At 61.8% G+C, this 115,343-nt stretch carries 93 protein-coding genes and 1 pseudogene (2 of these 94 running past the window's edge); 51 read left to right on the top strand and 43 right to left on the bottom strand.

The features are described from left to right. Positions 1 to 4,348: the 5' portion of an amino acid adenylation domain-containing protein gene (locus AB7M33_RS22760; protein ID WP_454243672.1), read on the bottom strand. The gene continues 2,021 nt to the left of window position 1, outside the view; 4,348 of the gene's 6,369 nt are visible here — the first part of the coding sequence; the start codon lies at positions 4,346 to 4,348; its stop codon lies off the left edge, out of view. Between the two features lie 416 nt (positions 4,349 to 4,764). Here AB7M33_RS22760 and AB7M33_RS22755 point away from each other — a divergent pair, with 416 nt between their 5' ends. From AB7M33_RS22755 to AB7M33_RS22740, 4 genes are all read left to right on the top strand, one after another. After that, entirely contained in the window at positions 4,765 to 5,547 is a 783-nt protein-coding gene (locus AB7M33_RS22755; RefSeq protein WP_454243671.1) for a helix-turn-helix transcriptional regulator, read from the top strand. Between the two features lie 17 nt (positions 5,548 to 5,564). Continuing rightward, positions 5,565 to 7,031 (top strand): efflux transporter outer membrane subunit, encoded by a 1,467-nt coding sequence (locus AB7M33_RS22750; RefSeq protein ID WP_454243670.1) that lies wholly within the window; start codon positions 5,565 to 5,567, stop codon positions 7,029 to 7,031. A gap of 55 nt (positions 7,032 to 7,086) precedes the next feature. After that, positions 7,087 to 7,977, top strand: a complete 891-nt coding sequence (locus AB7M33_RS22745; RefSeq protein ID WP_252824241.1) for a universal stress protein — start codon at positions 7,087 to 7,089, stop codon at positions 7,975 to 7,977. A 297-nt stretch (positions 7,978 to 8,274) separates the two neighbouring features. Continuing rightward, positions 8,275 to 10,410, top strand: coding sequence for a TonB-dependent siderophore receptor (locus tag AB7M33_RS22740; RefSeq protein ID WP_454243669.1), 2,136 nt, complete (start codon positions 8,275 to 8,277; stop codon positions 10,408 to 10,410). A gap of 114 nt (positions 10,411 to 10,524) precedes the next feature. On the opposite strand, the gene AB7M33_RS22735 is transcribed toward AB7M33_RS22740, so the two are convergent. The 3 genes from AB7M33_RS22735 to AB7M33_RS22725 all read right to left on the bottom strand — a co-directional run bounded on the left by AB7M33_RS22735 (position 10,525) and on the right by AB7M33_RS22725 (position 12,495). Further along, positions 10,525 to 11,046 carry an acyloxyacyl hydrolase gene (locus AB7M33_RS22735; RefSeq protein WP_027596791.1) on the bottom strand — a complete coding sequence of 174 codons (522 nt, stop codon included), beginning with the start codon at positions 11,044 to 11,046 and terminating at the stop codon, positions 10,525 to 10,527. A gap of 201 nt (positions 11,047 to 11,247) precedes the next feature. Beyond that, complete coding sequence (locus AB7M33_RS22730) at positions 11,248 to 11,994, bottom strand: phytanoyl-CoA dioxygenase family protein (RefSeq protein WP_454243668.1); 747 nt, start codon at positions 11,992 to 11,994, stop codon at positions 11,248 to 11,250. A 57-nt stretch (positions 11,995 to 12,051) separates the two neighbouring features. After that, positions 12,052 to 12,495 carry a hypothetical protein gene (locus AB7M33_RS22725; protein WP_099454046.1) on the bottom strand — a complete coding sequence of 148 codons (444 nt, stop codon included), beginning with the start codon at positions 12,493 to 12,495 and terminating at the stop codon, positions 12,052 to 12,054. A gap of 538 nt (positions 12,496 to 13,033) precedes the next feature. Between AB7M33_RS22725 and AB7M33_RS22720 the strand changes: the two genes are divergently transcribed. Together AB7M33_RS22720 and AB7M33_RS22715 are read left to right on the top strand one after the other, a co-directional pair. Continuing rightward, a complete protein-coding gene (locus tag AB7M33_RS22720; RefSeq protein ID WP_454243667.1) occupies positions 13,034 to 17,647 on the top strand; it encodes an RHS repeat-associated core domain-containing protein in 4,614 nt (1,537 codons plus the stop codon). Then, complete coding sequence (locus AB7M33_RS22715; protein WP_454243666.1) at positions 17,640 to 18,095, top strand: hypothetical protein; 456 nt, start codon at positions 17,640 to 17,642, stop codon at positions 18,093 to 18,095. The genes AB7M33_RS22720 and AB7M33_RS22715 overlap by 8 nt, the downstream gene beginning before the upstream one ends. 297 nt (positions 18,096 to 18,392) lie before the next feature. Here AB7M33_RS22715 and ptrR read toward each other — a convergent pair whose 3' ends face one another. Beyond that, positions 18,393 to 19,259 (bottom strand): putrescine utilization regulator PtrR, encoded by an 867-nt coding sequence (gene ptrR, locus AB7M33_RS22710; RefSeq protein ID WP_454244250.1) that lies wholly within the window; start codon positions 19,257 to 19,259, stop codon positions 18,393 to 18,395. Between the two features lie 106 nt (positions 19,260 to 19,365). Between ptrR and AB7M33_RS22705 the strand changes: the two genes are divergently transcribed. After that, positions 19,366 to 20,751, top strand: coding sequence for an aldehyde dehydrogenase family protein (locus AB7M33_RS22705; RefSeq protein ID WP_027596787.1), 1,386 nt, complete (start codon positions 19,366 to 19,368; stop codon positions 20,749 to 20,751). 36 nt (positions 20,752 to 20,787) lie between these two features. Here AB7M33_RS22705 and AB7M33_RS22700 read toward each other — a convergent pair whose 3' ends face one another. Both AB7M33_RS22700 and AB7M33_RS22695 read right to left on the bottom strand, forming a co-directional pair. Then, a complete protein-coding gene (locus AB7M33_RS22700) occupies positions 20,788 to 22,701 on the bottom strand; it encodes an AAA family ATPase (protein WP_454243665.1) in 1,914 nt (637 codons plus the stop codon). Between the two features lie 81 nt (positions 22,702 to 22,782). Continuing rightward, positions 22,783 to 23,682: a helix-turn-helix domain-containing protein gene (locus AB7M33_RS22695; protein ID WP_099429435.1), complete on the bottom strand. Its 900-nt coding sequence runs from the start codon at positions 23,680 to 23,682 to the stop codon at positions 22,783 to 22,785. Between the two features lie 152 nt (positions 23,683 to 23,834). Here AB7M33_RS22695 and AB7M33_RS22690 point away from each other — a divergent pair, with 152 nt between their 5' ends. From AB7M33_RS22690 to AB7M33_RS22675, 4 genes are all read left to right on the top strand, one after another. Beyond that, positions 23,835 to 25,193: a glutamine synthetase family protein gene (locus tag AB7M33_RS22690; protein WP_027596784.1), complete on the top strand. Its 1,359-nt coding sequence runs from the start codon at positions 23,835 to 23,837 to the stop codon at positions 25,191 to 25,193. Between the two features lie 129 nt (positions 25,194 to 25,322). Then, positions 25,323 to 26,411: a polyamine ABC transporter substrate-binding protein gene (locus AB7M33_RS22685; RefSeq protein ID WP_027596783.1), complete on the top strand. Its 1,089-nt coding sequence runs from the start codon at positions 25,323 to 25,325 to the stop codon at positions 26,409 to 26,411. Between the two features lie 14 nt (positions 26,412 to 26,425). Next, complete coding sequence (locus AB7M33_RS22680) at positions 26,426 to 27,721, top strand: NAD(P)/FAD-dependent oxidoreductase (protein ID WP_454243664.1); 1,296 nt, start codon at positions 26,426 to 26,428, stop codon at positions 27,719 to 27,721. A 390-nt stretch (positions 27,722 to 28,111) separates the two neighbouring features. Further along, the gene (locus AB7M33_RS22675) at positions 28,112 to 28,789 is read left to right on the top strand and encodes a DUF3313 domain-containing protein (protein WP_265969038.1); all 678 of its coding nucleotides are present in this window, start codon (positions 28,112 to 28,114) and stop codon (positions 28,787 to 28,789) included. 165 nt (positions 28,790 to 28,954) lie between these two features. Here AB7M33_RS22675 and AB7M33_RS22670 read toward each other — a convergent pair whose 3' ends face one another. Next, positions 28,955 to 30,331, bottom strand: coding sequence for an L-serine ammonia-lyase (locus AB7M33_RS22670; protein WP_454243663.1), 1,377 nt, complete (start codon positions 30,329 to 30,331; stop codon positions 28,955 to 28,957). Between the two features lie 146 nt (positions 30,332 to 30,477). On the opposite strand from AB7M33_RS22670, the gene AB7M33_RS22665 reads away from it, so the two are divergent. After that, positions 30,478 to 31,413 carry a LysR substrate-binding domain-containing protein gene (locus tag AB7M33_RS22665; RefSeq protein ID WP_099429440.1) on the top strand — a complete coding sequence of 312 codons (936 nt, stop codon included), beginning with the start codon at positions 30,478 to 30,480 and terminating at the stop codon, positions 31,411 to 31,413. Between the two features lie 32 nt (positions 31,414 to 31,445). Here AB7M33_RS22665 and AB7M33_RS22660 read toward each other — a convergent pair whose 3' ends face one another. From AB7M33_RS22660 to AB7M33_RS22610, 11 genes are all read right to left on the bottom strand, one after another. Continuing rightward, positions 31,446 to 32,861: an undecaprenyl-phosphate glucose phosphotransferase gene (locus AB7M33_RS22660; protein WP_085273370.1), complete on the bottom strand. Its 1,416-nt coding sequence runs from the start codon at positions 32,859 to 32,861 to the stop codon at positions 31,446 to 31,448. Between the two features lie 211 nt (positions 32,862 to 33,072). Next, positions 33,073 to 33,837 (bottom strand): WecB/TagA/CpsF family glycosyltransferase, encoded by a 765-nt coding sequence (locus AB7M33_RS22655; RefSeq protein ID WP_265969041.1) that lies wholly within the window; start codon positions 33,835 to 33,837, stop codon positions 33,073 to 33,075. Beyond that, positions 33,837 to 35,024, bottom strand: coding sequence for a glycosyltransferase family 2 protein (locus AB7M33_RS22650; RefSeq protein WP_099429442.1), 1,188 nt, complete (start codon positions 35,022 to 35,024; stop codon positions 33,837 to 33,839). Before AB7M33_RS22650 ends, AB7M33_RS22655 begins: the two co-directional genes overlap by 1 nt. Then, a complete protein-coding gene (locus tag AB7M33_RS22645; protein ID WP_454243662.1) occupies positions 35,021 to 36,223 on the bottom strand; it encodes a glycosyltransferase in 1,203 nt (400 codons plus the stop codon). The genes AB7M33_RS22650 and AB7M33_RS22645 overlap by 4 nt, the downstream gene beginning before the upstream one ends. Before the next feature lie 49 nt (positions 36,224 to 36,272). Next, on the bottom strand, positions 36,273 to 37,274 hold the full coding sequence (locus AB7M33_RS22640) for a VirK/YbjX family protein (protein WP_085273372.1): 1,002 nt from the start codon (positions 37,272 to 37,274) through the stop codon (positions 36,273 to 36,275). A gap of 7 nt (positions 37,275 to 37,281) precedes the next feature. Then, positions 37,282 to 38,259, bottom strand: coding sequence for a glycosyltransferase family 2 protein (locus AB7M33_RS22635; RefSeq protein ID WP_454243661.1), 978 nt, complete (start codon positions 38,257 to 38,259; stop codon positions 37,282 to 37,284). 5 nt (positions 38,260 to 38,264) lie between these two features. Beyond that, the gene (locus tag AB7M33_RS22630) at positions 38,265 to 38,795 is read right to left on the bottom strand and encodes a serine O-acetyltransferase (protein ID WP_099454027.1); all 531 of its coding nucleotides are present in this window, start codon (positions 38,793 to 38,795) and stop codon (positions 38,265 to 38,267) included. Positions 38,796 to 38,803: 8 nt separating this feature from the next. Continuing rightward, on the bottom strand, positions 38,804 to 39,760 hold the full coding sequence (locus tag AB7M33_RS22625) for a glycosyltransferase family 2 protein (RefSeq protein ID WP_238211723.1): 957 nt from the start codon (positions 39,758 to 39,760) through the stop codon (positions 38,804 to 38,806). Continuing rightward, entirely contained in the window at positions 39,753 to 40,370 is a 618-nt protein-coding gene (locus AB7M33_RS22620; protein WP_085273376.1) for an acyltransferase, read from the bottom strand. Before AB7M33_RS22620 ends, AB7M33_RS22625 begins: the two co-directional genes overlap by 8 nt. 106 nt (positions 40,371 to 40,476) lie before the next feature. Continuing rightward, a complete protein-coding gene (locus AB7M33_RS22615) occupies positions 40,477 to 41,943 on the bottom strand; it encodes an FAD-dependent oxidoreductase (protein WP_454243660.1) in 1,467 nt (488 codons plus the stop codon). Positions 41,944 to 42,218: 275 nt separating this feature from the next. After that, positions 42,219 to 43,595: an oligosaccharide flippase family protein gene (locus AB7M33_RS22610; protein WP_238211729.1), complete on the bottom strand. Its 1,377-nt coding sequence runs from the start codon at positions 43,593 to 43,595 to the stop codon at positions 42,219 to 42,221. Between the two features lie 94 nt (positions 43,596 to 43,689). Between AB7M33_RS22610 and AB7M33_RS22605 the strand changes: the two genes are divergently transcribed. The 3 genes from AB7M33_RS22605 (at position 43,690) to galE (ending at position 48,899) form a co-directional block, all read left to right on the top strand. Then, entirely contained in the window at positions 43,690 to 45,216 is a 1,527-nt protein-coding gene (locus tag AB7M33_RS22605) for an O-antigen ligase family protein (protein ID WP_085273379.1), read from the top strand. Beyond that, complete coding sequence (locus AB7M33_RS22600; protein ID WP_454243659.1) at positions 45,216 to 47,822, top strand: cellulase family glycosylhydrolase; 2,607 nt, start codon at positions 45,216 to 45,218, stop codon at positions 47,820 to 47,822. The genes AB7M33_RS22605 and AB7M33_RS22600 overlap by 1 nt, the downstream gene beginning before the upstream one ends. Before the next feature lie 108 nt (positions 47,823 to 47,930). Further along, entirely contained in the window at positions 47,931 to 48,899 is a 969-nt protein-coding gene (gene galE / locus AB7M33_RS22595; protein ID WP_454243658.1) for a UDP-glucose 4-epimerase GalE, read from the top strand. A 714-nt stretch (positions 48,900 to 49,613) separates the two neighbouring features. Here the strand turns inward: galE and AB7M33_RS22590 are convergent. The 7 genes from AB7M33_RS22590 to AB7M33_RS22560 all read right to left on the bottom strand — a co-directional run bounded on the left by AB7M33_RS22590 (position 49,614) and on the right by AB7M33_RS22560 (position 56,959). After that, positions 49,614 to 50,420, bottom strand: a complete 807-nt coding sequence (locus AB7M33_RS22590; RefSeq protein ID WP_027596764.1) for a CpsD/CapB family tyrosine-protein kinase — start codon at positions 50,418 to 50,420, stop codon at positions 49,614 to 49,616. Between the two features lie 11 nt (positions 50,421 to 50,431). After that, a complete protein-coding gene (locus tag AB7M33_RS22585; RefSeq protein WP_099454019.1) occupies positions 50,432 to 51,991 on the bottom strand; it encodes a GumC family protein in 1,560 nt (519 codons plus the stop codon). A 20-nt stretch (positions 51,992 to 52,011) separates the two neighbouring features. After that, positions 52,012 to 53,127 (bottom strand): hypothetical protein, encoded by a 1,116-nt coding sequence (locus tag AB7M33_RS22580; RefSeq protein WP_454243657.1) that lies wholly within the window; start codon positions 53,125 to 53,127, stop codon positions 52,012 to 52,014. Positions 53,128 to 53,150: 23 nt separating this feature from the next. Then, positions 53,151 to 53,708, bottom strand: a complete 558-nt coding sequence (locus AB7M33_RS22575; protein ID WP_274888324.1) for a polysaccharide biosynthesis/export family protein — start codon at positions 53,706 to 53,708, stop codon at positions 53,151 to 53,153. Positions 53,709 to 54,055: 347 nt separating this feature from the next. Next, positions 54,056 to 54,232: an EPS-associated small membrane protein EppA gene (gene eppA, locus AB7M33_RS22570; RefSeq protein ID WP_077068395.1), complete on the bottom strand. Its 177-nt coding sequence runs from the start codon at positions 54,230 to 54,232 to the stop codon at positions 54,056 to 54,058. A gap of 410 nt (positions 54,233 to 54,642) precedes the next feature. Next, positions 54,643 to 55,761: a glycosyltransferase 61 family protein gene (locus tag AB7M33_RS22565; RefSeq protein ID WP_027596760.1), complete on the bottom strand. Its 1,119-nt coding sequence runs from the start codon at positions 55,759 to 55,761 to the stop codon at positions 54,643 to 54,645. A 43-nt stretch (positions 55,762 to 55,804) separates the two neighbouring features. Then, on the bottom strand, positions 55,805 to 56,959 hold the full coding sequence (locus AB7M33_RS22560; RefSeq protein ID WP_265969056.1) for a GNAT family protein: 1,155 nt from the start codon (positions 56,957 to 56,959) through the stop codon (positions 55,805 to 55,807). A gap of 428 nt (positions 56,960 to 57,387) precedes the next feature. Here AB7M33_RS22560 and AB7M33_RS22555 point away from each other — a divergent pair, with 428 nt between their 5' ends. Beyond that, entirely contained in the window at positions 57,388 to 61,119 is a 3,732-nt protein-coding gene (locus tag AB7M33_RS22555) for a dermonecrotic toxin domain-containing protein (RefSeq protein ID WP_454243656.1), read from the top strand. 21 nt (positions 61,120 to 61,140) lie between these two features. Here AB7M33_RS22555 and AB7M33_RS22550 read toward each other — a convergent pair whose 3' ends face one another. After that, entirely contained in the window at positions 61,141 to 62,619 is a 1,479-nt protein-coding gene (locus AB7M33_RS22550; protein WP_454243655.1) for a putative bifunctional diguanylate cyclase/phosphodiesterase, read from the bottom strand. A gap of 150 nt (positions 62,620 to 62,769) precedes the next feature. On the opposite strand from AB7M33_RS22550, the gene AB7M33_RS22545 reads away from it, so the two are divergent. Together AB7M33_RS22545 and AB7M33_RS22540 are read left to right on the top strand one after the other, a co-directional pair. Further along, positions 62,770 to 64,389: an NADP-dependent glyceraldehyde-3-phosphate dehydrogenase gene (locus AB7M33_RS22545; protein ID WP_454243654.1), complete on the top strand. Its 1,620-nt coding sequence runs from the start codon at positions 62,770 to 62,772 to the stop codon at positions 64,387 to 64,389. A 109-nt stretch (positions 64,390 to 64,498) separates the two neighbouring features. Beyond that, on the top strand, positions 64,499 to 64,966 hold the full coding sequence (locus AB7M33_RS22540) for a VOC family protein (RefSeq protein ID WP_099429457.1): 468 nt from the start codon (positions 64,499 to 64,501) through the stop codon (positions 64,964 to 64,966). Positions 64,967 to 65,098: 132 nt separating this feature from the next. Here AB7M33_RS22540 and AB7M33_RS22535 read toward each other — a convergent pair whose 3' ends face one another. Next, positions 65,099 to 65,317 (bottom strand): RHS repeat-associated core domain-containing protein, encoded by a 219-nt coding sequence (locus tag AB7M33_RS22535; RefSeq protein WP_454244249.1) that lies wholly within the window; start codon positions 65,315 to 65,317, stop codon positions 65,099 to 65,101. Between the two features lie 322 nt (positions 65,318 to 65,639). Here AB7M33_RS22535 and AB7M33_RS22530 point away from each other — a divergent pair, with 322 nt between their 5' ends. After that, positions 65,640 to 66,821: a hypothetical protein gene (locus AB7M33_RS22530; protein WP_454243653.1), complete on the top strand. Its 1,182-nt coding sequence runs from the start codon at positions 65,640 to 65,642 to the stop codon at positions 66,819 to 66,821. Between the two features lie 121 nt (positions 66,822 to 66,942). Here the strand turns inward: AB7M33_RS22530 and ilvA are convergent, their stop codons facing one another. The 4 genes from ilvA to AB7M33_RS22510 form a co-directional block, all read right to left on the bottom strand. Then, positions 66,943 to 68,505, bottom strand: a complete 1,563-nt coding sequence (ilvA, locus tag AB7M33_RS22525; RefSeq protein WP_454243652.1) for a threonine ammonia-lyase, biosynthetic — start codon at positions 68,503 to 68,505, stop codon at positions 66,943 to 66,945. A 181-nt stretch (positions 68,506 to 68,686) separates the two neighbouring features. Further along, positions 68,687 to 69,118, bottom strand: coding sequence for a PACE efflux transporter (locus AB7M33_RS22520; RefSeq protein WP_265969060.1), 432 nt, complete (start codon positions 69,116 to 69,118; stop codon positions 68,687 to 68,689). Between the two features lie 261 nt (positions 69,119 to 69,379). Further along, positions 69,380 to 70,681, bottom strand: a complete 1,302-nt coding sequence (locus AB7M33_RS22515; RefSeq protein ID WP_238211772.1) for an ATP-binding protein — start codon at positions 70,679 to 70,681, stop codon at positions 69,380 to 69,382. A gap of 6 nt (positions 70,682 to 70,687) precedes the next feature. After that, positions 70,688 to 71,389, bottom strand: a complete 702-nt coding sequence (locus AB7M33_RS22510; RefSeq protein ID WP_027596751.1) for a response regulator transcription factor — start codon at positions 71,387 to 71,389, stop codon at positions 70,688 to 70,690. Positions 71,390 to 71,546: 157 nt separating this feature from the next. Here AB7M33_RS22510 and AB7M33_RS22505 point away from each other — a divergent pair, with 157 nt between their 5' ends. The 5 genes from AB7M33_RS22505 to AB7M33_RS22485 all read left to right on the top strand — a co-directional run bounded on the left by AB7M33_RS22505 (position 71,547) and on the right by AB7M33_RS22485 (position 79,359). Beyond that, complete coding sequence (locus tag AB7M33_RS22505; protein ID WP_454243651.1) at positions 71,547 to 72,734, top strand: efflux RND transporter periplasmic adaptor subunit; 1,188 nt, start codon at positions 71,547 to 71,549, stop codon at positions 72,732 to 72,734. A gap of 11 nt (positions 72,735 to 72,745) precedes the next feature. Continuing rightward, positions 72,746 to 75,874 carry a multidrug efflux RND transporter permease subunit gene (locus tag AB7M33_RS22500; protein WP_454243650.1) on the top strand — a complete coding sequence of 1,043 codons (3,129 nt, stop codon included), beginning with the start codon at positions 72,746 to 72,748 and terminating at the stop codon, positions 75,872 to 75,874. Between the two features lie 61 nt (positions 75,875 to 75,935). Beyond that, complete coding sequence (gene mobA, locus AB7M33_RS22495) at positions 75,936 to 76,511, top strand: molybdenum cofactor guanylyltransferase MobA (protein WP_454243649.1); 576 nt, start codon at positions 75,936 to 75,938, stop codon at positions 76,509 to 76,511. 68 nt (positions 76,512 to 76,579) lie between these two features. Further along, a complete protein-coding gene (locus AB7M33_RS22490) occupies positions 76,580 to 78,226 on the top strand; it encodes an MFS transporter (RefSeq protein ID WP_454243648.1) in 1,647 nt (548 codons plus the stop codon). Continuing rightward, positions 78,226 to 79,359, top strand: a complete 1,134-nt coding sequence (locus tag AB7M33_RS22485) for an HlyD family secretion protein (RefSeq protein ID WP_454243647.1) — start codon at positions 78,226 to 78,228, stop codon at positions 79,357 to 79,359. The genes AB7M33_RS22490 and AB7M33_RS22485 overlap by 1 nt, the downstream gene beginning before the upstream one ends. Positions 79,360 to 79,898: 539 nt before the next feature. Here AB7M33_RS22485 and AB7M33_RS22480 read toward each other — a convergent pair. Genes AB7M33_RS22480 through fdnG form a run of 5 tightly spaced genes read right to left on the bottom strand, consistent with a single transcriptional unit; the run spans position 79,899 to position 86,310 of the window. Beyond that, positions 79,899 to 80,774 (bottom strand): AEC family transporter, encoded by an 876-nt coding sequence (locus AB7M33_RS22480; RefSeq protein ID WP_252824295.1) that lies wholly within the window; start codon positions 80,772 to 80,774, stop codon positions 79,899 to 79,901. Between the two features lie 56 nt (positions 80,775 to 80,830). Then, positions 80,831 to 81,733, bottom strand: a complete 903-nt coding sequence (gene fdhE / locus AB7M33_RS22475) for a formate dehydrogenase accessory protein FdhE (protein WP_454243646.1) — start codon at positions 81,731 to 81,733, stop codon at positions 80,831 to 80,833. Next, complete coding sequence (locus AB7M33_RS22470; RefSeq protein ID WP_265969613.1) at positions 81,730 to 82,365, bottom strand: formate dehydrogenase subunit gamma; 636 nt, start codon at positions 82,363 to 82,365, stop codon at positions 81,730 to 81,732. The genes fdhE and AB7M33_RS22470 overlap by 4 nt, the downstream gene beginning before the upstream one ends. Further along, positions 82,362 to 83,246 (bottom strand): formate dehydrogenase subunit beta, encoded by an 885-nt coding sequence (gene fdxH / locus AB7M33_RS22465; RefSeq protein WP_027596742.1) that lies wholly within the window; start codon positions 83,244 to 83,246, stop codon positions 82,362 to 82,364. Before fdxH ends, AB7M33_RS22470 begins: the two co-directional genes overlap by 4 nt. Before the next feature lie 13 nt (positions 83,247 to 83,259). Then, positions 83,260 to 86,310 carry a formate dehydrogenase-N subunit alpha gene (fdnG, locus tag AB7M33_RS22460; RefSeq protein ID WP_454243645.1) on the bottom strand — a complete coding sequence of 1,017 codons (3,051 nt, stop codon included), beginning with the start codon at positions 86,308 to 86,310 and terminating at the stop codon, positions 83,260 to 83,262. A 755-nt stretch (positions 86,311 to 87,065) separates the two neighbouring features. Between fdnG and AB7M33_RS22455 the strand changes: the two genes are divergently transcribed. From AB7M33_RS22455 to AB7M33_RS22395, 13 genes are all read left to right on the top strand, one after another. After that, positions 87,066 to 88,361 (top strand): MFS transporter, encoded by a 1,296-nt coding sequence (locus AB7M33_RS22455; protein WP_027596740.1) that lies wholly within the window; start codon positions 87,066 to 87,068, stop codon positions 88,359 to 88,361. Between the two features lie 427 nt (positions 88,362 to 88,788). Continuing rightward, a complete protein-coding gene (locus AB7M33_RS22450) occupies positions 88,789 to 89,094 on the top strand; it encodes a hypothetical protein (RefSeq protein ID WP_027594870.1) in 306 nt (101 codons plus the stop codon). A gap of 48 nt (positions 89,095 to 89,142) precedes the next feature. After that, complete coding sequence (locus AB7M33_RS22445) at positions 89,143 to 89,694, top strand: YbhB/YbcL family Raf kinase inhibitor-like protein (protein WP_454243644.1); 552 nt, start codon at positions 89,143 to 89,145, stop codon at positions 89,692 to 89,694. A gap of 564 nt (positions 89,695 to 90,258) precedes the next feature. Beyond that, positions 90,259 to 91,320: a 3-deoxy-7-phosphoheptulonate synthase gene (locus AB7M33_RS22440; RefSeq protein WP_454243643.1), complete on the top strand. Its 1,062-nt coding sequence runs from the start codon at positions 90,259 to 90,261 to the stop codon at positions 91,318 to 91,320. Between the two features lie 79 nt (positions 91,321 to 91,399). Continuing rightward, on the top strand, positions 91,400 to 91,681 hold the full coding sequence (locus AB7M33_RS22435) for a peptidylprolyl isomerase (RefSeq protein WP_027594867.1): 282 nt from the start codon (positions 91,400 to 91,402) through the stop codon (positions 91,679 to 91,681). A gap of 127 nt (positions 91,682 to 91,808) precedes the next feature. Continuing rightward, positions 91,809 to 93,644 carry an extracellular solute-binding protein gene (locus AB7M33_RS22430; RefSeq protein ID WP_454244248.1) on the top strand — a complete coding sequence of 612 codons (1,836 nt, stop codon included), beginning with the start codon at positions 91,809 to 91,811 and terminating at the stop codon, positions 93,642 to 93,644. Continuing rightward, positions 93,641 to 94,699: a microcin C ABC transporter permease YejB gene (locus tag AB7M33_RS22425; RefSeq protein WP_027594865.1), complete on the top strand. Its 1,059-nt coding sequence runs from the start codon at positions 93,641 to 93,643 to the stop codon at positions 94,697 to 94,699. The genes AB7M33_RS22430 and AB7M33_RS22425 overlap by 4 nt, the downstream gene beginning before the upstream one ends. Next, complete coding sequence (locus tag AB7M33_RS22420; protein WP_454243642.1) at positions 94,699 to 95,715, top strand: ABC transporter permease; 1,017 nt, start codon at positions 94,699 to 94,701, stop codon at positions 95,713 to 95,715. Before AB7M33_RS22425 ends, AB7M33_RS22420 begins: the two co-directional genes overlap by 1 nt. Positions 95,716 to 95,855: 140 nt before the next feature. Continuing rightward, on the top strand, positions 95,856 to 96,626 hold the full coding sequence (hbdH, locus tag AB7M33_RS22415; RefSeq protein ID WP_454243641.1) for a 3-hydroxybutyrate dehydrogenase: 771 nt from the start codon (positions 95,856 to 95,858) through the stop codon (positions 96,624 to 96,626). Between the two features lie 57 nt (positions 96,627 to 96,683). After that, positions 96,684 to 97,163, top strand: coding sequence for a serine protease inhibitor ecotin (gene eco, locus AB7M33_RS22410; RefSeq protein WP_027594862.1), 480 nt, complete (start codon positions 96,684 to 96,686; stop codon positions 97,161 to 97,163). Between the two features lie 144 nt (positions 97,164 to 97,307). Further along, positions 97,308 to 99,266: an acetoacetate--CoA ligase gene (locus AB7M33_RS22405; protein WP_454243640.1), complete on the top strand. Its 1,959-nt coding sequence runs from the start codon at positions 97,308 to 97,310 to the stop codon at positions 99,264 to 99,266. A gap of 36 nt (positions 99,267 to 99,302) precedes the next feature. Then, positions 99,303 to 99,578 carry a peptidylprolyl isomerase gene (locus AB7M33_RS22400; protein WP_009686637.1) on the top strand — a complete coding sequence of 92 codons (276 nt, stop codon included), beginning with the start codon at positions 99,303 to 99,305 and terminating at the stop codon, positions 99,576 to 99,578. A 146-nt stretch (positions 99,579 to 99,724) separates the two neighbouring features. After that, positions 99,725 to 102,058 (top strand): autotransporter family protein, encoded by a 2,334-nt coding sequence (locus AB7M33_RS22395; protein WP_454243639.1) that lies wholly within the window; start codon positions 99,725 to 99,727, stop codon positions 102,056 to 102,058. Here AB7M33_RS22395 and AB7M33_RS22390 read toward each other — a convergent pair. Beyond that, complete coding sequence (locus tag AB7M33_RS22390; RefSeq protein ID WP_027594859.1) at positions 102,055 to 102,678, bottom strand: LysE family translocator; 624 nt, start codon at positions 102,676 to 102,678, stop codon at positions 102,055 to 102,057. The genes AB7M33_RS22395 and AB7M33_RS22390 overlap by 4 nt on opposite strands. Before the next feature lie 131 nt (positions 102,679 to 102,809). Here AB7M33_RS22390 and AB7M33_RS22385 point away from each other — a divergent pair, with 131 nt between their 5' ends. Together AB7M33_RS22385 and AB7M33_RS22380 are read left to right on the top strand one after the other, a co-directional pair. Further along, complete coding sequence (locus tag AB7M33_RS22385) at positions 102,810 to 103,619, top strand: AraC family transcriptional regulator (protein WP_454243638.1); 810 nt, start codon at positions 102,810 to 102,812, stop codon at positions 103,617 to 103,619. 79 nt (positions 103,620 to 103,698) lie between these two features. Then, a complete protein-coding gene (locus tag AB7M33_RS22380) occupies positions 103,699 to 104,313 on the top strand; it encodes a LysE family translocator (RefSeq protein ID WP_454243637.1) in 615 nt (204 codons plus the stop codon). Here the strand turns inward: AB7M33_RS22380 and AB7M33_RS22375 are convergent. Next, the gene (locus AB7M33_RS22375) at positions 104,261 to 104,986 is read right to left on the bottom strand and encodes a metallophosphoesterase (protein ID WP_099429480.1); all 726 of its coding nucleotides are present in this window, start codon (positions 104,984 to 104,986) and stop codon (positions 104,261 to 104,263) included. The genes AB7M33_RS22380 and AB7M33_RS22375 overlap by 53 nt on opposite strands. Positions 104,987 to 105,061: 75 nt before the next feature. Between AB7M33_RS22375 and AB7M33_RS22370 the strand changes: the two genes are divergently transcribed. The 3 genes from AB7M33_RS22370 to AB7M33_RS22360 all read left to right on the top strand — a co-directional run bounded on the left by AB7M33_RS22370 (position 105,062) and on the right by AB7M33_RS22360 (position 106,636). Beyond that, complete coding sequence (locus tag AB7M33_RS22370) at positions 105,062 to 105,577, top strand: DUF3016 domain-containing protein (RefSeq protein ID WP_454243636.1); 516 nt, start codon at positions 105,062 to 105,064, stop codon at positions 105,575 to 105,577. Between the two features lie 76 nt (positions 105,578 to 105,653). After that, the gene (locus tag AB7M33_RS22365) at positions 105,654 to 106,397 is read left to right on the top strand and encodes a carbon-nitrogen hydrolase family protein (protein ID WP_027594854.1); all 744 of its coding nucleotides are present in this window, start codon (positions 105,654 to 105,656) and stop codon (positions 106,395 to 106,397) included. Beyond that, the gene (locus tag AB7M33_RS22360; protein ID WP_238211869.1) at positions 106,394 to 106,636 is read left to right on the top strand and encodes a hypothetical protein; all 243 of its coding nucleotides are present in this window, start codon (positions 106,394 to 106,396) and stop codon (positions 106,634 to 106,636) included. The genes AB7M33_RS22365 and AB7M33_RS22360 overlap by 4 nt, the downstream gene beginning before the upstream one ends. Positions 106,637 to 106,647: 11 nt before the next feature. On the opposite strand, the gene AB7M33_RS22355 is transcribed toward AB7M33_RS22360, so the two are convergent. Further along, positions 106,648 to 107,148 carry a methylated-DNA--[protein]-cysteine S-methyltransferase gene (locus AB7M33_RS22355; RefSeq protein ID WP_099429481.1) on the bottom strand — a complete coding sequence of 167 codons (501 nt, stop codon included), beginning with the start codon at positions 107,146 to 107,148 and terminating at the stop codon, positions 106,648 to 106,650. A 75-nt stretch (positions 107,149 to 107,223) separates the two neighbouring features. Further along, positions 107,224 to 108,024, bottom strand: coding sequence for a lipopolysaccharide biosynthesis protein (locus tag AB7M33_RS22350; protein WP_099429482.1), 801 nt, complete (start codon positions 108,022 to 108,024; stop codon positions 107,224 to 107,226). Between the two features lie 353 nt (positions 108,025 to 108,377). Here AB7M33_RS22350 and AB7M33_RS22345 point away from each other — a divergent pair, with 353 nt between their 5' ends. After that, entirely contained in the window at positions 108,378 to 108,584 is a 207-nt protein-coding gene (locus AB7M33_RS22345) for a hypothetical protein (protein ID WP_027594850.1), read from the top strand. Between the two features lie 198 nt (positions 108,585 to 108,782). Here the strand turns inward: AB7M33_RS22345 and AB7M33_RS22340 are convergent, their stop codons facing one another. Further along, positions 108,783 to 109,142, bottom strand: a complete 360-nt coding sequence (locus AB7M33_RS22340; protein WP_099429483.1) for a hypothetical protein — start codon at positions 109,140 to 109,142, stop codon at positions 108,783 to 108,785. Between the two features lie 189 nt (positions 109,143 to 109,331). Here AB7M33_RS22340 and AB7M33_RS22335 point away from each other — a divergent pair, with 189 nt between their 5' ends. The 3 genes from AB7M33_RS22335 (at position 109,332) to AB7M33_RS22325 (ending at position 110,353) form a co-directional block, all read left to right on the top strand. Further along, on the top strand, positions 109,332 to 109,553 hold the full coding sequence (locus AB7M33_RS22335; protein WP_454243635.1) for a hypothetical protein: 222 nt from the start codon (positions 109,332 to 109,334) through the stop codon (positions 109,551 to 109,553). Between the two features lie 78 nt (positions 109,554 to 109,631). Further along, positions 109,632 to 110,093: a GNAT family N-acetyltransferase gene (locus AB7M33_RS22330; RefSeq protein ID WP_238211879.1), complete on the top strand. Its 462-nt coding sequence runs from the start codon at positions 109,632 to 109,634 to the stop codon at positions 110,091 to 110,093. A 50-nt stretch (positions 110,094 to 110,143) separates the two neighbouring features. After that, a complete protein-coding gene (locus tag AB7M33_RS22325; RefSeq protein ID WP_027594847.1) occupies positions 110,144 to 110,353 on the top strand; it encodes a hypothetical protein in 210 nt (69 codons plus the stop codon). A gap of 34 nt (positions 110,354 to 110,387) precedes the next feature. Here AB7M33_RS22325 and AB7M33_RS22320 read toward each other — a convergent pair whose 3' ends face one another. Beyond that, positions 110,388 to 110,687 carry a hypothetical protein gene (locus AB7M33_RS22320; protein ID WP_027594846.1) on the bottom strand — a complete coding sequence of 100 codons (300 nt, stop codon included), beginning with the start codon at positions 110,685 to 110,687 and terminating at the stop codon, positions 110,388 to 110,390. Between the two features lie 157 nt (positions 110,688 to 110,844). Here AB7M33_RS22320 and AB7M33_RS22315 point away from each other — a divergent pair, with 157 nt between their 5' ends. The 5 genes and pseudogenes from AB7M33_RS22315 to AB7M33_RS22295 all read left to right on the top strand — a co-directional run. Next, positions 110,845 to 111,675, top strand: a complete 831-nt coding sequence (locus tag AB7M33_RS22315; protein WP_225876643.1) for a hypothetical protein — start codon at positions 110,845 to 110,847, stop codon at positions 111,673 to 111,675. Between the two features lie 145 nt (positions 111,676 to 111,820). After that, complete coding sequence (locus tag AB7M33_RS22310; protein ID WP_027594844.1) at positions 111,821 to 112,075, top strand: hypothetical protein; 255 nt, start codon at positions 111,821 to 111,823, stop codon at positions 112,073 to 112,075. Between the two features lie 590 nt (positions 112,076 to 112,665). Beyond that, positions 112,666 to 113,015 (top strand): annotated as a pseudogene (locus AB7M33_RS22305) (integrase). Positions 113,016 to 113,047: 32 nt separating this feature from the next. Next, positions 113,048 to 114,634 (top strand): ABC-F family ATPase, encoded by a 1,587-nt coding sequence (locus tag AB7M33_RS22300; protein WP_027594842.1) that lies wholly within the window; start codon positions 113,048 to 113,050, stop codon positions 114,632 to 114,634. A 150-nt stretch (positions 114,635 to 114,784) separates the two neighbouring features. Continuing rightward, positions 114,785 to 115,343: the beginning of an MFS transporter gene (locus AB7M33_RS22295; protein WP_099429493.1), read on the top strand. 635 nt of this gene lie beyond the right edge of the window; only the first 559 of its 1,194 coding nucleotides appear in the window; the start codon lies at positions 114,785 to 114,787; its stop codon lies beyond the right edge, outside the window.

Below are 115,343 nucleotides of genomic sequence, written 5' to 3'. Positions count from 1 at the left end.
CCACCGTGAGGACCAGGCCATGGCTGTGTACTTCACTGGCTTCGGCCAGCTCTACGCCCGGCAATACCGGACCGAGCATTACTGCCCCTTGGCGGTAGTTGATCAGGCTGTTGAACAGCGGCGTGCCAGCGGGCAAACCACTGCACTGCTGGGCAAGGATCAGCGGCGCATCTTCATGGCCGAGCAAGGCCGCCAGCCGCGCGTGGGTCTCGCTCAGCGCCTGGTCGACCGAGCGATTCGCCAGGCCTACCCGCAAGGGCACGCTGTTGATGAACATGCCCAGGGCACGATCAGCCCCGTTGCCAGCCATGCTGCGGCCCAGCAACACGGTACCCAGGGTGACCTCATCACGCCCTCCGAGGGCGCCAAGCACCTGGGCCCAGGCCAGGTGCAGCAGGCTGGCCAGACTCGCGCCGTGGTGCCGGGCCTGAGCGCGCAACTGGCCTGCCAGCGGCGCATCGATCACCTGGCTGCGGCTGTGCAGGTCACCCTCGTCGACCGGCTCGCCACCCAGCCCGGCAATCGGCGCTGGCGGCTCAACGCCAGCCAGTTGCTCGCGGAAGAAGGCTTCGTGCCGGGCCTGGCGCTCGGGGGCAGCGCTTAGCGCCACGTAGTCACGATACGGCACAGGTGCCGGCAACGGCTCGCCGCGCCCCGCCATGAAGGCGTCCAGCTCGCCCAACAGCACCTGCAGCGAAACAGCATCGTTGACCAAGTGGTGGAAGCGCAGCAAGCCCAACCAACGCCCGTGCTGGGCATCCTCGGCGCAGGCCAGCGCCATCATCGGTGCCTGGCGCAGGTCCAAGGGCCGTTGCTGGGGGTCGAAGTGGCTGCGCATTTGCCCGGCAATGTTGCCTGCGTGTGCCTCCCCCACCCAGTTGTCGACCGTCATAAGGGCCTGGCGCCAGACCACCTGCTGGGGCTGTTCTAGCCCCTCCCAGGCCAGGCTGGTGCGCAAGATGTCGTGACGGTCGATCACCTGCTGCAACGCTTCGGTGAAGGCCTCTAACTGCATGCGGCTGGCAAAAGTAAACAAAGCCTGTTGCTGGTACGGGTCGCGAGCATCGGTGACGTGGTGGTAAAGCAGGCCTTGTTGCAGGGGCGCCAGCGGATAGATTTCCTGCACGTTGCCTGCGCCCCCCGGCACCGTGGCAACGATGCGGTCAATATCAACCTGCGACAGTTCGCTGAGGGTGAGCATGCCCGGCGTGATGTGCTGGCACCCTGGCGGAACCCGGTTGGCCGGCACGCGCGCGGCTTCGCCGACCACTACGCTGGCCGCAAGGCTGGCCAGGGTCGATTGGCCGAACAGTACCTGTACATCGGCTTGCAGGCCCTGCTGGCGCATCCTCTCGATCAGTTGCACGGCCAGCAGCGAGTGGCCGCCCAGCTCGAAGAAGTGGTCCTGGCGCCCTACCCGCTCGACCTGCAGCAATTCAGCCCACAGCAAGGCCAGGCGTTGCTCGACGTCGCCGATCGGCGCCTCGTGCTCGCGACGCACCTTGGCGGCTTCGTCCGCTGTCGGCAAGGCACGGCGGTCGAGTTTGCCATTGGCAGTCAATGGCCAACTGGCCAGGTTGACATAGGCCACCGGCAACAAAGCGACTGGCAGGCGTTCGCGCAAGTGGTCATGCAGCGCCCTGGGCTCCACCGCCGCCTCGCCAATGAACCAAGCCTGCAACTGGCCTTCGCGCAGCATCACCACGCACTCGCGCACCGCCGCATGGCTGGCCAGGGCAGCTTCGATTTCGGCCAGTTCAACCCGCACACCGCGGATTTTCACCTGGTCGTCATTGCGCCCGAGGTACTCCAGCGTACCGTCGGGCAGCCAGCGTACCAGGTCGCCCGTGCGGTACATGCGTGCCCCTGGCAGCGCGCTGAACGGGTCATCGAGAAAACGCTCGGCGGTCATCTGCGGCCGATTGAGGTAACCCCGGGCCACCCCCTTGCCGCCCACATACAATTCGCCTGGGGCGCCGATCGGCAGTAGACGGCACTGCTCATCGAGGACGTACACCTGGGTGTTGGCCACCGGGCGGCCGATATGCAGCGGGCCGCCGGCGTTTACTTCGCCCGACGTCGCCACCACCGTGGCTTCGGTGGGGCCATAGTTGTTGATGACCCGGTAGCGCCGCTCGCGGGCCAGACGCCGCAGGCGGTCGCCGCCAATCAGCAGGGTCTGCAAGGTCGGGTGCAGCTCGCCCTGGGCGAAGGCATGCTCGGCCACCGGGGTGGGCAGGAAGCTGACATCCAGCGGCTGGGCGCGCCACCAACTGAGCAAGGCGTCGATGTCTTCAGCACCGTCACGCACCGGTGCCAGGTGCAAAGTAGCGCCACTGCACAGCGCGGGCCACACCTCCCAGGCCATGGCGTCGAAGCCGAAGCCGGCCAGGCTCGACTGGTGGCGCCCGGGGCCCAGGTTGAAGGCACTGCAGTGCCAGTCGACCAGGTTGGCCAGCATGTGGTGCTCGACCATCACGCCCTTTGGCTGGCCGGTGGAGCCGGAGGTGTAGATGACATAGGCCAGGTCGCTCGCTTGCGGCTGCACAGGGGCTGGCATTGCGGCGGTTGCCGTGTTCCAGTCCCAGCGGTCCAACACGACCTGTGGCAGGCCATGGGGTGGAAGGCGGTCGAGCAGCCGCGACTGGGTCAGCACCACGGCCGGCGCGCTGTCTTGCAGCAGATAGGCCAGGCGCTCCTGCGGGTGGGCAGGGTCAATCGGCACGTAAGCGGCCCCGGCCTTGAGCACGGCCAGCAGGCCGATCAAGGTGTCCAGGCCGCGCTGGGCGACCACCGCTACCCGCTGGTCAGGTTTGGCGCCAAGGGCTGCCAGGTGCCGGGCCAGCGCGTCGGCACGCCGGTCGAGTTCGCCATAGCTCAGGCGCTGGCCGTCGTGCTGCGCCGCCACGGCGTGTGGCGTGGCGTTGGCCTGAGCTTGGATACGACGATGGATCAACGCCTCAGCCTGTTCAGGCGCTGCTTGCGCCGTCGCATTCCACTGCCGCAGGCGGGCGTGCTCGCGGGCGGTCAGTAGATCGAACGCCGCGATACTTTGTTCGGGCTGTTCCAGGCCTTGCTCCAGCACATGCAGCAGGCGCTCGGCCAACGCTGTCACATCTTCATCGCTGAACCAGGCGCGGTTGTGCACCAGGTGCAGGCACGCGCTGTCGCGTTGGTTGTTGCAACGCAGGTGGATGCTCAAGGGCGTGGGCTCGTGGCCATTGCAGACCATCACCGTGTGGCCGGGCACGTCACCGAAGCGTAGGTCGTTGCCATCCTCCTCGAATGACACCATCAGCTCGAACAGGTGCGGCCGCTCTTCACGCAATGCACCAAGGCTGCGGTTGAGTTCGCTAAGGGCGAAACGCTGATGGCGAAAGTCTTGCTTGAGCGCATCGCGGATCCCCTGTACCAGCGCGCTGAACGAGCGTTCACGGCCAAAGTCCATGCGCAGTGCGCTAACTTGGGTAAACAGCCCCAGGGTCGACTTGAACTGGGCGTTGCCACGGTTGCGCACCGGCAGGCCGACCACCCACTCGTCACGCTGCCAGGTACGTGCGCTGCACACATGCAACGCCGCCAGCAGCACATGGAAGGGCGAGGCCTGCAGCGTGGTGCCGAGGGCCCGCATACGTGCCAGCAAGCGGGTATCGAAGGGCTGTTCGAGTACCGCACTGGGCGGCGACACGTGCTGCGCATTGCGCTCGCGGGGTGCCAGCAAGGCATCGGGTAGCTGCTGGTACTTGGCCAGCCAGTAATCGCGGTCGCGGTCATGGCGTGGCGAACCCTGGTACTGGGAATCGTCCTCGATGAACGCGCGGTAGGACGGTGCGCTGTCTGGCAACGCCAACCCCTGTTCAAGCAGGCGGTAATGGTCGGCAATCTGCTTGAACCACTGGTCCACGCCCCAGCCATCGAGAATCAGGTGATGAGCCTGCACGGCAAACAGGTACCGCTGCTCGCCCAGGCGGATCAATGTCGCCCCCCACAGTGGGCTGGCCTCCAGGCGGTACGGTGTCTGCATCTGTGTTTGCAACAGGCCTTGGGCAGCGCCGAACGGGTCATCCGCGCTGCGGACATCGTGCTGCACCAGCTGCACATCGAGGGCCTCGGCAAAGTACTGGCGGGCTACCCCACCCTGGCCCGCGTGCGTCACCAGCACGGTGCGCAGGCCATCATGCTGGGCGACCAGGTGCGCCAGTGCCCGGTTTAGCCGCTCGGCATCCACCCCGCCGGCCAGTTCGACGTACGCGCCGATGTTGTACAGCGGCGAGTCGCCGTGGCTGATCTGGTCCAGCCAGATGTCGCGCTGGGCAACGGTCAGGGCAAAGGTTTGGGCGGCAGGCATGGTTCGGCAGGTCCTTCTGGTTGATCATCCGCGGATTCAAGCACCCCACCTTCAGGCTGTATGGCCCCCGAAACCCGGACACGCACCGGGCCTGTCGATGGCTGCTGAAAAAAATGTAGGAGATTTGCCACAGCGGCTGCCCGGTTTGGCCTACGCCAGGGGCCATCGGTCGAGATCATGCCTTGATCGCCACGCTTCTGACGTCAATTGGCTGGCTGATCCATACATGTGCAGCGTCTCGCCTGTAAGTGCCCTGCCCATCTGATCCGCTATCGGTGGCACTTTCTGTCCCTGTTTTCCATTACAGACGCGGCCCCCAGGCCGGGCTTGAATACCGCCATTACCCGCTCGCCACCCCGGAGGACTCGCCTGCGACACCACCCGCCGTAACGCTTTGGATCAAGGATGAAAATTCTATGAAGCTGACCGACAGCCTCGAACACCGCCCCGACCCCGAGCTGTATCTGCAACTTGGCGAGCTGATCGCCAGTACCGGCGCCGAGGGCTTTGCCGAACAGATGTTGCACCTGGTCGATGCCCAAGTGCCGATCCACAGGCTCGACCTCAGCGAATGGACCCTCGAGCCACGCGGCGCCAGCATCAGCCGCATCAGGGTACTCGGCAGCGCCGGCCCGGCCCCTGAACTGCCCGGCGTCGATCCTCTGCGCCACCCTTTGCTGCAGAGCATCATGCAGATGAAGGACCCGCTGCTGATCGAGTTCAAGGCCCCCCCGGACACCGACCACCCGCGCCACAGCGCCCACCAGTGCAACCTGGTGTCTTGCAGCGGCGCCCGGCGCTGGGTCATCTGCTTTCACCGCCTGCCCAGCCAGCGTGGCTTTTCGTTGAGTGAGTTGTCGCAGTTGAAAAGCCTGTCCGACACCTTGCTGCCCCTGGTCGAGCATCACGGCCATTTGCTCAACCAAGGGGCCGCGCGGCAGGCCGGCTCGCCGCTGTGCGATTTGCAGGCGGGCGCGTTACGCCACTCCTTTGGCGAACGGCTGGTGCAGGAAGCCGTGCGGCTTTCGACGCGTGAGCAGGAGGTCTGCCTGGGCCTGCTGACGGGCGGCACGGTGCCAGAAATGGCGCAGCGGCTTAACGTGAAAAACAGCTCGATCGAAACCTACCTCAAGCGCGCCACCGCCAAGCTGGGGGTCAGTGGCCGCCATGGGCTGACCAAATGGATGGCAGGCGCCTGACTCTGCGAGACCCTCTGATGCCCCGACCCAGCCTTATCCTGTGCGCGGCGCTGTTGTGCGGCTGTTCGTTGGCCCCTGACTACCAGCGCCCGGACACCCCCGTCGCCACCCAGTACCCGCAGGGGCCGGCCTACGCCGGCGATGTGCAGAAGCACCCGGCCGTCGAGGACTGGCGCCAGGTGTTCCACGACCCGACCCTGCGCCAACTGATCGACAGCGCCCTGGCCAATAACCGCGACCTGCGCAGCGCGGCGCTCAATGTCGAAGCCTACCGCGCCCAATACCGCATTCAGCGCGCCGAGCTGTTGCCAAAGGTCTCGGCCAATGGCCAGGGGCAACGCCAGTACCTGCCGCGGCGCATGACCGGTACCGACCAGGGCATGATCAGTTCCACCACTGCTGCGACGCTAGGCGTGAGTGCTTATGAACTGGACCTGTTCGGCCGCCTGCGCAGCCTCAGTGACCAAGCGCTGTTGACTTACCTGGCCAGCGACCAGGCCCGGCGCAGCACCCAATTGAGCCTGGTGGCCAGTGTCGCCAGCGTGTACCTGACCTGGCGTGCCGACCAGGAACTGCTGACGCTGGCCAACGAAACCCTGGCCGCAGACGAGCGCAGCCTGCGCCTGACCGCCAACCAGCGCCGCGCTGGCACAGTGTCGGCCCTGGACCAGATCCAGGCGCGGACCAGCGTCGACAGTACCCGGGCGGCCGTCGCCCGTTACAAACGCCAAGTCGCCCAAGACCTCAACCAACTGACGGTACTGGTCGGCGCCCCTGTGGCCGACGGCCTCGGCTCCTTGCCGCTGGCCGACGAACAGATCGCCGGTTTGCAAGCCGGGCTGCCGTCAGACCTGCTGCAACGCCGCCCCGACATCCTCCAGGCCGAATACCAGCTGCGTGCGGCCAACGCCGATATTGGCGCCGCGCGTGCGGCGTTTTTCCCGAGCATCAACCTGACCGCCAATGCCGGCAGTACCAGCCCGGCGCTCAGTGGGCTGTTCGATGCAGGGTCAGGGACGTGGCTGTTCCAACCACAGATCAATCTGCCGATCTTCACCGCCGGCAGCCTGCGTGCCAGCCTGGACTATGCCCAGTTGCAGAAGGACATTCAGGTAGCGCAGTACGAAAAAGCAATCCAAAGCGCCTTTCAGGAAGTGGCGGACGGCTTGGCGGCACGGGCGACTTACCAGCGGCAGTTGCAGGCGCAACGCGACTTGGTGGCCTCCAACCAGCGTTACTACAACCTTGCTGAACACCGCTACCGGATCGGCGTGGACAGCAGCCTGACCTTTCTCGACGCGCAGCGCTCGTTGTTCAGTGCCCAGCAGGGGCTGATCAATGACCGCCTGGCGCAGTTGGTGGCAGAGGTGAATCTGTACGCGGCGTTGGGTGGCGGGTGGAAAGAGGCCGCTGACACACAGGCTCCGTCTACGGCAAGCGCAAGCGAAGCGGCGCCCAAGGGTGCCTACGTGGGTCTAGACTGAACAGGGCCAGATCACCAGGCATGAACCGGGGGGCTTCCACACGCGGAGGTGTGAGATGAGCCAGTTCAAGCGTTTGTTCGTCATGCTCGGCCCGCAGATGCGCCACACGCCGGCTCTACAACGCGCGGCGGCGTTGGCAGAGTCAAGCGGTGCGCTACTCGATATCAACGTATTCGTCGACGATGTCGACACTTTCGGTTTGATGAGCGATGGCCGGGAGCGTGAACGGCTGCTCAGCGACAATCGCCAGTGGCTGGCCGATGAAGCCGAGCAGATGGCCGACGCCGGCCTGGATGTGTCCACCGAACTGCTGTTGACCCGCGACCCGTTGGCCAGCGTGCTCGAGCGCATCGAACGCCTGGGCTGCGACCTGCTGATCAAGGACGTGCAGCACGAACCGGTGCTCAAACGCTTGCTGGTGACACCGCTGGACTGGCAGTTGCTCAAGGACAGCCCGGTCGCCGTGCACCTGGTCAGTGATATCCGCCTGCCCCTGCCCAAGCAGATTGCCGCCGCAGTGGACCTGAACAGCCATGGCGCCGGTGAACACCTCGACGAGCAGGTTATTCACAGCGCCCATGCGCTGGCGCTGCAGTGCAATGCCGAACTGCACCTGCTGCATGTGTGCGACGCGGCCAAGACCCACATCGCCGACTTCGGTGCCGGCACCGTCACCATGCCTGGCTTCGATGGCAGTGTGCGAGCTGCGCAACGGTCAGCATTCAACCGCCTGGGCGACCATCACCAGGTGCCCTTGGAGCGCAGGCATTTCGTCGAGGGGCCAGCGATTCGTGCGATTGCCCAGTTCGTCAGCCATAGCCGGGTCGATGTGATCGTCATGGGCAGCCACCGCCACGACGCCATGCAGACCTTTTTGGGCGGTACCACGGCGCATGTGCTGGAGCATCCGCTGTGCAATGTGCTGGCGATCAAGGCGATGCATTGAGTATTCGGCGAACTATGTGCCCGATTCGTCATTAATCCGCAGCCCCTGTAGGAGCGGCCTTGCGTCCGCGAAAGGGCTGCGGAGCAGCCCCAGCAATTTTGTAGGTGACACTGAAATCGGGGGCCGCTGCGCGGCCCTTTCGCGGACGCAAGGCCGCTCCAACAGGGGCCGGCGGTGAAGGTAGGCATTTGGCACGTGCGCTCCATTTAAAAAGAATGCATTTGATAATGATTCGTAGTAGTTTCGCGACGCTTTCTACCCCTCCCGCTAGCGCCCTACTCCAGGATCGTACCGTCGATGCGTCGCACGTTCGTTTCGCTTTGTGTGCTTCATGCTGTCTCCCCGCTGGCCTGGGCTGAGCCCGAATCGCCCAGCGACCCCGCCCGGATTGAACTCCAGGCCTTGAGTATCACCGGTACTGCCGACAGTGAACGCGCCGATGGCCCGGTCGTCGGCTACAAGGCCAGCCGTTCGGCAAGTGCCACGCGCACCGACACCGCCCTGCACGAAACCCCGCAATCGGTCAGCGTGGTCCCCAAGGACGTGCTCGGAGACACCGGCGCCACGCGGCTGCAAGATGGCCTGGATTACGCCGGCGGCGTTGGCCGCGCCAACAACTTTGGCGGCCAGGGCCTGACCACGTTCACGGTGCGTGGCTTTACCACGGGCGAGTTCTACCGCAATGGCTTCCCGATCAACCGCGGCTACCCCAACGCCCCCGACGCCAACACCGTCGAGCGCCTTGAAGTGATCCGCGGCCCGGCCACCAGCCTGTATGGCCGTGGCGACCCTGGTGGCACCTTCAACGTGGTCAGCAAGCAACCGCTGGCTGAACGCAAGGTCACCCTGGGCAGCCAGATCGACGACCAAGGCATGCACCGCGCCACCCTCGATGCCACCGGCCCGCTGAATGAGGACGGCTCGCTCGCTTACAGGTTGAACGTGCTTGGCGAAGGTGGCGAGAGCTTTCGCGATGATGTCGAGAGCGAGCGCTATGACGTGGCGCCCGTGGTCAGCTGGCAGGTCAACGACAGCACCAGAATCGTCTTCGAAGGCGACTTCATGCGCAACAACCACCCACTGGACCGCGGCCTGACCCGCTATGCCACCCAGACCGGCAGCGCCTCGCGCGACACCTATATCTGGGAGAAAGGCAGCGACAACGTGCTGCACAACGACAACAACATGGCCCAGGTGCGCTTCGAGCACCTGCTGAATGACAACTGGACGTTGGGGGGCGGGTTCCAGTTTCTCGATGGCTCGCTCAAGGGCAACGCGGTGGAGGCCAACGGCGCACCCGCTGACGGGCGTACCCTGCAGCGCAACTTCAACTACCGCAAACTGGAATGGACTGACCGTGACTGGCAGTTGAACCTTACCGGGCATTTCGACACCGGTGGTTTCAGCCACACCCTGCTGACCGGCATCGAGTACGAAAACTACGATTACAACTCGATCATCCAGCGTTCCTCGGCAGCCGTCGGTACCTACCCCATCGATATCTACGACCCGGTGCTCGGCCAGCCAAGGCCCGCGTTGACACGCACCACCACCTGGGACAAGGAAAACCTGCAGACCTGGGCCTTCTTCATTCAGGACCAGGTGGCGTTGACCGAGCGCCTCAAAGCGTTGGCCGGCATCCGCTTCGAGCGCTTCGAGCACGACTATGACGACAAGCTGGTCGACACCCGTGACTTCAGCAAGGGCGAGAACGGCGTCACCCCGCGCGTTGGCCTGATCTACGACCTGACCGACACGGTGGCGGTCTATGCCAACACGGCGCGGTCATTCAAGCCCAACAGTGGCGCCCCTGCGGGGGGCGGCAGCTTCGACCCGGAGAAGGGTAAATCCTACGAGCTGGGCGTGAAGTGGGAAGCGCTCGATCGCCAACTGAGCATCGATGCGGCGGTGTACCACATCGTCAAGGAAAACGTGCTGGCACGCGACCCCAACGACCCCACCGGGGTCTACAGCATCGCAGCAGGTGAGGTGCGCAGCCGCGGGCTGGACATCAACATTGCGGGCAACATCACCCCTGAGTGGCGCGTGATCGGTGGCTACGCCTATGTCGATGCCGAAGTGACCGAGGACACCAGCTTGCCTACCGGCACCCACCTGGCCAACATCCCGCGCAACAGTTTCAGCCTGCTGAACACTTACGAATTCCAGGACGGCGCGGTCAAAGGCCTGGGGTTGGGTGTTGGCCTGAAATACGTGGATGATCGCGCCGGCCAGACAGCCGTGACGACCTACACCATGGAGCGCTACAGCGTGGTTGACCTGCTCAGCTTCTACAAGGTCAATGAACACGTGCGGCTGAACCTGGATGTGAAGAACGTCTTCAACAAGGGTTATGACGAAGGGGCGTTCAACAACTACGTGTACCCGGGCGCACCGCGGACGGTGCAGGCCGGGGTTTCGTACACCTTCTAGCTGACTGTAGGAGCAGCCTTGTGCTGCGAAGAGGCCGGTACCGGCAACATATATGCAGTGCCAGTACCGGCCTCTTCGCAGCGCAAGGCTGCTCCTACAAAAAGCGCATCAAACTCAGAACGCCTTGCTGTAGAACAACGCGTACGACTCGATCCCGTCGTTAGGCTGTTTGATACCCGCGTTGGAGTAATGCATCGCGCGGATGCCGACCTTCTGCGCACCCGGCAGCTTCAGGCCAAAACCGATGCGGTCTTCGAAGTTGACCGCCGAACCCAGGCGCTGGTCGCCCACTTCTGTCTTGGAAAACGCCGCCAGGCCAATACCGGCCTCGATGTAGGGGGTGTAGGTGAAACCGCTGAACTCGTAGGTGAATACCGGGCTGAACGACAGCGAGTGCGCGCCGCTGGCGTCGCCGCCTTCCCAATAGGTATAGGCCGCATCCCAGTAACCGGTCACATAACCGGTACTGCTTTCCAGCCATTTCTTGTCCCAGTCGAACGAAAGGCCGATACGGTAGGTCATGTCGCCTTGGCTGGTGGCGCCAACTGCAGCCGATACCTGCGCGGCCTGGGCCAGGTTGGCCCCCGCGAAGGCCAGCACTGCAGCGGCCAGCGAAGCAGCGAGACGGGTTTTCATCAATGACATCTCCTGATGGTCTACAACACGGGCAAAGTGGGGGCTTGAGCCCCTCGAGCTTATGCGGTGGCCAGCGCATCCAAACCGGTCACACCAAGTAATACTTCTCTGATTATTGTCCAGATAATCAGAAAGTTGAAAGCTGTTTGCCACCATTGGCTAATACCAGGGCGACGGCCTTATCACGGGCCCTGTCGCCGTTCAGTCGTAGGCCGCCTCTTCATGCTCACCCAACAGCCGCCGCTGCCTCGGCGTCGCCTCCTCCAGCACCTGGGGGTTGAATTGCCAGTGCAAATACGGCGAAAACTTCTGCGCCACCATGCGTCGACCGTAATGCACCTGCAGCATGTCGCGCTCACGCGACTGCGTGCAATTGGCGCCGCCGCTGTGCCAGACATCACTGCGAAACACCAATGCATCCCCCGCCTTGCACAACACCGGATGCGCTTCACGCCCTTGCCACTCAGACTCGCCGGCCTCGGGTGGGCGTGCTGCCCGATGGCTACCAGGCACGATCCAGGTCGGCCCGATGCTGTGATCGATATCACTGAGGTACAGCTGCACGGTAAGGATCTGCATGGGCTGGGTAAAGGCACCTCGCTCGCTGATCCACGCGGGCAGTTGCATGGGCAGGTGATCAAGGTGCAGCGCCATGCCGGGGTAGCCGGGGTGGCTGCGCCAGGCGGTCTGGCCGATCACGTGGCAGTCCTCGCCGAGCGCGGCCTCGGCCAGGTTGATAAGCGGTGGCAGATCCAGAAAGGGCAACCACAGGGGGTTGCGGTTGAACACGCACTTGTAGTGTTCGAGCAGCCCTTGGTAATCCCAGTGAATGGGCTGCAAGTCATCGATGGCGCAGCGCAGCAAAGCGATACGCAGGGGTTCGAGCACACCGCGGATCAACACAAAACCCCGCTCGTCCAACATCTCCAGCTGAAGGTCCAGGCTCATGGCGGTGCGCTCCCATTCGGCAGGAGTACAGATGTACTCCTGCGCGGACTGTGCCATTCAACGCCAGTGCAGGTTCACCGTGACAGGCGCTTTGCCGTCGACGGCCACCTGCTGTTGTACCGTCTCACCTTGGGCGTTGCCGGTAACTTTGTAATGGCCCGGTGGCAACTGCACATAGAGCAGCGGGCCTACGTTGGTAACGCTCAGCACGGGCTGGCCCTGTGCACTCTGGATGTCGACTGTGGCGCCACTCTGGAACTCGCTTCCCGGGCCTGCCGAGAGTTCGACATGCAAGTCGTACCCTTTGGTCTTGCGCAGGGCGTTGGCTTCATCCTGGCCGATACCGCCTTCCAGGTAACGGATGCCGTTTTGCTCTTGCGGCTGCAGCTGGACAGCCTGCATGTCGATAGGCGCATTGAGGTCGGCAGCCGCCGCCAGCGTCCAGGGCATGGCCAAGGTGAGCAGTAGCGCAGCGCCAAGGGCATAGTGATGATTACGCATGGTAGAACCCTCCTTCTGAGGATGGTTTACCTATTATCCGACCCTCTAGGGCCGCTGGCGTTTGTGCTGATGCGTGGTCGCTCCGCCACGCCTAAAAACCGGCAAAACCCGGCGGTGCGATTGTTAACGGGGTTGTTACGTGCGGCGTTTACAAAATCACTTACTATAAACATCCTAGCTCGATAAATAACTAGCAACCACACATTTACTTACATCCAATGGCTCGACAAAAACCAACTACCAATACATGGTTATTAGCCCTGCTTGCCCCCCAATAAAGGTTTAGTTTACAGCCGGGCGAGAAGGCAGCGAATTTTCCTACAACTATTTGCCTCTGCAGCACGTCACTCCGAAATCACTTAGCAAATGGACCTCTATCAATATGAACGGACTACGCCGCGACATTGGAATAATTAACTGCTCGATAAACCTGTGCTGTTCATCCTCTGGGACGGCGAACGCGATGTAATCCTTGATCTGTGCGAGGAAATACTAGAAGACCTGACACTGCCTTTTGAATCGCTTGGAGCTTCAACCAATGGCGCAAACCGCTCATGCCGCCCGGATGGGCGACGAAATTCTTCATCCCTCCCTTACCGCTGAACTGATCAGCGCAGTTGCCGAGGCTGTCATTTATGCCGCAGCAACCGCAGCCGTGGCCGCCGCCATAAGCCTGGCCGTTGTCGGCACGGTAGCGACAGGGGGCGCAGCAGGCATTGCGATTGCCGCCGTGGCAGGTGTAGCAGTCGGCGCAATGAGCACCCTTTCGGTTGGCGAAGACCAAACTGTCGGCGATGCCATCTCCAACTTTTGCGACGATCTTGGCAACAGCGTGGACGCCCCCGACCCCTACGGAAAGATTGCAAGCGGGTCAGTCAATGTCTTCATCAACGACAAGCCTGCCGCTCGCGCAGCCGGCATCACTGGGCCACCTGCAGGAGGAGCGGCTGATGCAGAGCAAGTCGAACCTTCCATTCTGGAGAACATTGGCTCCATTGCAATGGCTGCCGCGCCTTTCCTTCTCCCGGTATTGGGGTTGGGCATGGCGATTCGCGACATTTTCAACCCGCCGGTCACCACACCGGCAGCGCCAGGTTCAGAGCCCAAGGAAGCGGACCAGATCAGTTGCTACCGCCACACGCCTCTACCCGATAATTTCATCGCGCAGGGCTCGGATAAAGTCTTTATCAATGGTCAACCCGCCGCGCGATCAGGCGACAAGACCACCTGCGATGCCACGATTGATGTGAATGAAAAGGTATCGCCGAATGTCCGCATTGGCGGTGGAACGGCGACGGTTCGGGACATTCGCAACGGCAAAAGCAAGATTGCGCTGTTTACGGGGATCATTGCAGGAATACTCGTTTCGAGGCGGGTCAGGTTACCCCGGAGGCGGCCCACCACGGCCCCAGTGCCTAAACCCAAACCCAAAGATTGCCCCTACAAGGGCAACCCTGTGCTGGTGTCCGCGGGCAGTAAAATCCTCGCAGGGCCTGAAGACATCGACTTCAATCTGCCTGGCCTGTTAGGTATTGAATGGGCACGAAGCTACGACAGCAACGATAAGCGCACCAGCGGCCTGTTCGGCATGGGCTGGAGCGTCCCTTATGAAGTGGAATTAGCGCGTGTCCCTCATCCACAAGGTGGCGAGCTGTGGATCTATGTTGACGAGGAAGGCAATCGTCTCGAACTGGGGCGCCTCAGCCTCGGAGATGCCTTCGTCAGTACGCTGGACGGTCTGGCATTCTTTCAGTTGGAGAATGGCCAGACGGTCGTCGAAGACATTTATGAAGGCCACTACCAAGTTTTTGAAACTGACCCTTTCAACCCCCAACGCTCAAGACTGAACCGTCTCGGTAACCGCAACCTCAACGTCATCGACTTACTATACGACGACCAAGGCCGTCTGCAATTTCTCTACGACAAGTATGGCCAGACCGTTGTGCAGCTTCACTATGAAACCCGGCATCCCCTGCGCGCCTGCAAGGTTTCGCAGGTGTTCCTGAAAAGTGGCGAAACATCTACCATCGAGCGCGCTGAGTTGTTGGTGAGCTACCGCTACACCGAAATCGGGCAATTACACGAAGTGCTCGATCCGACTGGTCAGCTTGTCCGCCGCTTTACCTACACTGCCGAGAATTATCTCAAGAGTCATCAAATCGCCAGCGGCGCGGTTCGTCAGTACGAGTGGGCCCGTTTTGCCGTTCCCCAAAAGCGGCCCACAGCAAAACGTGCCGACGGCATTGCTTACGGTTTACCTCCCTTACTAGAATCGCAAGCTGATCACGAGTGGCGGGTAATCCGCCACTGTGGCAGCGATGGCCAAGAGTATCGGTTTGAGTACAACCTGGAAAACGGTGAAACCGTTGTCACAGACAATCTAGGGCGCCAGGATCATTATTACTGGGGTCCGCTTTACGAGGTCTACAAGCACATCGACCCGCTCGGGAACTGCTGGCAAGAGGAGATCGTCGCCGGCCAATTGATCAAAAGCATCGACCCTCAAGGCAGAGAATGGCGTTACAGCTATGACGATATTGGTCGTTTGATCGAAACCCGTGATCCCTTAGGTCGCAGTGAACACGTCAAATACCTGCGGCACTGGGCACTCCCCCTTCAAATTACTGATGGCGCTGGGCGCGTGCAGCATTATCGCTACGACAGCCATGGCAATCTAATTCGGGAGCAAGATCCGCTAGGCCGCAGGACTCAGTATCAATACAACCCGGAAGGTCGCGTTACCCAGATCACTGATGCTCTCGAAAAGACTAAGTACCTAAGCTGGAACACCTGCGGTCAGCTGCTCAGCTTCCGCGACTGCGGCAATGCCCAGTCGCTGTATCACTACAACGCTAATGGCCAATTACGCGAAAGCATCAATGCCCGTGGCGAGCATACTCACTTCCGCTATGACGCACGTGGCTACCTGGTCGAAAGCGAGCGCCCGGACGGTCGCATCGATCGCTATGAGATTGATGTCGCAGGCCAACTGACGCGCTACATTGACCCAGCACAAAAGATCCTGCAGTTTCGCTACGACCGTAGCGGCCGCTTGATCGAACGCACCGATGCAATGGGCTACAGCGTGAAGTTCCGATACGACGCCTATGGCCGACTTTTGCAACTTACCAACGAGAACGACGAGTCCTACCAGTTTGCGTGGGACAATTTGGACCGCCTGGTGGCGCAAAAAGACTTGGATGGCAGCGGCCGAATTTATGAATACAGCGTCTTGAATGAAGTCACCCGCATCACTCATATTCCCTCTGCCGACGAACAACCACCTTTGTCCGACAACGCCCCGGCGACACGGACGACTGCCATTCGCCATGACTTTGAGCGTGACGCTATTGGCCGCCTGGTCAGCAAGCGTACTGAAGATGGCACCACCGAGTACCGCTACGACGCTGCCGACAATCTGCTGTCCATCACCTTCACGGATAACCAAGGAGAGAGGCAGGATCTCGCATACACCTACGACGCCAACGGACAACTGTGCAGTGAAACCAACAGTGCTGGCCTGCTGCAGTATCGCTACGACGAGCTGGGCAACCTGCAGACTTTAGTGCTGCCCGATCAGCGTGAAATTAACCACCTGTACTACGGCAGCGGGCACCTGCACCAGATCAACCTGAACGGCCAGGTCATCAGCGACTTCGAGCGCGATGCCGTGCACGACGAAGTGCTACGCACCCAAGGACAGCTTGTCACACGCACCCGCTACGACAAATGCGGCCGCCTGGCCAGCAAGGCGATCCACTATCAAGATGCCCCTGTTGAAGTGCTGCCGCTGCTCGACAAGGCCTACCGCTACGACGCGTGCGACAACCTGGTTGCCGAAGTGCTTACCCAGACTCAGCGCCGAGGCGTGGCCAATGCTCCCGACGATAACACCGCTCACCTCGAACAAATCATCGGCCGCTTCCATGACCTCCCCCACAACGGCAAGAGTTACTCTGGACGCAACCGCTACGGCTATGACCTCAACGAGCAACTGCAGACCGTCCAGCAGTCGCGCCCCAGTTGGCGGGCCACGCATGTCGAAGACTTCAAGTACGACAAGGCCGGCAACCTGTTCGATGGACCCAAACTCAATGGCCTGATCAAGCACAACCGCGTGCTGGTATATCAAGATAAACGCTACCGCTATGACCGGTTTGGTCGGTTGTGTGAGAAGCGGATTGGCAGCAACTGGGTGCAGTACTTTGAGTACGACGCTGAGCATCGGCTGGTTTGCGTGGAGCAGTACCGCAGTGGCGAGCGTGAGCGAGTGGTGTTTGCCTACGATCCGTTGGGTAGACGAATCAGCAAAGAGGTATATCTGAAGAAGTATCCAGAGCCACGTCGGCGGGTGCTGTTTCACTGGCAAGGGCTGCGCTTGTTGCAAGAGGTGCAGAGCGGTATGGCCAGCGTGTACGTGTATGCCAATCTGGCTAGCTACGAGCCGCTGGCCAGAATTGACGGAAAGCCGGGCAACGAGGAAGTGCTCTACTTTCAAACCAATCCGAGCGGCTTGCCCGAGCAGCTGACAAATATCAAGGGTAATACAGTCTGGTGCAGCGAGTATGTGGCATGGGGAAAGTCACGGATTGAGTGGCGCAGCCCTCGGCATGCACGAGAGCAGAATTTACGGTTTCAGGGCCAGTACCTTGACCGGGAAACGGGTCTGCATTACAACACATTCAGATTTTATGATCCGGACGTTGGGCGATTTACGCAGACGGATCTGATAGGGCTGGAGGGGGGGCTAAATACATATGCGTATGCGCCGAACCCGTTAAGCTGGATCGATCCGCTTGGCTTAATTGAATGTAGTCTAACAGGCAACGAAGTAGGAGACGCAACTAATTTGCCTATTATTAAGCGTGGTAGCCCTGAATGGAAAAAAGCAACAGAAACAATCCAGAACGGTGGTAAATCCAATTTCAGAGTGAAGAACAGAGCCACTGCCGACCAATTACTAAGAGATGCTAGAGGAAAAGTAGACCATCACCCCACTTATGCTGAAACTCCATACAAAAAAGGTTACGAACACCATCCCAATGAATCTCATACGGTAAACGCGCCAGAGAACAACATCCCTCACGTTAAGTGGAAGGATTGGAGCATGGGTAAAAAATCTGGTGGCGCAGGACATATATTTTATGAGTAAAGAAATATTAATCATTGACGAAAAAAAATACCCTATTGCATGGAGATTTAATTCGAAGGATTGCTCACTATCATCTGAAGAAAAAAGGAAAATCGTTTTCCTTGACAAGGAAGAGTCGGAAGGCCTATGGAATATGATATTTCCATTTACTCACTTAATGAGCATGAACTCATCATTCTGCCTTGTAACAGAAGAAAAAAAGTTAAACTTTGACCACCATAAAGAATCCTCTCTGTTTTTCAAGAGAAAACTAAAAAATATCTCATCCGCCTTTTTTTTCTGGGGGAGAAGCGCGAGCGCCATTGTACCTGCAGATATTCTTATTAAGTCATGGAGCGATTTTTTCTACCCCAGCGACGAAACAAGCATCGCTTTAATTATCAACAGGCAAAAAATGATTTTCTCGTATGAAGAAAATTTTTATTACGCCGACATTATAAAACAATAAAAATCGGTAAAGCCTCCCAACCTACCAGGTTACTTTACACGTTTAACCTGCATTTCCGGCTTCGGACAGGATCATTGGCTAGGAATGGATGGAGGATCACTTAAGTTGCTCTTCGCCGGAGCCCATGGGGACCGACGGACTGAACAGCTACGAGCCGCTGGCCAGAATTGACGGAATGCCATGCAGTGAAAAACTCCTCTACTTCCAGGACCGTAGACCTATGCCGCGTCCCCGAGGCCTCGCAAGCTTGCACAATCCGGCGTGTGCTATCCCCCCTGTCTTATCGCACCTGGAAGATCAACTCAGGCGCCGCTCTTCCAACAATTTCACAAACATACTCAAACTGCGCGAAACCGCCCCCCGCCGCCACACCAACCAGGTCTTCAAATACCGGAAATCCTCCGACATCGGCCAGGCGCTCACCGTGCTGCACCCCGGCATGTTGTCGAGCATGCTGCGCGGCATCATGGCCAACCCGGCACCAGCACTTACGCATGCCAGCATGCCGTGATACGACTCCATCTCGTGGATCTTGCCCGGCACGGCCTGGTCCTGCACAAACCAGTTCTCGAAGTGATGGCGGTACGAGCAGTTGGCCCGAAATGCGTAGATATTCTCGCCGTTGACATCCTGGGCGCGGGTTACGGGCGCATGGTTGAGGGGTGAGATGACCATCATCTCTTCCTCGAACACTGGCATGCCTTCCAGCGTCGGGTGCAACACCGGCCCATCGACGAAGGCCGCTACCAATCGCCCAGACAGCACCCCTTCAAGCATCGTCCCCGACGGCCCGGTCGAGAGGTCCAGGTCGACTTTGGGGTAGCGCTGGTTATAAGCCGCCAGCAAGGCCGGGATCCGCACGGCTGCGGTGCTTTCCAGCGAACCCAAGGCAAAGGTGCCCTGCGGGTCTTCGCCGGCCACCGTTAGCCGCGCCTCGTGCACTAGGTCGAGAATGCGCCGGGTGTATTCGAGAAAGTTCCAGCCCGCTGGCGACAGGCGCAGGCGGCTTTTCTCGCGGATGAACAGCTCGACGCCCAGGTCTTCCTCCAGCTGTTTGATACGCGTGGTCAGGTTCGAGGGCACCCGATGGATATGCTGCGCGGCGGCACTGATGCTGCCTTGCTCGGCCACTGCCTTGAAGATTTCCAGTTGCACCAGGTCCACAGTCATTCTCCAAACGTGAATGTTTCGCTCATTATTATTCAGTTTTCATTAAATCCCTACACCACTAGTCTGGCGTCACGGATCAACAACAGCGAGAGTTTCCACCATGAGCGCGATCAGCAGCCTGACCCACGCCATCTCCCTCGACCCGCACAGCGGCGAGCAGATTGGCGCCTACCCGTTCGATACCGACGCCGCACTGGAAGCGGCGCTGCAACGCGCCAAGGTGGGCTATGGCCAATGGCGCCAGGTATCGCTGGGTCAGCGCAGTGAGTGGTTGCTCGCCCTGGCCAACACGCTGGAAACCAAGGCCGAAGCGTTCGCGCAAATGATCAGCCGTGAAATCGGCAAGCCGATCACCCAGGCCCGGGGCGAAGTGAGCAAGTGTGTCGGGTTGTGCCGTTGGTACGCCGAGCACGGCCCTGCCATGCTGGCAGCGGAACCGACCCAGGTCGAAAAAGCGCGCATCGAGTACCGCCCGCTGGGCCCGATCCTGGCCGTGATGCCGTGGAACTTCCCGATCTGGCAAGTGCTGCGCGGTGCTGTGCCGGCGATCCTCGCGGGTAATACCTACGTGCTCAAGCACGCCCCGAACGTCATGGGCAGCGCCTACTTGCTGGGCGAACTGTTCAAGGATGCCGGCCTGCCGGAAGGCGTCTTTGAAGTACTGAACGTCACGCCGGACGGTGTCACCCGCGCCATCAACGACCCTCGCATTGCCGCCGTGACCCTGACCGGCAGCGTGCGCGCTGGCATGGCGATCGGTGCGCAAGCCGGCGCCGCGCTGAAGAAGTGCGTGCTGGAGCTGGGCGGTTCGGACCCGTTCATCGTACTGGCTGATGCCGACTTGGATGCCGCAGTCAAGGCGGCCGTCATCGGTCGCTACCAGAACACCGGCCAGGTTTGCGCGGCGGCCAAACGCCTGATCATCGAAGAAAGCATCGTTGAAGCGTTCACTCAAAAGTTTGTCGAAGCAACGCGCCAGCTGAAGGTTGGCAACCCGCTGGAAGACGACACCTACATCGGCCCGATGGCCCGCTACGACCTGCGCGATGAACTCGATGGGCAGGTTCAGGCGACACTCGCCGAAGGCGCTACTTTGCTGCTGGGCGGCAACAAGATCGAAGGCGTGGGCAACTTCTACGCACCGACCGTGTTTGCCAACGTCACCCCGGAAATGACCGCGTTCAAGCAGGAACTGTTCGGGCCAGTGGCGGCGATCATCACTGCGCGGGATGCCGACCATGCCGTGGCATTGGCCAACGACAGCGAATTCGGCCTGGCGTCGACCATTTACACCGCCGACTATGCGCTGGCTGAACGCATGACCGCAGCACTGGATACCGGTGGCGTGTTCATCAACGGCTACTGCGCATCCGACCCCCGCGTCGCCTTTGGCGGCGTGAAGAAGAGTGGTTTTGGCCGCGAATTGTCGCACTTTGGTGTGCGGGAATTCACCAACGCGCAAACGGTGTGGCTGGACCGTAATTGACAGGGAAATCGGGGCCGCCTGGCGGCCCCGATTTCCTCAGTCCCTGACCTGGTCCTTCACCCAGTCCAGCATCCCCCCCGGCACGATCAGTTCATGCCGTGCCCGCGAACAGGCGGTATACAGGCCCGCCAGCATCCGCGCCCGTTCGTTGCGATTGCCCGCCGCCACGGGCGCGACCATCAGCTCCGGTGACACCATCACCCGGGCGAATTCCATGTTCTTCACGTCCCGCACCCGCCCCAGGAACAGCTTGGGCGCCTTGTCCCAGCGATAACGGCTCTTGGCCTTGGCGAAATGCTCTGGCGTATAACCCTTGCGCAGCATGTTGGCGACCGCCACGAAGGCTTTGTCGTCGCCCTTGTCCTGCTCCAGCGCCTGCCAACTGGCGTAGCGGAACAGCATGGGGTGACGCGGCCGGGTGCCGTAGCGGTACAGCTCGATGCAATCTTCGACGAACAGCTCGAAATCCTTGCGCGCACTCTTCAACAACACGAACGGCACCCCTTGGTGCGTAAGGCGCTGGAACCAGCCAAACAGGCCCCACTCGTCATCGACAATCAGTGCCGTGGGCTGCTCTGGCACCGTGACCGTGTCGAAGAAACTGACCCGGGTGTAGTGCTCGGCACTGCCGCTGAATGCCGCCTGGATCTTGGCCGGATGCGCCTGGATCAGCGGGTTGAGGACGTTATCCATGGCGGGCCCGGCGCGCAGCGAATGGTCGATGTAACGCTGGCGGATGAAGCCACCGTGGTGCGGGCTCAGGCCATTGAGGTTCTGCAGCTCGTCGCCCAGGGTGATGATCGACTGCGGGCTGCGGTCCAGCACGGCGAGCATCGGTGCCGACAGCTCGTGGGCCTCGTCGACGATGACGTGGGTGTACCGACTGTCGATCATGTCAGCGGTCAGCGACAGCAGTTTGACCCGGTGGTAATCACGCACCGGCAGTTGAATCTCCCGCGCTGAGGGGCGAATCAGCTCCTGCCAGTACAGCCGGGCCTTTTCCAGCAGCACTTCCTGGTCCAGTGGCGAGGTGCCCGGCCCGGCCCAAGGCAAATGGTGCAGCTGGACCTCTGCATCGCCGCTGCGGCAGAAACTGCGCACGGCCTTGATGCACAAGGCAACCACGTCGCGGGCCGCGAGCGGGCCGATATCGGGGATATTCAGCCACTTCACCACCTGCGCCTCCTGCGGGCGCCAGGACAATTTGGTGCGGTACGGGTCACGCAAGCGCCAACCGTTGCTGGTGAGGTCTCGGTTGAGAAGCTCGTCTGCCAGTTGGCCGAAGGTCAGTGCGGTGTAGGCTTGGGCGTCCTTGACGCGTGCCTGCAACGCGCGCAGCTGGCCCTCGGTCAAGGCCAGCAGCAGCGTGCGCTGGGGGTCGAGCAAACGGGCGAACTGGTGAATCAGGAACGTCTTGCCGGTGCCGGCAAAGCCTTGCACCGCCACCGACTCGTCAACACCTGACAGAAACTCGCGCAGCAGGCGGTTTTGTTGATCGCTCAGCAGCAGGTCGCTGGCCAGCGATGGCAGATAGACGGGGTGCAGCGGCGTGACCTGTTGGCGGTAGGTATCGGCAAATTGGAAACTCCACTGGCCTTGGTCATCGTGCAGGTCCTCGACGTCGTATTGGACCTCGGCGGACAGCAAACCGATGCCATTCTCACCCAGCATGCCAAGGCCCATGGCGAATGCCTCGCGGTCGAAGTGCTGCGCCACCTGGCCTTGAAAGCGCCCCGGCGCGGCCGTTTCGACCTCGTTGGCGATGCGCACGATTTCGGCAAAGCGCCGCTCCTGAGCGTCGGCCGTTGCAGTGGCGGGCTGGCGTGGCAGGTTTTGCACGAACAGCACCGCCGCGGCCTCCAGCAAACTGGCAGTCGGGAAAAAGTCGCTGGCGGTGGGTTCGCTGGCAAGGCGGTCGGCTTGGTCGCTGGGCAATGGCAGGTAGAACATCGGGACCTCGGGTGGAAACAGGTCGGCACGATAGCAACTTTCCGTGGGGGGTGCTGGGTTCAATGTGCCGGCTGCCGGCCCTCAGCCCCTGCGCCGTTTCAGGGTCTCGCTCGGCAACTCCTTGAACAGCTGCCGGTAACTCTCGGAAAACCGCCCCAGGTGCCAGAACGACCAGCGCATGGCGACTTCCGCTACCGTTACCTCGCCACCGCGCAACAAGTCCCGTCGCGCACCGTTTAGCCGGCGTAACCGCAGCCAGGTCCCCGGCGGCATACCGGTAAAGGCCTTGAACGCCTGCTGCAACTGGCGCAGCGAAACTCCGGCCACGTCAGCCAGTGCCACTAGGTTGAGGGTTTCTTCGGGGCAGTCCGCCGCCCATTCACTGACCCGGCGCATGATCGAGCGCTCTTCACTGCGCCTGCCCAGCGCACCGCTGTCCAGCCGCTGGCAGGCACTGTCGAGGATGAACAGGCAGTCTTCCAGCAACTGCTCCGCCAGCGCCTGCCCCTGCAGCGGGCAATCGGCGTTGCCCAGACGGGTCAAGGTGGCGCTCAGCCAACTGCCGAACAAGGCGTTCTGGCCACTGCCCAATGGCACCATGAACAAGCCTTCCAGGCGCTGCGTATCCAGGCCATGACGGGCCAGAAACGCCTGGTCGAACACCACGGCCACCTCTTCGTAGTTCTCCGGGGTGATCCAGATATTGCGGCTCTGCTCGTTGAGCAGGTACAGGCTGTTTTCGCTGCGGTCGAAACAGAACGCCAGCGATCCACTGGGGGGGCGAAAGAACTGCTCGACTCGGGTATTGAGCCGCTCTTCATAAACCTCCACGCCATCGAGCCCCAGGCAACGCAGTTCGCCGCTGAAATGCCCGGGCGACATTTGCCGGTATTGCTGTTGCCAGCCAGGGGTGGCACGCACCTGCTCGGTGACGTCGGTGGTGTGGAAAGCCTGAACCTGCAAGGCGTTGAGCGTTGTCACGCATTGTCCTGTATGCACTCTTTTGGTGCATTGATTATCGTAGAAAGTGGATAGATCGCCCCGGGGGGCTGCGACCAAGATAGTCTCCAGCGCGTCACCTGGGAAGCCACCCGCTCCCGCCGCGCACACAAAAACCCAACCAAGAGGTCTGTATGAACGCCCCCTTCGATCAGCTGTCCACGTGGCTGAAAGAACACCGGATCACCGAAGTCGAATGCGTGATCAGCGACCTGACCGGCATCGCCCGCGGCAAGATCGCACCGACCGCCAAATTCCTGCACGAACGTGGCATGCGTCTGCCCGAGAGCGTGCTGTTGCAGACGGTCACCGGCGACTACGTTGACGACGACATCTACTACAGCCTGCTCGATGCCGCCGACATCGACATGGTCTGCCGCCCTGACCCGACTGCGGTGTACCAGATCCCCTGGGCAATCGAGCCGACCGCGATCGTGATTCACGACACCTTCGACAAGCAAGGCAACCCGATCGAGCTGTCGCCGCGCAACGTGTTGAAGAAGGTGCTGAAGCTGTACGCCGACAAAGGCTGGCAGCCGATTGTCGCACCGGAGATGGAGTTCTACCTGACCAAGCGTTGCGAAGACCCAGACCTGCCGCTGCAGGTACCCCTGGGGCGCTCGGGCCGCGCAGAAAGCGGTCGCCAGTCGTTTTCGATCGATGCCGCCAACGAATTCGACCCGCTGTTCGAAGACGTCTATGACTGGTGCGAACTGCAGGGCCTTGACCTGGACACCCTGATCCATGAAGACGGCCCGGCGCAGATGGAGATCAACTTCCGCCACGGCGACGCCCTGGACCTGGCCGACCAGATCACCGTGTTCAAGCGCACCATGCGTGAAGCCGCGCTCAAGCACAACGTGGCGGCCACCTTCATGGCCAAGCCGATCACTGACGAACCTGGCAGTGCCATGCACCTGCACCAGAGCGTGGTCGACATCGCGACCGGCAAGCCGGTGTTCGCCAATGAAGACGGCAGCATGAGCGAGCTGTTCCTGCACCACATCGGCGGGCTGCAGAAGTACATCCCCAAGCTGCTGCCGATGTTCGCACCTAACGTCAACTCGTTCCGCCGCTTCTTGCCGGACACGTCGGCACCGGTCAACGTCGAGTGGGGTGAAGAAAACCGCACCGCCGGCCTGCGTGTGCCGACCTCCAGCCCCGACGCAATGCGCGTGGAAAACCGCCTGCCGGGCGCTGATGCCAACCCTTACCTGGCCATCGCTGCCAGCCTGCTGTGCGGCTACCTGGGCATGGTCGAGAAGATCAACCCGAGTGCGCCGGTGCAGGGCCGGGCTTATGAGCGACGCAACCTGCGCCTGCCCATCACCATCGAGGATGCCCTGCAGCACATGGAAGACTGCGAAACCGTGCAGCAGTACCTGGGCAAGCAGTTCGTCCAAGGCTACGTAGCGGTCAAGCGTGCCGAGCACGAGAACTACAAACGGGTGATCAGTTCCTGGGAACGTGAATTCCTGATGCTCAGCGTTTAAACCCAAGGGCACTGCCCGTGCGATGACGCAAGGCCACGCTTTCCTGTGGGGGCGGCCTTGCGTCGCGAAAGGGCTGCAACGCAGCCCCCGATACACCGAACCCAAGAACAAGACCAACGAGGTGTCGACATGCGTCATCTGCAATCCCTGGTTCCCGCTGCATTCACCTTACTGTTCGGCGCAGCTGCCCAGGCCGCGCCGACCGTCAGCGTGTACAACTGGACCGACTACATCGGTGACACGACACTGGCCGACTTCCAGGCCAGCAGTGGGATCAAGGTGGTCTATGACGTGTTCGATTCCAACGAAACCCTGGAGGGCAAGCTGCTGGCCGGCCGCACTGGCTACGATGTGGTCGTGCCCTCGAACCACTTCCTCGCCCGCCAGGCCCAGGCCGGTGCGTTTTTGCCGCTGGACCGCAGCAAGCTACCCAACTGGAAGCACCTGGACCCTAAACTGCTCAAACAGCTTGAGCAGAACGACCCCGGCAACCAGTACGCGGTGCCCTACCTGTGGGGCACCAATGGCATCGGCTACAACGTCGACAAGGTCAAGGCCGCGCTGGGCGTGGACCACATCGACTCCTGGGCGGTGCTGTTCGAGCCCGAGAACCTGAAAAAACTCAAGCAGTGTGGCGTGGCCTTCATGGACTCGCCCGACGAGCTGTTCCCGGCCATTCTCAACTACCTGGGCATGGACCCACGCAGCGAAAAGCCCGAAGACTATGCCAAGGCTGAAGCCCGCCTGCTCGAACTGCGGCCCTACATCACCTACTTCCATTCTTCCAAATATGTCTCGGACCTGGCCAACGGCGATGTCTGCGTGGCCTTCGGCTACTCCGGCGACGTGTTCCAGGCTGCCAACCGCGCAGTGGAAGCCAAGAACGGCGTCAAGGTTGCCTACAGCATTCCCAAGGAAGGCAGCAACCTGTGGTTCGACCTGCTGGCCATCCCGAAGGACGCCAGCAACCCGGACCAGGCACTAGCGTTCATCAACTACCTGCTTGAGCCTCAAGTAATCGCTAAAGTCAGTGCCACGGTCGGCTATGCCAACGCCAACCCCGACGCCCAGGCCTACATGGATGCGTCCCTGGTGAACAACCCCGAGGTCTATCCACCCCAGCAAGTGCTGGACAAGCTGTACATCTCCAGCACGCCAAGCCCCAAGATCATGCGCGTGATGACCCGCTCCTGGAGCAAGATCAAGTCCAACCGTTGAGCCGAGAACGCACCATGCCTTTCGATACGCTGCACACCGCTTCGTACTACGCCGCCACGGCACGCGAGACGGCGCCCTACCCCAGCCTCGACGGCGAACTGAGCGCCGATGTGTGCGTGGTCGGCGGTGGCCTGACCGGGGTCAATACCGCACTGGAGCTTGCCGAGCGCGGCCTTTCGGTGATCGTGCTGGAAGCCAGGCGGATCGGCTGGGGTGCCAGTGGGCGCAATGGCGGCCAACTGATCCGCGGTATCGGCCATGACGTCAGTGGTTTTGCCCGCTATGTCGGCCAGGACGGCGTGCGCTACCTGCAACAGGCCGGCATCGATTCGGTCGCGTTGGTGGCCAGGCGCATCGAGCAATACGGCATTGCCTGCGACCTGCGGTGGGGCTTCTGCGAACTGGCCAACACCCCCGCCCAGTTTGCCGCCTTCAAGGCAGAACAGGAGGACCTGGCCGCGCTGGGTTATCGCCACGAAACCCGCCTGGTCAGCCCCGAGCACATGCACCAGATCGTCGCCAGCGACCAGTACGCCGGCGGCCTGGTCGACATGGGCTCGGGCCATCTGCACCCACTGGACCTGGTACAGGGCGAAGCACGTGCGGCCGCAGCCCTTGGCGTGCGCATTTTCGAGCAGAGCCCGGTGCTACGCATCGACCACGGCCCGACCGTGACCCTGCATACCGCCCGCGGCAAGGTCAGGGCACAGAGCCTCGTGCTTGGCTGCAACGCGCACCTCGATGAACTGGAGCCGCGCCTGAGCGGCAAGGTGCTGCCGGCCGGCAGTTACGTGGTGGCCACCCAGCCACTGCCCGAGGCGCTCGCCAATAGCCTGATCCCCCAGAACATGGCGCTTTGCGACCAGAAGGTCGGCCTGGACTACTACCGCCTCACTGCCGACCGTCGTTTGCTGTTCGGCGGTGCCTGCCACTATTCCGGGCGCGACCCCAAGGACATCGCCGCGTACATGCGGCCGAAAGTGCTCAAGGTGTTCCCGCAGTTGGCCGAGGTACGCATCGACTACCAATGGGGCGGCATGATCGGCATCACGGCCAACCGCTTCCCGCAGGTCGGGCGGCTGCGCCAGCACCCTAACGTTTACTACGCCCAAGGCTATTCAGGGCACGGGCTGAACGTGACCCACTGGACAGCCAAGCTGCTGGCCGAGGGTATTGCCGTGGGCCACAGCCAAGGGCTGGACGTGTTCAGTGCGGTACCCCACCTGACCTTCCCGGGCGGCAAGGCATTGCGCTCACCGCTGCTGGCGTTGGGGATGTTGTGGTACCGGTTACGCGAGGTGCTGGGGTAGCGCTCGACTTGAGGGTTGTTGCGCCTTTGAGATCGAGCGCCGCCCGCGCGGCGCATCGCGAGCAACGCTCGCTCCTACGTTTGTTTCGGGCCAGTTATTCCTGGGGCAAATGCGCGCGACCGCCTTGGCGCATGACGCGATATCGCGTCGAACAAACAAGGCGGTCGTGCGCGCCTGTCACAGGCGTTACTGGCCGAAAACAAACGTAGGAGCGAGCGTTGCTCGCGATGCGCCGCACGGGCGGCGCTCGATCTCAAAAGCGCTAAAAATCCACCGCCGTACCCATCACAGCCTACCGCCTACACCGCCAAGAAATACACTGCCCACTGGCCAACTGCCCTGCACCTGCTAGCGTTGTTCTGGCCGACCTCTCATGGATGCATCACGATCATGAAATCATTGCCCCGCATCACCTTGTTGTGCGCAGCTTTGCTGGCCGTAGCCGCCTGCTCCAGCAACCGCGTGGACCCCAGTGACTACTCCGGTTTTCTGAAGGACTACAGCCGCTTGCAGCCCGCTGAAAGCCCATCCGGCGCGCCGGTGATGCGCTGGATCGACCCCAAGGTCAACGTCAATCAATACAGCCAGGTGTTCATCGAGCCCAGCCAGTTCTACCCCAAGCCGCAACCGACAGCGGTCATTTCGGCGCAGACGCTGCAGGAGATTACCCGTTACTTCAACGAAGCCATGCGACGTGAATTGGGCAGCGTGCTGACCCTGGCCAAAGCCCCCGGCCCAGGCACCATCGTGGTACGCCCGGCGATCACCGCGGTGTCTACCAGCAACGAAGGCCTAAAGCCTTATGAGGTCATCCCGATTGCGCTGATCTCGGCGGGGGTCAATACCGCCATGGGCGGCCGTGACCAGGAAGTAGATGTTGGCGTAGAGGCGGCCTTCCTGGACGGTGCCAGTCAGAAAGTGCTCGCTCAGGTGGTGCGCAAGGGCGCGGGTAAGGAGCTGGAGAACGACACCCAGAAACTCACCCTCAATGACGTCAAACCGGTGCTCGACGGCTGGGCCAAAGACATGCGCGCGAGCTTCCTGACGCTGAAACAGAAGAGCCGTTGACCGTGTAGGAGCAGCCTTGTGCTGCGAAGAGGCCAGTGACAGCAGCGAAGATTGATGATGTGTTCACTGGCCTCTTCGCAGCACAAGGCTGCTCCTACCGGGTAGCGTGTCAATGCCCTTGATCGGGTAAGGCAACGGCCCCCTGAGTAAACCTAGGGCTGCGAATCAGCACTCGACAAAGGCGACGGCCAGGCCGCCGCGCGAGGTTTCTTTGTAGTTGGAATGCATGTCCGCACCGGTGTCGCGCAGGGTGCGGATAACCTGATCGAGCGATATGAAATGCTCGCCATCACCGCGCAGGGCCATTTGCACCGCGTTGATCGCCTTGACCGCGGCAATCGCATTACGCTCGATGCACGGCACCTGCACCAGGCCACCTACCGGGTCGCAGGTCAGCCCCAGGTTGTGCTCCAGGGCGATTTCCGCGGCATTTTCCAGTTGCGGCGGCGTAGCACCGAGCACTTCGGCCAGGCCAGCGGCTGCCATCGAGCACGCCGAGCCCACTTCACCCTGGCAACCCACTTCAGCACCGGAGATCGACGCGTTGGTCTTGCACAGGATGCCGACTGCGGCCGCCGCCAGCAGGAACCTCACCACATCGTCGTCGCAGGCATCCGGGTTGAACTTCATGTAGTAGTGCAGCACGGCCGGGATGATCCCCGCCGCACCGTTGGTGGGCGCTGTCACCATGCGCCCGCCGGCGGCGTTTTCTTCGTTGACCGCCAGGGCAAACAAGTTGACCCATTCCATGGCGCTCAGGGTCGAGCCGATCACGTTCGGTTTGCCCAACTCCTGCAGGCTGCGGTGCAAACGTGCAGCCCGGCGCTTGACCTTGAGCCCGCCCGGCAGGATGCCCTCATTGCGCAGGCCATTGTCGACGCATTCACGCATCGCCGCCCAGATGCGCATCAAGCCTTCGCGTACCTCGGCTTCCGGGCGCCAGACGCATTCGTTGGCCATCATCAGCTGCGCCACGCCCATTCCGTGCGCCTTGCACAGCGCCAACAGCTCAGCCGCACTGGCAAACGGATACGGCTGTTCGACCGCATTCGCCTCGCTTTGGGGGGCATCGATTTCTTGCTGCTCGACGATGAAACCACCGCCCACCGAATAGTAGGTTTGGCTGAACAGGCTGCCCTGCCCGTCAAGTGCTTCCAGGCTCATGGCGTTCGGGTGGTACGGCAGGCTTTGCTCAAGCAGCAGCATGTCGCGGGTGTAATTGAACGCCAGGGGATGGCTGCCATCGAGCATCAGGCATTGCTCCTGCATCACCTGGCCGATGCGTGGCTCGATCGTGGCCGGGTCGATCCGGTCGGGCCACTGCCCCATCAGGCCAAGCAGGCAGGCACGGTCGGTGGCGTGGCCAACTCCCGTGGCCGAAAGCGAGCCATACAGACGCACTTCGACGCGGCTGACCCGGGCCAGCAAGCCACGCTCACGCAGGGCCTGGGCAAAAGTTGCCGCTGCACGCATCGGGCCTACGGTGTGAGAGCTGGAAGGGCCGATGCCGATTTTGAAGAGGTCGAAAATACTGATAGCCATACTAATGCCTGACCGCGTTGGGCAGAATCGCCAATGCGCGGTTCTCTGGGGAAATTGAACACTACTGCGAACTTGAGCGATACTGACCTGCTCCCGCGTGGATGACCAACGAAACTTCCTAAGCAAGCCTTTAGTGGTACTAAACGATGCGACGACAACTCAATGGCCAAATGTTCGTCTGGTTGCATGTGTTCTCCTGTGCGGCCCGGCATCTGTCATTTACCCGCTGCGCCGAAGAACTGCACATCACCCCTGGCGCCGTCAGCCAGCAAATGCGCCAGCTGGAAGAACGGCTGGGCTATCGCGTGTTCCTGCGCCGCGCCCGTGGGGTTGAGCTGAGCGCCGAAGGCCAACGCCTGGCGCAAACGGTTTCAGAGGCCTATGGCAGCATCGAGGCCGAGCTGCTGCGCCTGGACGCCGGCGAGATCCGCGGCACCCTGCGCCTGCGCTCGATCCCCTCCTTCCTGGCCAAATGGTTGACGCCGCGCCTGCCGCGCTTTCAACAGCGGTATCCGGACATCGAGTTGCGGCTGGTGGCCGAAGACAGTGCGCAAGCCTTGCACCCGGGCGACTTCGACCTGGCCATCGACCTGAACGACGGCAGTTACCCTGGCATGTTGTCGACGCCATTGCTGGACGAGCAGATCTTTCCCGTGTGTTCCCCCACCCTGCTGCGCGGTCGCCCGCCGCTGCACGGGCCGGCTGACCTGGCGCATTACCCGCTGCTGCACGACATCACCGCCTGGCGAGGGGCCTCGGAGTACGCTGAATGGGAGTTCTACCTGGAAGGCATTGGCGCAGGCGGCCTGGACGTGCGCAGGGGCCACACCTTCAACCGCAACCACTTGACCATCGAAGCGGCGATTGCCGGGGTTGGCGTAGCAATCGCGCGGCGGACCTTGCTCAACGATGAACTGGAACGGGGGGCGCTGATCGTGCCGTTCGGCGTGGCGATCGCCAACCACAAGCGCTACGTGGTGCATTACCCACCGGGCGGGCTGACCCAGCCCGGTGCCCGCGCGGTGCATGACTGGCTGGTGGAAGAGGCCCGTGGGTTCAGGGAATTGCACCCGTTGGGTTGAGTGCCTGCCACGGGGCCGCTGGTCGGCCCCGGCTAATAGGCCTGCTTGCCGGTAAAGGCATTCAGCGTGCGCACCAAAATGACGAAATCGAGCCACAAGGACCAGTTGTTGATGTACTCGATGTCCGAGTCGACCCGTTGGATCATCTGCTCGATGTCCTTGGTTTCACCCCGGAACCCCCTGACCTGTGCCAGGCCTGTCATGCCGGGCTTGATGTTGTGTCGCGCGAAGTAGTCGACAATATCCTGCGAATACAGCGTGTCGTGCTGAAGTGCATGCGGGCGCGGCCCCACTAACGACATTTCGCCGGTCAATACATTGAACAACTGCGGCAGTTCATCCAGGCTGGTCTTGCGAATAAAAGCCCCAACGCGGGTCAGCCGCGGGTCGTTCTTCTGGGCCTGTTTGACCACACCGTTTTCCGGTTGGTGAACATGCATGCTGCGGAACTTCCAGATGCGGAACGATTCACCGGTCCAGCCCATGCGTTCTTGCCTGAAGAATACCGGGCCGCGACTGTCTAGCTTGATCGCAATGGCCACTGCCAACAGCACCGGCGATGCACACAACAATATCAGTGCGGCGAGTACTCGGTCTTCGAGGTTTTTAAGGAACAGGCTCATACCGGTCAACGGCGTTTCTGACAACGTCAATACCGGGATACCGGCAATTTCGCGGACGCTGTGGTTGATCAAACGCAGCGAGAAGATATCCGGCACCCAGTTCACTGCAATGCACTTGTCGAGCAACTTCAAATACACTTCGTTAATGACCGCCGAGCCGCCTAATGGCGTCACCAAGTACACCGTGCGAATGGCATGTTTGGCAACGATCTCGTCAAGGTCAGCGACGTGGCCCAGCACAGGCAGGCGTTGCTTTGCATCAGGCGCGCCCTGCTCAGCCACATCGTCTATCAGCACACACCCCAGCACACGCTCACCGAACCACGGGTTGTTGCTGATCTTCTGGTGCAGGAAGTTGGCCAGGTCGCCGGCGCCAATAATCAGTGCGTTGTCCAGCCGGGCGTGCGCGGTAAACCGTTTTTGCAGTTCACGCACTGCAAAATGCAAAAACAACTGCACGACATAACCAATGACAAACAACTGCACCACCAACAACCGCGAATACGTTTCGCTCTGTTTGGTCAAAAACGCCATGACCACCAGAAAACAAAACGTTGCTGACCAGGCCTTGAATAACCTGAACGCCTTGATGGACAAGCCAACGTTGGTCCGATAGATCGCATAATGATCATAAATAACGGCCAGCGCCCCAATCAACAAGAGCAGCATGATCACATAATCCGAAGTAATGTGACCAAACTGATCGTAGATCAAGTACCAGGCGACGCCGGTGACTGCAATCCCATCAAGGCCGGCCTGAATGGCGTTACTTACGCTGCTTCTTCGTTGAAGTAAGGAACGACTGCTTCTGGGTTCGAGAACCATTTCAGACCTCATTAATTAGCGCGTAGCAAATGCCCGGCAGCTTATTCAGTCAATCAATACCAGCCTTTAAAATATGATCCTGTACACTGAATGGTCTTCGCCGCCCCCCTGGGCGCTTGCTATTACTGTAGCAGTCGCCCGCCCACGCAGCGGGCAGAATCACCCCTGCCCTGGCTTTTGGCCGTTTCAGACGATTCAGGTGGCAGAATCATCAGATGCGCCTTGGGGTGTTTCGGGCCTCGAGCGTCATTGCCTTGGTGCACAACAGGGTGCGTAACAGGAACAGCGGGTTGCCCACCACGTAGCGCATGAACAAGCGCCTGGGCTCCCTCAGCAAGCGGTAGACCCACTCCCCGCCCAATCGCCGTAGCCATTGCGGTGCCCGGCTGACCTTGCCGCCGAGAAAATCCAGAATCGCCCCGCCACACACGATCAGGCACGGGCCCCCACTGGCAGCCAGACGAGCGGCAACGGCTTCTTGCTTGGGCATCCCCATGCCCAGCACGATCAGCTCTGGCTGCGTTACCCGCGCAAGCTCCAGGTAGGTGGCCATTTCGGCAAACCCGTCGTGAACCGACACCGGCAACACACCAAACCGCGCCTCGCTGCACGCTACGGCCCGGCTCAAGAACGGCTCCTGAGTGCCCCAGAATGCCACCCGCCGCCCCTTGAAGGCCGCCAGCAGCTTGGGGATGAAATCCGTGCCATTCATGTTCAGCCCAGGAGCCAGCCCCAGGCGGCGATACAGGATTGACATGCCGGCACCATCGCGCAGCAGCACATCGGCCGAGGCCAGCGATTGGCAGTAATTGGCATTGCCCGCGACCAGGTTCATGGCGTGGGCGTTAACGAAACCCAGCACCGTGGGCGCCTCAGATTGGCACAGGGCCTCGAGCAAGCGCTGCTCGTGTGCAGGGTCACTCACGGTCTGAAGTTTGCCGATAATCGCTTTCCAGCTGCTTTGCCATTCGCCCATTAGCTGTCATCCCGTTTCGAGCGCACCCACTCCACCTGTCGCTTGATCAAGAACCCCAGGTACAGGGGTATCTTCCTCGCGGCGTAGAACGGGGCGTAAAGCAAGACCGAAAAGGGGATCAGTTCACGAGAAAACCGGCCCCACGCCAGCAGAACTGCAACACCCAGCATGACCAGGGCACCCGTGGCGACCCATGCAGGTGCAGTGATACCGAACAGCAGCGCGGCCAGCCAGGCAACACATGCAACCCCTACCAGGGCCATGACCAGCAACGCCAATGGCGGCACCAGCAGGTCCAGGGTCATGGCCAGCAAGGGCGCGTTACGCCGAGTGACCGCGCTCACCAGCAGCTTGGGCACCTCGGCCAGGATCACCCCCAGGTGGCCATGCTCCCAGCGGGTGCGCTGGCTGCTCAAGCCTTCCTGGCTAAGCGGAAACTGGCTGGTGACCTGCGCATCCGGGCAAAACAGCGGCGGTTTGCCGATTCGGCAAAAGTCCAGGCCAAGCTTCAAGTCTTCGACGAGGTGCCCATTGGCCAGGTCGACCGCAACCAGGTCGCGCCAACTGAAGGCCATACCCGCGCCCATCAGCTGGCAGGGCAAGCCCAGGCGTGCCCAACCACGCGGGCGAACGAGGTTTTTGACCCGCCAGGCAAATTCCGCGATTTGCACCTTCAGGCCCGCGCCGGCGGGCGCGCGCATCAGGTACAGCGCCTGCACCGGCCGTGAAGCTTCGAGGCAACGGCGTGCCAGCAGGTCAATGGCGCCCTCGCCCACCTGGCAATCGGCGTCAACGATAATGACCACCTCGGGTGGACGCTGCGCCAGATGCCGTACACCGAAATCCAGCGCATACCCCTTGCCGCGCAACAGGTCGCTGTCGCGCTCCACCACCTCAGCGCCCGCGCTGCGTGCCAACTGCGCGGTGTCGTCGGTGCAGTTGTCCGCCACCACCAGCAAGCGGTCATGCGCCAGCATTTGCGGGCCGACACTGGCCAGGGTCGACCGAATGATCAAGGCCTCGTTGTGCGCGGGCACCAGCACCGCCACGCGCGGGCGCCTGCCATCCGCCCCAGGTCGTGATCGCACCGGCAGGCACGCCAGCAGTACCTGCGCAAACAGCACCAGCGCGGGCACGAAGATGCAAAACGCCACCAGGCTCAATAACCACGCCACGATGCTGATCATGCGGATGCCTTGAAGTAGCGGGCCAGCTTGGCGGCCTCGGTGTCGATATCGTGGCGTTGCAGCACCCGCTGGTAAGCGGCTTCGCCCATGCGCTGCAACACGTCGGCCGGTTGCGACAGGCAGTCGGCCATTGCCGCAGCCAACTCCTCTACCGTGCCGGCGGGGAACAACCAGCCGTTTTCGCCCTGGCGCACCAACTCCGGGATGCCTGCCACGTAGGTGGTCAGCACCGGCCGGCGCAATGCCATGGCCTCCATGATCACCACCGGCAGGCCTTCGGCGAAACTCGGCAGCACCAGCGCACGGGCAGCGAGGATTTCCTCCCGCACCTGGGCGCTGCTGATCCAGCCGGTGATGCGTACCTGCGCCTGCAGACCATACCGAGTGACCAAGGCCTCGATCTGCTCGCGCATTTCGCCATCACCCGCCAATACCAGCTCGAATGCAATGGCTTGGGTGGCCAGCAGGTGGGCCGCCTCGATCAGCAACAGTTGGCCCTTCTGCTCGCACAGGCGCCCGACGCACACCAGGCGTGGCGCCGAGGGTGCGACAACGGCGGCAACCGCGTGGAAGTCGCGCTCCAGGCCGCAATGCACGACCTTCACCTTCTCCCAGTGTTCGTGCGCCACCCAACGGAACAACTGGCTGCGCCCATACGAGCTGACCGCCGCCACAAACGCGGCGCGCCGGACTTTTTCGCCCACGTGCAGAAACTGTGGTTTGTCGAATTCTTCCGGCCCGTGCACGGTAAAGCTGTAGGCAGGCCCGCCGAGGGCATGGGCCAGCATCACCACCTCGGTGGAGTTGGTGCCAAAATGCGCATGAACATGCTTCGCGCCAAAGGCCTGCAACCAGAGCAGTACCTGACAGGCCTCGGCCAGGTACACCAGGTGATAGGGCCAGGCGCGGTCCGCCCGCTGGCCCAGGCGCAGGGCCAACCACAGGGTGGCGAAAAAGCGTCGTGGCTCGGCACGCAGCACCTGCAGCGTGGGCGCCAACAACCCCTTCAGGCCGTGCTGCAACACGTAGCGGGTCTTGCCCCGCTCGGCGATGTCCTCGTCATCCTGCAGTTCGGCATCCCAACCCCGCAAGGCAATGCGCTGGATCTCCATGCCCTGGCGCTCCAACGCCAGAATTTCGCGTCGAATGAAGCTGTGGCTGACTTTCGGGTACTGATTGATGAAGTAAGCAATGCGCATATAAATCCAGATCAATGCCTGCGTAATGAGCCTTACCAACTGCAACCCGTTACTTCAGGCTGTCGATCGCCGGCGGCGGGCTCCCTGCCGATGCACGTTCAAGCACATCCCCCTTCATCCCTTGTAGCCCATGGACGGGCTCGCTGCCTGATAAAGCCGCTTCAACGCGCGCGAATACCTCATCCAGCAAGGCATGACGGCGGCGGTACATCGCACGTTTCTTGGGCGCGATGTCGTCTGCGGCGCGTTTGGCAGCGGCCAGCGGCAGGCTGAAGAAGTCGTCGCGCTCCGAAGGCGTTGCGCCGTTTTCCAGCCAGATGGCATCGTAATGGGCGGCCAGGTCGTGTGCCTTGTCAGCGCCAAAGTAAGGATGGCGATGATGCCGGTGCGCATCGCCAACTGCGTAGATGCGCACCACCCCCAGCGTTCTGGCGATGCACTTGAAGGCCTCCAGCAGGAAGCTGCGCGGGCGCAGGCCCTCGAAGTCCTTGGTCAGGTCACGGTAGATGTTCAGCGAAGTTTCGCTGTCGATGCCTTTGTGAATGCCCTGCACGGCGCCGATGAACACGCACAGCTCACCGTGCTGGCGGCACAGGCTGAACGCCAGCGATGCCACGCGCAAATCCCCTTGGAACAGGTTCAGCACCAGCTCCCCTTCGCGCTTGAACCAGATCGGCCGGTCCAGCACCAGGGCGCAGCCCTTCGAATAGGCCGACAGGTCACACAGGGTCAGGCGCTCGTCGCGACCGAGCAGCAGCAACGTGGGAAACTGCCGAGCAACCACCTCAAAATGCGACGCCACCACACCGAGCCGCTCCTGCGCCTCCCAGCCCTTGCTGATGTAGGGCCACTGCACGACGCCAATGCAATCGACCCCAAGCCTTGCAAACCGGTCATCACCCAGCGCCGTCGACATGCGCTGCATGAAGGCCTTCAGCGCGGGCCACTCGCGGGTGATCTGCCGCGTCAGCTTGACCTTGTTGTTCAAGGCCCGCAGCGAGTAGCCGGGCTGCAGGGTGAGCACACTTTTCACTATCGATCTGGCAATCATAGGAATCTCATTTGTACTCGATCAGCACGGCTTTGCCGGCAGAGAACCTGTTCATCAGGAACTTTACCTGCCCAAGCATTTCAGGGAATTTGCCGAGCACCAGGAACACCGCCTGCAGCCAGCGCTCGCGTGTCGGCTTGCCAGCGCGACGCGCCAGGCGCACCGCTTGCAGCGGGTAGATCAGCAACAGCAGCAGCGCCCACACACCCAGCAGGCCACTGGCAAACACGATCGCCAGGGGGATGCCCAAGCCCCAGAGCCAAGCGCGGCGGGACTCTCGCAACCAATGGCGCTCTGGCGCTCGCCCGTGCAAAAAGGCACCCTCGGCATAGGCATGGCCGGCGCGCAAGCTGCGCCGCCACCACTGGCTGAAACGCGTCATGGCAGCGTCGTGCAAGGTCATCTCAGCGGCCAGGCGCCAGATTTTCCACCCCTTGGCGCGCAAGCGAACGCACAGCTCCGGCTCTTCGCCGGCGATCAGATCCGGGCGAAAACCGCTCACTTGCGTGAAGGCATCGATGCGCATCAACGCATCCCCCCCACAGGCCTTGGCCTCACCGATGGGCGTGTCCCATTCCAGGTCACACAGCAGGTTGTACACCGAGCGTTGCGGGAACCGCTCACGGCGCCGCCCGCACACCACCGCTACGTCTGGGCGTGCGTCAAGGAAGGCCTGGGCATTGCCCAGCCAGGCCGCATCCACCTCGCAATCGCCGTCGACAAACTGCACGTAGCGCATCGACGGCAACAGGCGTTGCAGGCGGGTGAAGCCCTCGTTGCGGGCCCGAGCTGCGGTAAACGGCCGGCTCATGTCGAGCGCCAGCACTTCGACCCCTTGGGCCTGTGCCATCTGCACGGAACCGTCGGTGGAGCCTGAGTCCACGTACACCACCCGGTCCGCACCGTGCGCCAACGAGCGCAGGCAGCGCTCCAGGCGCAGGCCCTCGTTGCGTCCAATCACTACAACGCCGATACCTGTCTCCATGGGCCTCACTCGACCGTGCACTGCGCCGCCTCGGTGGGGTTGCGCAGCTTGATGGTCGCAGGCACGCCGACCGCCAACGCGTTGTCTGGCACGTCCACCAGCACCACGGCGTTGGCGCCGATGACCACGTTGTTGCCAATGCGGATGTTGCCCAGCACCTTGGCACCTGTGCCAATATCGACGTTATTGCCGAACACCGGCGCAATCGGCTCGCTGACATTCTTCAGCCCCACCACCACGCCGTTGCGAATCCGGCAGTCATCGCCAAAGCGGGCATAACCGCTGATTACGATGCCGCCGAAATGGTCGATGACGAAGTTGCGGCCAATCACAACCTCGCAGGGCAATTCAACACCCGTAATGATCTGCACGAACTTGAACAGGATCTTGTAGAGGATGGAGAACAGTTTGCGCAACAGTGCCGGGCGCACGCCATAGCGCCAGCGCCCGAAGCGATACACCAGCAATACCCAAAACCCCTGGGCGCCCCAATCACCACCGTGTGCACGCAAGTCGGCGCGGATATTCTCGAACATGACGTCACCTACCGTGTGGGTTGGCTTGCGAACCGTGTCTTGAACAACAGCGACCAGGTAGTCTGGCAGTGCCGCCAGCACGCCCGGATCGCCGCGCGACCTCGCCCCTTCAGCAGTGCCTTGAGTGCCAGTACCAGGTCACCCACACACACCAGCAGCATGTGCAGCGCCAGCCCGGCAACGCCGTGGTGCTTGCGGAAGTACAGCAATTCGCTTTCGATCTGGTAGCTGGAAATCTGCCGGCTGGCCGCTTCCAGTTCGCTGACCGACTTGGAGCTTTCGCCGCCGATATGCACCACCGTGGTATGGGGATAGAAGACGACCTTCCAGCCCGCTTCCTTGACCCGCTTGCAATGGTCAACCTCCTCGTAATAGAGGAAGTAGCGCGGATCGAACAGGCCCACCTGGTCCAGCACTTCGCGACGCACCAGGTAGAAACAACCGGGCAGCCAATCGCATTCACGTACCGAGCCATGGTCCCAGGTCATCTCATCGACCATTTTCAAGCCTGGAAAGAAACGGCCCAGCCCGGTACGGCCGACAAACACGTTCAGGGGTGTGGGGAAGTAGCGGCAACTGGGTTGCAGGTCGCCATCGCGGCCCTCCAGGCGCACGCCCAGCACGCCGCACTCGGGGTGGTTGTCCATGTACTCGATGGTCTTGGCCAGTGAATCGGCCGCCACGAAGGCATCGGTATTCAGCAGCAGTGCGTACTTGCCCTTCAAGTGCGCCAGCAGTTGGTTGTTGGCGCGCCCGAAACCGACGTTCTTCTTGTTGCTCAGCAACAGCGCCTCGGGGCACACCTTGGCCATGCGCTCCACAGAATCATCGACCGAGGCATTGTCGACGACCAGGTAACTGGCGAGCTTTTCGCTGTCGGCCTGGCGCAGCGCATCGAACATGGGCTGCAGCAAGGACGCGGTATTGAAATTGACCACCATCACATCGACGGGTTTTCTATCCATTGCTACCGTCCCCAAAGAAGTACTGCCGTCGTTGCGCGGCAAGGGCAGGCTCCACGGTCGGGTCAAAGGCACCTTTGCGCTGTTTGACCAGTTCTATCCACGGGTAGCTTTCGCAGCGCTCCTCCACCCTCTTGATCAGTGCTTCGGTGGTGCAGATGAATTTGGCCGGGTTGCCACCCACCACGGTGCCCGGCAGCACGTCCTTGGTGACGACCGCACCGGCAGCGACGATCGCATCGGGCCCGATGGTCACGCGGGGCATCACAATCGCGCCATGGCCGATGAAGCAGTTGTCCTTGATGTCGATATAGCCGACCGAATCGAGGTGTTTCCCGTAGCAGAGCTCGATCAATGCCACCACGCCGTCGTGGCCGATCAGTGTGCAATCCGACAGGCCGACGTTGTTACCGATGCGCACCAGCGCAGGGTCGGTCACGTTGCACCCTGGGTTCATATGAAAGTTGGCCCCTACCGAATGAAACTTACCCCAACGGGTTAGATAGCTCCCCCACTCTCGCCCCGTTGGATTACACAACTTCTTGTACGTCGAGCTTCCCCGCCCGGTCGAGTTGACATAACGCGTCAGTGCACTCCGTATCCATCCATTCATTCTGCGAGCCTCGCAATCAAAGCGATTCTGAACTGTCCCTGAGGCGACTTCGGTCTCATTCTTCTTGGTGCTGACCGCCTCGCACTCAACCCATTTACAACGTGCGTTACACCGCGGCACCCGTAGCCGATTTCAACTTTTCATTGAGGTGGTCCGCCAACCTGACGGCAAACTGCAACAACGGCATGGTCGGGTTGGACGCGCCGCCCTTGGCAAAGATACTGCTTCCCGCCACATAGAGATTCTGGGTGCCGAACACTTTGCAATTGGCGTCGACCACACCGAACTCAGGTGACGCAGCCATGCGCGTGGTGCCCATGTGATGGGCATGTGGCGCCATCTTCAACGGCACCGATGTGTCGTAGACGAAGTCGTTGAGCTTGACGAAGCCCAAGTCCATGTCGGCAAATTGCTTGGCCAGTTCGGTGCCGATGCACTTGATGGTGTGCCTGTCACTTTCGCTCAGTGCCCAATGCACGTTCACTTTGGCCACCCCCAGCTCGTCTTTCTCATTCAGCAATGAAATGCGGCTTTGCCGGTTGGGAAACTGCTCGATCATGGTGCCGATCACACCGTCGCCCGGGCAACTGAACTTGGCGACCAAGGCGATCTTGTCGGCAACGCCCATGTCACAGGCAAGGTTTTCCAGAAAGTGTTTGACCTCGGCCGTGCGGCCATACGTCTGCACGTCCGAAAGCAGTGCAGCGGTGATATTGCCTTTACCGGCCTGGTACTCCTCAACAAAGGCGTCGGTGGTGTAGTACTGACGCATCTGGGTGTCCTGGTCCGACTTCAGGATGAACGTGCCCATGTCGATGTTCAGGTGCTCCATGAAGCAACACCCGGTCAGCCCTTCCTTGTTGATGATACCCGCGGCCAACAGGGATTCACTGTTCAATAACTGCCGGGCATTCTCGATGGCACCCGTCGCCAGGATGAAGTTTCTGGCCACCACGCGCTGACGATGACGGTCGTAATCGGACACCACCGCAGCCACCACATGGCCCGACGCTTTGTCGAACTCCAGGTCGACGCAGTTGCAATTGATGAACACATCCAGCCCGTGGGTCTCGTTCAGAGCAGTCGCGTACTTCTGCGCAAAGCGCGTTGGGGGGCTCAGCAGGAAGCGGTCGGGTTCGAAGTCATCACCCGCAAGCCCGGTGTTCATCGCGTGAAACTCCGAGCCTGGCGGCAAATCGACGATGTCCATGGCCGCAGCCAGGTAGCCCTCGATCTCCGAGTAGGAAATCGGCCAGCCGGGCAAGTCGCCGGGCGGCGCCATGGCGAAGTCTGAGGGGGTGAACGGCCGGCAGCGCCCTGCCCAGTGGTTGGACGTGCCGCCCAGGTAACGCAGGCGTGTTTCTGCGGCGTACAGTTCGAGCCCCGTCGAGGCGCACGTGTACAGCCCTTGCGAGTGCGGTGAATACTCACGCCCACCGCCCTCGGCCAGCAGCACGTTCCAACCCGCAGCTGCCAGCCGCAGGCCCAGGGTAATGCCAGCGGGGCCGGCCCCGATGATGCAAAAATCATAGTCGTCACGCAGCGTTTTCTGCTGCTGATAGTCCTTGATCATGCTGGCTCGTTCCGGAAGTACTGAGAAGGCAACACCCAGCCGTTGATCACCACGAACCCGTTTTTTTCGACGGGTTTGCGGGCAACGTCTGCGGCCACCCCAAACACCGCGCCGCCAACGCCCAGCAGGACACAGCTCTGGAGAAAACCCCTACGACCCAACTGCGGAGTACACAACGTAAGCTTCCCCATGATCCCCAGACCTATCTCGATGAAGTGTTAACAATCAGTCACTCGACCGCCCCCACATTGCACCATCGCCCGCCTCTGGCCTCATCACAGCCACTCGAAGAAACGGGTCGCCAACAGCCCACAGAGTGCCCCCACGGCCACCATCGGCAGTACCACCAACTCGCGTTTGACACTGAAGATATCCAGCTTGCAGTTAACGTAGACGATCAACAGCAACGTCGGGAAGGTATGCAGGGCCACCCCCCAGATTGCGTAGTCAACACCGCCAATGGCCAGCAGCAGTGGCAACAACCCCCATAACGAGACTAGCCGGATGATGTTGTCCATGGCCTGGTATTTCGTCAGGCCCAGGGCAATCCATATCTGATGTGCCAAGGTATAGCGCAGCGTGAAGAACGACAGCGAAAGAATCGCAAGAATCGTCCCCGCCTCGGTGTAGCGCGCGTCGTACATCCAGCCGATCAACAACGGGCTGGCGGTCAGGAACACCCCGCAGGCGAACAGCATCACAAGGTCGACCAGCAACCTGAAACGGTAGTACAGCGCCTTCAGGCGTGCCTTGTCACCTTCCCGAGCGGCTTCGCTGAACGCGGGCAGCGCCACCGAGCCCACCAGTTTCAGCAACCCGGTCTGCACGGACCCGAGGATCAGCACGGCAATCGAGTACACCCCCAACTGCCCCGCTGTCATGCTCGCACCAAACCAGATCCGGTCACCGTACATGGCCAGTACGCCGACCATCGACGACAGCAGAATCCAGCGGCCAAACACAATCAGCTCGTTCAGCGCGCTTCGGTCCCACTGCAGGCGGTTGTTCGGCCCTTCCAGCGCCAGGTGCCCCAGCAAGGTACCCGCCAGGGCGCTGACCAGGCCGGCGATCACCAGCGACCAGATCGACCGGGTGAAATAACCGATCACCAGCATCGCGATCAAACCGACCACTTGCGAGGCCAGGTCCACCAATACCACGCGCTTCTGTTGGAAAGTTCGTACGGCGACATCTATCTTGGTCGATTGGAATCCCCAGATGATGGCCGAAAGGCCAGTCGCCGCCAGCACCATCGGCAGCTCGGGCGCGGCGTAAGTGGAGTCCGCCGGCCACAGGTTGGCCAGCTGCGCGAACCAGGAGGCGGCGGCCAGCAGCAAGGTCAGGGCAAACAGCACGAAGCCGCGGATGATCTGGACGGTCCAGGCGGTATTGAGAAACTCGGGGTCGTCGCCCCGGTGGCTCTGGATGATGTTCTGGCGCAGGCCAACATCGGACAGCAAGTGCAGGAGTACCGAAACCGTGGTGGCGATGACCATCACACCGAACATTTCCGGCAGCAGCAAACGGGCCATGATCAGGTTGCCGCCCAGGCGCATGACCTGTGACGCCACCAGCGACACCAGGTTCCATGACCCGGCCTTCAGTGCGCGCTTGCGCAGGCTCGCGGAGGCTGACACATCAATCGACGGCATGACTTCAATCTCTGACTGATTGGCTAAAAGTCACTATAGTTTCAATTAGCCATGATGCTAGCCGTGCCCACCAAGGGAAAGGTGTCCTTAGCCAATGCCTGAACATTTTCGTGCGTTGATCGTCATTCTGTTTCTGGCAGGCGTCGTTTTTGTCATGGCGCGCCGCCCGGCGACAGACCTCATCCCCTACAGCGACTTCAAGCGCCGGCGTAACCTGTGGTTCGTCCTGACGCTGGTGGCCTTCGCCTCCCACAGCTTCTGGGTGTACGTGGCCGCTGCCGGGCTCATCATGTACATCGCCGGGCGGCGCGAACGCAATGCCATGGCGCTGTTTTTCATGTTGCTGTTCCTGATTCCGCCGGCCTCGGTGCAAATACCCGGGTTTGGCGTGGTCAACTACCTGGTCGACCTCAACCATGTTCGCCTGCTGACGCTGTGCGTGCTGCTGCCGGCAGCGCTGGCCCTGAGCAGGCAAAGCGATACCCTGCGCTTCGGCCGCACCTGGCCCGACAAGCTGCTGGCGGCCAGCCTGGTGCTGATGAGTGTGCTGTACCTGCGTGAAACCACCCTGACCGACACCTTGCGCCAGGCGCTCTACCTGTATGTCGATGTGTTCTTGCCCTACTACGTCGCCAGCCGAGGGCTCAAGGAAATCAGCGATTTCAAGGACGCCATGCTGGCATTCGTGCTGGCATCCTTCGTCCTGGCACTGATCGGCGTTGCCGAGTTCGTCCGCCACTGGCTGCTGTACAACGCCCTGATCGATGCCATGGGCGTGCAGTGGAGCATGTCCGGCTACCTGAGCCGTGGCGGCTCATTGCGCGCCAGCGCCACCACCGGGCAGGCGATTGCACTGGGCTACGTGATGAGTGTGGCCATCGGTCTGTACCTGTTCGTCCAGGGCTATGTGCGCAGCCAGCTGCAGCGGGTGCTCGGCGCCCTGCTGCTGGCGGCCGGGCTTTTCGCGCCGTTGTCCCGCGGCCCCTGGATTGGCGCCGTGGTCATCGTCGTGGTGTTCATTGCCATGGGCAAAGGCGCCATCAAGCGCCTGACCGTGCTTGCCCTCGCCGGCGTACTGGCACTGCCGCTGCTGACTGTGCTACCTGGGGGCGACAAGGTGCTGGACCTGTTGCCTTTCATCGGCAATATCGAAAAAGAGAACATCACCTACCGGGAACGCTTGATCGACAACTCCTGGATCGTAATCCAACGTAACCCCTTGTTCGGTTCGTTCGACTTCCGTAACACCCCTGAAATGCAGTCGATGATTCAGGGGGAAGGCATTATCGACATCGTCAACACCTACGTCAGCCTGGCCCTGCGGGTCGGGTTGGTCGGGCTCGCGCTGTTCGTGGCGTTTTTCGTCACCGTGTTGCTGGGCATCCGCAAGGCCATGCGCGCGTTCCCCGACAAGGATGACGAGCAACGGCAACTGGGCCGGGCGCTGTTGGCGACGCTGGTGGGGATCCTGGTGATCATCTTCACCGTCAGCAGCATCACTATCATCCCCACCGTGTACTGGTCGGTCGCAGGGCTTGGGGTGGCCTACATACAGCGGGTGCGCAGGCTCCGTTCCAGCCAGGCCAGCGACCTTCCCGCTGCCGGCCTTCAAATCAGGTGATGCCCATGAGCCGTTTCCCTTTGCGCCCCTTCATGCGGGCATCCCTGTTCATTGGCCTGGCCGTCATGTCCCAGGCTGGCTGGGCCTCCGGGTGGGTCGTCAGCGTCGAAGAGCAAAACGGTCTGCCCAGCGTGACACGCGGTGGCGGGCAGGTGATGAAAGCCAAGTTCGACTTCTGGGCGGCTAACTGGAGCTGGACTGGCTTCTACACTGCCATGAAGGTCAATGCGCCCTACAGCTACACCCTGCAGGGCAAGAACAAGCAGTTGGACTTCGACCTGACGGCGGATATCCGCAAGCCGCAAACACAAACCTTGACCTGGGCGTTCGACCTGACCGCACACAGCAGGCAGTCCAACGTGATGGGCGGCGGCATCGTTTTCCAGTTCGACCCGGCCCTGTTCAATGGGGAGATGGGCGCGCCCGTGCTGTTGCCCGACAACCGTGGCTGGTCCTGGGGCAAAGATGCGCAAGGCAGGCGCATCGAGATGCGCTTCGAACCTGCACTGGCAAAGGTGTACTTCGAACCGGGTAGCAATGCCGAGATCCGCGCGTTCTTCTACAAAGACCCCATCAGCGCCGGCCAGCAGCAGATCAAGGCGACGTTGAACGTGACGGGCGATATCGAGCTGGGCCCAACCCCCACCGAGCGCTTTGGCCTGCAAGACCCCGCGCAGTGGCCCGACGACCAGCTTGACTGGCAAACCTCGCCGGTCGACCTGTCTTTTCTCAACGCATCCGAGAAACCAGCAGGCAAGCGCGGCTTTGTAAAGGCCTCCGGCGAGCAACTGGCGTTCGAGGACAACACCCCCGTGCGTTTCTGGGGCACCAACCTGTCTGCGTACTCGTTGTTCAAGACACCAGACGAGGAAATCATCAAACAGGCCAAACGCCTGTCGGCACTGGGCTTCAACCTCGTCCGGCTGCACCACCACGACTCCCCGTGGGTCAGCCCGAACGTGTTTGGCGACGGCACCTTGATTCGCGATACTCAGCAGCTCAATGCCGAGTCGCTGCGCAAGATCGACCTGTGGGTCAAAAGCCTCAAGGACGAGGGCATCTACGTCTGGCTCGACATGCACGTACAGCGCGCCCTTACCGCCAATGACAACATCGAAGATTTCGATGAGCTGGCCAAGGGCGAGCCCAGGGTCGACCTTAAAGGCTACGCCTATGTGAACCAGAGCATTCAACAGGCCATGAAACACTTTATTGAGCAGTACATGACCCATGTGAACCCCTACACCGGCCTTGCCTACAAAGACGACCCGGCCATTGCTGCGGTTTTGATCACCAACGAGAACGACATCACCCAGCACTACGGCAACGCCATGATGCCGGACAAAAAAGTCCCCGCACATACCAAGCTTTACCAGGAGCAGGCAGACGCCTTCGCCAAGCGCAATGACCTGCCTGCAGACCGCACCTGGCGCGCCTGGGAACATGGCCCGTCGAAGCTCTTCTTGAATGATCTGGAACGCCGTTTCGATGTCGACATGATTGCGCACCTGCGCAGTCTGGGGGTCAAGGTACCCATTGCCACCACCAGCACCTGGGGCGGCAATGGCCTGAGCGCGCTGCCCGCGCTGACCTCGGGCGATGTGATCGATGCGCACAGCTACGGCGCCATCGGCCAGCTCGAGAAGAACCCGCTGACCAGCGACGGGATGATCAACTGGATTGCCGCGGCCCAGGTCGTCGGCCTGCCCCTGACGGTCACCGAATGGAACGCCGAACCCTTCCCACTGCCCGACCGCCACTCGCTGCCCCTGTATGTGGCGGGCACGGCCAGCCACCAAGGCTGGGACGCCATGATGCAATATGCCTACAGCCAGCAGGCCTTCAACAGCGGTTGGCGCACGGCAGACAATTGGCACGCGTACAACGACCCAGCCATGCTGGCCACGCTCCCCGCGGCTGCCCTGCTCTATCGCCGTGCGGACGTGCAGCAAGCCACCACCCGTTACGTCTTCGCGCCAACACCCGCCACCTTGTTCAACCAGGACATCACGCCGCGCAACTCGCTGCTGCTGCGCACCGCCATGGAAAAAGGCAGGCTGCAGATCTCCATGCCGCAGACGCCGGAGTTGCCCTGGCTGAAACCCAGCATCATCCCGGCCGATGCCCAAGTGCTGCGTGACCCTGCCCAATCGTTGCTGCCCCCTGACGCCACCGAGTCGGTAACCGATACCGGGGAGCTCAAGCGCAACTGGCAACAAGGCCTCTACACCATCGATACCCCCCTGACCCAGGCGGCGACCGGCTGGCTGGGCGGTCGAACCCTCAACCTTGGGCAGGTCGAGGTACAGGCAAAGACGCCTTATGCCAGTGTCGTCGTGCAGAGCCTGGATGCCAAACCGCTGGGCCAGGCTCGCAGCCTGCTGATCTCACTGGGCACCCGGGCCGTGCCCAAGGCCGACGACAAGACACCGTTCAATGTCGAGCCCTTCGAAGGCACGCTGGCCATCAAGGCAGCGGCCGGCCTGAAACTGTTCGCGCGCGATGCACAAGCGCAACTCAAGGAATTGCCAGTGGCGTACCAGAACGGGCGCTATGTGATCACGTTCGATGGCCAGTACATGTCCAACTGGCTGTTCTTGAAATAGGGCATTTGGCCATCTACAGTCTCAAGAGACCTGTAGCTGATACTCCCACCTGTTCGATTCAGGGACGACCCGCGGCGTCTGTACAACAGCAGAGTCCAGGAGGCACGGATGAAGTTTCTGGTTGTCGGTGGCGCAGGTTATATCGGCTCGCACATGGTCAAGCACTTGCTGGCCGCGGGCCATGATGTGGTGGTGGCGGACCTTGTGTCGCCAGGGCCTGGGGTGCAATGGGCCAAGCTCGACATTGCCGACGAGCCGGCGCTGGATGTGCTGTTCGCCGAGTGCCACTTCGATGCGGTCTTTCACTTCGCATCGTTCATTCAGGTGGGCGAGTCGGTTTGCGCCCCTGGCAAGTACTACCAGAACAACGTAGCGGCCACCCTGACATTGCTGCAGGCGATGGTGAATGCGGGCATCAAGCGGCTGGTGTTTTCCTCCAGCGCAGCCGTTTACGGCAACCCGCTGTATGTGCCCATCGACGAGGCGCATGGCAAGGCACCGATCAACCCCTATGGGCTCAGCAAGTGGATGGTCGAGCAGATACTCGAGGACTTCGACCGTGCTTACGGGCTGAAGTCGGTGTGCCTGCGCTACTTCAACGCCGCAGGGGCTGACCCTGACGGGGAGCTGGGCGAGCGCCATGAGCCGGAAACCCACCTGATACCGTTGATCCTCCAGGCGGCCGCTGGCAGGCGTGAGGCGGTCACGGTGTTTGGCCGGGATTACGACACCGCCGATGGCACCTGTATTCGTGATTATGTGCATGTCGCCGACCTGGCTTCGGCACATGCGTTGGCGGTCGACTACCTGGTCGCTGGCGGCCCCAGCACGGCGTTCAACCTGGGCAATGGCCTGGGCTTTTCAGTGCAGCAAGTGATCGATACCGCCCGCACAGTGACGGGCCGGCAGATCCACACACTCGATGCACCCCGCCGCGCGGGTGACCCGCCCAGGTTGGTGGCGGATGCAGGCAAAGCGATGAGTGTGTTGGGTTGGCGGCCAGCGTATGCATCGCTGGAGCAGATCGTGGCGCATGCCTGGGGGTGGGAGTTGCAGTACCCGTGGCATCGGCCCTAATCATGCGGCTATTCACTATCGGGGTAGGAGCAGCCTTGTGCTGCGAAGAGGCCGGTGAAAACACAGCGAATCTTCGCTGCTGTCACCGGCCTCTTCGCAGCACAAGGCTGCTCCTACACTCGATAGTGAATAGTCAGTAATAGGTGCGCGGCTTTTCATCCGCCTTGTTCAACACCGTACCTGGTCGCTGGCGGCCCCAGCACGGCGTTCAACCTGAGCAATGGCCTGGCGGAGTAGATCGTGGCGCATGCCTGGGGGGAATTGCAGTACCCGTGGCATCGGCCCTAATCATGCGGCTATTCACTATCGGGGGTAGGAGCAGCCTTGTGCTGCGAAGAGGCCGGTGAAAACACAGCGAATCTTCGCTGCTGTCACCGGCCTCTTCGCAGCACAAGGCTGCTCCTACCCCGATAGTGAATAGCTCAGTAATAGGTGCGCGGCTTTTCATCCGCCTTGTTCAACACCGTGCCTGGTCGCTGGCGGCCCCAGCACGGCGTTCAACCTGAGCAATGGCCTGGCGGAGCAGATCGTGGCGCATGCCTGGGGGTGGGAGTTGCAGTACCCGTGGCATCGGCCCTAATCATGCGGCTATTCACTATCGGGTGTAGGAGCAGCCTTGTGCTGCGAAGAGGCCGGTGAAAACACAGCGAATCTTCGCTGCTGTCACCGGCCTCTTCGCAGCACAAGGCTGCTCCTACCCCGATAGTGAATAGCTCAGTAATAGGTGCGCGGTTTTTCATCCGCCTTGTTCAACACCGTACCAATCAGGTTGACTGTCGCCAGGTGGTGCAGGCATTCCTCGATCTCTTGCTTGCTGTTCATGCCGTTGCCGACGACCAACAACACACAGTCGAACTTGGGCATCACGGTGATTGCATCGTCCGAGCTCAACAATGGCGGCAAATCGAAAATGCAGATGCGCGACTCATAGCGGCTGCGCAAGTCGCTGATCAGGTTGTTCACCCGGGGGGAGGACAGCATTTCGGTAGACATCGGAATAGGCACCCGCGTCGGCAGCACGACAAAACGCGGCAACGTCGGGTTGACCAGCACCTCTTCCAGCCCAGCCTGGTCAGACAGCAACTCGTTGAGGGCCTTTTCCATCGGCAAGCCCAGGCTGCTGCCGACCTTGGGGCGACGCAGGTCGAAGTCCACCAACAGCGCCGTCTTGGTCGTGTGGTGCGCGATGCTCATGGCCAGGTTGATCGCCAGCACCGTCTTGCCCGCCTCGGGTGTTGGCGAGGTGATGGCCAAGGTACGCCAGCCGTTTTCCTCCATCGCCTGCAGCACCTGCGTGCGCAACAGGTCGATCGGCCCACTCATGTTCGAGTTCTTGTTGAACGCGACAATCCGATTGCGCTCAAGGTGCTCCGCACGCAACGGCACCACCTTGGTCTTCACGTAATCGAATTGCCCTGGCACTTCTGGAGGCTCCGCCCCGTGGGCGGTTTGCGGTGCCTGGGCAGCACCTGGAGAAACTTGATGAATACCATTGCCAACTACCGGCTTGATCCTGTCCATCACTGCTTTCCCTATTCAAACCGCGCCATAGCCTTGAACAGCAACACATCCAACGGCATGTAGAACACGTGCACCAGCACTACCATCATAGCAATCAGCACAAGCACCGCCAGGATCAGCAGGTTGCGCCAGCGTTTACGCTTTGCCAGTTCCGCCTGGGTGGTGATGAAGGGCACCGTCACCAGCACACGCTTGCCCAACACGCTCTCCAACGCCCCTACACCCCGTACCCGCTGATTGAGCATTTCCAGCAGCATCACCAACGCGCCACCGCCTGCCGGTGCCAGCACCAGGCCCAGGGCGGCGATTTTCTTGCGGTTGGGTTTGATCGGCTTCTCGGGCAGCAGCGGTGGCTCCAGCAGCACAAAACGCTCTGCCTTGTTTTCCTGTTCCAGGCTTTCGGTAATTTTCGCGCCCATTTCCTTGGCACGGATTTCTTCGTACTTCTTGCGCGCGTTGTCGTGGTCGCGCATCAAGGTGACCAGGCCACGCTCCACTTGCGGGGCTTCAAGAATCTCCGCCTCGTAGCCTTCCATTTTCTTCACCAGCTCACGCTTTTGCTCCGCCAGTGAGGTGATGCGCTCCTGGGCCGCGCCAATCCGCGCACGCACCCGCGCCACATCCAGGCTGACCGACGACGCAGCCTTGCTGCCGCCGCCGCTGGCCTGCAGGGCATCGATCTTGCGCTTGACCGCAACTACGTCCGGGTGCGCGTCCTTGTATTTGGTCAGCAGCCGGGCGTACTCGGCCTTGAGGCTGGGCAGGTCTTGTGGCTGGTCGGCACTGGAAGGCCGGGTACCGTCAGCCTTGGTGGTCAAGCCGGCATTGGCCGCCGACAATTCAAGCTCCAGGTAACGCAGTTCCTCTTGCGCGGTCTTGTAATCGCGGTCGACCTCCCGGAACTCCAGCTCCGAGCGCGACAGCATGCTCATGCGCAGCGACTGGTGCTCAGGCAAGGCATTGGCGTGGGCTTGCTTGAAGTCCGCCAGCTGGTTTTCCAGGCTGGCAAGCTCGGCACCCAGCTTGTTGGCTTCCTGGGTCAGGAATTCGGTGGTTTCGTTGGCGCGCTCGGTGCGCTGCTTGAGGTTTTCGTTGAGGAACAGCGTCACCAGTTCGTTGGCGACATCCTTGGCCACCTGCGCTTGCTTGTGCTCGAAGGACACATTGAATGCGACTGTGGCCTCACCCCGCCCTCTGACGAACGTGCTGAGGGTAGCGACCACGATGGCATTGCGCATCTGGTCGATCTTGTCGCTTTCGCTGAGCCGCTTGTCAGCGAACAGGCTGTACTTGTCGATGATCCGCAGCAGGTTCTCGCGGGTCATGACGCGCTGGCGAATGACCTCGATGCGCTCATCGGCAAAGCTGTTGTTGTTCGCCGATACCAGCTCGGGGGAGATCTGTTGTGACTCCACCAGAATGGTCCCAGTGGACTGATAGATCGGTGGCACGCTGACCGCGACCACCACGGTCGCGGCAAGAATGACTACGATACTGATCCCTAATAACAGGGCCCTATCCTTGATGATGGCGATGTAATCTTTAAGGGAAAGCTCGTAGTCAGACTTCATAAAGGCCACCAGGCTGAAGTTCAGAGGTCGGGGTACCTATACGTCAACGTCAAACCAACAATTGTTGCGTCCGCAGTGGGTGCATCGTCCTGCCGCCGCTCCTTGTACATCAACGATAGGCGCAGATCCCAAAAAGGCGAAAATTCCCGGCTGGCCCAGACACTGTACATTTGCAGTGTGTTGGGTGTTTGCCCTTTGCTGTCTTGCCAAGTGGCATCGGCGCCGACGCGGGTCAGCTCGTTGACCGCGTAACTGTAAATACCGCGCACCATGTCGAGCTCGGCAAAACCACCCTCCGCGCTGGCGACCGTGCTGCGTTCGGCACTTAAGCTGAGGTCGGAACGCACCCCGGTATACAGCAGCGAGGCCCCGCCCTCCCCGCGCCGACCGCCTTCAGAGCCGGACACCTGGTTGACGCCAACGTGCGCATCGGCACTCAGGCGCTCGGAGAACTGATACTTCACCCCAACTGCAGGGGTGTAGCTGTTAGAGGCGGTCGCAGTAAGGTCCTGTTCGGGCTCATAGCGCCTCACCCCAAACCGGGTATACACATCGGCCCGCTCGCTCCAGGCGTAGGTCCAGGTTGTCACGTTGCCCAGCTCGTTGTAGCCGGTCAGCGTGTTGATGTCGTATCGCGCTCGGCTGTACTTGGTTTCGTTGGACAACGTGCTGCGGGCGGTGATGGCGCTGCTCCAATTACCTGCCAGCGTATACAGCTTCTGCGTGCCGTCGGTGGTTACCACACCGGTGTCCTGGACAATGCCGGACAACGTAGAGCTTTCGTTGTACTGAGCCACCAGGCCAAAACGCCCTTTCTCGGTGTCGCGTTGCCAGCCCAGGCTTACATTGGGGTCTTCGCGGTCGTCGACGATGTCCGTGTCTGAAGAACGCAACACGTGCATGCCAAGACCCAACCGTAATTCGTCGCGGTCAAAGGTACCGACAAGGGTGTAGTCGGGCGCAATGATGGTGCGCGTCACACCCTTTTCTTCAGACGACAGCAACAACGGGTTGCTGTCGTATTCGACCGAGGTCGGTACCACCACCGATGACTGCCAATTTGCTGCCTGGACCGCGTCCGTAAACGGCAAGACCATGATTGCCGTTGCAATGCTAGTTGTTCTAAGAAGAGGCATTAAGTGTTCTTATTAAGGCAAGATCAAGGAACGACCAGCGTATCGCCAGCCTGAAGTTGAATGTTGGTGGACATGTCACGCCCGGAAACCAGGTCCTTATATCTCACGGGCAGAATCCGTTGGGAAGCCCCCTGGCCGCGAACCACCTTGATGTCGCTTTCGTCAGCGAATTTGTCCAAACCACCCGACATGCTCAAGGCCTGCAATACGGCCGTGGGCCCCGCCATTTGTACGGGCCCTGGCTTGATCACTTTGCCCTGCACGTACACAAGGTTGCCGGCGATGCTTTTGACGACAACGCTGACGTTCGGGTCGGGGAGGAATTTTTCGAGTTTGGCAGCGACCTGTTTTTCAACGGCCGTGGCATCAAGGCCGGCGACATCGATCCGCCCTGCCAAGGGGAAGGTGATACTGCCATCGGGTAGCACGGTGGCTTCTTGACGCAGGCTCTCCTCTTGCCAGACGGACACCATCACCACATCGCCAGGGCTGAGCCGATAAGCTGCGCTATTTTCGACCGCGTTGCCGGTACCAGACCACAGCATCAGCACGCAAAAAGCGGAACACAATGAACGTACCATGAGGGTCCCTCCGGCCTACTGGCCTGACAAAGAGCACTGAATGAGAACGGCACACCAACTCTCGCTCCACTTCGCAACCGCACTGCCTGCTGCGATGGCCTCAACCTTCCTGGAGGCCCTGTACCTTGACACCTCGACACCCTGCCTGACCCGCCCGCTGCGACACCCTACGGCTAATGGCGATGAGTCGCCACTGGAATATAGCAACAGTTGGAAAATTGACAAGCTGTCAGCAGCTGCGAAGCCATCAACAACAAACCTCAGACGTCAATTTACCGACAACCCCAAAAAGCCCCGTAATTGATCAACTGTTAAAGCCCCCTATTACCTTTGCCACGCGAGAACGTTTAAATCTTTCTTCTATTGGCAACGGCAACAAAACCGATGACTGCAAAAGCGAAGAACCACCCTGCCGTTGCGACAGGAATGACACTGTTTTGATTGACATACGAATCAGCAGCACGGGCAGCGCCACTTAAAAGCACTAACAAGAAGATTGATTTAATGAACAGTGTCGAGCGCATAACCCCCTCCTATAAAGAGGATAATAAAAATATTTATTGGTGGGTTTAGCGGGAGACTTCCTCGCTGTTGATTTGAGCTTATGGGCACAATGACACTACGTCAATGATCCGACACCATAATAAAATTCAATGAGCAAGGGGTGGCTTCGTCAAAATGCCGTCACACATAAACTGCAGGCGTTTCTCGGTACTGACAGGTAATGGTCAATTAAGTGTAAGGCGCTGATATAGCGAACTTTTCTGCGATAGAAGCCGCACAGGAGACCCCGGCGGCTGGCGCAATCGTGATTTCTGATCAATCGAAGACGTGAAGGAGGCAAGCCCTTGCGTTTCATCGCTGAGAAACCAAATGCTAATGGTTGGCCTTCCGAACCGAAATCTGGCGCGTTTACCTGAGGCTTGGCCGGTAGCTACACCGGCATCAAATCCAGGGTGCGCTCCACCTCATCGATGTCGATCCTGAACCCATCGCCTTCCGGCATGCCCACCACAAAGCCAAAGTGCTGCTGGTCGCGGTCTGTCAGGTATTTGTAATAACTGACAAAACGGTTCGGTGGCTGCAACGTCAATACTGAGCCACCGGCCTGCAGCACGTTCACGCCATGAACCAGCTGGCTACCTTCGACCCCAGCCACCACCCTGGCGCCGGCGCACGCCGCGATAATGCTCGGCACGTCGGTTTTCAGCGGGTCGACAATGCGAAAGCCCCTGTGCGTGCGCAGGTGCTCTGCTACGGCCATTTCATTGCGCAGGAAGCGCAAGTCGCCGTCGCCACCACGCAATATGAACACACCGGGGTGTGGTTCGTGGGGCACATGCGACAGCAGCTTTTCGCCCATGGCTCGGTAGCGCAAGTGGCGGCTTTGGTTGTTGCTCTGGTCGTCGAACAGCACCAGCTCACGGAAAAACGCACTGCGCAAACGAAGGGGCTTCATGCCCAGCCAGTCTTCATAAGCCGGCGCCTGGGTAAACAGTGGGTAGCGCGCAGAGGGCGCAGTGGTCACCGGTACGCCCTCGTTGCAGGCCAGGGCATAGGTGACGCAGTCTTCCATCAACCAGGTGCCAAACCAGGAGTTGCCATTTTGCGTGCAGTAGATGGCCGCGCGCTCGATCTCGTGCTCCACCACAACCCGCGGGAAGGTGCTCGGTTTCAAGGATAACCAGTGGCTGGCCTTGCCTTTGTAGAGCGCGCCATCGACCAACCACACGTCCTTGATCAGGTACCCACGTGTAGGGCCCTGCGCCACGCTGAGCCCACCCTCCATCGTGCGGGCGGGATGCACGTAGGGGTAAAAGCGCTTTGCCTCCCACCCCGTCACCCGCTCCAGCTGATTGGGCAAATAGAAGGCGGCCGGGGAAACCGTTGTTTCACCAGGCGCGATATCCCAGCTTTTTGACGCGATGCTTTTCAGGTCGATGGCAGAATTACGTGCGAGCCGCTTGCGCGCCATGTACTTGTACGCGGCAAGGGTCCACTTATGCCGTTTACCGGCAGACGGTGCGCTGAATTTGGAGATATCGCTGCCCATGAAGTGCTCCCCGGGGTGGCGTGGTCACAAGCCTTTGAACGACTCAGTTGGATGTGATCCTTTCCATCGTCGGCGGCGACTGTAAATTGGCGTAACGCGTGCGCAAGGTCTCGATAAACGACTCGCCCGAACGTTTGTCACCATAGAGGTAGATCTTGTGCAGGCCGCCAAAGACCATCTCGTGGTACCGGCTGGCGACCTCTTCATCGCTCGGCCCGTCCGGCAAGCCCAGGTGCAGTGTCAATTTGTCGCCTTCAACCGCGAACATTGGCGTTTCCCATAGAAATTTCGCCGTCCCGGTCTTGGGTAGCCGCACGAACAGGTAGGCGTGGTTGCCCAACGAATCAATGTCGCCACCGCGCCTTCTTTTCCACTTCAGCAAACCGTCATCCGGCCGCGCCAGGCACAGGCCAATGTCGTAATAATCGAAGCCATGTTGCAACGCCCACTCCAGCGCCATGAAGGTGGTGATGGAGTTCACCTCACGCAGTTTTTTCGCATCTGAAAACACCGCTTCGCTATAACCAAAACGCAGGGTGCTCCAGTAGCGCTTGCCACCGCGCGTGACTTCACAACCCAGGTGGCAACCGATCACTTCGTCGCCCAAGGTGATCAGGTCCAGGCGCCCAACGCTCTTGGCAATGCGGAACACATCGTCCGTGGGAAACTGCGCAGCATGAATACCCTGCCTGGCCGTGGCATAGGGGCGCAGTAACTGGCTGTCAGCCATTGCGATTTCTTCATCCGACAGCGTCTGCCTCATCTGATAAAGCGGCCGGTTCTTGCGAATGCTACGGCGCAACTCGCTGTCGTAGCGGGCGGTAATGTCATCCAGCGTTCGCCCCAGTGGTACCACGGCACTCAGGTAGTGCGGCACGGACAACGCCCCTGTAGTGGGCATTTCACTCACCACCACCACATGGTTCGACGCGTCTGGCTCTGCACTGCTGCCGGCAACCGGAGCGTTGCCCGGAGCCTTGCCACCAATCAGCAGCTTGGCCATCTCGCGCTGCTGCTTGCGCCCGATGTAGAGGATTTCGTAGGGGCTTTCCTGCTGCAGCCTGAACCTGGCGACCTCCCACCGCCAGACACAGGCTCGGCCAAGCACTTCACGGACTTGGCTGGCAAGCAGCCTGATCTCGTAGCGCGTCGAAGGAGAGATGAGTTTTCGTGCCACCGCTGCCAAGTGCTGTTTCATTCTTCTTCGACGTCCTTTGATGTTGTCTATGGGCAGATCAGAACAAGATCATAATTAGCTGTAATTAACACACCCAACGCACTGATATACAAAAGATTACTATCGAAACTTCACTCTCACATTCAGTAACAATTTAAGATGCCAGGCAACGGTTTGGCAAGCGGCACTTTGACAGCATGCCAATCTATTTTATGACGTCAAAAAACGCTTTTTATTTTGATGATCGTGTGACGCTAACACATGACGCCTGTTGAGTTGCAGGCAATACCGGGTTACCACCTGGTTATTAACCAATACCGTTTGATGCTCTCTCCTCATAAAGGAGCATCGACATGCCAACCCTTTCAACGCTCGAACCGCATCAAACGCTACTGGAAACACAATTGCCCACCTGGGCACACTCAATAGCCCCGTCTCAATGGCACAGTTTGAGGCAAAGCCAACTACCGGCCTATTACACGCAGGCCTGGTTTGCCAACGCCGCCCCCGATCTTCGCCAGGCCGTGCACCGTAGCCAGTCGCGCCTGCTGCGCTCGCAAAGCACCTTGGCCCAGGCCCTTGAGGGGCTTGAGCAAATCACTGCGTTCGCTGAGCCCCGGCTGACGGCACGCCTTGCCGAACACGGGTGCAGCGCCCCGCTTCGTGGCACCGAACTGCTTCGGGTAGAAAGCACCTGGCATTGGGCAGGCATGCGTTACCTGAACAGTCATCGTCGTGACACGCTGCTGCAGGCCGCGCTGCAGAACTTCGCAGATGACGAACGCTTCAGCGCCCAGAGCGCCATTGCACCAAGCCACACGATCCAGGTCACACCCGTTCAGGTACGGGGCACCGCAGTACTGGGCCCGCAGACACCCCCAGCGCACTTCCCGCTGGTGTCGGAGCGCTACCAGGTGGAGCGGCTGCCGCTCACACCCGCTGGCTTCGCCGCACTGTGCCGTTCGCTCGATCTGGGGCAGCAATACCAGGCCCATCTGCAGCACCATTTCGCTAAGCCACACGTACGCGAACAGGCGATCGCCGTGTACAAGGATAGGCTGCGCCTGGCGGCCGACCTGGCTTACCTACGGCATGTGCTCACCGGCACCGCGCGCGACCAAGTCGACCTGTTTCTGCAGGGCAACGAGATGCCTTGCTGGCAACTGGCGCTGTTCGGTATCACCTTGCATGAGGTGATGCTGATCGACACCGGCATCAGCGGGCTGCTGCTCTATTTGCCAGGCCACGACCAGGCCCTGCGTCAATGCGCCGACCTTGAGGCTGTGCATGAGGCACTGGCGGCCCTGCTGCTGGAACCCACCGACCGGCAGGCGTTCATGGCGTACGTGGAGCAGGGTCAGCAGCAACACTTTCTTGACTTGCTGCACCAAAACCTTGACGCCTCAGGCGCTTCTGCCAACGACAAGGCATGGCAGCGGGCCCCTGAGGCGGATTTGCGCCCCACACGGCTGGCAATCACCGAGGAACCTTTTGCTTTTTATCAGGCGCTGCACCTTGACCGCCTCAAACGCGAAGCTCGCCAGCTGGCGGTGCCGACCGCCGAAGCCGACGCCACGGCGCGGGCAAACCGCCAGCAAGCGTGGGAAGACCTCGGCATGGACGCGCTCAACCTGGCCGGCTTCTTCATCCCCGCCGTGGGCACGCTGATGCTGGCGGTGACAGCGTGCCAACTGCTTGGCGAAGTGTACGAAGGCTATGAGGCCTGGCATCAGGGTGACCGCCACCTGGCATTGCGTCACCTGGAGGCGGTCGGCCTGAACCTGGCCCTGATCGGCGGGCTGGTGGTCGCTGGCCACGTGGTGCCGAAGTTGTTCAAAAGCCCGCTGCTGGAGAGCCTGCAGGAAGTTCGCAAGCCCGATGGCCGCTACCGGCTCTGGCAGGCAGACCTCACACCCTATCGCAGCCCCCTGGACTTGCCGCAGAGCGTGCACGCCAATGCTCAAGGCCAGTACCTGCACGATGGCCGGTATTTCATTCGCATGGATGGCCACCTCTACGAACAGCGCCTGGACACGCAGACACAGCAGTGGCGGCTTGTGCACCCACACGCGCAGGACGCTTGGCAGCCGCCTCTGGAACACAACGAACAGGGTGCCTGGCGCGCCAGCCATGAACAGCCATCACAGTGGTCCTTCGCAATACTGGCTCGCCGCTTGGGGGAAAACTACGCAGCGTTCACACCCGAACAACTTGAGCTGGCTGGCCGCATGTGTGGGACCGATGCCGCGTACCTGCGCCGCGTGCACCTCGAAGGGCAGCCGCCACCGGCTTTGCTGCTCGACACCCTGCAACGTATGGCCGCGCAAGCGAAGGTGGTTGCGCTGGGCAGCGACGCGCCGGGCAACCTGTTCGAACGGTTGTATAACGGCGATGCGCCCATCGAACCGGCAACACGCAGGTTGCTGGAAGCCTACCCTCGCCTGTCGGCCGTACTCGCCAGGCGTCTGCTGGCGCCCCTGAGCGCCGCGCAATCCCTCGCTTGGGAAAACGACGCGGTGTTACCGGCCTGGCTGCGTCAGCAGGTTGAACACACGCACAGCGAACTGCCTCTGATACGTGCCGTGGAAGGCGTGCTCGTTCCCGCTCGGGCCGGTGCCGATAGCGAACGCCTGCTGTTCAATGCCCTCGATGGCCTGCCCGACTGGCCGCGCGATGTGCGCCTGGAACTGCGTGCGGGTAGCCCCGAGGGCCCTCTGCTTGAACATATCGGCAGCAGCTCAGCAGGCCGTGTCTGCCGGGTGATCAAAAGCGCAGAAGGTTATGAGGCTGACCTGGGGCCGCGCCCTGCCCCCGCCACGCGGGACCTGGACCTGTGCCGCGCTGTGGAGCAGGTACTGCCGCACAGCCAACGCGACGCGCTGGCGATCGTCCAGGCCGATGGGCGTACGTTACGCCAGCGCGTCCTGGCTTGGGTCAACGACAACCGAGATGACCTTGCACAACGGCTATGGGGGCCAGGCGCCAGGCGTCGCGCCCGCCCAGTCCAGCTGCGCGGAGGTCGCCCACTCGCCCCACAAGCCCCGCACCCGCGCCACACAGGTTCACTGGCCGGCGCCTATCGCCGCCTGTACCCCGATGCCACTGATTCGGAAATCGAAGATGTACTTGGCAGCGACCCTGAAGACAATGACCTTCGCTCACCGACACAAAGGCTGCGCGACCTGCAACAACGCCTGGATACGCTGCGCCGCAACCTGCAGGAATGGGCCCGCCCCGCCCCTCAACGCCCGCACCAACGCCAGCGGGCGATCCGCCCAATCATCAACGCCTGGCGGCGCCTCTCGAGCGTGCCACTCGCAGGCGGTGGCCGGATCGCCAGCCTCGACCTCTCCGGCCTCGAACTGGAAAACCAGGACCTGGCCAGCCTGGCCCTGCCGGACGACTTCACCCATGTGGAGCACATATCGCTGCACAGCAACCCTTCACTCAGCCAGCTCCCTGCAGAGTTCCTGGAGCGCTTTCCCAAATTGAAACGCTTGTTACTGTCCAATTGCCGGTTCGACGCCCTGCCCCATGTGGCCAACCCCGATCGATTGACCTGGCTTGATCTGGACAACAACCGCATCACCTGGGACAACCGCAACCAGGTAGCGCTGAACCAGTGCGCCGGGCTTATCGTGTTGGACCTGTCGGGCAACCCGCTGCTGGAGGCGCCAGACCTGCACGGGCTTGACCACCTGAAAACCCTGTTCCTGTCCGAGTGTGGGCTGGTCGAACTGCCCTTAGGCCTGGACGTCGTTGCCGAGCCTCTCGTCCTGGACCTGTCTGGCAACCAGTTCCAGCGGCTGCGGGTGGATTTCAACCTCCCCGGCCCGTCCGCCGAAGCCCTGTGCCTGGAAAGTGAGTGGCTGAGCGAAGGCATGCTGGCCCAGGTCGATGCTTACAATGTCGCCCATGAAGTCGATTTGCTGGTGTGCGAGGGGGACTATGCAGAGTTTTTCGAGGGAACGGGCCCGGAACAGGCTGCGCTGTGGCAGCGTTTGCCACTTCAGTACCGCCGCGACCTCAGGCCGCTGCTTGAAAACGATTTCTTCATAGCCCGCCCGCAACAAGCCCGCGCGGAGTTCTGGCGGCGTCTGGCAGCCATCGATGCTGACCCCGTGCTACGCCAGGAGTGGTTGATGCACCCGCCGCACAATCTGTTCCGCCTACCCCTGTAGAGAGCGGCGAAAAAGCGCCTGTTACCCAGGTGACAGGCGCTGCCTACGCGGGTTACGCGCTATCCAGCCTTGCAACTCGGCGGCCGGCATCGGCCGCCCCATCAGGTAGCCCTGCCCCTGATCGCAGCCGGCATTGCGCAGAAAATCGTACTGCTCCTGCGTTTCGATGCCTTCGGCAGTTATGCGATAACCCAAGGCATGCCCCAGGTCGATGATGGCACGGGCAATGGCCACCGCATCATCGTCTGCGGGCAGGTCCTTGATGAACGCGCGGTCGATCTTCAGGTGGTCGATAGGCAGCGCCCGCAGGTAGGCCAGCGACGAATAACCGGTACCGAAGTCATCCACCGCAGTGGCCACGCCCATAGCCTGCAGTTGCGCGAGCACCGCGCAGGCCTGCTGCTGGCTTTCCATCAACAGGCTTTCAGTAATCTCCACCTCCAGCAGATTGGCGGCCAGGCCATGACGCTCCAGGGCCATCGCCAGGCTCGACACATAGTCGCTACGCTCGATCTGCAATGCCGCGACATTGATCGCCAACGGCCCGGGCAGGCAGTCATCCCGACGCCAGGTTGCCAGCTGCGTACAGGCCAGCTCCAGCACGCGCTCGCCCAAGGGAATGATCAACCCGGTACGCTCTGCCAAGGGGATGAACTCGGCCGGTGACACCAGGCCTGCTTGCGGGTCGCGCCAGCGCAGCAGCGCCTCGACACCTTCCAGCTTGCCGCTGAACAGGTCCACCTTGGGCTGGTACCAAAGTTCGAATTCATCATTGTTGAGCGCTCGCCGCAGGTTGCGCTCCAATTCCAGGCGTTGCTGCAAGCGCGCAGTCATATCCGGGTGATACGCCCGCCAGGTATTGCGCCCGCTCTCCTTGGCGGCGTACATGGCGGTATCGGCGTGGCGCAGCAGGTTGTCCACATCCTCGCCATGCTGCGGGCACCAGGCCAGGCCAATGCTGCCGGTAACCAATGCAGCGTTACCTTTGAGGTCGAACGGCCGCTGCAGGCACCGCAGCACATGGCGCAACTGGTGGGTTACCTGGCCCTGTGTGCCCTGGAGCATGAACACGAACTCGTCACCGCCCAGGCGGCAGACGCGGTCGTGCAGGTCCAGCTCCTGCAGGAAGCGCGCGGTGGCTTGTTGCAGCAGCAGGTCGCCCATCGCGTGGCCAAGGCTGTCGTTGACCTGTTTGAACCCGTCGATATCGAGCATCAGCACGGCGAGGCCATGCCCCTTGTCGATGGCCTCGGCCAGTTGCCGCTGGAACAGCACCCGGTTGGGCAACCCGGTAATGGTGTCGTAGTGCGCCAGGCGTTCGAACTGTGCCTGTGACCGGCACAGTTCGTGGTTATGCTGCTGCAGCTGGCGCTGCTTGCCGTTGAGCCGCACGACACAGAGGCCGAGCAGGCCGATGGCGGCCAACGCCAACCAGAACAAGGGCGAAGCCAGCAGTGCGGCCGTCTGTGTATCGTCGCTTGGGGAAATGGAAGTGATCATAGGCCTGCTGACGCACCGGGTTAGCTCTGTATCGGCGCAGTGCAGGCAATGTTGAGCCAGACTGGTGTTTTTCCTGTGACCGGTGCATGCTCGAAGCTGAAGCGTTTCACCTGGCACGAACTCCGCTCAGATATGTGAGGTGCAGTACCCATGGACCGTCTGCTCGATTCACTTTTCCCGACCGCCGAGAACATCCCCGACACCTGGCGCCTGGAAGCCCCCCTGGAACAACGCGACTATTTGGTGAACGGCCAGCTCAGGCGCTGGGACGGCCCGCTGGCCACGGTGCGCAGCCCGGTCTGGCTGAAGGAAGCCGACGGCGAGCGCCAGGTCATTCTCGGCAGTGCCCCGCTGCTTGACGCCGACACCGCCCTCACCGCGCTCGACGCTGCCGTGCAGGCCTACGACAAGGGCCGTGGCGCCTGGCCGACGATGCGCGTTGCCGAACGCATACAGCACGTCGAACGCTTCCTGGCGCGCATGCGCGAACAGCGCCAGGCCGTGGTCAAGTTGCTGATGTGGGAGATCGGCAAGAACCTCAAGGATTCGGAAAAAGAGTTCGACCGCACCTGCGATTACATCGTCGACACCATCAATGCGCTCAAGGACCTCGACCGCCGCTCCAGCCGCTTCGAGCTCGAACAGGGCACCCTCGGCCAGATCCGCCGTGCGCCACTGGGCGTGGCATTGTGCATGGGGCCCTACAACTACCCCCTGAACGAAACGTTCACCACGTTGATCCCGGCGCTGATCATGGGCAACACCGTGGTGTTCAAGCCGGCCAAGTTTGGCGTATTGCTGATCCGCCCGTTGCTCGAAGCCTTCCGCGACAGCTTCCCACCGGGGGTGATCAACGTCATTTATGGCCGCGGCCGCGAAACCGTGAGCGCGCTGATGGCCAGCGGCCTGGTCGATGTGTTCGCCTTCATCGGCACCCACAAGGCCGCCAGCGACCTGAAAAAACTGCACCCGCGCCCACACCGCCTGCGCGCGGCCCTGGGCCTGGACGCCAAGAACCCCGGCATCGTGTTGCCCCAAGTCGACCTGGACAATGCGGTCGAAGAGGCCGTGACGGGTGCTCTGTCATTCAACGGCCAGCGCTGTACGGCGCTGAAGATACTGTTCGTCCATGAAGACGTGGTCGACGCCTTCCTGGAAAAATTCCAGCGCAAACTCGCCGCGCTCAAACCTGGCATGCCATGGGAACCCGGTGTGGCGCTAACGCCATTGCCGGAACCGGGCAAGGTCGACTACCTCGATGGCCTGGTGGCCGATGCCACAGCCAAGGGGGCACGGGTCATCAACGAAGGCGGTGGGCAAAGCCGCGGTTCGTTCTTCTACCCCGCCCTGCTTTACCCGGTGAGCCATGACATGCGCGTGTACCACGAGGAGCAGTTCGGCCCAGTGGTGCCGGTGGTGCCCTATCGCGACCTGGAAACCGTCATTGACTACGTGCTCGACTCCGACTACGGCCAGCAACTGAGCCTGTTCGGCAACGACCCGGCGACCATCGGCAGCCTGGTGGACACCTTTGCCAACCAGGTCGGCCGCATCAATATCAACGCACAGTGCCAGCGCGGGCCAGACACCTACCCGTTCAACGGCCGCAAGAACAGTGCCGAAGGTACTTTGTCGGTGCATGACGCCCTGCGCGTGTTCTCGATCCGTACGTTGGTGGCGACCAAGTTCCAGGAGGCCAACAAGACGCTGATCAGCGAGATCATCCGCAATCGCCAATCGAGTTTCCTGACCACCGATTACATCTTCTGACGGCCGCCGTTATAGAGAATCGGTCTAGCGCCACTGTCGATTTTCCATCCGTGCAAACGACTCTAAGCAAAAGGGCGCCAACCGGCGCCCGTTTCAAAGGAGAGCGAACATGGCAGCCAAACCCATCCCCGAAGGCCAGCACAGCATCACCCCCTACTTGGGCATCAACGACGCCGCCAAGGCCATCGAGTTCTACAAGAAAGCCTTTGGCGCGGTCGAGATGTTCCGCCTCGACGCCCCGGGCGGTCGCGTGGGGCATGCTGAATTGAAAATCGGCGATTCGTCGCTGATGCTCGGCGACCCCTGCGACATGGAAGGTGGCCTGACCGCCAGCCAGAAACTCGCGGGCGCGGCCGTAGGCCTGCACCTGTATGTCGAAGACTGCGACAAGGTCTATGCCCAGGCCCTGGCATGCGGCGCCACCCAGCTGCGCGAAGTGACGGACCAGTTCTATGGCGACCGCAGCGGCACCCTCAAGGACCCGTTCGGCAATATCTGGTTCGTCTCGACCCACAAGGAGGACCTCAGCCCTGACGAGATTCGCGCACGCGCCGCGCAGATGTTCAGTGGTAACTGAGCGGCGCGTTTTGTACCCGCTCTGATTGGGCGCGCCTCGGCCTTGTGATGCGCCTGCGGGAAACATCCGGCGGAGGGCCTTTTGCCCTCACCGGATACAGGCGAACAGGCCACGATGAAGTGTCCCGACGGATCAACGCTGTTCATTGGGTCTTTCTCGCGGTATGCATGCATTCCTCCCCCCGTTGCCAAAAGGGCTAAGCCCGTCGGGGCTTGTAAACCGCATAATCCGAGGGCTGTAGTTTCGGTAGCCGTTGCCCAGTGGATAACGTTCCGTCACCCGGTCCGAGCGTTCACCGTTGTAAGCCTGTAAAAGATGTACAGATGGCCAAAGCCCCCCGTAAGCAAGCATTGCTGTTTTTTTCATTTGGCCATACGCCCATCATAGTGTTCGTTTATCGTCCAATCGGAACTTCGCAAACGTCTCCGATTAGTTTCTTTGATTAGGCCGCATGCTGAAGCGTCACCCGCTCATCTTCAACTCGTAGAATTGACAGTACCCAAAATCTGACTTTAACCAAGCGGCACTGAACAGCTTTTGCTCTGTTGCGAGACGCACCGGCCCGAGGGAGGTCTACCGCGACGCCAGCCAGACTAGCAAACATGACTTAACTGGTTGAAAGCGGCTCTACTTTGCTTGAAGCTTGAGGCTCGTAGCTTGGAGCTGCCCCTTAATGCGAATCATCGATAAGACCGCCGCGCAGGTCCGCAGCCTGACCCCCGCTGAAGAAGAGCTGCTGGTCGGTTTCAGCACAGGCACGCTTGCTGGCCCTCGCCTGCTGCAGGCCAACCAGTTGCTGATGAAGGTGCGTAACGCCAACCAATGGCTGGCCTGCGACTGCCGCAAGGACGCGCTGCCGGTGCTGAACGTGACCCTCAACGGCAACACCGGCACGCTGTTCCTGAAAAACAACCCAGGCACTGCCGAGCATGCACCTGGCTGCCCGTTCACCAAGGACGAGCGTGAAGCCGCAGAACGCGAAGACGACCCCGCCCCACCTGCGGCCTGGCTGCCACCTGATACGCCATTGCGACTTATCTCTGACTTTCGCCCGGCCCAGGACAGCAGTGGCAGTGAGGGCACTGACAGGCGCGAACAACAACGGCTGTTGTCGCTGCTGCTGACCTGGATCGAGATCAGCGGCTTGAACCTCTACGCCACCCACCTGAAAAAAGACCTCACCGGGCAGTTTGCCGAGCTGCGCAGCGTCGCCAGCCGCTACCCGTTGCTGGAGCGGGTACCGGCCAGCAACTACCTGGAAACCCGGCTGGACATGAAGCACATGATGATGCTCAAGGCCCGCCTGCGCGAGGCGACGGTGTTCGGCAATCATCGTCGGCATGGCCTGATGCTGGACTGCGTCGACCAGATCAAAGGGCGCAAGCTGTTCAATAGCCGCAGCGAAGACGGGTTCGACTTCCAGGGCCACCACCTGTATTGGGGAGGCAGCCGTGCAGCCGGGCCGCTCTTGGCGTTGGCGCTGTATTCGCCTGCTAGTGCTGGCAGCCACTTTTACGAGCTGATCCATGTCGCCAGCGTGCCCGTGCTGTCACGCGCCCACCTGTTCCCGGTGTACCGCGACGAAGAGCGTGAGCCACTCAAGGCGTTGGTGTCGCTGATCGACTGGATGGCCAGCAAAGGCGTGAAGGTCCAGATGCGTCGACCGGTGATCGGCGGGCAGGTGATGGATGAGCTGGTGCTGACCTCGGATCAGGACCGGGTGCTTTCGGTGTCGCTACTGGAGCAGCCAATTGGCCCGGAGCCGGATGCCGAGAACTTCAAGCGCTATGCCGACTTCAAGAGCCTGGAAACCTTCCGCAAGTATGTGGCGGGCTTCTTTATGCGTGAGCGCTAAGCACCCCAGCGCTACGCGCAACCTGTAGGAGCAGCCTTGCGCTGCGAAGAGGCCAGTGAACATAACCAAGATCAAGGTTGCTGTCGCCGGCCTCTTCGCAGCACAAGGCTGCTCCTACAGATCAACCCAGAAATAGCTTGTACGCTGGGTTTTCGGTCTCATCCCAATAACGGTAGCCCATCTCATCCAGCGTCTGCGGCAACGTCGCCAGCTCATCCCCTGGCACTTCCAGCGCAGCAAATACGCGCGCCTCCGCTGCACCATGGTTACGGTAATGGAACAGGCTGATGTTCCAGCGTTTGCCTAACCGCTCCAGAAAGCCCAGCAGTGCCCCTGGCCGCTCCGGGAACTCGAAGCGCAGTACACGCTCATCCGCCCCCGGCGCCGCATGCCCACCCACAGTGTGGCGCACATGCAGCTTGGCCAGTTCGTTGTCGGTCAGGTCGAGCACGCTGTAACCCTGCTCGGCGAGGTTGGTCAGCAGGTTTTCCCGAGGGTCGTGCAGCGGGTGCGTCTGCACCCCGACAAACAAACGCGCTTCTTTGCCCGGGTAATAGCGGTAGTTGAACTCGGTGACCTGGCGTTTACCCAGTGCCTGGCAAAATGCGCGGAAACTGCCTGGCTGCTCAGGGATCGTCACGGCGATGATCGCCTCGCGCTGTTCACCCAGCTCGGCCCGCTCCGCCACATGGCGCAGGCGGTCGAAATTGACGTTGGCCCCGGAGTCGATCGCCACCAGGGTTTGGCCCTGCACGCCTTCGCGGGCCACGTATTTCTTGATGCCGGCCACAGCCAGGGCACCGGAAGGTTCAGTGATCGAGCGGGTGTCGTCGTAGATGTCCTTGATGGCTGCGCACAGTTCGTCGCTGTTAACGGTGATCACTTCATCGACGAAGTGCCGGCACAGCTCGAAGCAGTGCGCCCCCACCTGCGCCACCGCCACGCCATCGGCAAAGGTGCCGACTTGCGGCAGGATCACCCGCTCGCCCGCGGCCAAGGCCGCCTGCAGGCAGTTGGAGTCCTCCGGCTCGACGCCGATCACCTTGACCTCGGGCCGCAGGTATTTCACGTAGGCCGCAATGCCCGCCACCAACCCACCACCGCCCACCGGGACGAAGATCGCATCCAGTGCACCTGGGCGCTGGCGCAGGATCTCCATGGCCACGGTGCCTTGACCGGCGATCACGTCTGGGTCATCGAACGGCGGTACGAAGGTGGCACCTTCGCTGTCGGCCAATTGCAGGGCGTGGGCCAGTGCATGGGGGAAGCTCTCACCGTGCAGCACCACATGGCCACCACGCGAGCGCACGCCCTCCACTTTCAACGAGGGCGTGGTGGTTGGCATGACGATGGTGGCTTTCAGCCCCAGGTGCGAAGCCGCCAGCGCCACGCCTTGGGCATGGTTGCCGGCGGACGCGGTGATAACCCCACGTTCGCGCTGGGCGGGCGTCAGCCGTGACAGGCGGGTGTAGGCACCGCGGATCTTGAACGAGAAGGTGGGTTGCAGGTCTTCACGCTTGAGCAACACCTGGTTGCCCAGGCTAGCGGACAGTGCTGGCGCTGCCTGCAGCGGCGTTTCGATGGCCAGGTCGTACACCGGTGCGGCGAGAATACGCCGTACCTGTTCCGACAGCAGTTGCTGTGGCGTGACAGGGGTACGCAGGTTGGCGCTGAAGCTGGTCATCGATGACTCCTTGGCTATTTTCACGTTGCCCAGGAGTCAGAGAGTAAAAACCCGCCTCCAGGGCGGGTTAGGTGCACGTACGCGCTAGCCCGCCAAACTGATAATGGCGGTAATAATAATGGCGTTCACATGCGGGAAGGTATTCATGGGGTAGGAACTTATCCCGCCGCAGGGCAGCAAGTCAACACTTTGCCTGCTGCGCCGAAAGCGGCACATCGAACACCTTGTCGAACCCCCACTGGAAAACGAATGCATACACGAAGAAGAACACGAACAGCGCCAGGTTGGTCAAGAAGGCCGCCCACAGGCTGACATCGAGCCACCACGCCACCAGCGGCAGCAGAATCACTACCAGCCCGCCTTCAAAGCCCAAGGCATGCAAGACCCGGCGCATGAAGGTGCGTTCGCGTTGCGGCTGACGCGCTTCCCAACGCTCGAACCCCCAGTTGAATGCCATGTTCCAGCTCATCGCGATTCCTGACATGAGGAAGGACAACACCGCCGACTGAGCCATCCCGGCGCCAAACGCCAGCTCCAGCGCGGGTGCCACGCAGGCAACGGCGATGGCTTCGTAAAGAATGGCCTGGACGATCTTGCGGGCCTTGCCTTGCATGTTCAACTCCCTGAAATACCATCTGCCAAACGACACGATTTGGCCCACAAGAGTACCAGTGCGGTGCGCGCGGGCAAACCGGCACTGCGGCGCATGGGCGTGAGGCTGGTGGCAAGGTTCGGTTCGTGCTGTGGACGAGTCGTTTCGCCGAAAGCAGCAGCTAGCAGGCTAGGCCCTTTCGCGGGCAAGCCCGCTCCCACAGGCTCGCCGCATCACTTCAAAAGTGTGTGCTCCTTTTGGGAGCGGGCCGGCACAGCCAACCTACCCACCCGCCGGCAAACGAATCCTGAACTGCGCGCCGCCCAGCGCCGATTGCGCCACCGTCAGTGTGCCCCCCTGCCCTTCGATGGCCCGTCGACTGATTGCCAACCCCAAGCCAAACCCGCCGGTATTGCGATCACGGCTACGGTCCAACCGGTAGAACGGCTGGAAAATCCGCTCACGCTCCTCGACCGGGATACCAATCCCGTCATCCTCGACCGTCAGCAGGCAGGCACCGTCATCCTCGAGCCGCAACCTCAGCAACAGGCTTTCGTCGCAATAACGCATCGCGTTGCGCACCAGGTTCTGCACGGCCCGCGCGGTCAACCGGGGGTCGAGCACAAAGCGTGGCAGTTCACGCTCGGCCCGCACTTCCCATTGGATGCCACGGCTGTCGAGCTCTTCGGCAAAACTGCCCAGCACGCTGTCTACCAGCTCCAGCAGCGATACCTCGACCCGCTCGCGCGCCTGGTCGGCGTTGTACAAACGGCTGTAGGACAACAGCTCCAGCACCAGTTCATCCAGTTCACGCACATGGCCGACCAGCTCCAACAACCGCTTGCGGCTGGCAGCCGGCACTTCGTCGAACAGCAGCACCAGGCCGAAGTCCAGGCGGGTCAGTGGGGTGCGCAGCTCGTGGGACACGGCATTGAGCAGCTCGCGCTGCTGGTTGACATGGCGTTCCAGGTCGCTGGCCATGGTGTCGAACACCCCGGCCAGCTCACCGATGTTCGAGTGCGGCGAGATGTGCGTACGTTCTGCCATCTGCCCCTGACCCAGGCGTCGGGCGGTTTCCTTGAGCCGCTCCAGGTCACGCCAGTGCGGCCACACCCACAGCAGCAGGCAGCCGAGCATGGCTGCACCGATCAACACCGTCACGCCCCAGGACAGCACGTTGATGTCCAGTGGATCAGGGGGCGCATGCAGGCGCACCAGCCAGTCCTTGTCGAGCGGTGCCAGCACCGTCTCGTAATAACCCCAGTCTGCGATGCGCACGGCGTACAAGCCATGTTCCAGCCGGGCCTGTTCATCCGCGCTGAGGTCGGCCTGGTCCATGCGCAGCAGCTTGACCTCAAGCGGTGCGAAGGCATTGGCCAGGTCTCGCTCCACCGCTGGCCACTGCTCTTGCGGGGCCTGGTGGAACTGGCGGACGATCAGCGACTGCACCCCTTTGGTCTGGTCCAGGTTGTACGCCATGAAGCGTTCATGGAACAGGCCGACGATGGAGTCAGGGATGAACAGCAGCGCACCAGCGTAGGCGACGATGATCAGCAGGTACAGGCGCACCAGGATCTTCAGCATGCTCGGTCAGCACTCCCACTCGACACGGCTGAACAGGTAGCCTTTGCCCCACACGGTCTTGATCTTGCGCGCCTCGCCAGCACTGTCGTCGAACTTGCGGCGCAGCTTGGAGATGGCGACGTCCACCGAACGGTCGGTGCCGTTGAACTCGATGCCGCGCAGTTGCTGCAGGATGCGGTCGCGGTTCAGCACTTCGCCCGCGTTGCGCGCCAGCACCACCAGCAAGTTGTACTCGCCGCTGGACAGCTCCACCTCTTCGCCGCGCCAGCTGACGGTGCGCTCGGCCAGGTCGATGCGCAGGCCGCCGATCTGGATCAAATCGCTGTCCAGGCGCGGTTCATTGACGCTGCTGCGGCGCAACAACGTGCGCACACGGGCCAGCAGCACACGGGGCTCGCAGGGCTTGGTCACGTAATCGTCCGCGCCCATTTCCAGGCCCAGCACTTGATCGTGGCTGTCGTCACGGGCGGTCAGCATAAGGATCGGCAGGCTCTGCGATTCCTGGCGCAGCAAGCGGCACAGTTGCAAGCCATCGATGCCGGGCAGCATCAGGTCGAGGATCACCAGGTCAGGCTTTTGCCGGCGAAACGCGTCCAGCACGTGGTCGCCGCGGGCGATCACCTGGACATGGAAATCATTGCGTTGCAGGTAGCTGGCGATCAGTTCGGACAAGGCACTGTCGTCTTCGACCAATAAAAGGTTTGGCATAAGCGCTTTGACACAAGAGGAAGTCCAGGCAGGATATAGAATCCTACGCCGAGGCAGGACGCTTCTTCACACTTTTTCACACTCGCCCTACAGGTATTAACAGCCACCAGGGGAACGCCTGCCGTAGCATACACCGCGTCATCATCGGAAGATCCGTATGCCTACTAGCCTCCCCCCTCGCCTGCGCCCCTTGGCGCTTCTGGCGTTTCTGAGCATATCCCTGGCCGGCTGTGGCGACAGCGCCGAGCAGGACGAAAAAGAGCCCACCCCGCAGGTGCGCGTCGAAACCCTGCAACTGCAGCCGCTGGCCATCAGCAGCGAACTCAGCGGCCGTATCCTGGCACCGCGGACTGCGGAAGTACGCGCACGTGTAGCTGGCGTGGTGCTCAAGCGGGTCTACCGCGAGGGCAGCGACGTCAAGCAAGGCGACGTGCTGTTCCTCATCGACCCGGCGCCGTTCAAGGCCGACCACGACAGCGCCCGCGCCACCCTGGCCAAGGCCCAGGCCAACCTGTATCAAGCGCGCCTGCAAGAGCAACGCTACCGCGAGCTGGTCGACGACAAAGCCGTGAGCCGCCAGGAATACGACAATGCCCGGGCCAGCTTCCTACAAGCTGATGCCGAGGTCGCCGAGGCCAAGGCTGCCCTGGAGCGCGCCCGCCTGAACCTGGGTTATGCCACGGTGACCGCGCCCATTTCCGGGCGCATCGGCCGCGCGCTGGTAACCGAAGGTGCACTGGTCGGGCAGAACGAGACCACGCCCCTGGCCACCATCCAGCAACTGGACCCAATCCATGCCGACGTCACCCAGTCGACCCGCGAGCTCAACGCCCTGCGCCGTGCTCTGCGAGCCGGCGAGCTGCAACAGGTCGGCGACGGCCAGGCTCGCGCCACGCTGATTCAGGACGACGGCAGCGCCTACCCGCTGCCCGGCAAGCTGCTGTTCTCTGACATCAGCGTCGACCCGAGCACCAACCAGATCACCCTGCGCAGCGAGTTCCCCAACCCGGACCTCGACCTGCTGCCGGGTAGCTACGTGCGCGTGCGCCTGGAACAAGCGGTACAGCCCAAGGGCCTCAGCGTGCCGCAGCGCGCCATCCTGCGCGACAGCGCCGGTGTGCCGAAAGTACTGGTGGTCGACCCGCAGGCCCGCGTCAGCGATCGCCAGGTCGTGCTGGGCAGCGCCCAGGGCGACCGCTGGGTGGTCAGCGAAGGCCTGGCGCCCGGTGAACAAGTGGTTATCGAAGGCCTGCAACACGTCAAGGCCGGCGACCAGGTGCAGGTCGAAGCGAGCCAGGGCACAGCGCCCGGCGCGCCGCCGATCGCACAGCACAACCGCCAGTGAGGGGCTGATTGATGCCGCACTTTTTCATTGACCGCCCAGTGTTCGCCTGGGTAGTCGCGTTGTTCATCCTGCTTGCCGGCGCCTTGGCCATCCCGCAACTGCCGGTGGCCCAGTACCCCAACGTGGCCCCGCCGCAAGTGGAAATCTACGCCGTGTACCCAGGCGCCTCGGCGGCGACCATGGACGAGAGCGTGGTCAGCCTGATCGAGCAGGAACTCAACGGCGCCGACAACCTGCTGTACTTCGAGTCGCAAAGCAGCCTGGGCAGCGCCACCATCACCGCCACCTTCGAACCTGGCACGCACCCGGACCTGGCCCAGGTCGATGTGCAGAACCGCCTCAAGGTGGTCGAGTCGCGCCTGCCTCGCCCCGTGACCCAGCAGGGCCTGCAGGTAGAGAAGGTGTCCACCGGCTTCCTGCTGCTGGCCACCCTGACTTCGGAGGACGGCAAGCTCGACGAAACTGCCCTGTCGGACATTCTTGCGCGCAACGTGATGAACGAGATCCGCCGCCTGAAGGGCGTCGGCAAGGCTCAGCTGTATGGTTCTGAGCGTGCCATGCGGATCTGGATCGACCCGAGCAAGCTGATCGGTTTCAACCTCACGCCTAACGATGTGGCTGATGCCATCGCCGCGCAAAACGCCCAGGTCGCGCCAGGCAGTATTGGTGACCTGCCCGCCCGCGGCACCCAGGAAATCACCGCCAACGTGCTGGTCAAGGGCCAGCTGAGCACGCCAGAGGAGTTCGCGGCCATTGTCCTGCGCGCCAACGCGGACGGCTCCACGGTGACCGTCGGCGATGTCGCCCGGGTCGAGATCGGCGCCCAGGAGTACCAGTACGGCACGCGCCTTAATGGCAAACCCGCGACCGCATTCAGCGTACAGCTGGCCCCCGGCGCCAACGCCATGGAAACCGCCGACCTGGTGCGGGCCAAGATGCAGGAGTTGTCGCGCTACTTCCCGGAAGGCGTCAAATACGACATCCCGTATGACACCTCGCCCTTCGTCAAAGTGTCGATCCAGCAGGTGATCAACACGCTGTTCGAAGCCATGCTGCTGGTGTTCGCGGTGATGTTCCTGTTCCTGCAGAACCTGCGCTACACGCTGATCCCGACCCTGGTAGTGCCGGTGGCGCTGATGGGCACCTTCGCCGTGATGCTGGCCATGGGCTTCTCGGTCAACGTGCTGACCCTGTTCGGTATGGTCCTGGCCATCGGCATTCTGGTCGACGACGCCATCGTGGTGGTAGAAAACGTCGAGCGGATCATGGCCGAAGAAGGCCTGCCGCCCAAGGAAGCCACGCGCAAGGCCATGGGCCAGATCAGCGGGGCGATAGTCGGCATTACCCTGGTGCTGGTGGCCGTGTTCCTGCCGATGGCCTTCATGAAAGGGTCGGTGGGCGTGATCTACCAGCAGTTCTCGGTGTCGATGGCGGTGTCGATCCTGTTCTCGGCGTTTCTCGCCCTGAGCCTGACCCCAGCACTGTGCGCGACTTTGCTCAAACCGTTGGGCAAAGGCGAGCACCACGAGCGCAAGGGCTTCTTCGGCTGGTTCAACCGAGGCTTCGACAGCATGAGCAACGGCTATCAGCGCTGGGTGGTGCAAGCGCTCAAGCGCAGCGGTCGCTACCTGCTGGTGTACGGCGTGCTGCTGGCCGTGCTGGGCTATGGCTTCAGCCAACTGCCCACGGCGTTCTTGCCCACCGAAGACCAGGGCTACACCATCACCGACATCCAACTGCCGCCAGGCGCCAGCCGCATGCGTACCGAGCAAGTAGCGGCGCAGATCGAAGCGCACAACGCGGAGGAACCCGGTGTCGGCAACACCACGCTGATCCTCGGCTTCAGCTTCTCTGGTAGTGGGCAAAACGCGGCACTGGCGTTCACCACGCTCAAGGATTGGTCCGAGCGCGGTGCCGATGACAGCGCCCAGTCGATCGCCGACCGCGCCACTATGGCCTTCACTCAGCTCAAGGACGCCGTGGCCTACGCCGTGCTGCCACCGCCCATCGATGGCCTGGGCGAGTCGACCGGTTTTGAGTTCCGTCTGCAGGACCGTGGCGGCATGGGCCACACCGCGCTGATGGCCGCCCGCGATGCGCTGCTGGCAGGTGCTGGCAAAAGCAAAGTGCTGACCAACGTGCGCGAAGCGTCGCTGGCCGAAAGCCCGCAGGTGCAACTGGAAATCGACCGTCGCCAGGCCAATGCCCTGGGAGTGTCGTTCGCCGACATCGGCGCGGTGCTGGATACCGCCGTCGGCTCCAGCTACGTCAACGACTTCCCCAACCAAGGCCGTATGCAACGTGTGGTGGTGCAGGCCGAAGGCGACCAGCGTAGCCAGGTCGAAGACCTGCTGAAAATCCATGTGCGCAACAGCAGTGGCAAGATGGTGCCGCTGGCGGCCTTCGTCCAGGCGAAGTGGGTCAGCGGCCCAGTGCAACTGACCCGCTACAACGGTTACCCGGCGGTGTCGATCTCCGGTGAACCGGCGGCGGGCTACAGCTCGGGTGAAGCCATGGCCGAAGTCGAGCGCCTGGTCGCGCAACTGCCGGCCGGCGCTGGCCTGGAATGGACCGGCCTGTCGCTGCAGGAGCGGCTGTCCGGCAGCCAGGCGCCGATCCTGATGGCGCTGTCACTGCTGGTGGTGTTCCTGTGCCTGGCTGCGTTGTACGAGAGCTGGTCGATCCCCACTGCCGTACTGCTGGTGGTGCCGCTCGGGGTACTCGGTGCGGTCCTGGCAGTCACCCTGCGGGGCATGCCCAATGACGTGTTCTTCAAGGTCGGCCTGATCACCCTGATCGGCCTGTCGGCCAAGAACGCGATCCTCATCATCGAGTTTGCCAAGAGCTTGGTGGACCAGGGTGTCGATGCCGTCGATGCCGCGGTGCAGGCCGCCCGTCTGCGTCTGCGGCCGATTGTGATGACCTCGCTGGCGTTCATCCTCGGCGTGGTGCCCCTGGCCATCGCCACCGGCGCCAGCTCGGCCAGCCAGCAGGCGATTGGCACGGGTGTGATCGGCGGCATGCTCAGCGCCACCCTGGCGGTGGTGTTCGTGCCGGTGTTCTTCGTCGTGGTGATGCGCCTGGCCGGGCGCGGTCGCGGCGCTAAAGCCGAGGCGACCCCAGCGCTTGACGCACGCTGACTGGACAAGCACCGCATGACATGGGAGGGTTCCTGGCATTGACTGCCCGGAACCCTTTTTCATGCCTGATGCCCTGCCCCCCTGCTCCATTCTCATCCTCGCCGGTGGCCGCGGCCAACGCATGGGCGGCCGCGACAAGGGGTTACTGGCCTGGCAAGGCGAGCCATTGGTGGCGCATGTGCAACGCGTGGTACGCCCGCTGAGCGATGACCTGATCATTTCCTGCAACCGCAACCAGGACGCCTATCGAGCCTATGCTGACCAGTTGGTGGGCGATGCAGCCCCCGATTTCCCTGGGCCGTTGGCCGGGGTGATCGCAGGCCTGGCGGCGGCGCGGCACGCATGGGTGGTGGTGCTGGCCTGCGATGCACCGCTGATTGATCGGCCGTTGATCGAGGACCTGCTGCGGCTGGCGGTGGCCGGCGACAGTGCGGCGATGGTGCGCCAAGCAGGCTACTGGCAGCCAATGTTCAGTGTGCTGCCGCGCAAGGTGTTGCCGGTGCTGGAGCAGGCGTGGGCGGCCAATGAGCGAAGCTTGCAGAAGGCCCTGCTGAAAGGGGCTGTGCAAGCGCTGGCGTGTGCCGAGGATGATCCCCGTTTGAGCAACTTCAATAGCCCGGAAACACTGCAAAACTGACGCACGCCGCGCGGCAAGCTTGAGCCCAGAAGGTGTTAATGCCCCAGCCCCTCACGTAAAGTCTGCCCATGGACAAATACGCCCCACGCCAGTGGCTCCCCCACGAAAAACCCAGCCTGCCCGGATCGCCGTCGACGCCTTTGCACTCGCCCGCCAAACGCCTGGCCTTTGGCCTGGTGGGCCTGTTGGTGGCGATCACCGGTGGGTTGGGCAACGCGCTGGTAACAGCCAACCTGGTGTTCCTGCAGGGTGCGCTGGGGGCGACCACCGCCGAAATGGCCTGGCTGCCGGCCGCCTATGTGATGACCAACGTGTCCATCAACCTGCTGCTGGTCAAGTTTCGCCAGCAGTTCGGCCTGCGTGCCTTCACCGAAGTGTTCCTGGTGCTTTATGCGCTGGTCACCTTTGGCCACCTGTTCGTCAATGACCTCAACTCGGCAATTGCCGTGCGCGCCGCCCATGGCATGGTTGGCGCCGCGCTGAGTTCGCTGGGCCTGTACTATATGATCCAGGCGTTCCCCGCGCAGTGGCGGCTCAAGGCCATGGTGCTGGGCCTGGGCGCCTCGCAATTGGCCTTGCCGCTGGCGCGGCTGTTCTCTGAAGACTTGCTGCAGATCGCCGAATGGCGCGGGCTATACCTGTTCGAACTCGGCTTGGCGTTGGCCGCACTGGGCTGCGTGCTGATGCTCAAGTTGCCACCGGGCGACCGCTTCAAGACCTTCGAGCCGCTGGATTTTCTCACCTTCACCCTGATGGCCAGCGGCACCGCTCTGCTCTGCGCCGCCCTGTCGCTGGGGCGCATCGACTGGTGGTTGGACGCCCCCTGGATCGGTGTGGCCCTGGCCGCGTCGATTGGCCTGATATTCAGCGGGCTGGCCATCGAGCACAATCGCCAGAACCCGCTGCTGATGACCCGCTGGCTGGGCAGCGGCACGATCATCCGCCTGGCCCTGTGCGTGATTTTGATCCGCATGGTCACCTCGGAGCAGTCCACCGGCGCGGTCGGTTTTCTGCAAGTGTTGAACATGGGCAGCGAGCAGATGCGCACGCTGTACGCGATCATGTTGTTGGGTGCGGTGGCGGGCCTGGCGACCAGCGCCTTGACCATCGACCCCAAGCACCTGGTGATCCCGTTGCTGGTGTCGCTACTGGCGATGGCCACCGGGGCATTCATGGACAGCAGCTCAAGCAACCTCACCCGCCCGGCACAGATGTACCTGAGCCAGTTCCTGCTGGCCTTCGGCAGCACGTTCTTCCTGGGCCCGTCGATGGCCCTAGGCATCAGCCATGTGCGCGCCAACCCGCGCAACCTGGTGAGCTTTTCGGTGCTGTTCGGCATCTGCAACAACCTCGGCGGCCTGATTGGCGCGGCGCTGCTCGGCACCTTCCAGACCTGGCGCGAGAAATTCCATTCCAGCCACCTGATGGACCGCCTCAGCTACCTCGAACCCCTGGTCAACGCCCGGGTGCAAAGCGGCGGTGGCGGCTATGCCGGCCTCCTTGCCGACCCCGCGCTGCGCAGCGAGGCCGGCATGCGCGTGCTGGCCAGTGCGGCCACCCGCGAGGCCAACGTGATGGCCTACAACGATGTGTTCATGCTGATCGGCAGCATCGCTATCCTGACCATGATCTGGATCTGCATCCGCAGCACCTGGCTCTGGTACACGGCCCGCAAGGCCACCTCCCCTGACTCTAGCCGCGGCGCGCCTACCTGATGACCGACGAAACCCGCACGACCACCACCACTGCCCTTGCTGAAACCCCAGAAGGCACGCCGCCGCCCAGTGAACCGACCAGCCCGGTACGCTCGCGCCGGATGCGCATCCTGTCGTCGATCAGTTTTGCCTGTGTGGCCCTGGCCGGCATCCTGCTGGTGCTCTACGCCTGGCGCCTGCCCCCGTTCGGCAGCGCCATCGAGAGCACCGAAAACGCACTGGTGCGCGGCCAGGTGACGATCATCGGCCCGCAACTGAGTGGCTACATCGTCGATGTGCCGGTGCATGACTTCCAGTTCGTCAAGGCAGGCGACCTGCTGGTGCAACTGGACGACCGCATCTATAAGCAACGCCTGGCCCAGGCAATCGCCCAGTTGCAACAGCAGCAGGCGGCACTGGCCAATAACCTGCAGCAACGCAACAGCGCCGAGGCCACCATTGCCCAGCGCCAGGCGGCCATCGGCGATGCAACGGCCCAGGCGGCCAAGGCCAAGGCCGACCTCAGCCGTAACCAGGCGCTGGTCAGCGACGGTTCGGTGTCGCGCCGCGAGCTGGACCTGGCCCGTGCCAGCCAGGCGGCTGCTGTCGCCAGCCTGGCCCAGGCCAAGGCTGCCCTGGAAATCGCCCGGCAGGACCGGGAAACCGTGGTGGTCAACCGGGCCGCGTTGCAGGCCTCGGTGGAAAATGCCAAGGCCGCCGTCGAGCTCGCCCGTATCGACCTCGACAACACCCGCGTGACCGCCCCGCGCGATGGCCAACTGGGGCAGATCGGCACGCGCCTGGGGGCCTACGTGAATTCCGGTGCGCAACTGATGGCGCTGGTGCCTGATACTCTGTGGGTGATCGCCAACATGAAGGAAACCCAGATGGCCGCGGTGCGCATCGGCCAGCCGGTGAGTTTCACCGTGGATGCGCTGAACCACCAGAAGCTGTACGGCCATGTGCAGCAGATTTCGCCGGCCACCGGCTCCGAATTCGCCCTGCTGCAGGCCGACAACGCCACCGGCAACTTCGTCAAGATTGCCCAGCGGATCCCAGTGCGCATCACCGTGGATGCCGCCCAGCCAGAGGCGAAGCGGTTGCGGCCAGGGATGTCGGTGGTGGTCAGTATCGATACCCGGGATGCGCAGTAGATTCCGTGTAGGAGCAGCCTTGTGCTGCGAAGAGGCCGGTGAAAAACACAGTAGTTATTCGCTGCTTTTACTGGCCTCTTCGCAGCGCAAGGCTGCTCCTACACAAAGCCCGTATGACATGGCAGCGCGCTACAGCAGCCGGGCGAATGACAACACCGTTGAACATCACCAGGTGCTCAGCATCGACACCCGGGGCACGCAGTAGATTTCGGTGTAGGAGCAGCCTTGTGCTGCGAAGAGGCCGGTGAAAACACAGTAGTTATTCGCTGCTTTTACTTGCCTCTTCGCAGCGCAAGGCTGCTCCTACACAAAGCCCGTATGACAAGGCAGCACGCCACAGCAGCCGGGCGAATGACAACACCGTTGAACATCACCAGGTGCTCAGCATCGACACCCGGGGCACGCAGTAGATTTCGGTGTAGGAGCAGCCTTGTGCTGCGAAGAGGCCGGTGAAAACACAGTAGTTATTCGCTGCTTTTACTGGCCTCTTCGCAGCGCAAGGCTGCTCCTACACAAAGGGCGTATGACAAGGCAGCACGCTACATCCACCCCGCCAGCACAATCGGCAACCAGGCGAATGACAGCACCGTGGAACACATCACCAGGTTCGCCACCTGCTCCGGCGAGCGGTTGGCGCGCACGGCCATGAGGTAATTGAACACCGCCACCGGCATCGCCGATTGCACCATCAGTACCGCACGCTCCAGGGTATCCATGCCCAAGGCCACGCCAACCGCCCACCCCACCGCCGCGCCCAGGCCGATACGCAAACCACCCAGCAGCATGCCGCTGCCCACATGGCGCAGGCGAATGCTGGCCAGCGAAACGCCCAGGGTCAGTAGCATCAGCGGGATGGTCATGCCGCCGAGCAGGTTCACCGTGTTGGCCAACCAACGCGGCAATTCGAAATCCAGAAAGATGATCGGCATCGCGCCCGCCAGGCTGATCACAATGGGGTTGCGGACCAGCGCCTTGAGCGAAGCTGCCGTGCCGGAGATGGCCATGCCGACCGTGAACTGTACGATCGACAGGGTCAGGAAAAACGCCACCGCCAGGGCCAGGCCGTGCTCGCCGAAGGCATACAGGCTGATCGGCAGGCCCATGTTGCCGGTGTTGGGGAACATGAACGCCGGCAGCAGCACACGCCAGTGTTGCCCCGAGGCACGGCTGACCAAAAGGCCTGCCAGGGCCATGCCCAACGTGCACAACAGGCAGGCCAGCGCCATGCTGGTGAATGCAGTTGGGTCCAGTTCCGTGCGGCTCAAGGTCGACAGCACCAGCGACGGTGTGCCGACCGTCATCACCAGCCTGGCGATAAACTCAGTGGGGTAGTCCAAGCCTTTGCGGGCCCAGGCAAAACCAATGCCGGCAACGATGAACACAGGTGCCAGAACGGCGAACAACGATGCCAGCATGAGCCATACCTTCCTGGTGTGCGAAAGGCGTCAGTATGCCGCAGTCCTACGCTGCTTCAACCCGGAAACATAAATGGGTTGATACTGCTACGGGCAAAGCCTTGCCCTTCAAGCTCGGCATCCAGCTGCAAGGAGGCCAAGTCATCGGCGACAGGCTCCAGTGCCGGGTCGTGCTCGTAATAGAAGGCCTTCAGGTAGCTTTCGCAGTCACCGCAGCTTTCCGCCTTGACCGCACTGTCCTGACGCTCCAGCGACCAATAGTCCAGCTTACCGGTGTGCTCGCAGTTGCTGCACTTGACCCGCACCATGTGCCAGCGACTCTCGCACAGCCCGCAGTGCAGGTAGCGCAGCCCAGCACGCTTGCCAGTGAGGATGACGCTGGCCACCGGCGCGCTGGCGCACACTGGGCAGAACTGGCGATGCTCGCCCACCGCCGCATGCGCATGCGCTGGCAAGGCCGCAGCCAGTTGCACGAAGTACAGCCCCAGGGCGGCCCACAAAAACACCGCCTCGCCGCTGTTCACCTTGCCATATTGGCCCTGCAGCAAGTCTTGGGCGCAGGCTTCGCGCTGATCGGCGCTCAGCGCGGCGAGCCTGTCCAGGGCCGCGCATACCGGGTCGCTGGCTTCAGTGCGCAGGTCCTCGAGCAGATGCTCGAGCATTTGCTGCCAGTAACCTGAGTGCAACTGCGTCGATAATGGGGCCTCTGCGCCCAGCCGCTCAGTCAGAGCCTCAAGCACGTTGGCCGACACGGGAAAATGATCGAGCAAACGCTGCTGGGCCTGCGCGATGGTGGCGGCGAACTCCAGATAGTCGGCTTGCTCATGCCCCTGTGCCAAGTGACGCAAACGCGCCGCGCGCTTGGCGAAGTGCTGGTCCAGTTGCGGCAGCAACAAGGCGCTGATGGTGCCCACGCCCCCGGTGGGCTGCTCGACCGCCGTCAGTTTGATGCTGCTCATTTCTTCTCGCTCTTGCTGTTGATTTGCTGATACCAGCGATCGTGGTGCGACTTGGCCCAACTGCGTGAGACATAGCCGGTGATCATGCCGCGAATCGAACCTTTCACCCAGAACGCCAGGTACGCATGGCCAATGATCAGCAGGATCAGCGAGATGCCTGCCAGTGCGTGGGCAAACAGGGCAATTCGGATCAGCGGGATGCTGAAGTAGTCGGCAAACCAGGGCCGCCAGATGATCACGCCACTGAGCATCAGCAAGGTGATCAGGCCCATGATCCCCCAGAACAGGACCTTCTGGCCGGCGTTGTATTTGCCGATGCGCAGCGGCTGGCTGTGGTCGCCTGCCAACACGCGCTTGACGTTGCGAAACCAGATGCCGTCTTCACGCTCGGGCAAGTTGTACTTGACGAAGCGCACGAACAGGAACATCAGCACCACGAACACCACCACCCCGAAAAACGGGTGAAGGATGCGCGCCAGCTGCGGTGTGCCAAACACGCCATTCAGCCAGTTCAACGACGGGAAAAACCACGACAGCCCCGACATCGCCACCAGGAAGAAACAGATGACCATGAACCAGTGGCTGGCCCGGTCGATGAAGCGCGTGCGCAGAATCAATCGGTCCTTGTTCATACCAGGGTCTCCTTGTCGTCTTCCTCGACTTCGTTGGGGCCAACGCCGATGTAGTGGAACACCGTGCCCGCCAGGGTGGCGAAGAATGCCGCGGCGGCCACCGGTTTGAGCCAGCCTTTCCAGCCCTCGATCGCACTGCTGATGCGCGGGTCTGGGTTGAGCTTGTGGTACAGCTGCGGCTTGTCGGCGTGTTGCAGCACGTAGAACACATGGGTGCCACCGACGGCCTGCGGGTCGTAAATGCCGGCACCGGCGAAGCCGCGGCCTTGCAGTTCACTCACGCGTTCTTCGGCCTGCACCAGCATGTCAGCCTTGCTGCCGAAGTTGATCGCGCCGGTCGGGCAGGTTTTCACGCAGGCCGGTTCCTGGCCAACGCTGACCCGATCAACGCACAGCGTGCACTTGTAAGCCTTGTTGTCCTTCTTGCTGATGCGCGGTACATCGAACGGGCAACCGGCCACGCAGTAGCCGCAGCCGATGCAATGCTCGGACTGAAAATCGACGATACCGTTGGCGTACTGGATGATCGCCCCCGGTTGCGGGCACGCCTTGAGGCAGCCCGGGTCGGCGCAATGCATGCAGCCATCCTTGCGGATCAGCCATTCCAGCTTGCCGCTTTCGTCCTGGTGCTCGTCAAACCGCATCAGCGTCCAGGTGTCTGGCGTGAGGTCGGCCGGGTTGTCGTACACACCGACGTTGTGGCCTACCTCGTCACGCAGGTCGTTCCATTCGTTGCAGGCCACTTGGCAGGCCTTGCAGCCGATGCAGATGCTGACGTCGATCAGCTTGGCCACCTCGGCCTGGTGATCGCGGGCTCGCGGCGCTGGGGTGAAGGCGTTGGTCGCCGAACGGCGAATGATGTCTTGGGATTGCAGGGACATGTGCGTCGCTCCGTCAGGCCTTTTCCACGTTCACCAGGAACGCCTTGTATTCCGGGGTGTTGGTGTTGGAATCACCCACCCCCGGGGTCAGCGTGTTGGCCAGGAAGCCTTTGCGGGTGGCACCCTCGAAGCCCCAGTGGCACGGGATGCCGATGGTGTCGACCATCTGGCCGGCGACCTCTAGCCGCTGGACCCGCTTGGTCACCACCGCCTTGGCCTTGATGTAGCCGCGCTTGGTGCTGACCCGCACCAGGTCGCCCTGGACGATGCCTTTTTCCTTGGCCAGCACTTCGCCGATCTCGATGAACTGCTCGGGCTGGATGATCGCGTTGAGCCGCGAATGCTTGGTCCAGTGGCGGAACAACTCGGTGATCGAGTAGGTGGTGGCCACGTAAGGGAACTCCTCACGGCTGCCCATCCGCGCACGGTCGCTTTCGTACAGGCGTGCGGTCGGGCTCTTGCTGACATTGGGGTGCAGCGGGTTGGACGCCAGTGGGCTTTCGATCGGTTCGTAATGCTCAGGGAACGGCCCATCGTTCATGGCGCCAACCGAGAACAACCGGCCTACGCCTTCGGGCAGCATGATGAACGGGTTGACGTTGCTGCCTGGCGCGGCGGTTACCGGATAGTCCGGGACATCGCTGCCGCTCCAGCGGCTGCCATCCCAGGCAATGATCTGGCGCTTGGGGTCCCAGGCGTTGCCCTGCGGATCGGCCGAGGCACGGTTGTAAAGAATGCGCCGATTCTGCGGCCAGGCCCACGCCCAACCTGGGGTGCAGCCCAGGCCGCTGTCAGCGTTGTCGCGGCGGGCCATCTGGTTGCCGGCCTCGGTCCAGGAGCCGGCGAACACCCAGTTGAAGCACGCGGTGCTGCCGTCATCGCGCAATTGGGCGAAGTTGTCCAGCAACTGGCCTTTACGCAGCACCAGGTCGCCCTTGTCATCATGCAGGTCCGCCAGGGCGTAGCCGTTGGACTCTTTGGCGACTTCTTCTGGCTCTGGATCGTAGGGGTTCTTGTAGTCCCATGCCATGTTCAACACAGGCTCGGGGCATACGCCGCCCTCGTCGCGGTACAGCTCGCGCAGCTTCATGAACAGGTGGCCGAGGATCTTGCCATCGTGCCAGGCCTCACCGGGCGGGGCCGCCCCGGCCCAGTGCCATTGCAGCCAGCGGCTGGAGTTGACGATCGAGCCGTTCTCCTCGGCAAAGCAGCTGGAAGGCAGGCGGAAGACCTCGGTCTGGATCGCCGCGGGGTCGACGTCGTTGGACTCTCCGTGGTTCTGCCAGAAGCTCGACGTCTCGGTCGCCAGCGGGTCGATGATCACCAGGAACTTGAGCTTGGCCAAGGCCTCGGCGGCCTTGTTCTTGTCCGGGAAGGCCGCGATCGGGTTGAAGCCCTGGGCAATGTAGCCGTTGACCTTGCCTTCATACATGCGGTTGGAATAGTTGAGTACGTCGTAGCTGTCGTCCCACTTGGGCAACCAGTCGAAGCCCCAGTTGTTCTCAGGGGTGGCCTTGTCGCCCCACAGGCTCTTCATCAGGCTGATGAAGAATTTGGGCGTGTGCTGGTAGTAGTTGACCTGCCCGGGCAGCTGGGCGCTGGGCGTGGTTTCTTTCAGGTAGGTCTCGACCGTGGTCTGGTTGTCGGACGGCAGGTTCATGTAACCCGGCAGGCGTTGCGACAACAGCCCCAGGTCGGTGTAGCCCTGGATGTTGGAGTGCCCGCGCAGGGCGTTGACGCCGCCACCGGCCATGCCGATGTTGCCCAGCAACAGTTGGATCATGCCCGAGCCGCGGATCATCTGGGCGCCCGTGGTGTGGTGGGTCCAGCCCAGGGCATAGAGGAAGGTGGCGGTCTTGTCCGGTGCGCTGGTACTGGCAAGGATCTCGCAAATCTGCAGGAAGTCGTCCTTTGGCGTACCGCACAGCTCGCTGACCCGCTCCGGCGTGTAGCGGCTCACATGCTGCTTTAGCAGGTTGTACACGCAGCGCGGGTGGCTGAGCGTCACGTCACGTTTGGCAAAGCCCTGCTCGTCGAGTTCATAGGCCCACGAGCTGCGATCGTAGCGCCGGGTGTTGGCGTCGTAGCCGCTGAACAGGCCGTCGTCGAAACTGTAGTCGCTGCGCACGATCAGGCTGGCATTAGTGTAGGCGCGCACGTACTCGTGCTGGATACGGTCATGGCTGATCAGGTAGTTGACCACCCCCATCAGGAAGGTGATGTCGGAGCCTGCGCGAATGGGCGAATACAGGTCGGCCACTGCAGCGCTGCGGTTGAAGCGCGGGTCGACGACGATCACCTTGGCGCCGTTGCGGATCTTCGCCTCGATCACCCATTTGAAGCCTACCGGGTGCGCTTCGGCGGGGTTGCCGCCCATGATCAGTACGACGTTGGCATTCTTGATGTCCACCCAGTTGTTGGTCATGGCGCCACGGCCAAAGGTGGGCGCCAGCGCCGACACGGTCGGGGCGTGGCAGACCCGCGCCTGGCTGTCGGTGCCGAGGATGCCCAGGGCGCGGGTAAAGCGCTGGTCGAGGGAGCCGGTTTCGCTGCTGGCCGCCGAAGAACACAGCATGCCGGTGGACAGCCAACGGTTGACGGTAACGCCCTTGGCGTTTTTCTCGATGAAGTTGGCATCGCGGTCAGCCTTCATCAAGCGGGCGATGCGCTCGATGGCATGGTCCCAGGTAATCCGCTGCCACGTGTCCGAGCCTGGCGCGCGGTACTCCGGGTACAGCAGGCGCTGTTCGCTGTGGATGTAGTCCACCAGCCCTGCCCCTTTCGGGCACAGCGAACCTCGGCTGACCGGGTGGTCCGGGTCGCCTTCGATGTGGAAGATGCGTGCCTTGGCGTTTTTCGCGCCGTCGCCCAGGCTGTACATGAGGATGCCGCAGCCTACCGAGCAGTAGGTGCAGTTGTTGCGGGTCTCTTTGGCGCGCAACAGCTTGTATTGGCGTGACTGGCTGGCATTGGCCACTGCCGGGGCAAAGCCCAGCGACACCGTGGTCGCTGCCGCCGCACCGGCCGTGCACAGTTTGAAAAATTGTCGTCTGCCAAGTGCCATGGGATCTCCTCATCTCGGCCCGGTTAAATACCGGGCACACAGGCGTTACTTATCAACGGGTGTTATCGGCTGGTCGTTCTAATTCGGTGATGGGCACAAGTCAGGGGCAATAGAAATCTACAGCGCGTTATTAACACGCAACTTCTTTTGCAACTACTAAATGGACAGCGGCATCACACGTTTATCGAGGCGCCCCTTGCGGGCCGCGCCCGCCATTGTAGTGGCAGGATGCCGCAGGGACCAATTGAGCGGCTTGATTGCTTGATAAGTTCTGTCGATCAACAGGCTGATACGGTAATTAATTACACACCTGTATTGATCCAGATCAACAAATACTCACTGCCCGCCGCCAAAACAATGAATCAATACGACTAAAGTTATTTTTCTATACAAATTATTATTAAGCGGGCGAATTAAGCCTGTACGTCGCGACGCCCTGCGGCGTCTCGTCGCAGGCCAATGCCCCTTGGGCAAAAGGTTGCAAGCACGTAGAATCGCGGTTCCTTTTCGCCCGTCGCCTTGAACGGTGGCAACCGGCAGCAATGACAGAGTCCGCGCCTGAACACATGACCGCCCATGTGAAATAGGCTCAACCGACCCCGCCCGGCCCAGCTCCCTTACGGCCCAGCGGTTGAGTCTTGCCCAGGTCGCATCCAGCCCAGGCACATCCGTGCAGCCTCTTGGCCCCCTTTCGGGCCCAGCTGGCGTGCGCGTCCGAAGAGGCGCTCATTCCGCTCATCCAACTTGAGGTACGTATGTCTCCGCGTTTGCTGGCCATGGCGCTGGCGCCCCTGCTCGGGCTGTTCATCATTGCCCTGGGCAACGGTTTCATGTCTTCCCTGACCACCCTGCGCCTGGGCGCGGCCGGTGAATCAGCCACCACCATCGGTATCGTGTCGTCCAGTTACTTCATTGGCTTGACCCTTGGCGCGATCTTCAATGACCGGCTGATCCTGCGCATCGGCCATATCCGCGCCTACACCAGCTTCGCTTCGCTGATCGCCGCGACCATCCTGCTGCAAGGGCTGTTCTACGACACCACATGGTGGTCGATCCTGCGCCTGATCAACGGCTGGGCTGCGGTGGGCGTGTTCCTCGTGATTGAGAGCTGGTTGCTGCTGGCCGGTGACGCGAAAATCCGTGGCCGCCTGCTGGCGCTGTACATGATTGCCTTCTACGGCGCCGGCGTTATTGCCCAGGCAGGCCTTGGCGAAATCACCCGCCTGGGCGACACCGCGCCGTTCATGCTCGCGGGTATGCTCGCGGCGCTGTCGGTGCTGCCGATCGTGATCCTGCCGCGGGTGTCGCCACTGCTGGACCAGGTCGAACCGCTGAAGCCCCGCCAACTGCTGGGGGTCGCGCCGTCGGGCCTGGTCGGCTGCTTCGGTTCGGGGGTGGCGATTGCCGGTATTTATGCGCTGCTGCCGCTGTACCTGCAACGTATTGGCCTGGACGTGGGCGAAGTCGGCAGCATGATGGCCTGGGTGATCCTGGGTGCGATGCTGCTGCAGTACCCGGTTGGGCGCTGGTCCGACCGCAAGGACCGCCAGGATGTGCTGATTGCCCTGGCCGGCCTGTGCGTGGTGCTGTCGTTGATTACGGTGTTCTTGCCGTCTGAATCGTCATTGCTGCCCGCAATGCTGTTCCTGCTGGGTGGCGGCGTGTTCGCCCTGTACCCGGTAGCGGTCAGCCACGCTGCCGACCGTGCACCGTCCGACGCGCTGGTGCCGATGATCCAGGGCTTGCTGCTGATCAACTCGCTGGGTTCGGCGCTGGCGCCGCTGGCGATTTCGCCGATGATGACGTCGTTTGGCGAGGCCGGGCTGTTCTGGGCCTTTGCAGTGGTCAACCTGGCCATGGTCAGCTTCTTCCTGTGGCGCCGAGGCAAGCGCCCGGCGGCCGAGCACCCGGCCCCGTTCGCGGCGTCCACCACCTTCTCGCCCACCGGTGCCGAGTTGCGAGTGACTGAAGACCTGATGCATGCCGCGCAGGAGCATCCACCTTTGGAGCCGGTGCAAGGCACAGGGGCAGCGCAAGCCGAAACCCGATAACCCGACCCCGGTAGGAGCAGCCTTGTGCTGCGAAGAGGCCAGTGATAGCAGAGAAGATCTGTTGTGTGGTCACCGGCCTCTTCGCAGCACAAGGCTGCTCCTACACAGAAAACGCGTGTTCCTTGCCTCTGATGACCACCCGGGGCAGGCGGCCTGAGGGTCCGCCGTTCGAGCCGCGGCAAGGTACAGGCCAGCGCAAGCCGAAACCCGATAACCCCACCCCGGTAGGAGCAGCCTTGTGCTGCGAAGAGGCCAGTTACAGCAGAGAAGATCTGATGTGTGGTCACCGGCCTCTTCGCAGCACAAGGCTGCTCCTACACAGAAAACGCGTGTTCCTTGCCTCTGGTGACCACCCGTCGCCCAGAGGGCACCGCGCCGCCCTGCTCCAGCCAAACGAATGACAGATCATCCGCACAGGAGATTCATCATGATCCGCATTCGCCCCCTTTCGCTGTGCCTGGCATTGGCCCTGGGCGCCATCACCGGCACCAGCTTCGCTGCCACCGAACCCACCAATACCGACAGCCGCCCACAAACCGACCAGTCTGGCGGCAAGACCGCAGGTGACGGAAGCAGCGTCAACAGCCCCGGCAGCGGCCAGGACAACGACAGCAGCAACACCGGCACCGATGCCGCAGACGGCGCCAGTGGCGGCTCCAACAGCACCGGCGAAGCCACAGGTTCCGGTGCCGGCTACGATGGCGGCACCGCTGAGGACCAGGACAGCCGTTGAGGCTCGGCTGGACTACACTGCGCTCCATTGCCCTGCCAAGGAGTTGCCATGAACGCCAAACCCTGGCTGCTCGCTGCCCTGCTGCCTTTCAGCGTACTGGCCGCCGGGCCGGGCTCTGGCGCATTGTCGATCAGTTCTTCCTCCTTCACCGACGGTGGCGTGATCGCTCTGCAACAGGTCGGGCCAGACCCGGCCTGCGGCGCAGGTGAAGAACGCACCCCGCAACTGAGCTGGGACAACCTGCCCGCCGGTACGCGCTCGCTGGCGCTGGTGATGTTCGACCCCGATGGCGTCAAAGGCCTCGGGGTGGTGCACTGGGTCGCCTACAACATCGACCCGGGCCTGGATGGCTTGAAAGAAGGCGTGGCCGGGCTGACCAGCCCTGCCGTGACGGTGGGGCGCAACTCCCGCGGTACCGCCAGCTACCGAGGCCCATGCCCGCCCGCCGGGGACAACCCGCACCACTACGCGCTGACGTTGATTGCAACCGACCTCGAACCCGGCATCCTGCCAGCAGACCTGGACCGCAACGGGCTGCTGCAGTTGCTCCAAGACCATGCCTTGGGCGCACAAACCCTGGTGGGGCGCTACGGCCATTGAATGGGCCATTGCCCGCCATTACCGACAATGATCAACGTCACAGCATTTACCCATTGAACGGCGCGCCTGATCTGAAGTAAGCTCGGGCTCATTCACTGGAGAGCAACATGCCGAAACGCACCTGCAATCACGCCAACCACACCGGTCGCACCTTGCGCCCTGTGCTGGCCGTTGCCGGTTGCAAGGCCCCTGCCAGCTTTTATTTTGGGTATTGGTTTAGCCACTAGGCGCCGCTGATACCCACACGGCGCCCACTTTCGAGGGGCCGCCGAACATGAGAATACTCAAACCCCCGGTCGGCTCCCCGACCGGGGGTTTTGCTTTTCAGGCCTTTGAACATTACCGATTTACCTTGAGGACAGATTCATGAACTACGCCACTTATTACTGCGCAAACACCTATGCCTGGCGATTTAGCCAATCCCGTTCGGGCCAGCCTGCCGCCTCCGTTCGGTCCTTCAAGGGTGGCAACGCTGCAGCCAACACACCTACAACGATCTGTCGAACACCTCGATAGGGCCGACGACGCGGGCCAGAACCCGCCGTCCGCCCAGGGAAAAACGCCATGCAAGCCTCGAACCTCGCCCTGCCCCTGAACCAACCGCAAGCTGCCAATACGACCGTCAGCCAGCGCCTGCCCAGCCCCCACCTGCTCAAGCAGCAAATGCCGCTGTCCGCTGAGCTCACCCAGCAAGTCCATGCCCACCGCCAGGCCATCCGCGCCATTCTCGAAGGCCGCGACCAACGTCTGTTGGTAGTGGTAGGCCCCTGCTCGATTCACGACCCTCGCTCGGCCCTGGAATACGCAGACCGCCTGGCCGCGCTGAGCCGCGAAGTGGATGACAAGCTGCTGCTGGTGATGCGCGCCTACGTCGAAAAACCCCGCACCACGGTGGGCTGGAAAGGCCTGGCCTACGACCCGCACCTCGATGGCAGCGATGACATGCACGCCGGTATCGCCCTGTCGCGCGGCCTGATGCTGAACATGATCGAGCGCGGCCTGCCCATTGCCACCGAGCTGCTGCAGCCGATGGCCGCGGGCTACTTCGACGACCTGCTGGGCTGGGCCGCGATCGGCGCACGCACCACCGAGTCGCAGGTGCACCGTGAAATGGTCAGTGGCCTGGAACTGCCTGTGGGCTTCAAGAATGGCACCGACGGCGGGATCGGCATCGCCTGCGACGCCATGCGCAGCGCCGCACACCCGCACCGCCATTTCGGCATGGATGCGCAGGGCTACCCGGCCATCATCGAGACCCTGGGCAACCCCGACACCCACCTGGTGTTGCGCGGCGGCCATAAAGGCCCGAACTACGATGCCACGAGCATCGCCCAGGCCCGCCAGGGGTTGGCCAAGGTGGGGTTGCAGGCGCGGATCATGGTCGATTGCAGCCATGCCAACAGCGGCAAGGACCCAGCGCAGCAGCCCGCGGTATTCGAGGACGTGCTGGCACAGCGCGTGGCCGGTGACCGTTCGATTGTCGGCGTGATGATCGAAGGGCACCTGTTCGATGGCTGCCAGTCCCTAGGCAAAGGCGCACTGAAGTACGGCGTGTCGATCACCGATGGCTGCCTGGGTTGGGCGTCAACTGAAACCCTGTTGCGCGAGGCGGCACATAAACTGTAGGAAGCCGCTAGCAAGCCTTGCGAGACATTTCCCGAACAAGTGCGCTAGGCTTGCGTTTTTACCCTAAGGAGCAGTACCCATGGCACGTGCCACCGCCCGCCACATCCTGGTCAGCAGCGAAGACAAATGCAACGAACTGAAAGCCCAGATCGAAGCTGGTGCCGATTTCGCCGAAGTCGCCAAGGCCAATTCCACCTGCCCATCCAGCCGCCAAGGCGGCGACCTGGGCTCGTTCGGCCCGGGCCAGATGGTGCGTGAGTTCGATACCGTGGTCTTCAGCGCGCCGCTGAACGTTGTCCAGGGCCCGGTGAAAACCCAGTTCGGTTATCACCTGCTGGAAGTCACCAGCCGTCAGGACTGATACCAGGTTGTTCCTCTGGAACGACTCAGCCTCTGTAGGAACAGCCTTGCGCTGTGAAGTGGCCCGGCCGGGCAATTTCGTTGACCGTGCTGACGCCTTCGCAGCACAAGGCTGCTCCTACAAGGGCTTGTTTCGCCTGGGCTGGCTGGTTTTGTTTCTGTGCTTTTGCGCCAACACCCACGCTGCACCCACCCATGCGTTGACTGTCTACGGCGAAGCCCCCCGCTACAACCAAAGCTTCCACCATTTCGACTACACCAACCCCAACGCCCCCAAGGGCGGCATATTGCGCCGCTCGGCCATGGAGATTGGCCAGTTCGACCATATTCTGCCGTACATCGACAAAGGCACCGGCGTCAACGAAGTCGATGGTTGGCTGTACGCGCCATTGGCCGTGCGCTCATTCGATGAACCCTACACTGTCTACCGCCTGATTGCCCGGCGCATGGAACGTGGCCCGGACGATGCCTGGCTGCGCTTCGAGATCGACCCTCGCGCCACCTTCGCCGACGGCAAGCCGGTGCGCGCCGAAGACGTGCGCTTTACCTTCGAGCTGCTGATGAGCAAAGGCAGCCTCAAGTACCGCACCCAGTTCGCCGAGGTCGCTGGGGTAACCGTCGAAGGCCCGCGTCGCGTGCGCTTCGACTTCAGGCAACCCCATGGCCGCACCCTGCCTTTGGACTTGGCCAGCCTGCCGGTGCTGCCCGAGCATGACTGGCAACAACGCGATTTCGCCAACGGCGCCGGCTTCGACAAACCGGTCGGCAGCGGCCCGTACCGCATCGGCCAGATCGACAATGGCCGCAGCATCAGCTTTGAACGTGACCCAACCTGGTGGGCCAAAGACCTCCCTGTCAGCCGTGGCCGCTACAATTTCGACACGCTGCGCATCGAATACTTCGGCGACACCGAAGTGGCGCGGCAGGTGCTAAAAGGGGGTGGCTACGATTACAACCGCGAGTTTTCCGCCACGGCCTACACCCTCGGCTACAACGGCGCGCAGCTGGACGACGGCCGCCTGCAGCGCGCGCACCTGGGCCCGGCCAAACCGCAGGTTGCCCAAGGTTATGTGTTCAACCTGGACAAGCCGCCGTTTCGCGACCGCCGCGTGCGCCAGGCGCTGGGCATGCTCTGGGACTACGAGTGGAGCAACCGGCAGATGATGCGCAACCTCTACATCCGCCAGCAGAGCGTGTTTTCCAACACCCCACTGGCCGCCCGCGCATTGCCCGACGCCAGCGAACTCGAACTGCTGGAGCCGTTGCGCGGCAAGGTGCCGGATGAGGTCTTCGACCGCGTGTTCACGGCCCCGGTCACCGATGGCACGGGCATCATCCGCACGCAACAGCTGCAAGCGTTAGCCTTGTTGCAGCAAGCCGGCTGGCACCCCGAGGGTGACCGCCTGGTGAACGCCCAAGGCGAGCCGCTGGAATTCACCTTCCTCAACGGCCAGGCCGGCCTGGAGCGCCTGCTGCTGCCGTGGAAGCGCAACCTGGCGCAGATCGGCGTTACCCTGAACATTCGCAATGTCGACTCGGCCCAATACGTCAACCGCCTGATGGCGCGTGACTACGACATGATCGTGACCGGCTACCCGGTCACGCTGTCGCCGGGGGCCGAGCTGTACAACTACTTCGGTTCGGCAGCGGCCCACGACCCCGGTTCGAACAACATGATGGTGCTGCAGGACCCTGCAGTGGACAGCCTGATCGACGGCCTGGTACGCGCCAGCACGCAAGCCGACATGCTGCGCCATGCCCATGCCCTGGACCGCGTGCTGCAGTGGAACTACTACTGGATCCCCAACTACTACCCGCCCGGCAGCTCCACGGCCTGGTGGAACCGCTTTGGCTTGCCCAAGGTTCAGGCCACCTATGACGAAGGCCTCGACACCTGGTGGGAAGTCAGCCCTACCCCGCTGACCAACGCGCAGATGGCCGAACGCCTGAAGGCTTCACCATGACGGCCTATATTCTGCGGCGCCTGTTGCTGATCATTCCGACGCTGCTGGCGATCCTGCTGGTCAATTTCGCGATCGTCCAGGCGGCGCCTGGTGGCCCGGTGGAGCAAGCGGTGGCGCGGCTGCAGGGTATCGGCGGCGGCGCACCAGGCGCCCGGGCCGAGGTGGCGCATGGCGAGTCACGGGCCACCCGCGGCCTGGACCCCAAGCTGATCGAGGCGATCAAACACCAATACGGTTTCGATAAATCAGCCCCCGAGCGCCTCTGGCTGATGCTGAGCCAGTACGCCCGGCTCGACTTCGGCCAGAGCTTCTTTCGTGGGGCCAAGGTCACCGACCTGATTCTCGACAAGCTGCCGGTCACCTTGTCGCTCGGCTTCTGGGCCACGCTCATCACCTACCTGGTTTCTATCCCCTTGGGCATCCGCAAGGCGGTGCGCCATGGCAGCCGCTTCGATGCCTGGAGCAGCGCACTGATCGTGATCGGCTACGCGCTGCCCTCGTTCCTGTTCGCCCTGTTGCTGATCGTGCTGTTCGCCGGCGGCACGTCGCTGAACTGGTTCCCGGTGCGCGGCCTGGTGTCGGAAAACTTCGACCAGCTCAGCCTGCTGGGCAAGGTCGCCGACTATTTCTGGCACCTAGTGCTACCGGTCGGCGCACTGGTGATCGGCGGCTTCGCCACCCTGACCCTGCTGACCAAGAACGCATTCCTTGACGAGATCTCCCGCCAGTACGTGGTCACCGCCCGGGCCAAGGGGCTGAGCGAACGGCGCGTGCTGTACGGCCACGTGTTGCGCAATGCCATGCTGCTGGTGGTGGCCGGGCTGCCCCAGGCACTGATCACGGTGTTTTTTGCAGGCTCGCTGCTCATCGAAGTGATCTTTTCCCTCGATGGCCTTGGCCGGATGAGTTACGAAGCCGCCGTGTCGCGTGACTACCCGGTGGTCTTCGGCACGCTGTTCATCTTTACCCTGGCGGGCTTGTTGATCCGTCTGATCGGCGATGTGTGCTACACCCTGCTCGACCCACGCATCGACTTCGACACGAGGGCCAACTGATGCTCTCACCCGTGTCGCGCCGCCGCCTGCAACGCTTTCGCCGCAACCGCCTCGGCTGGGTATCGCTGTGGCTGTTCGCAGCGCTATTGCTGCTGAGCCTGGGCGCAGAGCTGGTGGCCAACGACAAGCCCTTGCTGCTGGGTTACAAGGGCGAGCTGTACACCCCGGCGCTCAAGCGTTACACCGAACAGCAGTTCGGCGGCCAATTGCCGTTCCAGCCAGATTACCGCAGTGCCTACGTGCGCCAGTTGATCGAGGGCCAGGGCGGCTGGATGCTGTTCGCCCCCATCCCCTTCAGTGCCGACACCCCTAATTACGACCTGCAAGTGCCGACCCCCAGCCCGCCCAGTACCAGCAACTGGCTGGGCACCGACGACCAGGGGCGCGATGTGCTGGCCAGGGTGCTGTACGGCACCCGGGTGTCGCTGCTGTTCGCCTTTGCCCTGACCCTGGTCAGCGTGCTGATCGGCGTGACGGCCGGGGCTTTGCAGGGCTACCACGGCGGCTGGGTCGACCTGCTGGGGCAGCGCTTGCTGGAGGTCTGGTCGGGGTTGCCGGTGCTGTACCTGTTGATCATCCTCAGCGGCTTCGTCGAGCCTGATTTCTGGTGGTTGTTGGGGATCATGGCGCTGTTCTCGTGGCTGGCCCTGGTCGATGTGGTGCGCGCCGAGTTCTTGCGCGGGCGCAACCTGGAATACGTCAAAGCCGCGCGGGCGCTGGGCCTGCCAGACAGCCAAGTGATGTTGCGGCACATTCTGCCCAATGCCATGAACGCCACGCTGACCTATGTGCCGTTCATGTTGACCGGGGCCATTACCACCCTGACTGCGCTGGACTTCCTGGGCTTCGGCATGCCGGCCGGCAGCGCCTCGCTGGGCGAGCTGGTGACCCAGGGCAAGCAGCACCTGGAGGCGCCCTGGCTTGGCTTTACTGCGTTTTTCGCGTTGGCGGTGATTCTGTCGCTGCTGGTGTTCATCGGCGATGCGCTGCGCGAAGCGTTCGATCCACGTGGTTAATGCACGACCCCTGTAGGAGCAGCCTTGCGCTGCGAAGAGGCCAGTGAAAACCCTGTAAATCTTAGCTGCTTTCACCGGCCTCTTCGCAGCGCAAGTCTGTTCCTACAAAGAGACCCACAACCTGCACTGGGAGCATTCGCATGACCCTCAAAGGCAAGACTGCACTCGTCACCGGTTCCACCAGCGGTATCGGCCTTGGCATCGCCCAGGTGCTGGCCCGTGCCGGGGCCAACATCCTGCTCAACGGTTTTGGCGACCCGGCGCCGGCCATCGCCAGCATTACCAGCCACGGCGTGAAGGTTATCCACCACCCCGCCGACCTGTCGGATGTAGCGCAAATAGAGGCCCTGTTCGCTGTGGCCGAGCATGAATTCGGCGGTGTCGACATTCTGGTCAACAACGCCGGTATCCAGCACGTGGCGCCGGTCGAACAATTTCCCGTGGAGAGCTGGGACAAGATCATCGCCCTCAACCTGTCGGCGGTGTTCCATGGCAGCCGCCTGGCCCTGCCCGGCATGCGCGCACGCAACTGGGGGCGGATCATCAACATCGCTTCGGTGCACGGGCTGGTCGGTTCGACCGGCAAGGCCGCCTACGTGGCGGCCAAGCATGGCGTGGTGGGCCTGACCAAGGTCGTAGGCCTGGAAACGGCCGCCAGCAATGTCACTTGCAACGCCATCTGCCCGGGCTGGGTGCTGACCCCGCTGGTGCAAAAGCAGATCGACGACCGCGCCGCCAAGGGTGTAGACCCGCAGCAGGCACAACACGACCTGTTGGCCGAGAAGCAGCCTTCGTTGGCCTTCGTCACCCCCGAGCACCTGGGCGAGCTGGTACTATTTCTGTGCAGCGAGGCCGCAAGCCAGGTCCGTGGTGCCGCCTGGAATGTCGACGGTGGCTGGCTGGCCCAGTGAGGGCCGGCCACGACCTGGCAATGGTCTTGCACCCTTTTCAACTGCAAGGAGGCCTACATGCGCCCACTCCCACTGTCCGCGATCCTGACCTTGACCCTGGCTGCCGCCGCCCCGGCGATGGCTGCCAGCTTGAAGGATGTCGCGCCCTATCCCGAGGCGGAAAAAGGCTTCACCCGGCAGGTCATCCACCTGCCGGCCCAGGCTGACGAGTCGGCCTATAAACTGGAAATTCTCGCGGGCAAGACGCTCAAGGTCGACTGCAACCGCCAACGCCTGGCGGGCAGCCTCGAAGAACGCACGCTCGAAGGCTGGGGCTACAGCTACTACCGCCTGGACAAGGTCGGCGGCCCTGCGAGCACCCTGATGGCCTGCCCGGATGGCAAGAAGACCGATGCGTTCGTGCCGGTGGTCGGCGAAGGCTTCATGCTGCGCTACAACAGCAAGTTGCCAGTGGTGGTGTATGTGCCCAAGGACGTCGAGGTGCGCTACCGCGTGTGGTCAGCCTCGCAAGACGTGCAGAAGGCTAAAGTGGAATAAGAAGCTCGCATCACGCTGACAGGTAGGAGCAGCCTCGCGCTGCGAAGAGGCCAGTAATAGCAGCGAAGATTTACTGTGTTTTCACTGGCCTCTTCGCAGCGCAAGGCTGCTCCTCCCCCCTCCCGCAACCACTGGAGGTTCGCCATGAACGACGTACTCTGGAGCCCCTCCACAGCGCAGATCGAGGCCAGCCGGATGGTTGCGTTTCGCCGCTGGGTCAACCTGCGCTACAATCTCGAGTTAAACGACTACCAGGCACTGCACCGCTGGAGCATCGAGCAGCGCTCAGCCTTCTGGCAGAGCCTTGCCGAGTACTTTCACGTTAACTGGCACCAACCACCGAGCCACGTGCTGCGCGAAGGCCCGCAAATGCCCGATGCCCAGTGGTTCAGCGGCGCCACCCTGAACTACGCCGAACACCTGCTGCGCCGGCGCGACGACCGCCCGGCATTGATCGCCGTACGCGAAGACGGCCTGCGCCGAGTGCTGAGCCATGCGCAGTTGGCCGCCGAGGTCGCGGGGCTGCAACGGGCGTTCGAGGCCTGCGGTGTGAAACCGGGCGACCGCATCGCTGCCATCATGCCCAACACCTGGGAAACCCTGGTCGCCATGCTGGCCTGCGCCAGCCTCGGCGCAATCTGGTCCAGCGCTTCACCTGAGTTCGGCGTGCACGGCATCATCGACCGATTCGGCCAGATCAGCCCCAAATTGCTGATCGTCTGCGCCGGTTACCACTATGCCGGCAAGGTCATCGATCAGGTCGACAAGGTCAACCAGGTCTGCGCCCAATTACCAGGCCTTGAGCAACTGATCGTGGTACCCCATACCCGCAGCGGGACCCGCGCCGACGAATTCCACGCGTCCCGTGTCGACCTGTGGGAGGGCTTTTTCCAGCCCGGAGGCATGCCTCGATTCACCCCGCTGCCGTTCGATCATCCGCTGTGCATCCTCTACTCCAGCGGCACCACCGGTGTACCCAAGTGCATCGTCCACCGCGCCGGTGGGGTGCTGCTGCAGCACCTCAAGGAACACGGCCTGCACAATGACCTCAAGGCCGATGATGTGTTGTTCTACTACACCACCTGCGGCTGGATGATGTGGAACTGGCTGGCCAGCGGCCTGGCGGTAGGTGCCACACTGGTGCTGTATGACGGCTCGCCCTTCCACCCCGGGCCAGCGCGGCTGCTGGACTTGATCGATGCCGAGGGCATCCATGCCTTCGGCACCAGCGCCAAGTACCTGGCCGCACTCGAACAGGAAGGCCTTGAGCCTGCCGCCACGCACCGCCTGACCAGCTTGCGCCTGCTGCTGTCGACCGGCTCGCCACTGTCGCCGCACAGTTACGATTACGTTTACCGCAAGATCAAGGCCGATGTATGCCTGGCCTCCATGTCCGGTGGCACCGACATCGTCGCCTGCTTCGTGCTGGGCAACCCGACGCTGCCGGTGCATCGCGGCGAAATCCAGTGCAAGGGGCTGGGCATGGCGGTGGAGGTCTGGAACGCGCAAGGCCAAAGCGTGTATGACGAAAAAGGTGAACTGGTGTGCCTGCAGCCGTTTCCGTCCATGCCGCTGGGCTTTTGGCACGACCCCGATGGCAGCCGCTACCACGCGGCCTACTTCAGCCAGTTCCCGGGGGTGTGGGCCCAGGGTGACTACGCCGAGCAGCGCGCCAGCGGTGGCCTGATCATCCACGGCCGCTCCGATGCCGTGCTCAACCCTGGCGGGGTGCGCATTGGCACGGCAGAAATCTACCGCCAGGTGGAGAAAGTCGAAGAGGTGCTGGAAAGCGTCGCCATCGGCCAGGACTGGCAAGGCGATGTACGAGTGGTGCTGTTCGTGCGCCTGCGCGACGGCCTGCAGCTGGATGACGCCTTGCGCCAACGCATTCGCCAGGTGATACGCCAGTACACCACGCCGCGCCATGTGCCTGCGGTGATTGCCCAGGTCAACGACATACCGCGCACCATCAGCGGCAAGCTGGTGGAGCTGGCGGTACGTGATGTGGTTCATGGCCTGCCGGTGAAAAACACCGACGCCCTGGCCAACCCGGAGGCGCTGGAGCAGTTTCGCGACCACAACGCGCTGCACAATGAGGCATAATGGCGCCCTTTTTTTACCCCGAAGCACAGGTGTCCCATGAAAGCTCAAGCCCGCCACATCCTGGTCAAGACCGCTGACGAAGCCGAAAAGCTCAAGCAGCGCATCGCCAATGGCGAGGCCTTCGACGTGCTGGCGAAAAAGTTTTCCACCTGCCCGTCGGGCAAGCGCGGCGGTGATCTGGGTGAGGTACGGCCCGGCCAGATGGTCGGCGCCATCGACCAGGTCATCTTCAAAAAGCCGCTGCGTGTGGTGCATGGACCGATCAAGAGCAAGTTCGGCTACCACCTGGTGCAAACCTTCTACCGCGACTGACAGCGTCAGGGTGGCAACAGGCCACCTAGCATTATTGCCAGTTGTTCAACGTCAGGCCTTTCCCTACAACTCAGGCAGGGCCGAGGTGGTGCGCCTAAGCGCCGCGTCAGGTAGTGGTCCCCCTCTGAGGCCCCGGAGACCTGCCGATGCGTTATCACCGCCTGCTTGCCCCTGCCGCGTTGCCACTGCTCGTACTGCCGACGCTTGGCTACCCTGATTCACTGACCGTCTTGCCGGGCGACAGCCTGGGGGCGATCTCGCAAACCCAACAGGTCGATACCTTCACCATGAGCGGGGGCACGGTCCAGTCGCTGAACCAGGGCCAAGGGTTCGATAATTTCACAATGTCGGGCGGGCGCATTATCGGTGCGTTCGAGGATGGCGATCATGCAGTCTTTTCGGGCGGCCAGATAGGCCGAGTCGACTTGAAGCTCGCTGACAACGAATTCGAAATGTCCCAGGACACCGCCGTTGCAACCAAGATTGACGGCAACCTGGTGAGCGGCTTTGGCAACGACGAGATCCTGCTACGCGGGGGCTCGATTGGCGGCAATATCAGCACCAGTGGCGGCCGGGACCGCATTACCATCAGTGGTGGTTCGCTAAAGGGCAATGTACTCGCCAGCGCCGGCAACGACACCTTCACGTGGTCCGGCGGCAGCATCGGCGGCCGGGTCGATATGGGTATTGGCGATGACTCAGCGACAATCGACAGCCTCAATGCCAAGGCCTTGAACATCAGCGTCGACGGTGGCGCTGGCAATGACACCCTGGTGTTCAACCGCAGCCAGGTGACGCGCGGGGCGTTATACACCAACTGGGAATCCGTGGCGTTGACCAACGACAGCCGATTCACCCTTGACGATACCCTCACCTTGGGCGACCTAGGCACCGACACCCTCCCCGCGACCGGTACAGGCAGCTTCACAATCGATGCGAGCAGCGCGCTGATCGCACGCCAAGGCAGCATCGTGAGTAGCCAGAACGGGAACAAGGTGTCGGTCGAAAACGCCGGCACGATAGACCTGTCACGGGGCAACGATGCCCAGGGGCGCCTGAGCATTCAAGGCGATTACACCGGCAACAACGGCACCCTGCGCGTGAACAGCGTGCTGGCCAGGGATGGCGCGGCCTCCGACCGCCTGGTCGTCAGCCGCGGGGTTATCGCTGGCAGCACTGGCCTGCTGGTCAATAACCTGGGTGGCGCAGGCGCGCTGACCACACAAAACGGTATCCAAGTGGTCGAAGCCCGCGAAGGCGCTGTCAGCCGGAACGACGCTTTCGTACAGACCCAGACGCTTTCGGTCGGTGCCTACGACTATCGCTTGTTCAAGGGTGGCGTGACGGCCGGCAGCGAAAACAGCTGGTACCTGCGCTCTAACGTGGTCGCCCCGCCCGCTCCGGCGCCTGCACCGCAACCGGGGGAGCCACCCGTGATCGAACCGGCAGCGACCCCGCCTGTGGTTGCGGCGGCGCCCGGGCAAGCTGAGCTGCCTGCGCCCGTGCAGGGCAAGCCCTTGGCGCTGTACCGCCCCGAGGTCCCGGTGTACGCCGCTGCCCCCAGAGGCGCCGCGATCATCGCCCGCCAAGCCTTGGGTACCTTTCACCAGCGCCAGGGCGATCAGCAGTTGCTTACCGGCCAAGGCGGGCTCCCCGCCAGCTGGGGCCAGGCCTACGGCGGCACGCTGCGCCAGCAATGGACCGGCACGGTCAGCCCCAGCCTGGACGGTGACCTGTATGGCTTCAAGGTCGGCCAGGACGTGTATGCCAAGGTCAATGACAGCGGCTATCGCCAACAGGTCGGCGTGTATGTCAGCCACAGTCGCCTGGACGCCGACGTCAAAGGGTTTGCCCTGGCCGTACAAGACCGCAGCGTCGGTGACCTGAAGCTCGATGGCGACAGCGTCGGCGCTTACTGGACACTGGTCGGGCCGCAGCGCGGGTACCTCGATGCCGTACTGCAGTACACCGCCCTGGATGGCCGGGCGCGCTCGCACCGTGGTGACAAGCTGAACATCAAGGGCCATGCCTGGACAGCGTCACTGGAGTCCGGCTACCCCATCGTCCTGTCGCAACGCTGGGCCGTGGAGCCGCAAGCCCAGTTGATCGCCCAGAAGGTCTCGCTGGACACCGCCCGTGACAGCGTCTCGCGCGTCAGCCATGACGCCCAGGTTGAACTGACCGCGCGCTTGGGTGCGCGCCTTGAAGGCACCTTCACGGGCACCCGTGGACGCCTGCTGCAACCCTATGCGCAGGTCAACCTGTGGCACGGCGACGGTGGCCGCGACACGCTGACGTTCGATGACCTCGACACGATCAAGACCGACTACCGCTACACCTCGGTGCAACTTGAAAGCGGTGTGGTCGTGCAAGTGAGTGAAGCGCTTAGCCTGCACGGCGGTGTGCAGTACAGCGCCAACCTGGACAGCCGCCAGCAGGAAGCCAGCGGCGTGAACCTGGGTGTGCGCTGGCAGTTCTAGCGGCGCGCTGCCAGCAGACCGAGGCCAGCGCAGCCCAGCAAGGAGGCGCTGACCCGGTTGAACATCCGACGCGGCCCAGGCTGGCTGAACCAGCGCTGCATATAGGCGCCAAGGCCCGCATAGATGGCGATGGCGGCCCACTCCAGCAGCAGGAACAGCACCCCCAGCCACAAGAACTGCTCACTGACCGGGGTCGCACCACCGACCGAAACGAACTGCGGCAGGAAGGCCGTGAAGATCAGGATCGCCTTCGGGTTGCCCGCCGCCACCCAGAACTCTTGCCGCGCCAGGCGCCAGGTGCCGCGTGGGTGATCACCCGCCACCACGGCTTCACCAACAGGGGCCCGCCACAACTGCCAGGCAATGTAGAACAGGTAGGCAGCACCAATCACCTTGATAGCGAGGAACAGGTATTCACTGGTATGCAGCACCACCGCCAGGCCCATGGCCGCCAGCGCAATCATGCCGCTGAAAGCAACAATGCGCCCGCCGCCGGCCACGCAGGCCGTGCGCAGGCCGTAGCGGCTGGCATTGTGCAACGACAGCAGGTTGTTGGGCCCGGGCGCCATGTTGAGGGCGAAGCACGCGGGGATGAACAGCAGCAAACTGGCAAGATCCATTTTTATTGTCCTCTGACATCAAGCGCTTATTTCGACCGCAGACGCACACAGGGTCAAGTTACAGCCAGCCGAAAAAACTGTACGGGTCCCTTGCTACTGGTAAGCTTTTGCTCCTGTCGAGGACCCTTTTCATGCCCCGCTCACAAGCCCGCGTCTGGCGCGATACTGCCCTGCCCTTCGTCGAAAGCCGCCGCGCCTGCCATAGCCGCGCCTGCTACAAGGCGCATAGCCATCCGACCTTTTCCATGGGCGCAGTGGATGCCGGCTTCAGCCTGTTTACCGGCGCAAGCGGTGGCCAGCAACGCCTGACACCCGGCACCTTGGTGATGGTCCCGGCAAAGCGTGTGCATGCGTGCAATCCGGCGCCTGGCCAGGCCTGGAGCTACCAGATGCTGCACGTGGATGCCGACTGGCTGTCGCAACTGCGCCTGGAGTCTGGGCTGCGCGGTGCGCAGGCGGGTGAACCAGCACGTATCAGCCATGTGCCCGCCTTGTACGGCCAGTTCTGCGCGCTGAATGCCTTGCTGTTCTCCAGTGCGAGCAACGGCGAGAAAGAGGCGGCGCTGATTGCCTTCATGGGGGACCAGGACTTCTGCGCGCACCCGACGCTGGAGGCGGCACCGGCGCTGGGCGCCTCCCTGCTCAGTGGCCTGGTCGAACGGATCGAGGCTGAGGACCCTGCGCAACTGAGCCTGACGTTGCTGGCCCAGGAAGCGGGATTGGGGCGTTATCAACTGATTCGGGCGTTTCGCGCAGCCACCGGACTGACGCCCCATGCCTACCTGCTCAACGCCAGGGTCAATCGCGGTCGGCTTCTGTTGAACCAGGGCCTGGCGCTGGCAGAGGTCGCCTACCAGCTTGGGTTTGCCGACCAAAGCCACTTTCAGCGGGTGTTCAAGGCGCACGTGGGCGTAACGCCCGGGCAATACCGAGGCCATTGAGGCCCCGCGCAATAATCTTCAATACGGGCTCCAGGCTCGACGCCAGACTGCGGCTTTCCCTGCCAGAGTCGTCTCGCCCATGGAGCAGTTCCTGATCGTCGCCCTCGCCCACTTCCTAGCCCTGCTGTCACCCGGCCCGGACTTTTTCCTGGTTGCTCGCACCTCCATCAGTGGCGGTTGGCGCACCGCCAGCGGCGCGTGCCTGGGTATCGCGTTGGCCAATGGCGCCTTCATCGCCATGGCCTTTACTGGCCTGTCGATTTTGCGTGAAGGCAGCACGTTGTTCATGGCTTTGCAGCTGGCCGGTGCGGCCTACCTCTTGTACATCGGCACACAATTCTTGCGCTACGCCGGGCATTCCAACCTGGCCGCAGTGGCCGGCAATGGCGCTGTACCAGGTGGGTGGCGCAGCCTGGCGATGGGCTTTTTGTCGGGCATTCTCAACCCCAAGAACGCGCTGTTCTACGCCAGCCTCGCCAGCATGGTCGCCAGCAGCAGTGTCGGCTGGAAGCTGGTGTATGCGGGCTGGATGTTCTGCATCGTGCTGCTCTGGGACCTGCTGGTCGCCGTGGCCATCGGCAACCAGCGCGTGTTGCAGCGCTTCGCCCGCGCCTTGCCCTGGCTGGAGCGGGCTTCGGGGGTCATGCTGATGGTGTTGGCCGGGGCGTTGCTTGTGCACCTTGCGCGGGGCTGACCAGCTCAAGGGTCGCCAGGTCGAGCAGGCTGAAATGGCCGCTGGCCCAGCCGCCGGTGTCCAGGTGCCAGACATTGCCCAGCTGTTTGACCTGCAGCACGGGTGTATGCCCGACCAACAAGGCACGGATGCCGTGCACAGGCCGGGTGTCGCCCTCCTTCAGCCGGCGCCGCGACCATTGGCAGACTTCGCGTACCTCGGGGTCGTCATCCAGTTCCAACCAGCTACGTAACACGGGCCAATCGGCGAATGGGCTGTCGGCATGCAACAGACCGATCAGGCCCGCTGCACTTTCAACTTCCATACCGATCGGCAATTGCTCGAAGCGTTCGACAAAGCGCCGCTGCTCAGCCTTGGGCAGCTCAAGAAACCAGCCACCACCGGCGGCGTGGTACATCTCCAGGTCGAGCCGGCCACCGCGCAGGTAGGTAACCGCCAGCGCCTCATGGTTCCCCTGCACGGCATGAAACCAGGGCAAGTCCAGCCATGCCAGTGCCGCGTGGCTGAGCGGACCGCGGTCGACCAGGTCACCGACGCTGAACAGGCGGTCCACTGCGGGGTTGAACCCAACCGCTTGCAGGCACCGAACAAGGCGCCCGAAGTGCCCGTGGATATCACCCACCGCCAGGTCTCGACCCAGGGGGTTGGCGGCTACCCGCCGAAACCGACTCATTACAAACTTCCTCTGTGGGTGCTGTCATGGCAGGCGTAGAATAAAAGGACACGTCTTTCACCTTGGAGGTGCATCATGCGTACCGCCCTCGTGTGTGCCGTGCTCGTGGCGCTGTCATTGAACAGCATGGCACAAGGTGCTCCGGCTGCGCAGGTCGAGGTGCGATTCGACCATCCCGAAAAATTTCGCGATGCCAGCCTCGACAGTGCCGGCTACGAACGGGGTGCCGATGCCTATATCATGAAGGCCCTGACCGAGTACCTGCAGAAGCTCGGCCAGCGTTACTTGCAAGCAGACCAGCAGCTGGTTATCGACATCCGTGACATCGACCTGGCCGGGCGCTTCGAGCCTTGGCACAGCAATGCCTACGATGTGCGCTTCATGCGCGAAATCACCTGGCCGACCATCGACCTCAGCTACACCCTCAGCCAGCCCGGCAAACCTGCCCAGCAAGCGCAGGAACGGGTCAGCGACAAGATGTACCTCAGCCGCCCAGGGCGCGTGACCAGCAGCAGCGACCGCCTGTATGCCGAAAAGGCCATGCTGAACGACTGGTTCCGCCAGCGCTTCGCACCGCACTCGGCTTCCTGAAAAACCCTTCACTGGTACAGGTGTTGCGGCCAGGCGTATGCTCGGCCCTTGACTCGTACCAGGGAAGGAGCTGTTGATGAAGATCTGCGCCGTGCAACTGGCGTCGCTCAAAGGCGATATTCAGGGCAACCTTGCGCGTCACCTGTATTGCATCGAGCAGGCTGCGGCGCTGGGTGCTGAGCTGGTGGTGTTTCCTGAACTGTCACTGACCGGCTATGAGCCGACCTTGGCCCGCCAGCTCGCCCTGCCGTTATCCTCCCCACGGCTGGAGCCACTGCAGGCACTGTGCGACCAACATGCTCTCACAGTCGCCGTGGGCCTGCCCTTGCCAACGCCTGACGGCATTCGCATCGGCATGCCGATCCTGAGCCCAGGCATGCCCCGCCAGGCGTATGCCAAACGGCGCCTGCACGGCGATGAACTGCCCTACTTCGCCGCCGGCGATCAACCCTTGGTACTCGAGGTGGCCAAGCACCGGGTAGCGCCTGCCATCTGCTACGAGTCGATGTTCATTGAACATGCTGCAGAGGCCCGGGCACAGGGCGCGCAGGTGTACCTGGCCAGTGTGGCGAAAACGGCCAAGGGCATTGGTGAGGGCTACGAGCATTACCCGGAGGTCGCTCGCACGCTGGGCCTTACCGTCTTGTTGGCCAACTGCGTGGGGCCTGCCGATACGTTCATCGGCGCAGGTGGGTCTGCGGCCTGGGATAGCCAGGGTCGGCTGCTGGCCAGCCTGGATGACACCTGCGAAGGGCTGATTCTGCTGGATACCACCCACTCCAGCGCGACCGCTGTGCCACTGAGGGTGCTGACTGCGTGAAGTATCTGTTGTTGACGCTGGCGAGCTACGCATCCACGCATTACCTGGTCGGGCTGTTGATCCAGGGTCAATTGGCCGAAATCGCCGAAGGCCTGCGCCATCGACCGGGTGCGCCCACCCCTGGCGAATACTTGCGAGAGGTCCGGCCCCATGCACGGCGGGCCCACCGGCAGTACACCTTGATGGCCGGATCAGCGCTGGCGCTGGTGGCCTGCCTGGTCGCCAGCTGGATCTTTTAGGTTTGCCTGACTCAGAGCGCCAATGCCAGGCTTTCTCTGCCTTCCAGCGCCAGCAGGTATTGCTTCGCCTGAAGCCCTCCGGCAAAGCCGGTGAGGTTGCCTGAAGCACCAATTACCCGGTGGCACGGCGCAATGATGGAGATCGGGTTACGGCCATTGGCCGCGCCTACTGCACGGACTGCGCTGGGGTTGCCGATCTGCCGGGCAATGTCGCCGTAACTGCGGGTTTCACCGAAAGGGATGGTCAGCAATGCAGCCCACACCTCGCGCTGAAACGGCGTACCGACAAAATCCAACGCCAGGTCAAAGCGTCGCCGCGTACCGGCAAAGTACTCGCCCAGCTGGCGGGCGGTGTCCAGCAGGACTGGGCACCGGTCATCTCGGTGGAGCTCACCGAGCCGCACGCGGTTTTCCCGCTCCTCTTCCCAGAGCACGGCTGCCAGCCGTTCGCCGCGGGCGACCAGCGTCAGCGTGCCAACGGGGGATTGCATGAAGGTGAAGGCGCTGGACATTGGGGGCTCCTGCAGGGTGCGAGATGGTCAGCGCACTCTACGCAGGCGCAAGGCCACACGCACCCGCTTTCTTGCTCAACCAATCCCACAGCCGGCAATCCGCCTGGCTTCTGACAGGTTGACCTTGGGGATCAGTTCGGCCGGGATGCGCGACGCCGCCGACAGGTTGTAGACGTGAAAATGCTCATTGACCACTTGCCGCGCCATCAATGTCAGTGACGGCAGGATGCGGCTGTCCCAATGCTGGTCCAGGCCGCACGGTGAATGTTGCCCTTCTTCGGTCTCGTAGAAGCGCCCCACCGTCTGGTCAAGGTCGACCCCCACCAGCAGCACCTCTTCGAACCCCAGGTGATAAGCCAGTTGCAGCGCCACGTAGGCGACTGTGCGGGCATCGAAAAAACCCTGCGACAAGTCTTTGCTGAAGGCGATCGACCGTGCCCGTTTGCTCCACAGTGCGCGGCTGCAGACGCAACTGTCACCGTGCCCGCGCACACCGTCGAGCAGGCCGGGTGTGTGCGCCTTGTGCAAGGCATAGCATTCGCTGGCAGCTGGTATGTCGGCACCCTCGAATTGCTCTGGCCACAGCGCGAGCCGTTGGCTGTCACGCAGGGCGGTGGCAAACAGATCAGGTTGCTGCAGGCCGAAGCTTTTGTCGGTGCACACGTAGAAAAACGGTTTCACGCCATGCTCTGCTGTCATGGCGACTGAACCGTTCATGGCGATGATGGGCAGGTGGGCAAAATCAGCCAGCGGGAAATGCCTGGCTGAAGCACCCGAGGCCAGAATCACCACGGGGCCTTGCTGGGTATTGCGACACGCCTCGAAACTGGAGAACGCCCCGCGTTCAGCACTGGGCTGCGACGGAAGTGTGTTCATCGTTTGCTACTTTGGACTGGACAGTACAAAACACGATACCGGTCCTTGTATGCACAACGGACGCTTTTACAAAAACCTTACACAAAGCGACTGCTGGGTCTAAATCTGTCCAAAAGTGGAAGTAATGACAGCGCCCTTCTCCACATAAGCGCAGTGTTTCTACAGACCCGTACTCCCGGTCGTTGTTCACCCGCCTGCAGGTCTGGCAGGCGCTTTGCCCCCATTGCACCGACGAACGGGCGTACTGGAAGCGGTGTCACGCACCGGGCTATTCGTCGCTTGCCCATGAGCCTGCTTGATGGTTACCAACTGCCCGACTAATACTTAGGTCTCTGCCTGGGGAGGCACGAAACATGCAACCAAGATTCGTTATCGTTCCGGCGGTACCCATCGAAAAGGAGTCTTTCCGCGTCGGTAGCCGGTACTACGCAGCCACCGTATGCGGCGGGTTCGACATTTACGACAACTTGGCGAAGGAGCGGCTCAAACCCAGTTACCCGAACAGGACCGATGCAGAAGTGCAATGCCAGCGGATGAACACAAAACTCGAAGCACGCTGAGGGGAAGTCGCCGAAGCGGGTGCGCTCAAATGACGTGTGGAGTACTTGCGGACTCACCTCATGACCCTGCCCCGATTAATGCCGGTCAGTTACGGCCAAGGGGGCCGCTGCGATGGGCTGCACAGCAGCCCCATTCACCGCCGATGACGCTTAACTGACTGACAAGCCGGCGACCATGGGCGACTCAGGTTACTGAGCTTACTCCAGGCACTCTCTTGCAGCCTGGCGCAGTTTGTCGCCCGAAAGGAAGCTGCCTTTGTAGAACGTGGCGCGGCTGCCGTCGCGCGACTCAACCACCTCGAGGACATCGTCGGAGGCCACTGCGCTTGGCGCGGTCAATCGATAACCGTGGGCGATCGATTTCTGGTTGGCGAGGGGCGCCAGTGCTTGCCACTTGGGCATTACACAGGCGGCATATTGTGCAGGGGTTTTGGAGGTCAGCTTACTGGCTGTGGGGTTACCCGGTGTTGCGCAACCGGCAAGGCTGGCAGTCAACAAGGTGCAAACAAAGATACGAAATGTAGGCATTTGCAATTGACCATTAGGGATACGGGGCATTCTACCCAGCGTTGCAACTTGGTTCCAATCAACCAAGGTCGTGGTGCATTTTGCTTATGAGTGAACATTCTATTGAAGTTTCACTAAAGCGGGCACCTGTTAATTCTGCTAGTAGCCAAAGCCGTGAAGCGGGTAGAGAGTGGCCGTGCGGATACACATTATCTTGAAGCACCACAAGGAGCGCTCCACATGCCACCCACTCGCACGCTTTTTTTCTACCAGGGTGATAACCTGAGCACAGTGAAAACAGATGAAGAAAGCCGCGGTATCTTTCGGGGTGTAGCAAACATCGCGCATGCAGAACTGCACACTGACAATGCACAAAGTGCCTTGTTGGCAACGGACGATAAAGGCTCAGTCTTGCAGGTGCAAAGTAACGAAGGCGGCAAGCCGGACACTGACCAGCCTTAGCATGAAAAGCTTCACTTGCGTGTCCACTTGCTGGTTGTGTCATGATGCGCTGAACAGGTACTACCGTGCAGGATGCCCATGCCTCAGTTTGATTGGCTCGCGAACCACATGAACCATTGCAACGCCTTCGCTCAGTGGATTCATCAGCAATTCACGTATGAGTTCGACGGCATCGACCTCTCGCGATGGCAGCACGAGTTCGCAGAAGGCCAGGGCAATGGTGACTGGCAATGCCTGATTGCCCTGGAGCAAGGCCAGTTGTTGGGCGGAGCCGCTCTAGCAGCCCAAGACCTGCCTTCCCGTCCGGACCTCGGCCCTTGGCTTGCCTGCGTGTTCGTTGACCCGACAGCCAGAGGAGCCGGTATCGCCGAGGACCTGATTGAGCGCCTATGTGCCCATGCGCGCACTGCCGGACTCGAAACCTTGTACCTGCACACCCATGATAAACAGGCTTACTATGCCAAGCGTGGCTGGACGGTGATTGAGCAGTTCGAGGCGTGGGGCAACCTGCAGTGGCTGATGTCACGCACGCTTCGCTGAACAGCCGGACAGGGTTGTAGACGCACACTTCAAGGAACGCACTCACGCTCATGGAACCGCTTCATACCATCAAAGCCGATCTCGTCAAAACCGCCGACCACCTGAATGAACTCAGCAAAGCCATGACCGGGCACGCCAAGTTCATGGAAGCGCGGGCGACCTCAGACAGCGAGATCGATGTACGCGCTCATATCAAGTCCATCGATGGGGTTGCCAGTGAGTTGAGGTCCGTCGCAGCAAAGATCAAGGATGAGACCTGACCCACGCCCAACCCACGGCAACCTTCAGAGCTCGCTACTTAGCGCAGGCGAACTGTTCGGTCACGGGAATCGCATCGCTTGCTATCCGCCGCGCCCTGCCCACGCCCCACGCCAAGGCACGGGTCATTGATTCGCCTGGGCGCGAATCGAATGCTTCTTCATGAATGGCCATGCCACTGGGGGCATAAACCCCGATGAACATCTGCGTATTGCCTGTTCGCGACAGTCGCACCTGGACATCGATGTAGCTGCCGTCACTTAACGTTTCGTCGTGAGTCCGATGGTGAAGCGTTGGGTCAGCCCAGCCCCAGAAAACGTCGCCGCGAATCCGCATGTCGCCCCTCCTACGACTTTAGTTGTATACCTAAAGCCACCATAGCCAAAGGCAAACGGCGCGCAACTGTACTCAGTCGAAATGTGAGCTGAATCGGACAACTGGCAATCACCTGTAAACAAAGCGTTATTCGTTTGCCTACGCAGGCCATCACGTCATGCCAAATCAAGCACCGACAGTCGACGCCAGAGGTCGCTTGCACGGTGAATTTATGGCAATCTGCCGCGAAATCAAAAACGCAAAATCATGGAAACTAAATTTCAAGAGCACGCTAATGCCAGAAATTTCAGCAGATAACGCCAGCCTTATTCACAGCATTGCTACAACAACCGCCATCATTGCCGCCTTAGTCTCGGCCTGCGCGGTCATCTTGGCGCACCTGACGTCCGAGGTGCAAAGTAGCGAGTCAGACAGGTCCATGGCCGAGGCCAGCCAACTGATCGCCACAGCCAACCAGTCCGCCGCCCAGTCCCAGTTGAAAATCGAAGAGCTCCTGCAACAGAACGCGGCGTTGACGGCACAACTGGACGCCGCGAAAAAAGAGCGCCAGGCCATTGAACATCGCCTGCGGCCCAGAAAGCTGACAGCGCAGGCACAGGCCGCGTTCCAGGCATTGGCGGCAGCGCTCGCCAAAGACAAAGTAGCCCCAACCGTACTGCTCAATATCGTCAGAAACGACGACGAAGCGTTGGCGTTCTCCAAGCAGATCGCCGTTGCCCTGACCAAAGCGGGCGTGCGGGTACAAATAAAGCAGTTGATGCTCACCAAAGAGGCCACGGGCGTTCAGGCAGTGCTGTATGACAGCCCGGGAAGCCAGCAAATCGAACGTGCGCTGAGGGCCGCTAATTTTGCAACGGACATCAGTCGATCGTCGCAAACACCGAAGATCAATATCGATGATGACGATAAGCCTGCTATTAGTGCGTTTATCAACGTGTTTCCAAAAGAGATGTCGTTAACGGACACTGCAGCGCCGCACGCAGACTAAAACTAACGATCATGACTGGCCACCCATCCAGCATGGACGCAAAGCCAGTAACTAACACGCCCGGCTCCGTAGTAGCGTTGCGCATTCTACGAACTTCCAGGTCCGTTAACCGCAAGGACCTGGGCGATTCAGACCAGGAGGTCAAATGCGTGTTGAGGTGATAGACCAAGCGGCGATAGATTCGGCGCTGATTGCGTTTGCCCGCTATAAAATCGGAGAAACAAAAATCTTCGACCTAGAGCGTGCAATGAGCTTTGAAGTGGGTGAGGCTTTGTCCAAAAGCGGACTGGTGAGGTTCACCATTACACAGTCAGTGTCCGGTCGCTACCGCATCAGCGATGAAGGCGAAAACGCCATCACGGACGCTGGGCGGGCGCGCCTTAAGGTGATCCGAGGATAAGCCCGCTTTCATTATTCAGTGCAGCCAGCCTAACCAAATAGATTAGGTTTTGTACGAAAAGTATGGCCATCCATCGTTGTGGGAGCGGGCTTGCCCCGCGATCTGCCGCAACGCGGCAGCAAAGCCTGAATTCGCGGCGACTTTGACGCTAGTCGATACCGGGTACAGGAGCGCTTCGCACTCCATCGCGGGGCGAGCCCGCTCCCACAAAACTGTTCGTACAGTGCCTAGGCGCCGCCCGCAAGCACCTCAGCATTTATCGTCAAGCTCGGCGGGCCAAGCGCTGAAAAAGCCATTCATTCTAGGCACCGCACGTAGCTCCAGGGGTGCCCCAATACTCGATCAGCCCAAGGATCTTTACTTCTTCTCTGATGTTTCGCACTTAATTTCAGGTTGGTTCTAGTTATCTAGGGTTTGCCCTCGCGTATTTTTACGCGAGGGCAGACCTTTGCAGAATAGGCGGCCGTACCGCTTCTCACGTAAACACTTTAAAAAGGCACCGGTGCTCTCCCTCATCACCGGGCAGCCTACTCGACGAGCGGGCCCTTAACGCCATCAAGCAAGCCCTGCAGTTCACAACGCTCCAACGCATGGCGTGCAAGTCCGTGCCCCCTGCCAGCCCTTTCGTGGTCCAACCAAGCAAAGGTGGGCTGTGGAGCTGCGATCCAAGTGTTACAATCCGCCCATTCAAATCAGCGCTCAAGCGCTGGACATCCGTGATCGCCGTCAGTACGACACCCGCCACACCTACGCAACCCTGTGCCTGATGCCTGGGATGAACCCTGCGTTCATCGCGAATCAGCTCGGCCATAGCGTTGGAATGTTGCTCTCTACCTACGCGAAATGGATCAGCTCCTCCTCGGACTGGAGGGAGCTGGAGAAGCTGCCGCCCCGCGTCGAATTGGCCCAAAATTGGCCCAAAACTGACACGAGGGCCTAAATACACCTCTGGAACCCCCGCAGGACAAGCACTTGATTTCTACCGCCAACATCACCATGCAGTTCGGCTCCAAGCCGCTGTTTGAAAACGTTTCCGTCAAATTCAACAACGGCAACCGCTACGGCCTCATCGGCGCCAACGGTTGCGGTAAGTCGACCTTCATGAAGATCCTCGGCGGCGACCTTGAGCCGTCCGGTGGCCAGGTCATGCTCGAGCCGAACACCCGCCTCGGCAAGCTGCGCCAGGACCAGTTCGCCTACGAGGAATTCACCGTAATCGATACGGTGATCATGGGCCACGGCCAGCTGTGGAAGGTCAAAGCCGAGCGCGATCGTATCTACTCGCTGCCAGAAATGACCGAGGAAGACGGCATGGCCGTCGCCGAGCTGGAAACCGAATTCGCCGAGATGGACGGTTACACCGCCGAATCGCGTGCCGGTGAACTGCTGCTGGGCCTGGGTATTCCGCTGGACCAGCACTTCGGCCCGATGAGCGAAGTGGCGCCGGGCTGGAAGCTGCGTGTGCTGCTGGCCCAGGCGTTGTTCTCGGACCCGGACGTGCTGCTGCTCGACGAACCGACCAACCACCTGGACATCAACACCATCCGCTGGCTGGAAACGATCCTCACGGCGCGCAACAGCACCATGATCATCATTTCCCACGACCGGCACTTCCTGAACAGCGTCTGCACTCACATGGCCGACCTGGACTACGGTGAGCTGCGCCTGTTCCCAGGCAACTACGACGAGTACATGACCGCCGCGACCCAGTCGCGCGAGCAGTTGCTGTCGGACAACGCCAAGAAGAAAGCCCAGATCGCCGAGCTGCAGACCTTCGTCAGCCGCTTCTCGGCCAACGCCTCCAAGGCCAAGCAGGCCACCTCGCGCGCCAAGCAGATCGACAAGATCCAGCTGGCCGAGGTCAAGCCGTCGAGCCGGGTCAGCCCGTTCATCCGCTTCGAGCAGACCAAGAAGCTGCACCGTCAGGCCGTCGTGGTCGAAAAAATGGCCAAGGCCTTCGACGACAAGGTTCTGTTCAAGAACTTCGACATCACTGTCGAAGCTGGCGAGCGCGTCGCGATCATCGGCCCCAACGGTATCGGCAAGACCACCCTGCTGCGCACCCTGGTTGGCGAAATGACGCCGGATGCGGGCTCGGTGAAGTGGACCGACAGCGCCGAAGTGGGCTATTACGCCCAGGATCACGCCCACGACTTCGAGGACGACCTGAGCCTGTTCGACTGGATGGGCCAGTGGACCTCCGGTGAGCAGGTGATTCGCGGCACCCTTGGGCGCATGCTGTTCTCCAACGACGAGATCCTCAAGTCGGTGAAGGTGATTTCCGGTGGTGAGCAAGGCCGCATGCTGTTCGGCAAGCTGATCCTGCAAAAACCGAACGTGCTGGTGATGGACGAACCGACCAACCACCTGGACATGGAATCGATCGAAGCACTGAACCTGGCGCTGGAAAACTACCCAGGCACGCTGCTGTTCGTTAGCCATGACCGCGAGTTCGTGTCCTCGCTGGCCACCCGCATCATCGAGCTGTCGCCGGACGGTGTCGTGGACTTCAGCGGCACCTATGACGACTACCTGCGTAGCCAGGGCGTCGTAGTCTGATGTAGTGCGCTCCGCCTGGTCGCGTTGAGTTGACCAGGCGGATCCCATGGATGGTTCATTCACCCGGAATAATTCGTTAGCCTGCTTTCATTTCCTTCGCGCAACGGCCATGATGAAACAACGCCCAACCGCCCGCCCGCGAAAGAGCCCATGACCGCGCAACAGCCCGCCCCCGCCAGCAATACCTCCAACATCACCCTGCAGATCCTGTCGATCGTCTTCTACACGTTCATTGCCTTCCTCTGCATCGGCCTGCCGATTGCGGTGTTGCCCAGCTATGTGCATGACCAGTTGGGCTTCGGCGCGGTTGTCGCCGGGATAACGATTGGCCTGCAATACCTGGCCACCCTGCTGAGCCGCCCCTTTGCCGGGCGGGTGGCGGACACGCTGGGCGGCAAGCAAGCGATTCGTTTCGGCTTGCTCGGCATTGCCAGTTGCGGGGTGCTGACGCTGTTGTCGGCCTGGACCCTGAGCGTGCCGTTACTGAGCCTGGCGCTATTGCTGGGCGGGCGCCTGCTGCTGGGCATCGCCCAAGGGCTGATCGGCGTGGCCACCTTGAGCTGGGGCATCAGCCAGGTTGGACCGGAGCACACCGCCCGGGTGATCTCGTGGAACGGTATCGCGTCTTACGGCGCCATCGCCATTGGTGCACCGGTCGGTGTGCTGGCGGTGGATGGCCTGGACTTCAGCGTGCTGGGGCCAACCTTGC

It is taken from the genome of Pseudomonas sp. Y3 TE3536, assembly GCF_053629175.1.
The sequence above is the reverse complement of the archived record's forward strand: the minus strand, read 5'-3'. Positions and strand labels throughout refer to the sequence as shown.

Coding starts and splice junctions, on each gene's coding strand:
- eco (WP_027594862.1), top strand. CDS start 96,684: ATGCGCCCACTCCCACTGTCCGCGATCCTGACCTTGACCCTGGCTGCC.
- AB7M33_RS22635 (WP_454243661.1), bottom strand. CDS start 38,259: ATGGAGACAGGTATCGGCGTTGTAGTGATTGGACGCAACGAGGGCCTG.
- AB7M33_RS22435 (WP_027594867.1), top strand. CDS start 91,400: ATGGCACGTGCCACCGCCCGCCACATCCTGGTCAGCAGCGAAGACAAA.
- AB7M33_RS22320 (WP_027594846.1), bottom strand. CDS start 110,687: ATGCGGATTCGCGGCGACGTTTTCTGGGGCTGGGCTGACCCAACGCTT.
- AB7M33_RS22630 (WP_099454027.1), bottom strand. CDS start 38,795: ATGTTCGAGAATATCCGCGCCGACTTGCGTGCACACGGTGGTGATTGG.
- AB7M33_RS22490 (WP_454243648.1), top strand. CDS start 76,580: ATGGACAAATACGCCCCACGCCAGTGGCTCCCCCACGAAAAACCCAGC.
- AB7M33_RS22575 (WP_274888324.1), bottom strand. CDS start 53,708: ATGGTACGTTCATTGTGTTCCGCTTTTTGCGTGCTGATGCTGTGGTCT.
- AB7M33_RS22705 (WP_027596787.1), top strand. CDS start 19,366: ATGAGCGCGATCAGCAGCCTGACCCACGCCATCTCCCTCGACCCGCAC.
- AB7M33_RS22455 (WP_027596740.1), top strand. CDS start 87,066: ATGTCTCCGCGTTTGCTGGCCATGGCGCTGGCGCCCCTGCTCGGGCTG.
- AB7M33_RS22315 (WP_225876643.1), top strand. CDS start 110,845: ATGCCAAATCAAGCACCGACAGTCGACGCCAGAGGTCGCTTGCACGGT.
- AB7M33_RS22565 (WP_027596760.1), bottom strand. CDS start 55,761: ATGGGCAGCGATATCTCCAAATTCAGCGCACCGTCTGCCGGTAAACGG.
- AB7M33_RS22335 (WP_454243635.1), top strand. CDS start 109,332: ATGCCACCCACTCGCACGCTTTTTTTCTACCAGGGTGATAACCTGAGC.
- AB7M33_RS22325 (WP_027594847.1), top strand. CDS start 110,144: ATGGAACCGCTTCATACCATCAAAGCCGATCTCGTCAAAACCGCCGAC.
- galE (WP_454243658.1), top strand. CDS start 47,931: ATGAAGTTTCTGGTTGTCGGTGGCGCAGGTTATATCGGCTCGCACATG.
- AB7M33_RS22745 (WP_252824241.1), top strand. CDS start 7,087: ATGAGCCAGTTCAAGCGTTTGTTCGTCATGCTCGGCCCGCAGATGCGC.
- AB7M33_RS22685 (WP_027596783.1), top strand. CDS start 25,323: ATGCGTCATCTGCAATCCCTGGTTCCCGCTGCATTCACCTTACTGTTC.
- AB7M33_RS22380 (WP_454243637.1), top strand. CDS start 103,699: ATGGAGCAGTTCCTGATCGTCGCCCTCGCCCACTTCCTAGCCCTGCTG.
- AB7M33_RS22680 (WP_454243664.1), top strand. CDS start 26,426: ATGCCTTTCGATACGCTGCACACCGCTTCGTACTACGCCGCCACGGCA.
- AB7M33_RS22590 (WP_027596764.1), bottom strand. CDS start 50,420: ATGGACAGGATCAAGCCGGTAGTTGGCAATGGTATTCATCAAGTTTCT.
- AB7M33_RS22725 (WP_099454046.1), bottom strand. CDS start 12,495: ATGCGTAATCATCACTATGCCCTTGGCGCTGCGCTACTGCTCACCTTG.
- AB7M33_RS22715 (WP_454243666.1), top strand. CDS start 17,640: ATGAGTAAAGAAATATTAATCATTGACGAAAAAAAATACCCTATTGCA.
- AB7M33_RS22650 (WP_099429442.1), bottom strand. CDS start 35,024: ATGATCAGCATCGTGGCGTGGTTATTGAGCCTGGTGGCGTTTTGCATC.
- AB7M33_RS22660 (WP_085273370.1), bottom strand. CDS start 32,861: ATGGTTCTCGAACCCAGAAGCAGTCGTTCCTTACTTCAACGAAGAAGC.
- AB7M33_RS22345 (WP_027594850.1), top strand. CDS start 108,378: ATGCAACCAAGATTCGTTATCGTTCCGGCGGTACCCATCGAAAAGGAG.
- fdnG (WP_454243645.1), bottom strand. CDS start 86,310: ATGGCACTTGGCAGACGACAATTTTTCAAACTGTGCACGGCCGGTGCG.
- AB7M33_RS22585 (WP_099454019.1), bottom strand. CDS start 51,991: ATGAAGTCTGACTACGAGCTTTCCCTTAAAGATTACATCGCCATCATC.
- AB7M33_RS22550 (WP_454243655.1), bottom strand. CDS start 62,619: ATGATCACTTCCATTTCCCCAAGCGACGATACACAGACGGCCGCACTG.
- AB7M33_RS22365 (WP_027594854.1), top strand. CDS start 105,654: ATGAAGATCTGCGCCGTGCAACTGGCGTCGCTCAAAGGCGATATTCAG.
- AB7M33_RS22735 (WP_027596791.1), bottom strand. CDS start 11,046: ATGAAAACCCGTCTCGCTGCTTCGCTGGCCGCTGCAGTGCTGGCCTTC.
- AB7M33_RS22580 (WP_454243657.1), bottom strand. CDS start 53,127: ATGCCTCTTCTTAGAACAACTAGCATTGCAACGGCAATCATGGTCTTG.
- AB7M33_RS22690 (WP_027596784.1), top strand. CDS start 23,835: ATGAACGCCCCCTTCGATCAGCTGTCCACGTGGCTGAAAGAACACCGG.
- AB7M33_RS22420 (WP_454243642.1), top strand. CDS start 94,699: ATGCTCTCACCCGTGTCGCGCCGCCGCCTGCAACGCTTTCGCCGCAAC.
- AB7M33_RS22640 (WP_085273372.1), bottom strand. CDS start 37,274: ATGATTGCCAGATCGATAGTGAAAAGTGTGCTCACCCTGCAGCCCGGC.
- AB7M33_RS22655 (WP_265969041.1), bottom strand. CDS start 33,837: ATGGGCGAATGGCAAAGCAGCTGGAAAGCGATTATCGGCAAACTTCAG.
- AB7M33_RS22370 (WP_454243636.1), top strand. CDS start 105,062: ATGCGTACCGCCCTCGTGTGTGCCGTGCTCGTGGCGCTGTCATTGAAC.
- AB7M33_RS22440 (WP_454243643.1), top strand. CDS start 90,259: ATGCAAGCCTCGAACCTCGCCCTGCCCCTGAACCAACCGCAAGCTGCC.
- AB7M33_RS22600 (WP_454243659.1), top strand. CDS start 45,216: ATGCCCATGAGCCGTTTCCCTTTGCGCCCCTTCATGCGGGCATCCCTG.
- AB7M33_RS22730 (WP_454243668.1), bottom strand. CDS start 11,994: ATGAGCCTGGACCTTCAGCTGGAGATGTTGGACGAGCGGGGTTTTGTG.
- AB7M33_RS22675 (WP_265969038.1), top strand. CDS start 28,112: ATGAAATCATTGCCCCGCATCACCTTGTTGTGCGCAGCTTTGCTGGCC.
- AB7M33_RS22625 (WP_238211723.1), bottom strand. CDS start 39,760: ATGGATAGAAAACCCGTCGATGTGATGGTGGTCAATTTCAATACCGCG.
- AB7M33_RS22485 (WP_454243647.1), top strand. CDS start 78,226: ATGACCGACGAAACCCGCACGACCACCACCACTGCCCTTGCTGAAACC.
- AB7M33_RS22560 (WP_265969056.1), bottom strand. CDS start 56,959: ATGAAACAGCACTTGGCAGCGGTGGCACGAAAACTCATCTCTCCTTCG.
- AB7M33_RS22310 (WP_027594844.1), top strand. CDS start 111,821: ATGCGTGTTGAGGTGATAGACCAAGCGGCGATAGATTCGGCGCTGATT.
- AB7M33_RS22510 (WP_027596751.1), bottom strand. CDS start 71,389: ATGCCAAACCTTTTATTGGTCGAAGACGACAGTGCCTTGTCCGAACTG.
- AB7M33_RS22505 (WP_454243651.1), top strand. CDS start 71,547: ATGCCTACTAGCCTCCCCCCTCGCCTGCGCCCCTTGGCGCTTCTGGCG.
- AB7M33_RS22405 (WP_454243640.1), top strand. CDS start 97,308: ATGAACGACGTACTCTGGAGCCCCTCCACAGCGCAGATCGAGGCCAGC.
- eppA (WP_077068395.1), bottom strand. CDS start 54,232: ATGCGCTCGACACTGTTCATTAAATCAATCTTCTTGTTAGTGCTTTTA.
- AB7M33_RS22425 (WP_027594865.1), top strand. CDS start 93,641: ATGACGGCCTATATTCTGCGGCGCCTGTTGCTGATCATTCCGACGCTG.
- AB7M33_RS22750 (WP_454243670.1), top strand. CDS start 5,565: ATGCCCCGACCCAGCCTTATCCTGTGCGCGGCGCTGTTGTGCGGCTGT.
- AB7M33_RS22340 (WP_099429483.1), bottom strand. CDS start 109,142: ATGCCCCGTATCCCTAATGGTCAATTGCAAATGCCTACATTTCGTATC.
- AB7M33_RS22535 (WP_454244249.1), bottom strand. CDS start 65,317: ATGCTTGCTTACGGGGGGCTTTGGCCATCTGTACATCTTTTACAGGCT.
- hbdH (WP_454243641.1), top strand. CDS start 95,856: ATGACCCTCAAAGGCAAGACTGCACTCGTCACCGGTTCCACCAGCGGT.
- AB7M33_RS22385 (WP_454243638.1), top strand. CDS start 102,810: ATGCCCCGCTCACAAGCCCGCGTCTGGCGCGATACTGCCCTGCCCTTC.
- AB7M33_RS22700 (WP_454243665.1), bottom strand. CDS start 22,701: ATGTTCTACCTGCCATTGCCCAGCGACCAAGCCGACCGCCTTGCCAGC.
- AB7M33_RS22390 (WP_027594859.1), bottom strand. CDS start 102,678: ATGGATCTTGCCAGTTTGCTGCTGTTCATCCCCGCGTGCTTCGCCCTC.
- AB7M33_RS22740 (WP_454243669.1), top strand. CDS start 8,275: ATGCGTCGCACGTTCGTTTCGCTTTGTGTGCTTCATGCTGTCTCCCCG.
- AB7M33_RS22450 (WP_027594870.1), top strand. CDS start 88,789: ATGATCCGCATTCGCCCCCTTTCGCTGTGCCTGGCATTGGCCCTGGGC.
- AB7M33_RS22670 (WP_454243663.1), bottom strand. CDS start 30,331: ATGGCTATCAGTATTTTCGACCTCTTCAAAATCGGCATCGGCCCTTCC.
- AB7M33_RS22610 (WP_238211729.1), bottom strand. CDS start 43,595: ATGCCGTCGATTGATGTGTCAGCCTCCGCGAGCCTGCGCAAGCGCGCA.
- AB7M33_RS22755 (WP_454243671.1), top strand. CDS start 4,765: ATGAAGCTGACCGACAGCCTCGAACACCGCCCCGACCCCGAGCTGTAT.
- AB7M33_RS22375 (WP_099429480.1), bottom strand. CDS start 104,986: ATGAGTCGGTTTCGGCGGGTAGCCGCCAACCCCCTGGGTCGAGACCTG.
- AB7M33_RS22355 (WP_099429481.1), bottom strand. CDS start 107,148: ATGTCCAGCGCCTTCACCTTCATGCAATCCCCCGTTGGCACGCTGACG.
- AB7M33_RS22615 (WP_454243660.1), bottom strand. CDS start 41,943: ATGATCAAGGACTATCAGCAGCAGAAAACGCTGCGTGACGACTATGAT.
- AB7M33_RS22515 (WP_238211772.1), bottom strand. CDS start 70,681: ATGCTGAAGATCCTGGTGCGCCTGTACCTGCTGATCATCGTCGCCTAC.
- mobA (WP_454243649.1), top strand. CDS start 75,936: ATGCCTGATGCCCTGCCCCCCTGCTCCATTCTCATCCTCGCCGGTGGC.
- AB7M33_RS22540 (WP_099429457.1), top strand. CDS start 64,499: ATGGCAGCCAAACCCATCCCCGAAGGCCAGCACAGCATCACCCCCTAC.
- AB7M33_RS22500 (WP_454243650.1), top strand. CDS start 72,746: ATGCCGCACTTTTTCATTGACCGCCCAGTGTTCGCCTGGGTAGTCGCG.
- AB7M33_RS22470 (WP_265969613.1), bottom strand. CDS start 82,365: ATGAACAAGGACCGATTGATTCTGCGCACGCGCTTCATCGACCGGGCC.
- AB7M33_RS22620 (WP_085273376.1), bottom strand. CDS start 40,370: ATGAATGGATGGATACGGAGTGCACTGACGCGTTATGTCAACTCGACC.
- AB7M33_RS22330 (WP_238211879.1), top strand. CDS start 109,632: ATGCCTCAGTTTGATTGGCTCGCGAACCACATGAACCATTGCAACGCC.
- AB7M33_RS22480 (WP_252824295.1), bottom strand. CDS start 80,774: ATGCTGGCATCGTTGTTCGCCGTTCTGGCACCTGTGTTCATCGTTGCC.
- fdxH (WP_027596742.1), bottom strand. CDS start 83,246: ATGTCCCTGCAATCCCAAGACATCATTCGCCGTTCGGCGACCAACGCC.
- AB7M33_RS22445 (WP_454243644.1), top strand. CDS start 89,143: ATGAACGCCAAACCCTGGCTGCTCGCTGCCCTGCTGCCTTTCAGCGTA.
- AB7M33_RS22520 (WP_265969060.1), bottom strand. CDS start 69,118: ATGCAAGGCAAGGCCCGCAAGATCGTCCAGGCCATTCTTTACGAAGCC.
- AB7M33_RS22645 (WP_454243662.1), bottom strand. CDS start 36,223: ATGCGCATTGCTTACTTCATCAATCAGTACCCGAAAGTCAGCCACAGC.
- AB7M33_RS22720 (WP_454243667.1), top strand. CDS start 13,034: ATGGCGCAAACCGCTCATGCCGCCCGGATGGGCGACGAAATTCTTCAT.
- fdhE (WP_454243646.1), bottom strand. CDS start 81,733: ATGAGCAGCATCAAACTGACGGCGGTCGAGCAGCCCACCGGGGGCGTG.
- AB7M33_RS22545 (WP_454243654.1), top strand. CDS start 62,770: ATGGACCGTCTGCTCGATTCACTTTTCCCGACCGCCGAGAACATCCCC.
- AB7M33_RS22400 (WP_009686637.1), top strand. CDS start 99,303: ATGAAAGCTCAAGCCCGCCACATCCTGGTCAAGACCGCTGACGAAGCC.
- AB7M33_RS22605 (WP_085273379.1), top strand. CDS start 43,690: ATGCCTGAACATTTTCGTGCGTTGATCGTCATTCTGTTTCTGGCAGGC.
- AB7M33_RS22530 (WP_454243653.1), top strand. CDS start 65,640: ATGCGAATCATCGATAAGACCGCCGCGCAGGTCCGCAGCCTGACCCCC.
- ilvA (WP_454243652.1), bottom strand. CDS start 68,505: ATGACCAGCTTCAGCGCCAACCTGCGTACCCCTGTCACGCCACAGCAA.
- AB7M33_RS22665 (WP_099429440.1), top strand. CDS start 30,478: ATGCGACGACAACTCAATGGCCAAATGTTCGTCTGGTTGCATGTGTTC.
- AB7M33_RS22350 (WP_099429482.1), bottom strand. CDS start 108,024: ATGAACACACTTCCGTCGCAGCCCAGTGCTGAACGCGGGGCGTTCTCC.
- AB7M33_RS22395 (WP_454243639.1), top strand. CDS start 99,725: ATGCGTTATCACCGCCTGCTTGCCCCTGCCGCGTTGCCACTGCTCGTA.